Genomic DNA, 98,420 nt, shown 5'->3' on the forward strand with positions numbered 1-98,420 from the left:
GGCGGGCGCCGGGGTCTGCGGGGCCGGAGCCGGGGCGGGGGCGCCGAAGGACGGGGCCGGAGCCGGGGCGGCCGCCTGCGGCGGCGGGGCGAAGCCGGGGGCGCCGGCCGCCGGGGCCTGCTGCTGCGGCTGCTCCTGCTCCTCCGCGACCTCGCCGCCGAAGTTCTTCAGCAGGGCTTCCAGCCCGCCGTCGAAGCCCTGGCCGACCGCGGCGAAGCGCCACACGTCCTTCAGGTAGAAGTCGCCGAGCATCACGGCGCGCTCGGTGCTGAACTCCGCACCGGTGAACGCGTACCGGACGACCTCTTCGCCGCCGGCGACGATCCGGATGTAGCCCGGGCCGATCTGCGACATCTGTCCGGCACCGTCGATCGTGGCGGTGAAGGACAGCTTGTGGATGGACGCCGGGACCCGGTCCAGGGTCACCCGGAAGGATTCCGTGTCACCGGACTGCGCGCCCAGCAGCTGAATGGACTCCTCGGGCGACTTCGGCTGATTGAAGAAGACGAAGTAACGGTCGTCCGAGAGCTGCTCGTTGGCGTCCAGGCCGAAACAGCTGATGTCGAAGGTGAGTCCGGGCCCGGCGATCTGGACGCCTACGTACAGATCGGTGCCCGCTGTGAGATCACTGACCTTGGCCTTGTGGCCGCGTTGGAATTCCCTTGCCATGCGTAACGACGTCCCCCATCCCGACTGAGCATTCGTGCCGCTCAGGCTAACGGCATCTGCCGACATCCGGCCAAGCCGGTACCAACCCGGTACACATCACGCTGTGTGACACGGCGGCCGGTCCGGGGCGGTCCGGAAGCCGGGCCGACCGGGCCGCCTGTGTCATTCCTCGCGGGCGGCGGGCACCTTCGGCAGGCGCTCGGCCGCGACGACGCCCTCGAGGTACCCCCGGGCCCGCTCGGTGCGCGGGTACGCCTCCAGCAGCTCCCAGAAACGGGGGCCGTGTCCGGGCACGAGGAGGTGGGCCAGCTCGTGCAGGAGCACGTAGTCGACGACGTACTCGGGCATGCCCTGGAGGCGGTGCGAGAGCCGGATGCTGCCTTCGGCCGGGGTGCAGGAGCCCCAGCGGGTGTTCTGGTTGGTGACCCAGCGGACCGAGCGGGGGCGGGCGCGGCCGTCGAAGTACTGCTCGGACAAACGCTCGGCGCGTTCGGTGAGTTCCGCGTCCCCGAGGGTGCGTTTGCTCTCCTGGGCGGCCAGCTTGTCGAGCATGACGCCCACCCAGCGCCGCTCCTCGGCCTCGGACATCCGGGCAGGGATGAGGACGACCGTACGGTCACCCTCGCGGTAGGCGGATACGGTCCTGCGGCGGCGCGCGCTCCGGCGGACTTCGACGGCGCGCGGCGGTGGGTCGGCGGACACGCCACGACGGTACCCGGTGTCGGCGGCGGAAGTCCCGCTCGTCCGGTGTTCGAACACGGGCGGTTCGCAGCCCGCGCCCGAAGCGGCATTCCTCTTCATCTCATATGCCGAATACCTCCTGCCTGTGGACAAATTCCTGCACGGATTCCGGCGGGGGGGCAGTGTTGCCGGGGAGCGGGAAATGCGGCGCGGGTCCGCACGGATATCGAGGGGGGTCGGACATGTTTCCGAGGGTGAAGCCGGCGCTGGCGCGGGCATGGCGGGATCTGCAGACGGTGCAGTTCGGGGTGACGCCGGCGCACGCGGTGGTGCTCGGGCCCGTGGACACGGCGACGGGCGCGCTCGTCGACCGGATGGACGGGACCCGCGGGATGGAGCTGCTGCGAACGGAGGCCACGCGGATGGGACTGCCGGACGGCCTGGCCGACGCCCTCGTCCGACGGCTGGCGGGGGCCGGGCTGCTCGACGACGCGACGGCGGGCGGCCCGCGGGCGCAGGCCCTGCGCCGGCATCCGCAGACCCTGGAGCGGCTGGGCCCGGACATGGGATCGCTCTCGCTGGTCCACCGGGAGCCCGGTGGGGACCTGCGGGGGGTCGCGGCGCGCCGGGCGATACGGGTCCGGGTGCGCGGGAGCGGGCGGGTGGGCGCCGTGATCGCTACGGTGCTGGCGGGAGCGGGCGTGGGGCGGGTCGAGGTGCTCGACGGTGGCCGGGTGGAGCCGGCCGATGTGGCGCCGGGCGGACTGGACCCGGGGAGCGTGGGCCGGATGCGGGCCGAGGCCGCGGCGGGAGCGGTCCGCTCCGCGGCCCCGGGGTCCGGCCCGCGGGCCGGGGAGGAGGAGGGGCCGGAGCCCGGACTGTCCCTGGTGGTGGTCGCGCCGCGGGACGGGCTGCACGCGTGGGCCCCGGATCCGGACACCGCCGCCGACTGGGTCGCCTCGGGCATTCCGCACCTGTACGCAGGGGTGTTGGAAGGGACGGGTCTGGTGGGGCCGCTGGTGCTGCCGGGGACGACGGCGTGCGCCGGGTGCATGGAGCGCGACCGCGTGGACCGGGACCCCGCCTGGCCGAGGATGCTCGTGCAGTGGCGCTCGTCCCACCGCCGCCGCGGGAGCGCCGCCTGCGACCTGGGGCTGTCCACGGCGGTGGCCGGGCTGGCCGCGGCCCACGCGCTCGCCTTCCTCGACGGGCAGCTGCCGGCCTCCACGGGCTCACGCTGGGAGGCGGCTCTGCCCACCCTGCACTGGCGGCCGGCTCCGGTCCGCCCCCACCCCGACTGCCCCTGCGGGGCGGCTTCGGAGCCCGCGGAACTGCTCGGGGCGGCGGGACGGGCCCCGGGGAGCGGATCGGGCCGCAAGCCGCCGGGAGGGCCGTGACAGGATGCTTCGGGACCGAGGGTTTCAGCCGAACCGCCGCATGCGGCGCAGCTGTCTGGGAAATGGAGGGGCTCATGTCTGATCTTCCCCGGAAGGCGGTCACCCGTACCGTCAAGCTGGCCGCGCTGCCACTCGGCATCGCGGGCCGGGTCACCTGGGGGCTGGGCAAGCGGATCGGCGGCAAGTCCGCGGAGATCGTGGCCCGCGAGCTCCAGCAGCGCACCGCCGAGCAGTTGTTCCGCACCCTCGGCGAACTGAAGGGCGGTGCCATGAAGTTCGGGCAGGCCCTGTCGGTCTTCGAGTCGGCTCTGCCCGAGGAGGTCGCGGGGCCCTACCGGGCGGCGCTGACCAAGCTCCAGGAGGCGGCCCCGCCGCTGCCCGCGGCGACGGTGCACCAGGTGCTGGCGGAGCGTCTGGGGGCCGACTGGCGGGACCTGTTCGAGGAGTTCGAGGACAAGCCGGCCGCGGCGGCCTCGATCGGGCAGGTGCACCGGGCGGTGTGGCACGACGGCCGGCAGGTGGCGGTCAAGGTCCAGTACCCGGGGGCCGGTGAGGCGTTGCTGTCGGACCTGAAGCAACTGGGCCGGTTCGCGGGGCTGCTGGGCCCGCTGGTTCCCGGTATGGAGCTCAAGCCGCTGATCAAGGAGTTGCGCGACCGGGTGTCGGAGGAGCTCGACTACGAGCTGGAGGCCGAGGCCCAGCGGACCCACGCGGACGCCTTCGTGGACGACCCGGACGTGATCGTCCCGGACGTGGTGCACCAGGGCGACCAGGTGCTGGTGACCGAGTGGCTGGACGGGACCCCGCTGTCGGAGGTGATCGCCGACGGCACCGAGGAGGAACGCGACCGCGCCGGGCAGTTGCTGGCCCGGTTCCTCTTCTCCGGTCCCGCACGGACGGGCCTGCTGCACGCGGACCCGCACCCGGGCAACTTCCGGCTGATACCGGGGGCGGACGGCCGGATGCAGCTGGGCGTACTGGACTTCGGCACGGTCGACCGGCTGCCCGGGGGCTGGCCCAGGCCCATCGGCCGGTCCCTGCGGATGACGCTGGACGGCGACGCCGAAGGGGTCTACGGCCACCTGTGCGCCGAGGGGTTCGTGAGGGAGTCCGTCGAGCTGGACCCGGACGCCGTGCTGGACTATCTGAAGCCGATCATCGAGCCCGCCGAGGCCGAGGAGTTCACCTTCACCCGGCCGTGGCTGCGCGGCCAGGCGGCACGGATCGCCGATCCCCGCTCCCCCGCGCACCAGTTGGGCCGGCAGATCAACCTGCCGCCCTCGTACCTGCTGATCCACCGGGTGACGCTGAGCACCATCGGAGTGCTGTGCCAGCTGGGCGCGACGGTGCGGCTGCGCGACGAACTGGACACCTGGCTGCCCGGATTCGCTTCGGCCGAGTGACGGCTCGGGCCGTCACCCCCGGCCGTCACCACCAGGAGGAGTCGAGCCTGCCTTCGATCGCCCGGAGGTTCGCGCGGGCGCATTCGACGCAGAAGTACTCTCTGGTCCCGTTCTCCACCGAACAGGTCCAGGTGGGCGGGGCTCCGCCGGGGGACTGTGTGCCGCAGCGCGCGCAGACGACGACGGGCTGGGCCTCGGATCCCGACGGGTCGGGCTGGGGAGTCGGCTGGTCCACCTCCAGACGGTACCGCCACCGGGGTGGACGGGCCCGCGCAACGCACCGGGGGACCGGTCCGAACGGACCGGTCCCCCGGGAGGCTGCTTCCAGCTCTTAGTGCATGACGGCCATGGCCAGTGCGCGCCGGGCGCGCAGCGAGACGCGCTCGGCTCGCCGCTGCATGCGGCGGGCGGCGACCAGGCGGATGGCGTGACGCTCGGCGTCAGCCTCTCGCATGCGGTCGTTCATATGGGCGCGAGCCAGGGCTTCTGGAATGAGTTGCATTTCGCGGGTCCTGTTCTGACGCGAGGTGATCGCGCCGGCGGTGATGAAGTCTGCGTGGGCGGCGCCGTGCGGCTGCTCGCTCGTGGTGTGGGCGGTCATGAGGGCCTGCTTCAGGGGGTCGTGCGTCAGGGGGCGGTCGATGGTTCCGGTGGCGGTCATGCCGAGACAACCGGGTTCTTGCGCGGACGGCCACGGGGCCGCTTGCGGGCTACGACGACACCCTGGACGAAGAGCTCGCCACCCCAGACACCCCAGGGCTCGCGGCGCTCGACCGCTCCGGCGAGGCAGGCCTCGACCAGCGGGCAGGTCCGGCAGAGGGACTTGGCGTACTCGACGTCGGCCGGGGACTCGGCGAAGAAGACCTCGGGGTCGAAGGTGCGGCAGGGAACCGGGACGCCGAGGTTCTCGATGGCGTCGTCGAGCGCGGTCAGCGCGGTGAGCGGGGTCAAGGTGTGGTCCTCCGGGACTGCGGGCGGGGAGATCGTGTGGGTCTGCGGTACGGACGGGGCGTGCGCTTCGAGTTGCACGGTGGTTTCTTCCTCGTCTTGTTCGGCTAGTCGTTCCGGCCGGTCGGCCGGGTTCGGCTGGTACCTGGTTCTGCCAGTCCCGAGGCCCCTTCTCTGCCGTAGCCCCCGGTCGGGGACAAACAGAAGGGCCGCGGATCCCGGGTGGGGTTCCGCGGCCCTGAAGGCGCCGGCCTGATCATGCGATCAGGCTGGATCACTCCAGGGTTCGAGCCCACGGAAGGCCCACATCAGGTGGTGCTGCTGCTTCGTCTGCTTCTTCAGGGATCCGGCACCGGCCGCGGCGGCAAATCCATAGGCGCCGTGCGCCTGTGCTTCTGCTGCCAGTACTGCCACCGGTGCCTGGGTCGGTCGCTCATTGCGCTCGCTGACCGCAAGGGTCGCGAGAAGGGCGGCGGGACGGCCGGCGGAAATCGCGGACGCACCGGAACCCAGAGCGGAGACGGAACCGAGCAGGCAGGAAGCATCGACCGAGCGATCGGTCATTGCGGTGAAGGTCATGAAGCTGGTCACTGGTCTCGCCTCCTCTCGGCGTCTCGGGGACCCGGCCCGAGGGCCTGTCCCATGCGTATTCGGATAAGTACAGCACGGAACCAGGGCTTCGGAGAAGCCACCGTTTCCGTTGCTAAGAACCTATGGGTCTTCGCTGGGCATGTGCAAACTATTTTTCCGACGATTTTCTACGCGTCGTCAGGATCCTTGCCCCCAGGCTCCTGACCTGCACAGATGGCCAGGACATCGGCTCCGTACCGGTCAAGCTTACGACGGCCCACCCCGGAGATCATCGAGAGCTCCCCGGCCTCGGACGGCGAGGCCTCCGCGATCGCCGTCAAGGTCTTCTCCGTGAAGACGCAGTAGTCGGGCAGGCCCTGCTGCTCCGCCTGTGCGGCACGCCACTCCAGCAGCCGCTCGTACAGACCCGCGTCCATGTCGGACGGACAGTCCTCGCAGCGCATCAGCTTCAGCTCGCCGGCCTCGGTCAGCGTCCTGCCGCAGACCCGGCACAGCGCCGGGCCGCGGCGGCTCCGCGGCCGTGCCACCCGCTCGCCCGCGGGGCCGGGCCGGCCCGGGGCGACGGAGCCCGGCCGCAGGCCGTTCAGGAAGCGGCTGGGGCTTCGGGAGGCCCTTCCCCCGGGGGCGCGGGAGAGCGCCCAGGAGAGGGTCAGGTGCAGCCGGGCCCGGGTGACGCCGACGTAGAGCAGCCGCCGTTCCTCCTCGACCTGGTCGTCGGTCTTGGCGTAGGTGATCGGCAGCATGCCGTCGGTGAGGCCGACGAGGAAGACGGCGTCCCACTCCAGGCCCTTCGCCGCGTGCAGCGAGGCCAGGGTGACGCCCTGGACGGTCGGGGCGTGCTGGGCGACCCTGCGCTCGTCCAGCTCGACCACGAGGTCCGCCAGGGTGGTCCCCGGCCGGCTGCGGGCGAAGTCCTCGGCGAGCCGGACGAGCGCGGCCACCGATTCCCACTGGTCGCGCACGGCGCCGGAGCCGGCGGGCGGCTCGCTGGTCCAGCCGGTGGAGCTGAGCACCGCCCGGACCTGGGAGCCCAGGCCGACGAGGTCCTCGAGCAGCGGGTCGTTCCCGCCGGAACGTGCCGCTCCGCGCAGCGCGAGGATGGCCTTCTGGACCTCCTGGCGCTCGAAGAACCGCTCGGCCCCTCGGAGCTGGTACGGAACCCCGGCGTCGGCGAGGGCCTGCTCGTAGACCTCGGACTGGGCGTTGATGCGGAAGAGCACGGCGATCTCACCGGCGGGGACGCCCGCGGCGATCAGGTCGCGGATCCGGCGGGCGACGCCCTCGGCCTCGGCGGGCTCGTCCGCGTACTCGGCGTAGACCGGGTCGGGGCCGCCCTCGCGCTGGGAGACGAGCTCGAGGCGGTGCTCGGCGGCCCGCCCCTTGGCCTGGCTCAGGAGCCCGTTGGCGAGGTGCACCACCTGGGGCGTGGAGCGGTAGTCGCGGACCAGCTTGACCACACTGGCCTGCGGGTAGCGCGTGCGGAAGTTCAGCAGGTGGTCGGGGGTGGCGCCGGTGAAGGAGTAGATGGTCTGGCTGGCGTCGCCGACGACGCAGAGGCTGTCGCGCTCACCGAGCCACAGGTCGAGCAGCCGCTGCTGGAGCGGGCTGACGTCCTGGTACTCGTCGACGACGAAGTGCTGGTACTGGGCGCGGATCTGCTCGGCGATGTCGTGGCGGTCCTGGAGGATGCCGACCGTCAGGAGCAGCACGTCCTCGAAGTCGATCATTCCGCGGTCGCGCTTGAGGTGCTCGTACGCCCCGTAGATCTGGGCGATCTCGGCCCTGTCCCGCGGGGCCTCGCGGCCCGCCTTGAGGGCGGCCGCCGGATAGTCGGCGGGCACCGTCTGGGTGACCTTGGCCCACTCGATCTCGCCGGTGACGTCGCGCAGCTCCCCGCGGTCGAGACGGATGCGGCAGCGCGCGCCGGCCTCCGCGACGAACTGGATCTTGCGTTCCAGCAGCCGGGGCACCTCCCCGCCGACGGCCCTGGGCCAGAAGTAATGGAGCTGGCGCAGGGCGGCGGAGTGGAAGGTCCGGGCCTGGACCCCTTCCGCGCCGAGCGCGCGCAGGCGGCCGCGCATCTCGCCGGCGGCCCGGTTGGTGAAGGTGACGGCGAGCACGCTGGCCGGCATGAGCTGCCCGGACCGGACGCCGTAGGCGATGCGGTGGGTGATCGCCCGCGTCTTGCCCGTACCGGCGCCGGCCAGCACGCACACCGGTCCGCGCAGGGTCGTCGCGACCTCGCGCTGCTCCGGGTCGAGGCCCAGGAGCACCGCGTCGGCCGAGTCTGCGGCGGCGGAGAAGGAGGAGGAGTGCGTTGCTGCTGTCACTCCAACATGCTGCCAGGTCGTGTGCGCCGGGCGGGACGGCCGTCCACAGGCGGTGCGGATTCGTCATATCGGTCACACCGGCGGTGCGGATGCGCACGTACGGGAATGGCCGTGCGGTCGCGTACGTTCGAGTACTCGGACCACCGAGCCTTCACGAAGGAGAGCGCAGCATGCAGGACACGGGCACCGTCACGATGTACAGCACGACCTGGTGCGGCTACTGCCGTCGGCTGAAGACCCAGCTGGACCGGGAAGGCATCGCGTACAACGAGATCAACATCGAGCTCGACCCGGAGTCCGCGGCGTTCGTCGAGAAGGCCAACGGCGGGAACCAGACGGTGCCCACCGTGCTCGTGAAGTCCGCCGCCGGCAACGAGTCCGTCATGACGAACCCGAGCCTGGCCCAGGTCAAGCAGGCGCTCGCCGTCTGAGCGGGCTCCCCGTCCGCGGAAAGGCCCCCGTCCCTCTCGGGCGGGGGCCTTCCGCGTCCGCGGAGTGACGAACGTTACGCCGCGGCCTTCGGCAGCGGCTCGCCGTACCAGAGCTCGACCAGCCGCGCCGCGATGGAGATGCCCGACGGGGGCAGCACCTCGCCCGACTCGAACGCCGCGCGCAGCTCGTCGCGGGAGAACCAGCGGGCCTCCTGGATCTCCTCGCCGTCCACGGTGATCTCGGAGCTGGTGGCGCGGGCGTTGAAGCCCAGCATCAGGCTGTACGGGAACGGCCACGGCTGGCTGGCCACGTACTCGACCCGCCCGACCCTGACGCCGGCCTCCTCCCACACCTCGCGGACGACGGACTGCTCTATCGACTCGCCCGGCTCCACGAACCCGGCGAGGGTCGAGAAGCGGCCCTCCGGCCAGTGCACCTGGCGGCCCAGCAGCGCACGGTCGTGCTCGTCGGTGACCAGCATGATCACGGCCGGGTCGGTGCGCGGGTAGTGCTCGGCGCCGCAGCCTGGGCAGCGCCGGATGTGGCCGGCGGCCGCGACCACCGTGCGCTCTCCGCAGCGGGAGCAGAAGCGGTGCATCCGCTGCCAGTTCTCCAGCGCCACGGCGTTGACCATCAGCCCGGCGTCGCGGTCGTTCAGCAGCAGCCCGGCCTCGCGCAGCCCGGCCGGGCGGGCCGACTGGTCCATGCGGCCGGGCAGGGCGTCCTTCTGCAGCGCGAAGTACCGTACGCCGTCCTCGTCGGTGCCCAGGAAGTAGCGGTGGGTCTCGGTGACCGGGGCTTCGAAGGCCGGGGTCATGACGATGCCGGTGCCGCCGTCGGGGGTGTCGTCGATCAGGACCTGGCCACCGGAGACGACGAAGACCCGGGTCGTCGGGTGGCTCCAGGCGGCGGCGAGCCAAGCCTCGTCGAGGCGGTGGTGCGCGGCACGGTCGATGCCGCTGGGCGCGGTGAGCGAGAGAGGTCGCTCGGTATGGGTGCTCACTGGTACTTCCATCTCCCCCGGTGGTGGGACAGGCAGGCTCGGTACGACAGGTGTGTGCGCCGGCTCAGGCGGGTGTGCGGGGCGTGCGGTGGGCGGCGGCCAGGTCCCCCCAGAGGTAGGCGGCCGTCTCGACGCCCTTGAGCAGCAGGTCCAGCTCCACCTTCTCGTTCGGCGCGTGCCAGCCGTCGGACGGTACCGAGATGCCGAGGAAGAGGACGGGCGCGTCCAGGACGTCCTGGAGGTCGGCCGCGGGCCCGGAGCCGCCCTCACGGGTGAAGCGGATCTTCTGGCCGAAGGCCCGGCCCATGGACCGTACGACGGACTGCAGGGCCGGGTGGTCCAGCGGGGTCAGGCACGGGCGGGTCGGCGTGCCGAAGGTGATGGAGTGGCGGATCCCGTCCGGGATCCGGGCGGCGACCCAGTCCTTGACGGCGGCCTCGACCTCGTAGGGGTCCTGCCCGGACACCAGCCGGAACGACAGCTTCACGTGGGCGGAGGACGGGACGATGGTCTTCCCGCCGGGGCCCTGGTAGCCGCCGCCGATGCCGTTGACCTCGGCCGTCGGGCGGGCCCAGACGCGCTCCAGGGTGGAGTACCCGGCTTCGCCGGCGGCCGCGTGGGACTTGGCCGTGCGCAGCCACTCGGACTCGTCGAAGGGCAGCTCCGCGATGAGCGCGCGCTCCGCGTCGGTGAGCTCGGCGATGCCGTCGTAGAAGCCGGGGACGGTCACCCGGCCGTCGGCGTCGTGCAGGGCGGCGACCAGGCGGGCGGCGGCGGTGGCCGGGTTGGGCACGGCCCCGCCGAACGCGCCGGAGTGGATGTCCTGGTCGGGACCGTGCAGGTCGATCTCGCAGTCGGCGACGCCGCGCATGCCGGTGCAGACGGTGGGGGTGGTCTCGGACCACATGCCGGTGTCGGAGACGATCACGACGTCGGCGGCGAGTTCGGCGGCGCGGGTCTCGACGAGCTCGCGGAAGTGGGCGGAGCCGGACTCCTCCTCGCCCTCCACGATCAGCTTGAGGTGCACGGCGGGGGCGGCGGCGCCGGTGGCCGCCAGGTGCGCCCGTACGCCCAGGGTGTGGAAGAACACCTGGCCCTTGTCGTCGGCGGCGCCGCGCGCGTACATGCGGCCGTCCTGGACCACCGGCTCGAAGGGGTCGGTGTGCCAGCCGTCGGCAACGGCGGCGGGCTGCACGTCGTGGTGGCCGTACACGAGGACGGTCGGGGCGTCCGGGTCCTCGCTCGGCCAGTGCGCGTAGACGGCGGGGGCGCCGTCGGTCTCCCAGACCTCGGAGACCGGGAACCCGGTCTCCTTGAGCTTCGCCGCGAGCCATTCGGCGCTGCGGCGCACGTCGTCCGCGTGCTCGGGCTGGGCCGAGACGGAGGGGATGCGCAGCCACTCGGCCAGGTCGTCGAGGAACGCGGCGCGGTGGGTGTCGATGTACGTGCGGACGACGCTGTCCGGCTGGGGGTCGCTCATGCCCCGAGCCTAGCCGTCCGCCTGGTGGTCACCGCCGGGGCCCGATTCGCCTTGGAGGATCCGCTCAAGACGGGCCCTTCCGGGGAGGTTGCGGGGGCGGATCACCCGGCCGCTGCGGACGTGCAGGAAGGCTGCGGTGACCCGGTCGAGCGGGGTGTTCGTGGCCTCGGACCAGGCCAGACGGTAGACGGCGAGCTGGAGCGGATCGGCCTCGGTGGTCCGGCCGGTCTTCCAGTCGACGATCTCGTAGCTGTCGACGCCTTCCTCGTCGGTGGTCCGGTAGACGGCGTCGATCCGGCCGCGGATGACGCGGCCGGCGAGGGTGAGCTGGACCGGGGCCTCCATGCGGTGGGGCGGGCGGTCCGCGTACGGGCTGCGCTCGAAGGCGGCCTTGAGGTCCTCGAGGTCGGCCTCGTCGGCGATGTAGTGGCCGGTGCCGAAGCCGGTGTCGGCGCCGGGGAGGTCGGCGACGGGGTCGAGGACGTCGAGGAAGGGGAGCGGGAGCTCGTCGAAGCGGGACTCGACCCAGGCGTGGAAGCGGGTGCCCTGGCGCGCCGCGGGCTGTGGGGGCTTGGGCATGGGGCGGGCGAGGTCGCGTACGAAGCCCTCCTCGTCGGCGGCGAGCCGGAGCAGCTGGCTGGCGGAGAGGGCGGGGGGCAGCGCCACGTCGCGGACGGCCGCGCGGGCACGGCGGAGCTCGCCCTCCAGGGCGTCGAGGTCCCGGTCCCAGGAGGCGATCACCCTGGCGTCCTCGGGCGTGAGCGGGGCACCTCCGGCGAGGTCGGCCGCCCGGAACCGCGGCTCCGCCGAGCGGGGCTCACCCTGCGGGCCGGCCGCGGTGTACGGCGTGCGCACGTCCGGGCGCGGCTCCGCCGCCGCGTCGGCCCCTCGGGCGCCGGGCTGCGCCGACGGGTCGGCCGCCCAGGCCTCGTCGGCCCACGGGTCCTGCGGGGCGGCGTACGTCTCACCCTGCGGGTCCTCGCCGTGGGCGCCGGGCTGCGCCGACGGGTCGGCCGCCCAGGCCTCGTCGGCCCACGGGTCCTGCGGCGGGCCGTAGGGCTCTGCCGGGGCTGCCGCGCGGGCGGCGGGCCGTGAGCCGCGCGGCTGGGGTACGTGGGGGCTCGGGTCGGTGGACCGGTCGGCGTCACCCGAGGGGCCGTCCGGATCGGTGGGCCAGGGGGCGTCCGGGTCCGGGGGCCAGGGCTCGGCGTCGTAGGACGGGTCCTCGCAGTCCGGGGGCCAGAGGTAGGCGTCGTCCTCCTCCGGCGGCGGGGCGGCCAGGTAGGACTCGACCAGGGCGGCCGCCGCGCGGCGCAGGCTGAGGGAGTGCGGGTCGAGCGGTAGCGGCCAGGAGTGGTCGGCCGCGGACTCGCCCGCGAGGGCCGGGTTCTCCGCGGTCGGCTCGGGCTCGTCCGCCCAGGCCTCGATCTCGCCGGAGCCGGCCGCGCAGTACTCGTAGAGGGCCAGCAGGAACTGCGACGGGCCGCGGCGCTTCTTCTGGGTCGGGCCCCACCAGTGTCCCGAGGCCAGCAGCAGGGACCGCGGACGGGTGAAGGTCACATAGCCGAGGCGGAGCTCCTCCACGGACTTGTGGTGCTTGAGGGCGGCCTTGAAGGACTTCAGGCCGGCCGAGGTCCAGGCGGGGTCCGCCGGCAGGGTGGGGGCGTCGCCGCGCAGCGCGTACGGGAGGACCTTCGCGTACGAGGTCCAGGCCTCCGGCGCCTTCTCCTTGGGGAAGGACCCCGCGCACAGGTCTGGGACCACCACCACGTCCCACTCCAGGCCCTTGGACTTGTGGGCGGTGAGGACCTTCACCGTGTTCTCGCCGCCCGGCAGGGCGTGGTCGAGACCCTTCTCGTACTGGGCGGCCGTGCGCAGGAACGCCAGGAAGGCCAGGAGCGTGGCCTCCCCGTCGAGCGCGGCGAAACCGGCCGCGACGTCCATGAAGTTCGACAGGGTCTCGCGCCGGCGGGCCGCCAGGGCGTGCGGGGAGGCGGACAGTTCCACCTCGAGGCCGGTGGTGGCCAGCACCCGGTGGAGGACGTCCATCAGCGGGTCGGCGAGGGACCGGCGCAGGTCGCGGAGCTCCTGCGCGAGGTGCGCGAAGCGGACCCGGGCCTCGGCGGAGAAGGGGAGGTCGTCCGGGGTCTGTCCGCCGCCGTCGAGGAAGGTCTCCAGGGCGTCCGCCAGGGACACGATCTCCGCCGGGTCCACGCCTTCCACGGCCGCCGCCAGCCGTTCGTCGGGATCGGTGCCGGCCGGCGAGCGGCCCACCAGGAGCCGCGCCCGGCGGCCCAGCAGGGCCAGGTCGCGCGCACCGATCCGCCAGCGCGGGCCGATGAGGAGCCGGACGAGGGAGGCGTTGGCGCCCGGGTCCTGGAGGACCTCGCAGACGGCCACGAGGTCGGCCACCTCGGGCAGGTGCAGCAGCCCGGACAGGCCGACGACCTCCACCGGGACGTCCCGGTCCACGAGCACGGCCTGGATCTGTGCGAAGTCCCCGGCGGACCGGCACAGGACGGCGATCTCGCGCGGCTCCGTGCCCGTGCGCACCAGGTGGGCGACGGAGTCGGCGAGCCAGTCGAGCTCCTGGGCGTGGGTCTCCAGCAGGGCGACGCGGACCTGCCCCGCGCCCTCCGCCCCCGGTGCGGGGCGCAGCGCCTCCACGCCCTCGTGCATGTCCCGCAGCGGGGCGGCGAGCCCGTTGGCCAGGTCGAGGAGGCGGCCGCCGCTGCGCCGGTTCTCGCTGAGGGAGAGCCGGGTGGCGGGAGTGCCGTCGGCGTGCGGGAAGTGCGCGGGGAAGTCGTCGAGGTTGGCCACGGAGGCCCCGCGCCAGCCGTAGATCGCCTGGCAGGGGTCGCCGACGGCGGTCACGGCGTGGCCGGTGCCCGCACCGAACAGGCCGGACAGCAGCAGGCGCTGCGCGACCGAGGTGTCCTGGTATTCGTCGAGCAGGACCACCCGGAACTCCTCGCGCAGCAGCGCGCCCACCTCGGGCCGGGTGGTGGCGAGCTGCGCGGAGAGGGCTATCTGGTCGCTGAAGTCGAAGAGGTCGCGGGAGCGCTTGGCGGCCCGGTAGCGGCCGACGAGCTCCAGCAGTTCGAGGCGGCCGCGCACGGCCTCGGGGACCTTGCGCAGGTCCTCGTTGGTGAGCCTGGTGCCGGCGAGGGTGTCCAGGAGCTCGGTGTCGTGGGCGCGCAGGGCGTCCGGGCCCACCAGGTGCTCGGAGAGTTCGGCGTCGAGCGCGAGGAGGTCTCCGACCAGGTCGGGGACGGACTTGGTGAGCGAGGGGTACGGGCCGGGGGCGTCGCGCAGCACCTTCGCGGCGAGCTGGAACCGGGTGGCGTCGGCGAGGAGCCGGGAGCTCGGCTCCAGACCGATGCGCAGGCCGTGGTCCTTGAGGAGCTGGCCGGCGAAGGCGTGGTACGTGGAGATGCGCGGCTCGCCGCCGGCCGCCGCGGCGTCGGCCGGGGAGGGGTCCGGGTCGGTGATGCCGGCCCGGGCCAGGGCGCCCCGTACGCGCTCGGACAGCTCTCCGGCGGCCTTGTTGGTGAAGGTGAGGCCGAGGACCTGCTCGGGCGCGACGGCACCGGTGCCGACGAGCCAGACCACGCGGGCGGCCATGACGGTGGTCTTGCCGGATCCGGCGCCGGCGACGATGACCTGCGGGGCGGCCGGGGCGGTGACGCAGGCCATCTGTTCGGGCGTGAAGGGGATCCCGAGGAGCTCTTTGAGCTGCTCGGGATCGGTCAGTACGGACGCACGCGCGGACACGTAAAAAGGCTAGCCGCCCCCACCGACACCCCCGACCGCCGAGCGCCCGCGGCCCCCGGGCTCAGGGAGCCTCGGGGCTGCTCGGGCGGCGACCTCGGGGCTCAGGCGGCCGCCGGGCTCACTCGACCGTCTGGCGGCCCTCCGGGCGGGCGCTGCACGAGCTGCGGAAGGAGCAGTGGTCGCAGTGGCGGCCCGCGGCGGGCACGAACCGCTCGTCCAGGACCCGGCCCGCGGCGGTCGCGAGCAGGTCGCCGACCCACTCCCCGTCGAGCGGCTCCTGGGCCTGCACCTTGGGCACCGCGTCGCCGCCCTCGCGGATCGCGGCGCCCTGGCGGAGCTGGACGAGCTCCGCGCCGCCGGGGGCGGGGCGCAGTCCGTCGAAGACCTCGTCGACGGCGCCCTCGCGGACGGCGAGCTGGTACACGGCGAGCTGGGGGTGGCGGGCGACCTCGTCCTTGGTGGGCGCGGACTTCCCCGTCTTGAAGTCGACGACGTACGCGCGCCCCTGCGGGTCGGTCTCGACCCGGTCCATGGAGCCGCGGACGCGGACGGCGACGTCGCCGGCTTCGAGCGTGACGTCGAACTCGTGCTCGGTGGCCACGGCCGCCCGGCCCCCGCGGTCGGTGGTGTGCCAGCGCAGGAAGCGTTCGAGGGCGGCGCGGGCGTTGTCCTTCTCCTGGGCCGACTTCCAGGGCGCGTCGAAGGCGAGGGCGTCCCAGACCGAGTCGAGGCGTTCCATGAGGACGGCCAGGTCGGCGGGGGTGCGGCCGGAGGCGACCTCGTCGGCGAGGACGTGGACGACGTTGCCGAAGCCCTGGGCGGCGGTGGAGGGGGCGTCGGCCTTGACCTCACGGCCGAGGAACCACTGCAGGGAGCAGGTGTTGGCGAGCTGGTCCAGGGCGCTGCCGGAGAGGGTGACGGGCCGGTCCCGGTCGCGCAGCGGGACGCTGCTGCGGGTGGGCTCGTACAGGCCCCACCAGCGCTGCGGGTGCGCGGCGGGGACCAGGGGGCGGTCCTCGTCGTCGGTGAGCGCGGCGAGGCGGGCGAGGCGGCGGGCGGCCGCGTCGCGCAGGGCGGGCGAGGCGTCCGGGTCGACGGTGGTGGCGCGCAGCTCGGCGACGAGCGCCGGGACGGCGAGGGGGCGGCGGGGCCGGCCGGTGACGTCCTTCGGGGTGACGCCGAGCTCGGTGAGGAGGCGGGAGGGCTGGTCGCCGTCCTCGGCGGGGGCCTTGACGGCGGTGACGACGAGGCGGTCGCGGGCGCGGGTTGCGGCGACGTAGAAGAGGCGGCGTTCCTCGGCGAGGAGGGCGCCGGGGGTGAGGGGTTCGGCGAGGCCGTCGCGGCCGATGCGGTCGGCCTCGAGGAGGGAGCCGCGGCGGCGGAGGTCGGGCCACAGGCCCTCCTGGACGCCGGCGACGACGACGAGGGACCACTCCAGGCCCTTGGATCGGTGGGCGGTCATCAGCCGGACGGCGTCGGGGCGGGTGGTGCGGGCCGTCAACGTGTCGGCGGCGATGTCCTCCGCCTCCAGCTGTTCGAGGAAGTTGAGCGCGCCGCTGCCGCCGGTACGGTCCTCGGCGCGGGCGGCGGTGTCGAAGAGGGCGCAGACGGCGTCGAGGTCACGGTCGGCGTTGCGGCCGGCCGGCCCGCCGCGGCGGGCCTGGCGTTCCAGGCGGTCGGGCCAGGGCGTGCCGTCCCAGAGGATCCACAGGGCCTCTTCGGCGGTGCCGCCGCCCTGGAGGAGCTCGCGGGCCTTGCGCAGGAGCAGGCCGAGGCGCTGCGCGCCGCGGGCGTATGCCGGGTCGTGGGCGGTGAGGCGCTCGGGCTCGGCGAGGGCGCGGGCGAGCAGGACGTCGGAGGGTGCGGGCACCCTGACGCCTGCGGCGCGCTCCTCGTCGCGCAGGGCGCGGCCGAGCCGCCGCAGGTCGGCGGTGTCCATGCCGCCGAGGGGGGAGGTGAGCAGGGTGAGCGCCGCCTCGACGCCTCCGGCGGGGTCGGCGGACCCTCCGGGCCCGGCCCCGGCTCCCGCAAGCGCACCCGTGTCGACCTCGTCGGGAACCCCACCGGCCCCTTCGGGCCCGCCGGGCAGCCCCGGGTCTGCCTCGTCTGCGGCGGGCTCGGCCGCGGGGGCGTCCGCAGGGCCGGGTTCCTGCGCGGGTTCGGCCGGGGGGGCCAGCGGGTGGGTGGCCGTCAGGCGGAGGGCTGTGAGGAGGGGGGCCACCGCCGGTTCGTGGCGGAGGGGGGTGTCCGTGCCGTCCGTCTCGACCGGGACTCCCGCCGCGATCAGGGCGCGGCGCATCGCCGGCAGGGTGCGGCCGCCGGCGCGGACCAGGACGGCCATGTCCTGCCAGGGCACGCCGTCCTCCAGGTGGGCCCGGCGCAGGATGTCGGCGATGTTGTCCAGCTCGGCCCCGGCCGTCGGGTACGTGAAGACTTCCACCCGGCCGCCCTCCCGCGTGGCCCGCAGGGCGCGGTGGGCGCGGACCGCGTCCGCAGGGAGGCGGGGCAGCGGCATCCGGGTGGTGAGGAGGCGGGTCGCCTCCAGGAGGGCGGCCCGCGAGCGGCGGCCCACCGTCAGGGCCCTGACCTGCGCGCCCGGGAAGGCGGACTCGAAGTCCAGCACGTTGTTGATGTCGGCGCCGCGGAAGGCGTAGATCGACTGGTCCGGGTCGCCGAACGCGACCAGCGTGCCGCCGCGCCCGGTCAGGGCACGCAGCAGCCGCAGCTGCGAGGCGTCCGTGTCCTGGTACTCGTCCACGAAGATCGCGTCGTAGGCCGTCGCCAGCGAGGGCGTGCGCTCCGCGAGGAGGACCGCGCGGTGCAGGAGTTCCGCATAGTCCAGCGTGCCCTGTATGTCCAGGACGTCCAGGTATTCGGAGAGGAAGGCCGCCGCCGCCTTCCAGTCGGGGCGGCCGATGCGCTCCGCGAAGTCGGCGAGGGCCGTCGGGCCCAGACCCAGCTCTCGGGCACGGGCGAGGACCGCCCGGACCTCGTCGGCGAACCCGCGCGTGGTCAGCGCGGCCCGCAGGTCGTCCGGCCAGCGGATCGAGCGGATCCGGCGCTGGCCCTCCAGCAGGGTGCGGACCATCACGTCCTGCTCGGGGCCGGACAGCAGCCGCAGCGGGTCGGCGAAGAGGTCGGTGTCCTGGTGGGCCCGGACCAGGCCGTAACAGAAGGAGTGGAAGGTGGTGGCCTGCGGGGCGCGGGCGCCGCCGAGCCGCAGGGCGGCCCGGTCGCGCAGCTCGACCGCCGCCTTGCGGCTGAAGGTGAGGATCAGGATCCGGGAGGGGTCCCTACCCGCTTCCACCCGGGCGGCGACGGCCTCGACCAGCGTGGTCGTCTTCCCGGTGCCCGGTCCGGCCAGGACCAGCAGTGGTCCGCCCGGGTGGTCAACCACCGCACGCTGCGCTGCGTCCAGCACAGGGGGATCCACCCGTTCCGGCCCGGTGCGCACGAGGCGGTACGCGTAGGAGGTCCGCGTACGCCGCCGTTCGGTGCGGCCGGAGGAAGAGGTGATCACGTGAGGTGCCGGTCCTGGTGGGTCTGCGTGGTGGGGCGGTGCTGCCGTGACGGCTCGCGCGGAAGCCGAAGAGGCAACGCTACGGCAACCGGCGCGCGCCGCGCAGTCCCCCCGGGTACCCCGGACGGGCGTTCGCGCCGTCCTCCGACCGCCCGCCCCGGCGCCGCATGGCCGAAGCTGTCAGGTGTGAGCCTCGTCGCGCCCGCCGTCCGGTCCGCCGGGTCCGCCGTCCTGTCGGAAGGACCCGTCCCAGCGTGCCCGGCGCATGTCCAGGCGCGGCTCGCCGCCGGCCGTCAGGCGCAGCGGCGTCGCCTCCGTCCGGTAGTGCTCCAGGGCCCGCGCCTCGTGCCCGGGCAGCGGCATGCCGTCGGCCCGCACCACGCGCCACCAGGGCACGGCTCCGCCGTACAGGGCCATGACGCGCCCCACCTGGCGCGGCCCTGCCTCGCCGAGCCATTCGGCGACGTCCCCGTATGTCATCACCCGGCCGGGCGGAATACTCTCGACGGCCTCCAGTACGCGCTCCGCGTACGCGGGCAGCTCTTCACTCATTCGGCACATGGTGCAGTACGTCGGCCCCCCGCCGGCGGAAGTCGTGGTTCCGGACCGGCGCGCACCCTGATGCCCCGGGGGCCCCTCGGTCCGTGCCACCATCTTCCGGGCGGTGACTGGTGATACGTGATCAAGAAGAGACGGATGTGACGACGAAGGAGCAGGGTGTGAGCCCTCCGGAAGGCGCGGCGGGGGACGATGGCGCGCGCCCTGGCGACGGCCCCGCCTCCCGCCCGCAGGACCGCCCCCAGGACCCTCTGCAGGACCGCCCGCAGGACCGCCCCCAGGACCCTCTGCAGGACCGCCCGCAGGACCGCCCCCGGGACCTCGTGCCGGGGCACGCCCCGGGATCCCCGGCCGGCCGCACCGCGGGAGCGGACGCCGGTGACACGGAGGGGCCGGAGGACGCCGAGGCACCGCACGGCCACGCCCCGACCGCCGCCGACCGGGTCGAGGTCGACGAACCGCTGCTCGCCGCCCGCGTGCACCGGCCCTCCGACCTTGTACGCCTCCTCGTCGGCATCCTCGGCATCGCCGTCCTGCTCGGCATCGCCGCCTTCGCCCACGGCACCACCGTCGGCCTGGAGGAGGACATCAGCAAGGGCACCGGCCAGGCGCCGGACCTGCTGATCAAGGTCGCCGCGCTGGTCTCCAGCATCGCGGTGCTGCTGCTCCCCGTGGCCTTCGCCATCGAACGGCTGATCAAACGCGACGGGCTGCGCATCGCCGACGGCGTGCTCGCCGCCGTCCTCGCGCACGGCGTCACGCTCGCCACCGACCTGTGGGTCTCCCAGGCCGCCCCCGACACCATCCAGGACGCCCTCACCCGCCCCGCGGGCGGCGGGACCCTGACCGATCCCGTGCACGGCTACCTCGCGCCCGTGATCGCCTACATGACCGCGGTGGGCATGACCCGCAGACCCCACTGGCGCGTCGCGCTGTGGGTGGTCCTGCTGCTCAACGCGTTCACCATGCTGGTCAACGGCTACACCACCCCCTTCTCGATCATCCTCACCGTGCTGATCGGCTGGAGCGTGGCCTACGGCACCCTGTACGCCGTCGGCTCCCCGAACGTGCGCCCCACCGGGCAGAACCTCCTCGCCGGGCTGCGCCGCGTCGGCTTCCAGCCGATCAGCGCGATGCGCGCCGAGGTGCCCGACGGCCCCGAGGCGTCCGAGACCGGTGACCGCGGTCGGCGCTACCACGTCACCCTGGAGGACGGTCCCCCGCTCGACGTGACCGTCGTCGACCGGGAACAGCAGGCCCAGGGCTTCTTCTACCGGGTCTGGCGCCGGCTGACCCTGCGCGGCATCACCACCCGCCGCAGCCTGCAGTCGCTGCGGCAGGCCCTGGAGCAGGAGGCGCTGCTCGCGTACGCGGCCATCGCGGCCGGGGCGAACGCGCCGAAGCTGATCGCGACGTCCGAGCTGGGTCCGGACGCGGTGATGCTCGTCTACGAGCACCTGGGCGGCCGGACCCTGGACTCCCTCTCCGACGAGGAGATCACCGACGACCTCACCCGCAACGCGTGGGAGCAGGTGCACGCCCTGCAGTCGCGGCGGATCGCGCACCGCAGGCTCACCGGGGACGCGCTGGTGGTGGATCGTTCCGGCAACGTCATCCTGACCGACCTGCGCGGCGGCGAGATCGCGGCAGGCGACCTGGTGCTCCGGATGGACATCGCGCAGCTGCTGGCCACCCTGGGCCTGCGGGTCGGCGCGGAGCGCGCGGTGGCCTCGGCGGTGTCGGTGCTCGGCCCGGACATCGTGGCGGACTGCCTGCCGCTGCTCCAGCCGATCGCGCTGAGCCGTTCCACCCGGGCGACGCTGCGCAAGCGGGCCCGGGAGCGGGCGGAGCGCGAGCGGGAGGCCGTGCTGGAGTCCTCGCGTGCGGCGAAGGCGGCGCGCGAGGCGGGATCCGCGGCCGCCTCGACCCCGACCTCGGCCGCCGCCGAGCGCAAGGCCGAGAAGAGGGCCCTCGACGACGCGATGGACGAGGTCCGCGAGGAGGACCTGCTGAGCCAGATCCGCCGGCAGGTGCTGCTGATCCGCCCGCAGGCGCCGGTGGAGCCGGCCCGGCTGGAGCGGATCCGGCCGCGCACCCTGGTGTCGTTCATCGCGGGCGCGTTCGGTGCGTACTTCCTGCTCACGCAGCTGGCGCACGTGGATTTCGGGACCATCATCGGCGACGCGCAGTGGGGCTGGGTCGGGGCGGCGCTCGCCTTCTCGGCGCTCAGCTACTTCGCGGCGGCGATGAGCCTGCTGGGCTTCGTACCGGAGCGGGTGTCGTTCCTGCGGACGGTGGTCGCGCAGGTGGCCGGGTCGTTCGTGAAGCTGGTGGCCCCGGCGGCGGTCGGCGGCGTCGCGCTGAACACGCGCTTCCTGCAGCGGGCGGGCGTCCGGCCGGGGCTGGCGGTCGCGAGCGTGGGTGCCTCGCAGCTGTTCGGCCTGGCCAGCCACATCCTGCTGCTGCTGTCCTTCGGCTACCTGACCGGGACCGAGAAGACCCCGGAGATGACCCCCTCCCGGGCGGTCATCGCGGGGCTGCTGACGGTGGCGGTCCTCGTGCTGGTGGTGACGGCGGTCCCGTTCATGCGGAAGTTCGTGGTCACCCGGGTGCGGGCGCTGTTCGCGGGCGTGGTCCCGCGCATGCTGGACGTGCTCCAGCGGCCGAAGAAGCTGATGACCGGCATCGGCGGCATGCTGCTGCTGACCGGCTGCTTCGTGATGTGCCTGGACGCGTCGATCAGGGCCTTCGGGGGCGGCGAGGCCATCAGCTACGCGAGCATCGCGGTGGTGTTCCTCGCGGGCAACGCGCTGGGGTCGGCGGCACCGACGCCGGGCGGCATGGGCGCGGTGGAGACCACCCTGACGCTGGGGCTGATCGCGGCGGGGCTGGAGAAGGAGGTCGCGATCTCGGCGGTGCTGCTGTTCCGTCTGATGACCTTCTGGCTGCCGGTGCTGCCGGGGTGGATCTCGTTCAACTTCCTCACCCGCAAGGAAGCGATCTAGTGCTGTGGCCGGAAAGGTTTGCCGGGTCGCGGCGTCCGGTGCGGTGCATCGCAAGGCGGAGGGCCGCGGCTCGTACTGGACGTACGTGCGCGGTCCGACAACGCGGCGAGGTGCCGTGCCGCGGCCCGGACGCCTTCGTCCTGAACGCCTCGGTCGGCCGGTTCGGCGAGGACGACCTGCCGGCCCGCCCGGGCCGGCACCTGATCCGCACCGCGTGGCGACGGGCCGCGCCGCGGCCCGGGAGGTCCTGGCGCAGGGCGCGTCGGGGGCAAACGCCGACGGCCTCCGGGATACCCGAACGGGTCAGCGCGCGGGCGGGGTCCGACGGGGACGCGCAGGATGGTGACATGCCCAAATACCTCCTGCGGGTCGCCGTCGCCGTCGCTCTCCTGGCCGGGGTGGCCAGTACCAGTGGCTGTTCGGACGGCGGGGAGGAGAAGACGCCCAAGGCCGGCGGCACCGAAGGGGCGCCACCTCTGAAGTGGGGCGACTGCGAGGCTCCGACGACCGCCGAGGGAGGCGGGCAGGCACCGCCCAAGGGCTGGCAGTGCGCCACGCTCCATGTGCCGCTCGACTACGCGGACCCCGAAGGAGAAACGATTCCTCTCGCCCTGATCCGGGCGAAGGCCAGGAACCAGGACGAGCGCCTCGGCTCGCTCGTGTTCAACTTCGGCGGCCCCGGCGGGTCCGGGATCACCACCCTGCCCGGCGCCGCCAAGGAGTACGAGGCCCTGCGCGAGCGCTACGACCTGGTGAGCTTCGACCCGCGCGGAGTGGGGCGCAGCGCCCCCGTCCTGTGCCTGGACGACAAGCAGCTCGACGCCTACTACGCCTCGGACTCCTCCCCCGACACCCCGGAGGCGGTGAAGGCGTACCTCGACAACACCCGCAGGTACCAGCAGTCCTGCGAGGCGAAGTCCGGGAAGGTGCTCCCCTACGTCGGCACCGAGAACGCCGCCCGCGACCTCGACCGGATCCGCCAGGCCCTCGGTGACGAGAAGCTCAACTACTTCGGGATCTCCTACGGGACCGAGCTCGGCGGCGTCTACGCCCACCTCTTCCCGGAGAAGGTCGGCCGGGCCGTCTTCGACGCCGTCGTCGACCCGACCGCCACCTCCGAGGAGGGGGCGCTCGGCCAGGCCAAGGGCTTCCAGCTGGCCCTCGGCAACTTCGCGCAGGACTGTGTGGACCGCGGCGACGAGTGCCGGCTCCAGGGCAGCACCGTCAAGGAGATCGAGGACAACATCATCAAGCTGCAGAAGCAGCTGGCCGCCAAACCGGTCCCGGGGATCGGCGACCGGATGCTCACCGAGTCCTCGGCGACCAACGGCATCGCCCAGGCCCTCTACTCACAGGAGCTGTGGCCGCTGCTGGAACAGGGGCTGGACGAGGCGGAGGGCGGCCAGGGGCAGCTGCTGATGGCGCTGTCCGACGCCCTCAACGGCCGCGACCAGAACGGCAACTACAGCAACATCGGCGCCGCCAACACGGCGATCAACTGCGTCGACTCCAAGGACCGCTACACCCTGGAGCAGACCAGGGCGAAGCTGCCGGAGTTCCGCGCCGCCTCGCCGGTCTTCGGGGACTTCCTCGGCTGGGCCATGATGGGCTGCACCGGCTGGCCGGTACCCGGCACCGCGTCGACCCCGGACGTCTCCGCCCCGGGAGCCGACCCGATCCTGGTGATCGGCAACACCGGCGACCCGGCCACCCCCTACGAGGGCGCCCGCAAGATGGTCGAGCGGCTCGGCCCGGGCGTCGGCGTGGAGCTCACGTACAAGGGCGAGGGGCACGGGGCGTACAACAGCGGCGACCCGTGCGTGCAGGGAGCGGTGAACTCCTACCTGCTGGACGGGAAGGTGCCCGCCGCGAACACCGTCTGCACCCCGCCGCCGGACGCCACCCAACCCCCCGCCCCACCGTCGGCCCCCGTGGAACCCCTCGGCACCTGACATCCCCGCCGGCCCCGGATCGGGCACACGAAAGGGGTCGTACCGCGGAGTTCGCGCGGTACGGCCCCTTCGCAGGACCGATCGGAGGACGGTCAGTAGACCGGCTTCTCCGGCTCGATCTGGTGGACCCAGCCGATGACGCCGCCGCCGACGTGGACCGCGTCCGCGAAGCCCGCGGACTTCAGGACCGCGAGGACTTCCGCACTGCGGACACCCGTCTTGCAGTGCAAGACGATGCGCTTGTCCTGCGGCAGGTCCTGGAGGGCCGTACCCATCAGGAACTCACCCTTGGGGATCAGCTTCGCGCCCGGGATCGAGACGATCTCGTACTCGTTGACCTCGCGGACGTCGATGATCTCGATCGCCTCGTCGGTGTCGATCCACTCCTTGAGCTGCTTCGGAGTGATCGTGGAGCCGGCGGCCGCCTCCTGGGCCTCCTCCGACACCACGCCGCAGAAGGCCTCGTAGTCGATGAGTTCCTTGACGGTCGCGTTCGGACCGCAGACCGCGCAGTCGGGGTCCTTGCGGACCTTGACCTGGCGGTACTGCATCTCCAGGGCGTCGTAGATCATCAGGCGGCCGACCAGCGGCTCGCCGACGCCCGTGAGGACCTTGATGGCCTCGGTGACCTGGATGGAGCCGATGGACGCGCAGAGCACGCCCAGGACGCCGCCCTCGGCGCAGCTCGGGACCATCCCCGGCGGCGGGGGCTCCGGGTAGAGGCAGCGGTAGCACGGGCCGTGCTCGGACCAGAAGACCGAGGCCTGGCCGTCGAAGCGGTAGATCGAACCCCACACGTACGGCTTGTTCAGCAGCACGCAGGCGTCGTTGACCAGGTAGCGCGTGGCGAAGTTGTCGGTGCCGTCGACGATGAGGTCGTACTGGCTGAAGATCTCCATCACGTTCTCGGCCTCGAGCCGCTCTTCGTGAAGGACCACGTTCACGTACGGGTTGATGCCCAGAACGCTGTCACGCGCGGACTCGGCCTTGGAGCGGCCGATGTCCGACTGGCTGTGGATGATCTGGCGCTGCAGGTTCGACTCGTCGACCTCGTCGAACTCCACGATGCCCAGCGTGCCGACGCCGGCCGCGGCCAGGTACATGAGGGCGGGCGAGCCGAGGCCGCCCGCGCCCACGGCCAGCACCTTCGCGTTCTTCAGGCGCTTCTGGCCGTCCATCCCGACATCGGGGATGATCAGGTGGCGGGAGTACCGACGGACCTCGTCAACGGTGAGCTCAGCAGCCGGCTCGACCAGGGGTGGCAGCGACACGGGGACTCCGTAGATGGTGACGGCTTAACGGTGGTTCTCTCCGTAACACTGCCACGCCCGTCTTCATTCCAAGACACCTGTTCCGATACGTGAGACGATTTCGTCCCAGTACCCGGGCATGGAGGCCCACGGGTCGCGGTCCCCGACCGCTCGGCGGTCGGTGAACCAGATCGTGCCGGCGCCCTGCCAGCGGGCGATCCGCATCGCTTCCTCCAGATGGGTGCGCGGCACCCCGTGGACCAGATGGCAGAACCGCTCCGGCGGATGCTCCGCCGTCCACTCCGCCACCTGCGACCAGCGGTAGTCGGCCCAGGCTCCGGAGAAGGTCACCAGCTGGTCGGCGGCCTCCGCGTAGCCCTCGTACGGGTGCGTGCCGTGTCCCAGCACGATCCACAGGTCCTCGCCCAGCCCGCGCAGGCTGTCGACGACCCGGCGCACCGAGGCCAGGTCCGCCCGGTCGGCCGGGGTCCCGGCGAGGTAGAAGCCGCCGACCCCGTACCAGTCCCGGAAGCGGTGGGCGTCGGAGACCAGCTCCCCGAAGGACCTCGATCCGTCCCGCATCGCGAGATGGCCGAGGACCGTGCCCCCCGCGCCGTGCAGCTTGGCGGCCGCTTCGGTGCAGTGCGGATCGGGCCGCCCGCCCGGGCCGTCCGCGACGTTCAGCACGGCCCAGTGCAGCGGGGTACCGGGGCGGGTCAGCTCGGCCCACTCCACGGGAGCGAGCAGGGGGTGCGCATAGCCGGGGATGCCCAACCCGAGGCGGCCGGCCCCGGTGGCGGCCGCCGCGAGGGCTCCGGGAGGCGTGGTCAGATGCGGCACGCCGCCTCCATCCAGATGTCCGCGAGGGACTCCTCCAGCCCGATCCGGGGGCGCCAGCCGAGCCGGTCGCGGGCGGTGCGCACGTCCGCCTGCTGCCAGGCCCCGCAGCCGTCCGGGTACGGGTACGGCTGGGGGGCCGTGGCGGCGAGCTGCTCGACGGTGGCCTCGGAGCGGGGCGACCCGATGGAGCCGAGCCCGGCCGGGCGGCCGGGGTGTCCGTGGCCCTGCTGCGGTCCGCCGTGCGGCACGTCCAGCTCGTGCAGGGCTCCGCCGTACCCGGCGACCCGGGCCAGGACCGCGGCCGCGTCGCGCAGCCGGACCGCGCGGCCGGTGCCGATGTTCACCACGCCCTGCGCGGCGGAGAGGGATGCGGCGTGCACGGCCCGCGCCACGTCCCGCACGTCGACGAAGTCGCGCTGTACGCCGAGCCCGCTGAGCTTCAGCTCGCCGTCGCCCGCCTGCATCGCGCGGCGCATGGCCTCGGCGAGCCGGCCGAGCGGTGATCCGGCCGGGGTGCCGGGGCCGACGGGCGAGAAGATCCGCAGTACGACGGCGTCCAGCCCGGAGCCCAGCACCAGCTCGGTGGCGGCCAGCTTGCTGACGCCGTACGGTCCGCCGGGTCTCGGCACGGCGTCCTCGGCCGTGGAGGATCCGGGCTGGCTGGGTCCGTACTCCGCGGCGCAGCCGAGCTGCACGAGCCGGGCCCCGCAGCCGCTGCGGCGCAGCGACTCGCAGATCGTCGCGACGGCGACGGTGTTGTGCCGCGTGAGTTCGCGGGCCCCGCCCCGGGTGGCTCCGGCGCAGTTGATGACGACGCCCGGGTGGACGGCGTCGAGGAAGCGCGTGAGGGCTCCGGGGCTGCCGGTGGCGAGGTCGAAGCGGACGTCGGCGTCGTCGCCGCGGCCGAGCGCGGTGAGCTGGACGGCGGGGTCGGCGAGCAGCCGGTCGGCGACGTAGCGGCCGAGGTATCCGTTGGCTCCGATCAGCAGCACCCTCATCGCGTGACCCCTTGGTCGGTTGGCTGGCCGGTCATGTCTGTTTCTCCTTGCGGGCGGATGGATGGATGGACGGGGCACGGGCAGGGCGCCTCGGCGTCGGCTCCGAAGGGCTGCGGCGGTCCCGGGGGCGTCAGGGCCTCGCGTGCGCGGATGCGCGGGACAGGGCGAGGACGGCGTGGACGAGGAGGGCGGCCGCGGCGGCGGGGGCCGCCGCCGGGACGGGGATCAGGGCGAGGGCGAGGGCGGCGGCGACGGGTCCGCGACGGGATCCGTGCCGCAGCAAGAGCCGGGTCAGGAAGAGCAGCAGGGCGATCGGTACGGCCGCCGTGAGGGGGGTGCCGGCGACCGCGGCCGCCGCGGCGGCGGCCGCGGTGAAGCCGCCGACGACCGCGCACAGCAGCGGCCGGACCCGGTCGGCGAAGTCCTCCAGGGCACGGCTCGCGTCGAGCCGGGCCCGGGCGCCGGCGGCGAAGCCGGCGGCGAGCAGGTGCCCGGGACCCACGGCCAGCGCCAGGCCGACCGCGAGGGCGGTGCCGTACCGGTACGCCGCCCAGCCGGCGACGGCGGCGGCGAGCAGGTGCGCGAGCCAGGGGAACCGGCTCCCGGCGGCCCGCCCCGGCCACACCAGCGCGGCGACGGTGGCGGCCACGGCGGCGGGCCCGGCCCATGCCTGGCCCGCGGCGGCCGCACCGGCGGCGAGGGCTCCGGGCAACAGCGCGCAGCCGAAGCGGCGGTAGGCGGCCGGCCCGGCCGGCACCAGGGCCGGCGCGGCGGCGGGCGCCTCTCCGCGCGGGCTGCGGGCGTACAGCTCCTCGGCGAGGGAGAAGACGTCGCGGTGGCGGAAGCGGGCGGCGGTGCGGTCGGTGATGCCGTGGGCCTCCAGCCCGGCGGCGATCTCCAGGGGGTCCACGGCCCGCTCGCACAGCTCGCGGTGCCGGTGCAGCAGGGCTTTGACGGGATCCCCCGCGACCCGCGGTCGCGCCTGCGGTGTCGCTGCCCGGAGGCTCCCGGCCCGGTCGGGGCGGGGGGCGGCGGGCCCGGAGCCTTCGGCCTCGCCGGCCGGCACCTCCCGGCGGTGTCCGGGGGCGCTGTCCCCGCAGGCCCGGGCGTCGGGCGTCGGCGGGGCCGCGGTGTCGGGGTCGACGGTGGTCATACGGCAGCCTCCGAGGTCGGGTCCGGTACGGGCTTGGCCCAGGTCGGGCTGGTCCAGTGCCCGGGCACCCGCGCCTCCGGGGGCCGGGCGAAGGGGACGCCTCCGTCGGGCCGTTCGGAGCCCTTGGCCAGCAGCCGCAGGTAGATCTCCTGGAAGGCGGTGACGTTCTGCTCGACGGTGAACAGCTCCAGGGCCCGTGCCCGGGCGGCCGCTCCGAGGCGCTGTGCCCGCTCGGCGTCCCCGAGCAGGGACAGGCAGGCCTCGGCGAGCGCGCGCGGGTTGCGCGGCGGGACGACGAGTCCGGTGCCGCCGATGACCTCGCGCACCGCGCCCACGTCGGTGGAGACGGTGGCGCGGCCGCAGAGCATCGCCTCGGCCAGGGTGACGGGGAAGCCCTCGATCACGGAGGACAGCACGACGACCCGTCCGGCGCCGTACGCCTCGGCCGCGGAGGGAGCCTCGGGTCCGCCGATCTCCTCGAAGGCGACCGGGTTCTCGCCGACGGTGACGCAGTCGGCGGCTTCGTCGGGGAACAGCTGCGCGGCGAGGGAGCGGCAGTCGGCGAGGTAGCCGGGGTCCGCGGCGGTGGTGAAGATCCGCAGCCGGGCGCGCGGCTCGGCCCTGCGGACCTCGGCGAAGGCGTGCAGCAGGGCGACGAGGTCCTTGGCGGGCTCCACCCGGCCGACCCAGACGAGCGTGTCGGGGTCCCCGCGGTCGGCGGCCTCCCCGACGGTGGCGAATCGGTCCGCCTCCATCCCCGGGTGGACGGTCCGCAGCCGGTCGCGGGTGGCGCCGCAGCGCTCCTGCCAGCGCCGGGCGTGGGCGTTGCCGGGGGTCAGGAAGTCGGCCCGGGCGTAGATCTCGGAGGCCAGCCGCAGGTGGAAGGCACCGAGCAGGGCCCGCACGGCGGGGCGGGGCTCCTCGCCCTCCCCCGCGCCGAGGTGGGTCAGGTAGTGGGCGCGCAGCTGGACCCCGTACTCGGTGACCAGCAGCGGGACCCCGAAGAAGCGTTTGGCCAGAAGGCCGGGGAGCGCCGCCACCCCGCCCGCGGCTGCATGGCAGACGTCGACCGCGCCGAGGCCCTCGCCCCGGACGTTCTCCTCGTACCAGTCGAGGGACAGCGGCCGCAGCATGACCTCCAGTTCGTCGGCGAACCGGAGCAGGTCGGTCACCTGCGCCGCCTGTACGGAGCGGCTCGCGCCCGGGGCCCGGCAGGCGGCCTCCAGCGCCCGCACCGCGGACTCGGAGCGCAGGGCCGCGTACAGCCCGCCCTGTTCGCGGGCGAGGCCGGCGAGTCCGTACAGTCCGGTGGCGAAGGGCTCCGGCGCTGCGGCGCAGATCCCGTGGACCAGCTCCTTGAAGCAGTCGGCGAAGCGCCGGCGCTCGCGCCGGGAGTAGGTCCGCCCGTCGTCGGCGGGGGCCCAGAGGGCGGCCGTGCGGACGTGCGTGACGTGTTCGGGCAGCGGGACCCGGGTGCGCTCCTGCTCGGCGCTGCGGCTCAGCGCGTAGAGCTCGAACGCGTGCTGCGGGAGTCCGCGCACGAGCCGGTCGCACCACAGCCTGGCCTCGCCCGTCGCATACGGATAACCACCTTCGGTGAGCAGTCCGATCCGCACGAGTGGCACCCCCGATCTCCCGTTCAGGCGGTCGCCCTCGGTCAGGCGACCCGCCGCTGGAGAACTCAAGCGGATATGCCGAGGGCGCGACGGACGGTTGTCCGTCGCGCCACCGGAAGGGGTGAAGAGTCGTAACTTTCCCGTACGGTTCGCGTTCGAGCACGCTAGAAGTACAGCCTCGAAGGGCCCGCGGCAGAGGGGGCCGGGCCGTCAGACCCCGACCCCCCGGACACCCCCCAGCGCCGGTACGGCGGCCAGCAGCCGGCGGGTGTAGGGGTGGGCGGGACGGCCGTAGACCTCGTCCACCGGACCCTCCTCCACGATCTCGCCGGCCCGCATGACGGCGACCCGGTCGCTGACCTGCCGGACCACGGCCAGGTCGTGCGCGATGAAGACCAGGGCGATGCCGAACTCCGCCTGGAGTTCCGCCAGCAGGGCGGTGACCTGCGCCTGCGTGGTCACGTCGAGCGCCGAGACGGGCTCGTCGCAGACGATCAGCCGGGGCCGGGGGGCCAGCGCCCGTGCGATGCCCACCCGCTGGCGCTGACCGCCGCTGAACTCGTGCGGGTAGCGGTCGTAGTGCCCGGCCTCCAGCCCGACGCGCTCCAGCAGTCCCCCGACGCGGGCCCGCAGGGCGGCCCCGTCCCGTTCTCCGGCCGCGCGCAGCGGGTCGGCGATGGACTCGCCGACGGAGCGGCGCGGGTTGAGGGAGGAGACCGGGTCCTGGAAGACCATCTGCACGCCGTTGGTGATGCCGGTGGCGGGGACGCCGCCGCGGCGGACCTGCCCGGCGTCGGGTTCCACCAGCCCGACGAGCATCCGCCCGAGCGTGCTCTTGCCGGAGCCGCTCTCGCCGACGATGCCGAGGGTCTCCCCGGCGCGCACCGCGAGGGACACCCCGGCGACGGCGGTGACGCGCCGGCCGCGCCGGCCGAACTCCCGCCGCAGGCCGACGGCTTCGACGACGGGCGTGTCCGTGCCGTCCGGCGCGGGCCCGGGCAGGGGCCGGGGCCGCGGTCCGTCCAGCCTCGGCACGGCCGCCAGCAGCGCCCGCGTGTACGGCCGGGCCGGTGCGGCCAGTACGGAGGCCACGGGCCCCTGTTCCACGGCGGAACCGTCCCGCATGACCAGCAGGTCGTCCACGCTCTCCGCGGCGACGCCCACGTCGTGGGTGACGAGCAGCAGGCCGAGTCCGCGTTCCTCGCGCAGGCCGTGCAGCAGGTCCAGGATCTGGGCCTGGACGGTGACGTCCAGCGCGGTGGTCGGCTCGTCGGCGATCAGCAGCCGCGGCTCGCAGGCCAGTGCCATCGCGATGAGCGCCCGCTGGCGCATCCCGCCGCTGAACTCGTGCGGCCGCGAGCGGGAGCGGCGTGCCGCGTCCGCGATGCCCACCCGGTCGAGCACCTCGACGGCCCGCGCCCTGGCCTCGCGCCGGAAGGTGTCCGAGTGGATGCGGTGGACCTCGGCGATCTGGTCGCCGATGGCGAGGTACGGGTCCAGGGAGCTCAGCGGGTCCTGGAAGACCATGGCGGCCGTCCCGCCGCGCAGCCGGCGCAGTTCGGCGGGCGTGGCCGCGGCCACGTCGGTGCCGCCGACCCGGACGGTGCCGGACAGCCGAGCGCCCGTACCGCGGTGCAGGCCCAGCAGGGCGGCGGCCACGGTGGACTTGCCGCTGCCGGACTCGCCCACGATGCCCAGGGCGCGGCCCTCCTCCAGGGTGAAGGAGATTCCGTCCACGGCCCGTACGTACTGCGCGGCTCCGCCGACGGGGAAGTCGACGGCGAGGCCGGTGACCTCCACCAGGGGCTTGGTCATGCGAGGGCCACCCTTCGGTCCGCGGCCGCGTAGAGCAGGTCGGCGACGGCGCCCGCGAGGACCACGGCGGTGCCGATCGCCAGGACGACGCCCACCACGACGGGCAGGTCCACGACCCGCACCGCGTCGATCAGGGTCTTGCCGAGGCCGGGGATCCCGAACAGGGACTCCGTCAGCACCGCGCCGCCGATCATCGTGCCGAAGTCGACGGCGCTGAGGGCGATCACGGGGGCGACGGCGCCGCGCACCGCGTGCCGGGTGACCAGGGCCCGCTCCCCCACCCCGTAGGCGCGGAAGGTGCGGATGTGGTCCTCGGCGAGCGTCTCCAGGGTCGAACTGCGGGTGAGCCGGGCGTACTTGGCGCTCTCGAACAGGCCGAGTGCGAGCCACGGCAGCAGCAGGTTCCAGGCCCACTGCTCGGGGTCCTCGGTCAGCGGCACGTACGTCGGGAACGGCAGCCACCGCAGGTACGCGCAGACCGTCATGAGCAGCAGCAGCCCCAGGATGAAGACGGGCGTGCCGGTCCCGGCGAGGGTGAGGACGGTCAGGGCCCGTTCGGTGATGCCGCCGCGGCGCAGCGCGGACAGCAGCCCGGTCCCGACACCGGCCAGCAGCCAGATCGCCAGTGCGCCGAGGGCGAGCGACAGGGTGGCGGGCAGCCGGTTCAGGATCAGCTCGGTGACCTGCTGGTCGGTCTGGTACGAGAAGCCCAGGCAGGGCGCGTCGCAGCGCAGGGTCTGCCCGGCGCCGGCGGAGTACTCCCGGCCGGCCGCCAGTCCCTGGAGGAAGTGCAGGTACTGGGTGACGGAGGACTCGTTCAGCCCGAGCTGTTCGCGGACCTGGGCGATCTGCTGCGGGTTGCAGCGCTCCCCGCAGGCGAGGCGGGCGGGGTCACCGGGGGCCAGGTAGAAGAGGGAGTAGACGATGACGGACAGGGCGAGCAGCACGAACAGTGCCCCGCCGGTCCGTTTGAGCACGAAGCCGGTCACGCCTTGTGTTCCTTTCCGGTGCCGACCCGCAGGCGGGAGCCTTCGCGCGGGTCGAGGGCCGTGCGGACGGCGTCGCCGAGCACGGTGGAGGCGAGCACGGTGACGAAGAGCAGTCCGGCGGGCAGCAGGACGTAGGCCGGGTCGGCGCGGAACCAGGTCTGGGCGCTGGAGAGCATCTGCCCCCAGGAGGGGGTGGGCGGCTTCACGCCGACGCCCAGGAAGGACAGCGAGGCTTCGGCGACGATGGCGGTGGGCACCTTGATCGCGGCGTAGGTGATCACGGGTGCGGCCAGGGACGGCAGCAGTTCGCGCCGGGCGATGCGCAGCTTTCCGCTGCCGGAGAGCCGGGCGGCGTCGACGAAGTCGAGGCCGCGCAGGGCGAGGGCCTGGGCGCGCACCATCCGGGCGGTGCCGCCCCAGTCGAGCAGTCCGATGACGAGGACGAGCAGCAGCGGGCGGGGGAAGTCGGGCGGGACGACGGCGGTGAGGGCGATGCCGATGACCAGCATCGGCAGCGCGATCATGACGTCGGTGGACCGTCCGATGATCTGGTCCGCGAGGCGCCCGCCGAGTGCGGCGGCGAGTCCGACGGCGACACCGACGAACATCTGCACGGCGACCGCTCCGAGGGCGACGAGCAGCGAGATCCGTGCGCCGTACAGGAGCCGGACCAGCAGGTCGCGGCCGGTGCCCGGTTCGACGCCGAGCCAGTGGTCGGCGGAGATCCCGCCGAAGGGGCCGAGCGGGACGCCGCCGCGGGCGGAGTCCACGAGGTCGTCGTGGTACGTGTTCGGGTCCTGGCCGGTGAGCTGCGCGAGCAGCGGTGCGGCGAGGGCGAGCACGACGAGCAGGGCCAGGACGGTGGCGGCGGCGACGGCGGAGGGCCGTCGGCGCAGGCGCCGCCACGCCCGGCGTCCGGCGCCGGCGCCCGGGGGGACGGCCCCGGGTGTCGGCGCGGACCGTTCGAGGGCGAGGGTCACTTGACCGCGACCTGCGAGATGTCGAGGACGCCGGTCCAGTCGCTGATGACGACGTTCTTGACGTCCTTGCCGACGAGCCGCTTGTAGACGGGGTGGAAGAGCGGCACGGTGAGGGCCTGCTCGCCGATCTTCTTGTCGAGGGCGCCCCAGCGCTTGCCGGCCGCGGCGAGGTCGGTCAGCTTGGCGATCTCGTCGATCTCGGCGTTGACGGTCGGGTCGTTCAGCTGCGCGTGGTTGTAGTTGGAGCCGCCGGTGACGATCTGCCGGCCGTCGAAGATCGGGGCGAGGAAGGGGCCGCCGGACGGCCAGTCGGCGCCCCAGCGGGAGAGGAAGAAGCCGGGGGTGTTGGCGGCGTCCCAGCGCCGCTCGTTGAAGGCGTTGTTCTCCAGGCCCTCCAGCTTGACGGTGATCCCGGCGGCGGCGAGGGCCTGCTGGACGGCGGTGGCGACCTCGGGGCTGGTCTGGCGGTTCTGCGCGGTGGAGTGGGTCAGGGTGACGGTGATGCCGTCGGGGAATCCCGCCTCCTTCAGCAGTTCCTTCGCCTTGGCCGGGTCGCCGGTCTTCCCCGCGGGGAAGTGGTCGTAGGGGGTGAAGCCGAAGGCCTCGCGCTCGGGCAGGAAGGTGGTGGCGGGCTCGGCCAGGGCGGATCCGCCGGCGGCGTTGACCACGCTGGTGCGGTTGATCGCGTGGGAGATCGCCTGGCGGACCTTCGGGTTGTCGAAGGGGGCGACCTTCGGGTTGAAGGCGATGTAGTTGACGTAGCCGAAGTGCCCGGTGCCGACGCGGCCGGCGAGTCCGTTCTTGTCGGCGGAGTCCCCGATCTGCGCGAGCTCCGCGGGGCCGAGGTTGGTGTCGGTGGTGATGGCCGCGGCGTCGGGGCCGGCGCTGGTGGTCAGGCGCTGGTTGATGACGGCCGCGTCGAGGCCGGATCGGACGTCGATCCGGTCGGGGTAGGCCTTGCGCTCCTCGTCGGTCTTCTCGTCCCAGTGCTCGTTGCGCTCCAGGGTGAGGTGCTCGCCGTCGTTGTCGTTCTTGACGACCTTGTAGGGGCCGGAGGAGACCGGGTGCTCCTCGTACTTGGCGCCGGTGTCCTTGGCCTTGGGGACGGGGGCGAACTGCGTCTGGGTGGCGACGAAGGGGAACTCGCCCTCGGGCTTGCGCAGTTTGAAGACGATCGTCTTCGCGTCGGGCACGACGATCGAGTCGAGGCCCTTGCCGCCGTCCTTGTAGGGGCCCTGGTAGGACTCGCCGCCGACCAGCCAGTCCCGCAGGTACGGGGCTCCGCCCGACAGCTCGGCGGCGAAGGACCGCTCGATGCCGTACTTGATGTCGGCGGTGGTGATCGGGGAGCCGTCCTCGTACTTCAGGCCGTCCTTGAGCGTGTACGTCCACTCCGTGGCGTCGGCGTTGGGCCGGCCGGTGTCGGTGGCCAGGTCGGGCACGACCTTGGTGCCGGCCGCGCCGTCCTCGCGGTTGCGGGTGGTGAGCGTACGGAAGACCAGCGAAGGAACGTTTCCGCCGCCGGAGGTGTAGAGCCGGGCCGGGTCGAAGTCGTTCTGCGGCTCGGCGTTGAGGACGGTCAGGGTGCCGCCCTTCTGCGGCGCGCCCGCGGCGCCGGGCCTGCCGTCGGCGGCACCGGCCTTGTCCGCGCCGCCCTCGGGCCCGCAGGCGACGGCGCCCCCGGCCAGTACGAGGCTGACGGCGGCCGCGGCCACGCGGCGCGATATCTGGGACTGACTGGGCATGAAGGAAGGACCTCTCGGCGTGAAGGAGATGCGGAAGGGCCACGCGAGGGGCAGCGGTCGTCGGTCGGCGGCGGTACCGGACCGGCACCGAACAGGAGGAAGCCGCGCCTGCGGGCATGGGCGTGCCCGGGCGCGGCGGCGTCACGAAAGGGACGGAAAGGGTCGCTGCGCGGTCGGGCCGGCGTCAGCGACAGGAGATGTCGGCCACGCTGTGCGCGGCCACACCGAGGAGCGCCAGCTCAATGGCGGCGCTCGCGGTCGGGGTGTGGCGGTGCGACATGCGGAGAACGATGGCCGATGATCGGACGCCTTGTCAACGCGAGTCCGGGCACGCACCCGGCTCGGTGCGTCAACTCCCCGGGAAAGCCCAGGGGTTGGGCTTGCATTCGATGCCGTCGATGTTGAGGGACTTGGTCTGCTGCTGCATGACCGGGGCGAGCGCTCCGGGGGTGCGGCAGTTGACGTGGTCGTGTCCGAGCCGGTGACCGACCTCGTGGTTGATGAGCATCTGACGGTAGGTCAGCATCTGGTCCGGGCCGTAGGTCTCGGAGCCCTGGGCCCAGCGGAAGGCGTTGATCATCACCCGCTCGGTGCTCGCGGAGTCGCAGGAGACGTTGCCGACGACGGTGTCGAGGTTCGACTTGGCGCACCAGACCCCGGTGGTGCCGGGACTGGCGAGGGTGATCACGAAGTCGGCCTTGCCGCCCGGTACCCGCTCGAAGGTCCTGGTGCCGCCGTGGCCCCAGCTGCGGTCGTCGTTGAGGGTGCGGTGGACGGCCTCGGCGAAGAGCTGCGGGTCCAGACCCAGGCCCTGCTCGACGTCGACGCGGTAACGCACGATCTTGCCCTTGCCGGGGGCCTTGGCCACGCCCGGCACGGTGTCGAAGGTCCCGGGGCCGGCGAGTTTCGGGTCGAGGGGCAGCTGCGCGGCCATCTGCTGCTCGTAGGTCAGCTCGGGCGCGGGCGCGGCGGCGGACGGTGCGACGGGTGCGGCCGCGCCGCCGTTCGGCGTCGGGCGCCCGTCCGATCGGGAGGCGGCCGTGTCGCTGCGGTCCTTGTCGGTGGCGGCGGGCCCGCCGGCCCTGGTCTCGTCGGCGTCGCCGTCGAGGAACGTCTGGCCCCCGACCACCACCGCGAGGACGGTGGTGACCGCGGCCGCGGCCATGCCGGTGTACGCGAGGGCCTTCTTGCCGCGGCCGGAGCCGGACTTCTCGGCGGCGGACTCGGCCGCGACGGGCTCGGCGGCGGGCTCGGCGGCGGACCCGGCGGCCACCGTCCCGGCGTCGGCCGGCTTGCGCGGGCCGGGGACCCGGCGGTGCGATCCGGTGGAGGTGAGGGCGTCGGCCTCCGGCCCCCCGTACGCGGGGACCTGCGCCGGCGGCGTCAGCGTGACCTGCGGGAAGCCCACGGCGGGTGTGCCGAAGGCCGGGGTGTCGGAGTCCAGGAGCGCGGCCGGAGCCGCGGGGGCCTCGGGGTGGGAACGCGGCACCCCGCGCCAGTCCCCGTACACGGAGCCGGAGTCGGAGGCGGGCCGGGCACCCCAGGCGCCGCCCGGTTCGTACTGCTGCGGGTGGCCGTCGGCCCGCGCACCGGCGGCGGGCAGGTGCTGCGACACGTATCCCTGGTGGGTGACGGTCGGTTCGGGCCACCCGGCGTACGGGTCGCCGTTGCCGAAGACGTCGTTGCCGAAGACGTCGCCGCCGTGGACGTCGGTGCCGAACGCGTCGTACGCGTACGGGTCCTCGTACCCGGCGGGATCCGGTTGCGCCTGCGGGCGCGCTGCGGCGGGCGCCTGCGCCGGAGCGGACTCCGGAGCGGGCGCCCCGGATTTTCGACTGTGTCGTCCCACGACCCCTCAGCCCCTGCCGTCTTCGGTGTCCCGGTCCGCAGCCCCCGCGCGGGTGTCGCGCAGGAGCTCCGTGAAGGCGGCGGCCACCACCTCGGGGTACTCCATCATCGCCACGTGCCCGGCCTCCGGCAGACACAGCAGCCGCGAACCCCGGAAGGCCGCTGCCGCCTTGTGCGCCATGCGGTACGAGACCAGCTGGTCCCGGCCACCGTAGACCAGCAGGGACGAGGCGAGCACCCGTTGCGCCTGCCGCCACAGTCCGTGCTGGCCGCCGAGGGTGTAGGCGTCGACGATGCCGCGCGAGGTGCGGGTCATCACGTCCCAGAAGTACGGGAGCGCCATCCGGCGTTCCATCTCCTCCACCGCGTGGCGGAACCCTTCGGGAGTCACCCGGGAGGGGTCTCCGTAACAGAGCTCCGTCACCCCCCGGGTGCGCTGTTCGGCACTGAGGCCCTGGGTCATGCGGTTGAAGAGCGCGGCCACCCCGGGCAGGGCCAGGAGGGCCGTCGGCACGGCCGACCGCTGCACGCGCAGCTCGGGCAGGGCCGGCGAGACGAGCGTCAGGGTGCGCACGAGGTCGGGGCGGACGGCCGCGACCCGGGTGGAGACGGCGCCGCCGAGGGAGTTGCCGAAGAGGTGCACCGGCCCGCGCCCCGCGGCGTCGAGGTGGCGGATGACGGCGCGGGCGAACGCGGTGACGGAGTAGCCGCCGTCGGCGGGCGGCGGGGACCAGCCGAAGCCGGGCAGGTCCACGGCCTCGCCGTCGACGGTGTCCGCCAGCTGGGCCATGAGGGCCGACCAGTTCTGCGAGGAGCCGCCCAGCCCGTGCACGAACAGGGCGGGTGGCAGGTCGGCGCGCTGTGGCGGGCGCACCCGGACGGCCAGTTCCAGTCCGGGCAGCACCGCGGTGCGCAGCTGCTCCCCGTCGGCCAGCCGGACCGCTCCCACGGGGGAGGGCGGTGCGACGGTGGACCGTACGCCGGGCAGCTCGGTCGAAGACATGCGGGCAATGTTACGAGAGGATCACGTTCCACTTGTTGTGTTCGCGGTCACAGTCTCATCGCGGATCCGCATAGCGGTGCATCCGCGATCCTCCTAGGCTCGTAAGTGACACAAGGAAGCGAGGGGAGCGGCATGACTGTCGACCCTGCGGAGCCGGACACCTTCCGGGAGCGGTTTCCGGAATCCCTCGATCCTGAGGCCCCCGAGGCGGATGTGGCGGAGCAGCAGGCCGATCTCCAACCGGACGACGACGACCTCGACGCCGGCCGCGAGGCGGGCCAGGCCGCGGACGGCGACGCCGCCGAGCAGGCGCGAGTGGTGCAGCTCGACGAGGACGACTACCGCTGAACCGACTGCCGACCGACCGCTGACCAGCGCCTCCGGACCGTCCGTACCGCGAGAAAACTCGGCTTGGACCCCCCAGAACGGGTTACCGAAAAGTACGATGGCGGCGCGGCGCAGAGCGCCTGTGTTCCGAGAGAAAGTGGGAGGCGGCGTGACAGCCATCGAGCAGACCGAGGCAGCGCGTCCGCGGGGCACGCGACTGCCGCGCCGAGCCCGGCGCAACCAGCTGCTGGGCGCGGCCCAGGAGGTCTTCGTCGCCCAGGGTTACCACGCGGCCGCGATGGACGACATCGCCGAGCGCGCCGGGGTCAGCAAGCCGGTGCTGTACCAGCACTTCCCCGGCAAGCTCGACCTGTACCTGGCCCTGCTGGACCAGCACTGCGAGGCGCTGCTGCTGGCCGTGCGCACGGCGCTCGCGTCGACGACCGACAACAAGCTGCGCGTGGCCGCCACGATGGACGCCTACTTCGCGTACGTGGAGGACGAGGGCGGCGCCTTCCGGCTGGTCTTCGAGTCCGACCTGACGAACGAGCCCGCCGTGCGCGAGCGCGTCGACCGCGTCTCGCTGCAGTGCGCCGAGGCCATCTCCGACGTCATCGCCGAGGACACCGGACTGTCCAAGGACGAGTCGATGCTGCTGGCCGTGGGCCTGGGCGGGGTCTCGCAGGTCGTGGCCCGCTACTGGCTCTCCAGCGAGAGCCCGGTCGCCCGTGAGACGGCGGTCGGTCTGCTGACCTCGCTCGCCTGGCGCGGCATCGCCGGCTTCCCGCTGCACGGCACGGAGTCCTGACACCTCCCGGGGCGTCACCTCCGGTGTTCGCTGCCAGCGTGTCCGCTCTGCGCGGTCCGCATCCCCTCTCCGGGCTAATGTGGACCGCGTACGGCGCGGCTGATCGCGCGAACCGGATCGTCGGAGGGACAAAGCCGTGGAGGTCAAGATCGGCGTGCAGCACGCACCCCGGGAGATCGTGCTGGAGAGCGACCTGAGCGCCGAGGAGCTGGAGAGCATCGTCAGCGCCGCGCTGTCCGGCAACGAGCCGCTGCTGAGCCTCACCGACAGCAAGGGCCGCAAGGTCCTGGTGCCGTCCGACCGCCTGTCGTACGTCGACCTGGGCGAGCCGACCGCACGCAAGGTCGGTTTCGGAGCGCTCTGAGAAGCTCTGAGAACTGTCCGAAACGGCCCGGTGGTTGATTCCACCGGGCCGTTTCTCTCTCTTCCGCTTCGGGTAGGACCGCAGTGACCCGGTTTGCCCTGACGTATGGGAGAGACCTGATGCTGCTGATGGAAGTGCTCGGCTCCGCGCTGTTGGGCCTCGCCCTGTCCGCCGCAGCCGTCCGAGCGCTCGCACCCCGACTCCCTTCCCCCAGGGTGGTGCTGGTCAGCGGGGTGCTGGGGGCGCTGTTCGGGGCGTATCTCACCCACTTCGCGCTCGGCCCGGGGCACTACACCCTGATGGCTTCCTTCATCGGTGCGGTGCTGGTGTCCGCCGTGGTGCTGTCCCTGCTGCTCCGTCCGGCCCACGCGTCCCGCAGGCGCCCCCACAGGACTCCGTTTTCACTCCCGTCGCGGGGATGACCCCTGAGGGCGGGACACCATGAGCCCGCTCCCCACACGTACGTCGGCCCCGGCGCGCACACGGCGCGCCGGGGCCGACGACGTACGGGACCCTGCGGTCAGGCGGCGAGGCCGAGGGCCGCCATCCGCTTGGTGTGGGCCTTGGTGATCCGGGTGAACATCTCGCCGACAGCCGCGAGGTCGAAGCCCGCCGCCATCCCGTCGACGCCGCCGACCAGCATGGTCGAGAGGGCGTCACGCTCGGCGACCACCCGCTGCGCCTGCGAGAGGGCCTCACCCATCAGGCGGCGGGCCCACAGGGCGAGCCGGCCGCCGCAGCGCGGGTCGGCCTCGATCGCGGCGCGCACCTTCTCGACGGCGAAGTTGCCGTGGCCGGTGTCGTCGAGCACACCGAGCACCAGCGCGCGGGTGTCGGTGTCCAGGTGCGAGGCGACCTCGCGGTAGAAGTCACTGGCGATGGAGTCGCCGACGTACGCCTTGACCAGGCCCTCCAGCCAGTCCGACGGGGCGGTCTGGCGGTGGAAGTCGTCGACGCCCTGGGCGAAGGGCTGCATGGCGGCGGTGGGCTCGGCCTCGATCTTCGCGAGGCGGTCGCGGAGCCGCTCGAAGTGGTGGAATTCGGCGGAGGCCATCGCGGCGAGCTCGGCCTTGTCGTCCAGGGTGGGCGCGAGCTTCGCGTCCTCCGCGAGGCGCTCGAAGGCCGCGAGCTCCCCGTACGCGAGCGCGCCGAGCAGGTCCACGACGGCGGCCCGGTACTGCGGCGAGGCAGATGCGGTCGCCCAGTCCTGCGAGGCGATCCCCGTGGCCTCTGCGGGGGTGCTGTCGTCGGCGGGCGAGGCGTTTTCTACGGTCGGCATGCTCCGCACAATAGCCCGCCGAATGGCGTCTCAAGTCACCACGTCTACTCACAGCCTGTCCACCTAAACCGACCGGCCCGGTGAATTCACCCGACACACCTGCGCGATTCCGAGGTACAGTGGTAATGCGCCTGCCGAATACTCGGCGGGCCATCCGAATGAGGATGCCCGGTCGGTGGCCCGATCGGCTCCAACCGACCGCCCTCGGTGCGGTGCGTACGCACGTGCGTACCGCCTCCCACGAGGGGCCCCCTCAGCGGCAGAGCGCTTGAGCGAAGGCCAGAGGTCCCGCGCAGCTTCGTACGTGGCAGTACTGCAAGCACAGCACGGTAGGACCCCCCTCGCCGCCTCGCGCCGCGTCTCACAGAAGAGGCAGCACCCTGACTACGTTCCGAGACCTCGGGATCTTTCCCGAGACGGCCGAAGCCCTTGAAGCCGTCGGCATTGTGTCCCCCTTCCCGATCCAGGAGATGACCCTCCCCGTCGCCCTTTCCGGCACGGACGTCATCGGCCAGGCCAAGACCGGAACCGGCAAGACGCTCGGTTTCGGCCTTCCCCTGCTGGAGCGGGTCGTCGTCCCCGCGGACGTCGAGGCCGGCCGGGCCACGCCCGACCGGCTGACCGACGCCCCGCAGGCCCTCGTGGTGGTTCCGACCCGCGAGCTGTGCACCCAGGTCACCAACGACCTGCTGACCGCCGGCAAGGTCCGCAACGTCCGCGTCCTGGCCATATACGGCGGCCGCGCCTACGAGCCGCAGGTCGAGGCCCTGAAGAAGGGCGTCGACGTGATCGTCGGCACCCCGGGCCGCCTGCTCGACCTGGCCGGCCAGCGCAAGCTCGACCTGTCGCGCGTCCGGGCGCTTGTCCTGGACGAGGCCGACGAGATGCTCGACCTGGGCTTCCTGCCCGACGTCGAGAAGATCATGGCCTACCTGCCCGCCAAGCGTCAGACGATGCTGTTCTCGGCGACCATGCCGGGCGCGGTCATCGGCCTGGCCCGCCGGTACATGACGCAGCCGACGCACATCCGCGCCGTCTCCGAGGACGGCGAGGGCGCGACCGTCGCCAACACCACGCAGCACGTCTTCCGTGCGCACAACATGGACAAGCCGGAGCTGGTCTCCCGCATCCTGCAGGCCGAGGGCCGCGGCCTGGCCATGATCTTCTGCCGTACCAAGCGCACGGCGGCCGACATCGCCGAGCAGCTGGAGAAGCGCGGCTTCGCGTCCGGCGCCGTCCACGGCGACCTGGGCCAGGGCGCCCGCGAGCAGGCCCTGCGCGCCTTCCGCAACGGCAAGGTCGACGTGCTGGTGTGCACCGACGTCGCCGCGCGCGGCATCGACGTCGAGGGTGTGACCCACGTCATCAACTACCAGACGCCGGAGGACGAGAAGACCTTCCTGCACCGTGTGGGCCGCACCGGCCGCGCGGGCAACAAGGGCATCGCCGTCACCCTGGTCGACTGGGACGACATCCCGCGCTGGCAGCTGATCAACAAGGCGCTGGAGCTGGACTTCCACGACCCGGTCGAGACGTACTCCACCTCGCCCCACCTGTTCGAGCAGCTGAACATCCCGGCCGGCACCAAGGGCATCCTGCCGCGCGCCGAGCGCACGCGGGCCGGTCTGAAGGCCGAGGACCTCGAGGACCTGGGCGAGACCGGCGGCCGCGGTGGCCGTGGCGGCCGCTCCGCGCAGGCCGCCGCGACGGAGGAGCGTCCGGCCCGTACCCGTACGCCGCGCCAACGCCGCCGTACGCGGGGCGGGTCCGAGGTCGCCGCCGAGCAGGCCGCGGTGTCCCCCGTGGCCGAGGCCCCGCAGGCCCCGGCCGGTGACGAGCCGCGCAGGCCGCGCCGCCGCCGGACCCGTGTGGGTGCGGTGCCGGTGCAGTCCGCCCCGGCCGAGGCGCCCGTGGCCGAGGCCCCCGTGGCCGAGGTCCTCGTGGCCCAGGCTCCCGTGGCCGAGACTCCCGCCGTGGCCGCCCCGGCGGCGGTGACCCCGGTCGCCGAGGAGGCCCCGGCCAAGCCGCGGCGCGCCCGCGTCCGCAAGGCCGTGCCGAGCGCCACGGAGCCGGACTTCCAGATGGTCCCGCTCGTCGAGCCGGCGCCGGTCCGGGCGCGACGCCCGCGCCGGATCGTGGAGACGACCCCCGAGCCCGACTTCCAGATGGCTCCGCCGGTCGAGCCGGTCAGGGCGCGACGCACCCGCAAGGCCGCGGCCGCACCGGTGACCCCGGTCGCCGAGGCCCCGGCGGTGGCCGTGGCCGAGGAGGCCCCCGCCAAGCCGAAGCGCACCCGTACCCGCAAGGCCGCGGAGGCCGCACCGGCCGCCGCCGAGGCGGTCGCGGTGGCCGAGGAGGCTCCGGCCAAGCCGAAGCGCACCCGTACCCGCAAGGCCGCGGCCGCGCCCGAGGCGTAGGACCCGGCACGTACGCCGACGGCCCCGTCCCCCTTCCGAGGGGGCCGGGGCCGTCGTCGTACCCGGGCCGCGCCGGAAGCTACGGGCCGGTAACCTCGGGTCATGAGCAAGCCCCCGCGCCTCACGCTGCCGTCCGCCGCCCGTGCGTACCACCTGTCCACCGGCCGTGGTTCCTTCGCCGTGCACGAGGCCGGCGAGCCGGTCCGCGGCACCGCCCTGCTGGTCCCCGGCTTCACGGGCAGCAAGGAGGACTTCATCGCCCTGCTGGAGCCGCTGGCCGCCGCCGGCTACCGGGTGGTCGCGGTCGACGGACGCGGCCAGTACGAGACGCCCGGCCCGCGCGAGGAGTCCGCGTACGGCCTGGAGGAGCTGGCCCGCGACGTCCTCGCGCAGGTCCGAGCCCTGACCGCGGACCGCGTGCACCTCGTCGGGCACTCGCTCGGCGGGCTGGTCTCGCGCGCCGCCGTGCTGCGCGACGCGTCGCCCTTCGCCTCGCTCACCCTGCTGAGCAGCGGGCCGGCGGCGATCGCCGAGGAGCAGCGGGCGCGTACGAAGCTGCTCGTCGCCGCGCTGGAGGCGATGGGCGACGACATGCCCGGGATCTGGGCGGCGATGCGGGCGCACGACCCGCAGGACGCGGCCCAGGACTCCCCCGAGCTGACGCACTTCCTGCGCGAGCGGTGGCTGGCCACCGTCCCCGAGCAGCTGATCGCCACGGGCCGGGCGCTGATCTGCGAGCCCGACCGGGTGGACGAGCTGGCCCGGGTCGCGCTCCCGAAGCTGGTGCTGTCCGGGGCCGTGGACTACGCCTGGCCGGTCCCGCTGATGGACGCGATGGCCCAGCGGCTGGGCGCGCGGAGGGTGATCGTCCCGGGGACCGAGCACTCCCCGAACGCCGAGGATCCGGCGACCACGGGCGCCGCGCTGGCCTCGTTCTGGGACTCCACCACCGGCGTGTAGTTAGCCAGTGAAAAAATTTCCTTAGCGTAGGGAATGATTGCGGCTTACACTTCGTTGAACCAGTGCAAGGAGAACACTGACGAAGGGAGAAGCCCGTGCGCTTCGAGATTCTGCGCCTGGACGACGTCGACGGGACCGCCGTGGACAGCACCGTCGTGGACGCGGCCTCCGTCAACCGGATCGTGCAGCAGGCCGCGTCGATCGGCCAGCGCATCCTGATCCGACCGGCCGGGAGTGCGTCCTCCTGACGCATCGCGCGAGACGTTCACGCCCCCGCACCGGGACCGGTGCGGGGGCGTTCGCGTACGCGCGGTCCTGGGCGGTCAGGCCCCCTGGACGACCTGGAGCACGCCGTTGATGATCTGCTGGACGGCGATCGCCGACAGCATCATGCCGGCGAGCCGGGTGACGAGGACGACGCCGCCGTCCTTGATGACCCGGATGATCACCAGCGAGTAGCGCATCGTGATCCACAAAACGGCGTGCATGGCGATGATCGCGGCCCAGACGGAGACCTGGGCGGCCGCGCCGTCGGCCTTCTGGACGGCCAGGATGACGGAGACGATCGCACCGGGCCCGGCCAGCAGGGGCATGCCGAGCGGCACCAGGGCGACGTTCACGTCCTTGGTCTGCTTGGGCTCGTCGGTCTTGCCCGTGAGCAGGTCGAGCGCGATCAGCAGGAGCAGCAGACCACCGGCGATCATCAGCGCCGGGACGGAGACGTGCAGGTAGTCGAGGATCTGCTGACCGCAGAGACCGAAGACCGCGATGACGCCGAAGGCCACGCAGACGGCCTGCCAGGCCATGCGGCGCTGCACCTTGACGGGACGGCCGGAGGTCAGCGCCAGGAAGATCGGCGTGATCCCCGGCGGGTCCATAATCACAAAAAGGGTGAGAAAAAGGGATCCGAAGACGGCGAAGTCGAACACAGTGATGCCTTGCAGGAGAGAGGGGTGTCGCGAAGAAGAGTGCGGGACGGGTCGAGCGGGCCGCGAAGTGGCCGGTCAGCGCTCGCGTCCGCCGGCGCCGGGCACGGGGAAGGCCCCGGTCGCGCGGCGCGTGATCTCGCCGTAGACCTCGGGGTCGGTCGTGTACTCGCCGAGACGGCAGGTCTTGCGGCTGCCGTGGTAGTCGCTGGAGCCGGTGGTCAGCAGCCCGAGGTCCGCCGCCAGAGCGCGCAGGCGCGCGCGGGTGCCGGCGTCGTGGTCCATGTGGTCCACCTCGATGCCGTCCAGGCCCGCGGACGCCAGCTCGGCTATCGCGGACTCCGGCACGCACCGGCCGCGCTTGACGGCGGCGGGGTGTGCGAGGACGGTGACACCGCCGGCGGCCTTGACCAGGCGTACGGCGTCGAAGGGGTCGAGCTCGTGCTTCTCGGCGTACGCGCGGCCGCCGTCGGCGAGCCAGTCCGGCGTGAAGGCGTCCGAGACGGTGGGCACGACGCCCAGGTCGACCAGGGCGGTGGCGATGTGCGGCCGTCCGACCGAACCGTCCCCGGCGATCCGCGCCACCTGCTCCCAGGTGATGTCCACGCCGAGGTCCTGCAGCTTGCCGACCATGGTCCGGGCCCGCGGGACCCGGTCGTCCCGGACGAGTTCGCGCTCGCGGGCGAGCTCGGGCTCCTCGGGGTCGAAGAGGTAGGCGAGCATGTGCACGCCGGTCCCGTCGAGCCGGCAGGACAGCTCGGCACCGGTCACCAGCGTGAGTCCGGCGGGCAGGGCCGCGAGGGCCTCGCCGTACCCGCCCACGGTGTCGTGGTCGGTCAGCGCGACCACGTCCAGCCCGGCGCCTGCGGCATGGCGCACCAGCTCGGCGGGGGTGTCCGTACCGTCGGATGCCGTGGAGTGGGCGTGCAGGTCGATGCGCACAGCCGGCTCCAGGGGACGTACGGACGGGGGGACACCCCAGGATAACCGGGCGGAAGGTCCGCTTTCACCGGAAGGATCTCCGCGCGGCCGCCCGCGGTGATCTAGACGGGACCCAGGATGCGCGGGCTCAGCGCCCCGCACGGCAGGAGTTCCACCTCGGCACCCCCCTCGCGCAGGTCGGTCAGGACCAGCTCGTCATACAGCAGGAGGCCGGACTGCTGCGGCCAGACGATCGCCCACAGCCACAGGCCGCGCGCCTCGCCGGCGAAGACGGCCCGGTCTTCCGGCCCGCCGCCGACGTGCCACAGCGGTGTCGGCCGGCCCGCCGCGACCACCTTGGTGTGCGGCGGCCCGGCCATGTTGATGGACCGGCCGGGGTCGAGGCCGTCGATGCCCGCGTACCGGGCGCCCAGGCCGACGCCCAGCTCCTCCGCGATCAGCAGCAGCTCCCCCATGCCGCCCACCGGTCCGGGACCCGAGCAGGCGACCACCGTCGCCCGGCCCCCGCTGCGGTCGTCACCGGCGGACGCCACCCCGGTGAACAGCCATCCGAGCGGCAGCGGCCACGGCATCCACACCGGCACCCGCGCCCGGTGCACGACCACGCCCAGACCCTCCACGCTCGGCGGGATGACGGGTTGCAGGGGGTGGACAGCGCCGTGCACCGCGCACTGCCAGGAGTCGGAGAAGAGTCCGGGCGCCCTGACCCGGCCACCGCACTTCGGGCAAGTTGGTTCACCCCTCATAGGTAGCCACGCTCCTCCCCGCCCGGCCGCCCGTCAAGGCATGGTCACCCGTCCGGGCTGTCAGTCCAGTGCGACAGCGCTGCGCAGAGGGTCCCGCAGGTCCGTTCCGCGCGCGAGCCAGCGCTCCTGGAGGGCGGCCGCGCCGTGGACCCGCTTCCAGGCCGCCTCGTTCGCCGTCATCGGCAGCAGCGGCAGGAACCGCACCGCCTCCATGGGCTCGTCGAGCTCCAGGTCCTCGACCAGTCCGCCCGGTTCCGCCACGAGGACGGAGCTGAACGGCGCTCCCTCCCACAGCGGCTCGCCCACGTCGAGCGAGGCGCCCGGGGCCACGACCAGCCCCTCCACCTGCGGGGAGGCGGCCAGCACCGCGAGCGGCCTGAGCAGTTTGTCGGTGTCCGCCAGCCCTGCCCGTACGGTCAGCACCAGTTCGGCGCGCGGGCCCCGTACGGGGTCGGCGACCACGGCGGTCGGATCGGTCATCGGGTTCGCGGACATTCCGAGGGTCGCGTACCGCACGAGGTCGCCCTCGGTGAAACGGAGTACCTCGATGCGGTCGGTGCCCAGGAAGGTGACGGCGGCGCGGGCGTCGGGTTCACCGAACGCGGTGCGCAGCCGGGCCTCGACGAGGGCCAGAATTTCTGCCATGAAACGAGCATAGAACTCGTATCAGCCGGGTAAAGGGCGGGTCTTGACCATCCGTCGGCTGATAGTGTTGACAGCTGTTCGGGGCCGCACGCAGAAGCGTTGTTTCAAGGCCCCGGAGACAGGACGTCCCCTACGGGGGACCGGCCGGAGGAGGTGGGGCTGCGGTGGACCGAAGTCGATCGTGCAGTACCAATCGCTCTTCCGCTTCTCCGGCGGGCGCTTCCCGCCCCCTGTGATCTTCTGATCAGTAGAAGAGCGACGGCAGAACGTTGTCCTCCCGTCCTGTTCCCTCCCGCCTGCCCGGGCCTGCCCGCCTGCGGTGCCGGAGGGTCTCCCACCCGTGCGGTCCGCAGCCGTGCGTGCGAAGGAGCCTGCCATGTCGATGCTGCCCTACCTGCGCGCGGCCGTACGCCCGTCCCTGCGCAAGTCCACCCCGGCACAGCCCGGCTACGACGCGACCCGCGACCCGTCGGCGAGCAGCGCGGTGGTCGACTGCGCCGTGTACCGCGACGGCCGCCGGGTGCTGGGGCCCGCGTGCCTGACGCCCCGTGAGGCGATCCGCCGGGTCCGCGAGGACGGCGGCTTCGCCTGGATCGGCCTGCACGAGCCGACGGAGGCCGAGTTCGCGGGGATCGCCGCGACCTTCGGGCTGCACCCCCTGGCCGTGGAGGACGCGGTGCACGCGCACCAGCGGCCGAAGCTGGAGCGGTACGACGACACCCTCTTCACCGTCTTCAAGACGATCCACTACGTGGAGCACGCCGAACTGACCGCCACCAGCGAGGTGGTGGAGACGGGCGAGGTGATGTGTTTCACCGGCCCCGACTTCGTCATCACCGTCCGGCACGGCGGACAGGGCTCCCTCAAGGGCCTGCGCCACCGCCTCCAGGACGACCCCGACCTGCTGTCGAAGGGCCCCTCGGCCGTTCTGCACTCCATCGCCGACCACGTCGTGGACGGCTACATCGCGGTGGCGGCGGCGATGCAGGACGACATCGACGAGGTGGAGAGCGATGTCTTCGCGGCGCCCGCCAAGGGCAGTGCGCGCGGCGGCGACGCGGGCCGGATCTACCAGCTCAAGCGCGAGGTGCTGGAGTTCAAGCGGGCGGTGTCGCCGCTGCTGCGGCCGATGGAGCTGCTGAGCGAGCGGCCGATGCGGCTGGTGGACCCGGACATCCAGAAGTACTTCCGGGACGTCGCCGACCACCTGGCGCGGGTGCACGAGCAGGTGGTGGGGTTCGACGAGCTCCTGAACTCGATCCTGCAGGCCAACCTCGCGCAGGCGACGGTCGCCCAGAACGAGGACATGCGCAAGATCACCTCCTGGGCGGCCATCATCGCCGTGCCGACGATGATCTGCGGGGTGTACGGGATGAACTTCGACCACATGCCCGAGCTCCGGTGGGAGTACGGCTACCCGATGGTGATGGCGACGATCTTCGGCGCGTGCTTCACCATCCACCGGGCACTGCGCCGCCACGGCTGGCTGTAGGGGGCGCGGGGGCACCCCCTACCCTGTGCCCATGACTCTCAGCACGCTCGACCTGGCCCTCGTCGAGGAGGCCACCAAGAAGTCCGGCCTGATCTGGGTCCGTGGCGCCGGGGCCGACCGCGCCCTGTGGCACGCCTGGGTGGACGGCGCGGCCCACGTACTGGGCGACGGCCCCGGCGAGCAGCCGTTCCCCGGGCTGGTGGACGGCGCGGGCGCCGAGGTGACGGTGCGGAGCAAGGACAAGGGCGGCCGGCTGGTGGCCTGGACGGCGACCGTACGGGAGCTCGCGCCCCGCGGCGAGGAGTGGCATGCGGCCGTCGCCGAGCTCAAGGGCAAGCGGCTGAACGCGCCGGACTCCGAGGAGATGACCGAGCGGTGGGCGCGGGAGTGCCGGCTGCTGCGGCTGGAGCCGGAGTCGGTACGGTCCGAGCTGCCGGACGGCTCGCTGGCCGCGGCCCCGCTGGGCTCCCCGGCGACGACCCGACGCCCGGTTCCGGCGGCCCTGCCGAGGCTCCTGCTGAAGCGGAAGAAGGCCGCCCGGGGCTGACGTCCTCCGGGTGTTGTGTCGATCAGCACGGATCAGGCCGGGGGTCCTGGGCGCGCTGACCTCCGCCGGACCCCGTGCCCCGTGGGCCCGGCACGATCGGCAGGACACCCCCTACGGCTTGGTGGGGTTCGCGCCCTGGCCCGAGCCCTTGGAGGGGGCCGGGGCGGGCTCGCCGCCCTCCCCCTTGGTCGTCGGCAGCTGGCTGCCGTAGTCGACCGTCTGGTCCTGTGCGGGCGGGTCGAGCTGGAACGGTTTGCCCCACTCGGCGAGTTCCACCCGGCCGGCGCCGCCGGCGCGCTCCATGAGCAGCGGGTACGGGGTCCCCTCCAGCGATACCGAGAGCTTGCCGCCCTTGCCCTCGTCGGCCGTGACCTGGACCGCGCGGGTGTGCCCGACCTTGGTGTAGGAGCCCTTGGCGAGCTTGCCCTCCAGGCCCAGCAGCCCGTCCAGCAGGACGTCCATGTCGGTGAAGCCGCGGAACTGCTTGTAGGAGGGGTCGCCCTCGGGCACCTTCACGTACTTGTCGCCGAGCTTGCCGGCGGAGTCGGTCTGGCCCCAGAAGGCCGCGCTGGCCTTCAGGTAGAGCTGCTCCCCCACGCGCAGCAGCTGGAAGGTGTCGTCCTTCGACTTCACCTCGCCGGAGCCGCCGTCCGACTTGAGCCGCATGTCGACGGTGAAGGCCTTGCCGCCGCTCACCAGCGTGCCGGACAGGTGGACCGATTCGGCTTCGGTCGCGGCCGCCTTCGCCTTCGCCTCGATCTTGTCGGCGGAGAGCTTGCCGACGCCGTTCGTGCCCTCGTCCGGGTCGTCCCCGCAACCCGTTCCGGTCACGGCGAGACCCGCGCACAGCACACCGATGAAGGCGGCCCGGCGCAGCCGCGCGGCGGGGAAGTAGGCGGTCACGGGCAGGTGCCTCTCGTCGTTCGTCTGCGGGCAGCAGGCAGCGTACCCGCCCGTGTGCCGCGGCCCGCGACCGCTCCCCGTGCTCCGTCGGGGCCCCGGGCGGACCTCCCCACCAGGACGCTTTACCGGGGCACGGGCTAGCCTGAGGGGCGGCACGACTCTCGATGGACGCTCTAGGAGGCGCTCGGATGGCTGCAGGCGCCCCGCGGATCTTCGTCTCGCATCTGTCGGGTGTCCCCGTCTTCGACCCCAACGGCGACCAGGTCGGCCGGGTCCGCGACCTCGTCGCGATGCTCCGGGTCGGCGGCCGCCCGCCGCGGCTGCTGGGCCTGGTGGTCGAGGTGGTCAGCCGGCGCCGGATCTTCCTGCCGATGACCCGCGTCACCGGAGTCGAGTCCGGCCAGGTCATCACCACCGGCGTCATCAACATGCGGCGCTTCGAGCAGCGCCCCACCGAGCGGCTGGTCCTGGGCGAGCTGCTGGACCGGCGGGTGACGCTGGTCTCCAGCGGCGAGGAGGTCACCGTCCTGGACGTGGCCATCCAGCAGCTGCCGGCCCGCCGGGACTGGGAGATCGACCGGATCTTCGTGCGCAAGGGCAAGTCGGGTGCGCTGCGCCGGCGCGGCGAGGCCCTGACGGTGGAGTGGTCGGCGGTGACGGGCTTCTCGCTGGAGGAGCACGGGCAGGGCGCCGAGAACCTGGTCGCCACCTTCGAGCAGATGCGCCCGGCCGACGTGGCGAACGTCCTGCACCACCTGACGCCGAAGCGGCGCGCCGAGGTGGCCAACGCCCTCGACGACGACAGGCTCGCGGACGTGCTGGAGGAGCTGCCGGAGGACGAGCAGGTGGAGATCCTCGGCAAGCTGAAGGAGGAGCGCGCCGCGGACGTCCTGGAGGCCATGGACCCCGACGACGCCGCCGACCTCCTCTCGGAACTGCCGGAGGACGACAAGGAGCGGCTGCTGACGCTGATGCAGCCCGACGACGCGGCCGACGTGCGGCGTCTGCTGTCCTACGAGGAGAACACCGCCGGCGGTCTGATGACCACGGAGCCGATCGTGCTGCGCCCGGACGCGACCGTCGCGGACGCGCTGGCCCGCGTACGGCAGGCGGACCTCTCGCCGGCGCTGGCGGCGCAGGTGTACGTGTGCCGGCCGCCGGACGAGACGCCGACGGGCAAGTACCTGGGCACGGTGCACTTCCAGCGGCTGCTGCGCGATCCTCCGTTCACCCTGGTCAGCTCCATCGTGGACACGGACCTGCCGCCGCTGCGGCCGAACGCCTCGCTGCCCGCGGTGACCACGCACCTGGCCGCCTACAACATGGTCGCGGTGCCGGTGGTCGACGAGGGTGGCTCGCTGCTGGGCGCGGTGACGGTCGACGACGTGCTGGACCACCTGCTGCCGGACGACTGGCGGGAGACGGACTTCCATTCCGAGGAGGCCGTCGGTGGCCGCTGAACGAGGACGCTTCGAACGGGGGCGGGGCGAGCAGGCGCGCGAGCGGCGCCGCGAGCAGATCCGGGAGCGGCGCGAGCAGGCGCGGATGCAGGCGCGCGAGCACGGGCTGGCGGCTGAGGCGGCGGAACGTTCTGGTGAGCGTGCGGGGAGATCCCCGGGCGCCGGGTCGAGCGCGCTGACGCGCTCGCGGGTGCGCCTGGACCTGCCGCGGGCGCCGCGGCGGTCCCTGCTGCCCGAATACGACCCGGAGGCCTTCGGACGGCTCTCCGAGCGGGTGGCGCGGTTCCTGGGCACGGGCCGGTTCATCGTCTGGATGACGCTGGTCATCATCCTCTGGGTGCTGTGGAACGTCTTCGCGCCGGACGACCTGCGGTTCGACGAGTACCCGTTCATCTTCCTGACGCTGATGCTGTCGCTCCAGGCCTCCTACGCCGCTCCGCTGATCCTGCTGGCGCAGAACCGGCAGGACGACCGCGACCGCGTCACCCATGAGCAGGACCGCAAGCAGAACGAGCGCTCCATCGCCGACACCGAGTACCTGACGCGGGAGATCGCGGCCCTGCGCATGGGCCTGGGCGAGGTCGCCACGCGTGACTGGATCAGGTCGGAGTTCCAGGACCTGATCAAGGAGATGGACGAGCGGCGTCTATTCCCGGCGGAACGTGATGAAGGCGACCGCTGACGGGCTTTCCTGAGCCGTGCTACCGAGCCGTACCATCGGGGCATGGCTACCGACACAAGCTCCGCCGCCGTGCCTGAGCAGGACGCGATCCTGGACGCTCTGGCGACGGTGAACGACCCCGAGATCCACCGGCCGATCACCGAGCTCGGCATGGTCAAATCGGTGGAGATCGGCGACGGCGGGGAGGTCGCGGTCACGGTCTACCTGACCGTGTCGGGCTGCCCCATGCGCGAGACGATCACCAAGAACGTCACCGAGGCCGTCGAGAAGGTCGCCGGGGTCACCTCGGTCAGCGTGTCGCTCGACGTGATGAGCGACGAGCAGCGCAAGGACCTGGCGGCCACCCTGCGCGGCGGCACCGCCGAGCGCGAGGTGCCCTTCGCCAAGCCGGGCTCGCTGACCCGCGTGTACGCGGTCGCCTCCGGCAAGGGCGGCGTCGGCAAGTCCTCGGTCACGGTCAACCTGGCCGCGGCGATGGCGGCGGACGGCCTGAAGGTCGGCGTGGTCGACGCGGACATCTACGGCCACAGCGTGCCGCGCATGCTGGGCGTGGACGGCCGTCCCACCCAGGTCGAGAACATGATCATGCCGCCGTCCGCGAACGGCGTGAAGGTCATCTCCATCGGCATGTTCACCCCGGGCAACGCGCCCGTCGTGTGGCGCGGACCGATGCTGCACCGCGCCCTGCAGCAGTTCCTGGCCGACGTCTTCTGGGGCGACCTGGACGTGCTGCTGCTGGACCTGCCGCCGGGCACGGGCGACATCGCGATCTCCGTGGCCCAGCTCGTGCCGAACGCCGAGATCCTCGTCGTCACCACCCCGCAGCAGGCCGCGGCCGAGGTGGCCGAGCGGGCCGGGTCGATCGCCGTGCAGACCCACCAGAAGATCGTCGGCGTCGTCGAGAACATGTCGGGCCTGCCGTGCCCGCACTGCGACGAGATGGTGGACGTCTTCGGCTCGGGCGGCGGTCAGAAGGTCGCCGACGGGCTCACCAAGACGGTCGGCGCGACGGTGCCGGTGCTCGGCTCGATCCCGATCGACGTCCGGCTGCGCGAGGGCGGCGACGAGGGCAAGCCCGTCGTCCTGTCCGACCCCGACTCGCCGGCCGGCGCGGCCCTGCGCACGATCGCGGGCAAGCTGGGCGGCCGCGCGCGCGGCCTGTCGGGCATGTCCCTGGGCATCACCCCGCGCAACAAGTTCTAGGCCCTCCGGGGTACGCAGAAGGGCACCGCCAGCCGGCGGTGCCCTTCTGCGTACCGTGCCCGTGACCGGGGCGTACGGCTATTCGTACGTGCCGAGGTCCGAGATGGCCGAGAACCCGAGGCCGTAGGCGCTCATGCCACGGCCGTAGGCGCCCAGGTGGACACCACTGCCGGTGGAGCCCGCGAGCACCCAGCCGAACTCGGACTCGCGGTAGTGGAAGGTCGTCGGCTCGCCGTCCACCGGCAGCGACAGCGTGGACCAGTCCTCGCCGTCGAGGTCGTCTGCGAGCTCCCACGCGGCCTCGGTCTGCTGTTCGAGCCAGTCGTTGCGCAGGGCGTGGTCCATCTGTCCGGGCCAGCTGTAGGCCAGCAGCCCGGAGCCGGCCAGCCAGGCCGCCGAGGAGACCGAGGTGGCCTCCAGGACGCCCGTGCCGTCGCCGCTGCGGCGCAGCGGGTTGCTCGCCACGGTGATGACCACCGCGAAGCGCTCCTTCTCGCCGGTGGCGATCTCGCCCCGGGCGGAGGGCTCGTCGCCGTGGCCGGTGGAGCCGTGCTCCACCGTGCCGTCGGCGGCGGTGCCCACCTGCATGAGCCAGCGGGGCCCGGTGAAGGCTCCGTCCAGCCCGTACCAGGGGAAATCCGCGGCCAGGAAGCCCTCGGCCGTCCGGCGGGCCGCCGGCACGGGTGCGGCGGCATCCGGCTGCTGCGACCCGGCCGGGTCGCCGGTATGCGACCCCGGGTGCGGGCTCGGATGCGGTTCCTGTGCGGCGTCCGCGGCGGCGGGTGCCTCAGCGGTCTGCGCCCCTACCAGGCTGCTGCTCGTCGTCTCCATCTGGGCGGCCTCTCGTTCCGTGGGGTCCGGAACGGCCCTCCCCCTCGCTGTGCTGGGGGGACCCCCTCCCTCGGGCGTCCCGCGATCCGGACAGATGGAGGATAGCCATCCGACCCCGGATCGCCGGGCAGGCTGGGTCAGGTGGCGTCGGCGTCGAAGCGCACGCGCTGTTCGGCGGCCGGGGCCTCGGGCTTCTTCAGCAGGTCCGGACCGGCGGTGCCGGACGTGGGGGCCGGGGCCGCGTCGGGCTCCGGATTGTTGACGGCGTCCGAGACCTCGTTCAGCTCCTTGCGGAGGTCGAAGCTGCTGCGGATCTCCTTGAGGTCCTCGTTCTCCGAGAGCTGCTTGCGGATGAAGGTCTTCGGATTCAGGTCCTCGAATTCGAAGTCCTTGAAGTCGGGACCGAGTTCGGAGCGGATGTCCTGCTTGGCGCTGTCGGAGAACGCGCGGATCTTGCGGATGAAGCCCGTGACGTCCTGAATGACCTTGGGCAGCTTGTCCGGACCGAAAACGAGAATGGCCAGAACCACGATCGTGACGAGTTCGAGTGCGCCTATGTCGTTGAACACCTTGCCGCTCCTCGGCTCTCTGTCACTTCGGGCCCGAACACACGGTACCCGGCCTTGCCCGCGGGCCCCTACACGCGTCCCGGGCCGGCCGGGGTTTCATCCCCCGGCCATCCCATGATCATGAGCCGTTCGCCGACCCGAGGACAACGTCCAGGGTGCGTTCCCGGCCGTCGCGCAGCACGGTGAGGGTGAGCGGATCGCCCGGCCGGTGGGCCCGGATCTTGATGATCAGCTCGTCGCCGCCGCGGACCCGCTGTCCGTCCACCTTGGTGATCACGTCACCGGGCCTGATCCCGGCGCGCGCGCCCGGTCCGCCGGCGGTCACGGAGGGCTTGCCGTCCTCCCCCTTGTCCCCCACCCGGGCTCCGTCGCCGGTGTAGTCCATGTCGAGGGTGACCCCGATGACGGGGTGCGTGGCGTGGCCCGTGGCGATGAGTTCCTCGGCGACGCGCTTGCCCTGGTTGATGGGGATGGCGAAGCCCAGGCCGATGGAGCCGCCCTGCCGGGTGGGATCGTCCTTGTCGGCGCCGCGGATCGCGCTGTTGATGCCGACCACGTGCGCCTTGGCGTCCAGGAGGGGGCCGCCGGAGTTCCCGGGGTTGATGGGGGCGTCGGTCTGCAGCGCGTCGACGTAGCTGATGTCACTGCCGTCGCCCTTGTCGCCGCCCGCGGTGACGGGCCTGCCGGTGGCGCTGATGATGCCGGCGGTGACCGTGTTGGAGAGGTCGAAGGGTGCGCCGATGGCCACGACCGGGTCGCCGACCTTCACGTTCTCGGAGTTTCCCAGGGCGAGCGGCCGCAGCCCGCGCACCCCGCTGACCTTGACGACGGCCAGGTCGTAGCCGGAGTCACGGCCGACCAGCTCGGCGGTGACGCTCTCGCCGGTGCTGAAGGTGACCGCTATCTCCTTCGCGTCGGCGACCACGTGGTTGTTGGTCAGGATGTGCCCCTGGGGGTCCAGGACGAAGCCGGTGCCGGTGCCGCTGCTCTTGGCGCCCCGCACGTGCAGGGTGACCACCCCGGGCAGGGCGGTCGCCGCGATCCCGGCCACGCTGTCGGGCGCCCGGCCCTTGTCCGCGACGGCCGCCTGCGGCAGCTCCAGCCGGGTGCTGCTCTGCCGTTCGGCGAGCACGCCCACGTAGCCGCCGATCCCGCCGGCGAACAGGGCCGTGGCCGCGGCCAGGGCCGCCACCTGCCACAGCCGGAACCCGGGGCGGTCCCGGCCCCGGTCCACCACCTGGAGGGGCTGCGCACCCCACGGGTCGTAGCGGACCGCGTCGGCCGGCGCCCCGGGGGCGGGGGCCGCCTGCCCGGCGGCCCCGCTCCCCTCGTCCGCGCCTTCGCCGGCCTCGGGCCGCGGGGCCGGAACCCCGTCATGACGGCTGCCGGCCGTGCCCTCGGGCCGGCTCCACCACTGTGGAGCCGGGTCGGTCTGCCGGCTGTCGGACATGGGAACTCCCCGCGTACCTGTGCGCATGTCCGGCCGATTCAACCAGGTCCGGGGTCAGCGCAGCAGGGAGACCGGGCGGGCGGAGCCCGACGGGGAGGGCTGCAGCGGCGCCGACGGGCTCGCCACGGCCGTCAGGAGGGACGGTACGGCGGCGGGAGTGGGCAGCCGGTCGCGCACCGCCGCATCGGACACGGGCAGGGCGGGGCCGGGCCTGGAGGCGGGCGCCGGGGAATCACCCCGGACGTTCGGCTCCGTGCCCTCCAGCGGCAGCGTGCCGCCCAGCGCGAGGGCCGCCAGCGACACCGCTCCGGCGGCGACGAAGGCGAACCGGCGGCGCGGACGGCCCACCTCGTGGATGCGGAAGCCCTCCTGCTGCGGCCGGGCGGGGGCCACGGGCAGCCCGTACGCGAAGGCCTCGAAGGGGTCGGGCTCGGCGGCTCCCGGGCCCGGTGGCCCCAAGGGGCCGGCCGGGCCGTCGAGACCGCCCGCCGGCAATCCCTGGAGACGCGCGAGCAGGCCCGCGGACACCGGTGGTGGCGCGCTCTCCACGAACATGGTCTTCAGACGGCGCTGGGCATCCGCCTCGGCCTTGCACTTGGCGCAGGTCGCCAGGTGGGCCAGGACGCGCTCGCGCGCGTCGTGCTTCAGCTCCCCGTCCACCAGGGCGGCGAGCCGGTCACCCAGGTGCTGCTCGGCAGGGGAAGGACTGGCTGCGCTCACTCGGCTCCGCCCTCTCTCCCGGCGTCCGGCGCGCCCGTCGCCACACCCGCCAGCGCGCGCTCGGCCCGGGCAGCGGGGGACCGGTGCTTGAGCGCCTTGCGCAGGTGCGAACGGCCCCGGTGGATACGGCTGCGCACGGTTCCGAGCTTCACGCCCAGCGTCGCGGCGATCTCCTCGTAGGACAGGCCCTCGATGTCGCACAGCACCACGGCCGCGCGGAACTCGGGGGCCAGGGTGTCCAGCGCCTGCTGGACGTCCGCGTCGAAGTGCGTGTCGTGGAGGACCTGCTGGGGGGACGGCTCACGGCTCGGGAGCCGCTCGGCGGCGTCGTCGGCGAGCGCGTCGAAGCGGATCCGCTGCTTGCGGCGCACCATGTCCAGGAACAGGTTCGTGGTGATGCGGTGCAGCCAGCCCTCGAACGTGCCGGGCGTGTAGGTGGACAACGAGCGGAAGACGCGGACGAAGACCTCCTGGGTCAGGTCCTCGGCGTCGTGCTGGTTGCCCGTCAGACGGTAGGCAAGGCGGTAGACCCGCGCGCTGTGCGTGCTGACGATCTCCTCCCACGAGGGAGGGGTCCACGCCTGCGATCCCGCATCTGCGGCAAAGGTCGCGGTGGTTGCGGTGTCTGCGGTGTGGAAGCGGTCAGCAGTGTAGGTCACGGATTTCGGCTCACCCGCCGACCGGAGGAGGCGTCTGAACACGCCTCGACGATCCACAGGCGCAGCCGCACCTCCCCTGTCGGCTCTGGTGGTGTCCAGTGGAGTCCCTACCATAGCCACCCCCTCTGTCAGCTCCGGATAAGGGTTTTTGCAGTATCTTTACGCAAGCCTTAGGCCCCGGGGCGGTCCCCGCCGCCGATCTGCCCGGCGCCGTCCTTCTCGTCCCGCCTCCACCCCTCACAACGCCCGGTCCCATCTGCGGGTTCCCGACGTCAACGGATACAGTCACCGTTGCGCCAACTATGGGGACAGGAGAGGGTCATTACCGGCAACCGGCAGACGAGCTGGGCGTTCGCCGACGCGTTTGTCGCCGAGGACGACGCTCTGCGATGGGCCCGCGACCGGTCCAGGGAAGCGGGCCTGCGCTCCGTCTCCCCCGGGACCGGCGCCGCGCTGCGCCTGCTGGCCGCGACCGCGGACGCCAAGGCGGTCGCCGAGATCGGCACCGGGACGGGCGTCTCCGGCATCCACCTCCTGCACGGGATGCGCCCCGACGGGGTGCTGACCACGGTCGATCCCGAAGCCGACCGGCAGGCCTTCGCCCGCCAGGCCTTCCGCGCCGCCGGCTTCGCGGGCAACCGCGCCCGCTTCATCCCGGGCCGCGCCCTCGACGTCCTGCCCCGCCTCGCCGACGGCGGGTACGACCTCGTCTTCTGCGACGGGGATCCGACCGAGTCCCTCGACTACCTCGCCGAATCGTTGCGCCTGCTGCGCCCCGGGGGGCTGGTGTGCTTCGAGGGGGTCTTCTCCGACGGCCGTACGGTCGACTCCGCGGCCCAGCCCGTGGAGGTGCTCCGCGTACGCGAGCTGCTGCGCAGCGTCCGGGAGAGCCCGGCGCTGGAGGCAGCGCTGCTCCCGGTGGGCGACGGGCTGCTGTGCGCGGTGCGCCGCTGACCCCGTAGCGGTCCAGGCCCCGCCCGGGGGGCCGGGTCAGCCCAGGAACGCGAAGGTGAGGGCCGCCGTGCCGCCGAGCGCGGTGCCGGCGAGCAGCTGGGCCGGCGTGTGGGCCCGCAGCTCCAGACGGGACCAGCCGACGGCGGCGGCCACCACGGCTGCCGGGAGCACCACCGGGCCGAAGACGAGCAGCAGGATCATCACGGTGCCGCCGGCCACCGACATGTGGATGGATATCTGCCAGACCACCGTCACCAGCAGCGACGAGACCAGGCCGACGAGCATCGCGACGACGAGCGCGAAGACCTGTACCGGGGCGCCCAGGGCGCGCAGGAGGGCGACCCCGGCGAGGACGGACACCAGGCTCAGCGCCATCGGGACGACCCGCTGGCGCCGGACCCGTATGTGCTGGTCGGTCAGGGCGCCCCGGCGGACCCCGACGGTGATGATGCCGATCGGGACGACACCGCAGAAGAGGGCGGCGAGCAGGCCCCAGCCGAGCCCCGTCCACGACCCGGTGCTGTGCCCTCCGACGACCAGCAGCAGGGCGACCACCAGGTTCGCCGGTGCCAGCACGTCGGACAGGACCCGGGCCGCCTTCTGGCGGGGAGTGCAGTCGGCGAAGGCCGGCGGCGCGGGCGGGGAGAAGGTCACGTGCGGCTCCGCCGGGATGCTGGGGACAGGGTCCCAGGGGACGTCTGGTCGGTCGGGCCGGATCAGGGAGCGGGCCCGACCGGCAGGGCACCTCCTGGGACACGACGCAACGCTGCCCCGGCCGCTGATCGCGGTCGGGGCAGCGCAGAGAATGCGAAAGCAGAAGGTGGAAGTGCTGTCAGCGGATCAGCCGACGACCTTCTTCAGGGCGTCACCCAGGGCGTCCGCCTCATCGGGGGTCAGCTCGACGACAAGCCGACCGCCGCCCTCGAGCGGTACGCGCATGACGATGCCCCGCCCCTCCTTGGTGACCTCGAGCGGGCCGTCGCCCGTCCGCGGCTTCATGGCCGCCATGCTCGTTCCCCTTCCTGAAACCAGCTCATCGTCAGCCGACGGCCCCGTTCAGGCGCCTAATACCCGGCATCGAACACATTGCTTCCCAGCCATTATCCCGCATGTCAGGACCCGATGACCAACATCACCCGGGAACGCTTGGGCAACGCGCTCGGCCAAAACCACTCATTTCGGGGATCCGCCTGCGATACTTCGCCGCCGCACCCGGGGAAACGGCTTCGGGTTCGTTTGACGCACATCACATGTGCGCTCCCGGTCCGGTCCGCCATGCTGACCCTTGGACCGGCCGGTACCGGCCGGTAGCCAAGCCCGCGACGAAGGGGGACCCCCGCCATGGCCGACAGTGTGCTCTACGAAGTGACCGACGGACTCGCGACCATCACGATCAACCGTCCGGACGCGATGAACGCGATGAACACCGAGGCCAAGGTCGCCCTGCGCGACGCGGCGCAGGCGGCTGCCGAGGACACCGCGGTGCGCGCGGTCCTGCTGACGGCGGCCGGCAACCGGGCCTTCTGCGTCGGCCAGGACCTCAAGGAGCACATCGGGAATCTCGCCTCGGACCGCGAGACCGGCTCCTCACTGACGATGAACACGGTCAAGGAGCACTACAACCCGATCGTTCGGGCGCTCACCGAGATGCCGAAGCCCGTGGTGGCCGGCGTCAACGGCGTCGCGGCCGGGGCCGGCTTCGGGTTCGCCCTGGCGGCCGACTTCCGGGTCGTCGCCGACACCGCCTCCTTCAACACCTCCTTCGCCGGCGTCGCCCTCACCGCCGACTCCGGGGTCTCGTGGACCCTGCCCCGCCTGATCGGCGCCTCCCGCGCCTCCGACCTGCTGCTCTTCCCGCGTTCGATCAAGGCGCAGGAAGCGTACGAGCTCGGCATCGTCAACCGCCTGGTGCCCTCGGACTCCCTGCACGCCGAGGCCGAGGCCGTGGCCCGCGCACTGGCGGAGGGCCCGACGGTCGCCTACGCCGCCCTGAAGGAGTCCCTGGCGTACGGGGCCTCCCACACCCTCGCGGACTCCCTGGTCCGCGAGGACGTCCTGCAGACCCGTGCGGGGGCCTCCGAGGACCACGCCATCGCCGTCCAGGCCTTCCTGTCGAAGCAGCCCCCGAAGTACCTCGGCCGCTGAGCCGCGCTGCCGTGCGCGGCCCGGTTCAGGCCGGGTCGCGCAGCGCGCAGGCGGCCAGGTGGTCGTTGACCAGCCCGCACGCCTGCATCAGGGCGTAGGCGGTCGTCGGGCCGACGAAGCGGATGCCGGCCTTCTTGAGGGCCTTGGCGAGGGCGGTGGACCGGTCGGTGACCGCCGGGACCTCGGTGACCGTGAGCGGGGCGGGGCCGGGCTCCTCGGGGGCGTGGGACCAGATCAGGGCGTCCAGCTCGCCGGCCTCCCAGCCCGCCAGGACCTTCGCGTTGGCCAGGGTCGCCTCGATCTTGGCCCGGTTGCGGATGATCCCCTCGTCGGCCAGCAGCCGCTCCGCGTCGGCGGCGCCGAACTCCGCGACGGCGGCGATGGAGAAGTCACAGAAGGCTTTGCGGAAGCCCTCGCGGCGGCGCAGGATCGTCAGCCAGGACAGCCCCGACTGGAACGCCTCCAGGCACAGCCGCTCGTACAGGGCGTCGTCGCCGTGGACCGGACGGCCCCATTCGGAGTCGTGATAGGCGATGTACTCGCCGGTGGCGCCCGTGGACAGTGCCCACGGGCAGCGCAGCAGCCCGTCGGGGCCCGCGACCGCTCCGCTCACCGCTCACCGCCCTTGCTGAGGTCGACCCGGTCGGCGGGGCCGGACGCCTCCGCTGCGGCCGTCAGCTGCGCGATCCGCGCGTCCCGCTCGGCCAGCTCCGCGGCGAGCCGCTCCAGTACGTCGTCCACCTCGGCCATCCGGTAGCCGCGCGGCGCGACCGGCAGCCGCAGTGCGTCGATGTCCTCGCGCACCACGGGCCGGCTCTCCGGCAGCCCGTCCGCCACCCGGTCCGGCTCCGCCTCCGGCAGGACGGCCTCCGAGCCGCCGCCGATCACCGCGAGAGTGACCGCTGCCACGACCACGACCAGCGCGATCATCAAGAAGAAGAACACGATCAACTCCCCTGAGAGACTCCGGCCACCAGGTTAAGGTCGCAGGCGAGGCGCGAGGGCCGCCGAAGGAGGAAAGAGCAGGATGCTGCGACTGGGCAGGCGCGAGTTCGACATCCACGAGCCGGTGATCATGGCCATCGTGAACCGGACTCCGGACTCCTTCTACGACCAGGGCGCGACGTTCCGCGACGAGCCGGCGCTGGACCGGGTGGAGCAGGCGGTCGCCGAAGGCGCGGCGATCATCGACATCGGCGGGGTCAAGGCGGGCCCGGGCGAGCACGTGGACGCGGCCGAGGAGGCGCGGCGCACGGTCGGTTTCGTGGCCGAGGTCCGCCGCCGCCACCCGGACGTGGTGATCAGCGTGGACACCTGGCGGCACGAGGTCGGCGAAGCCGTGTGCGAGGCCGGGGCGGACCTGCTGAACGACGCGTGGGGCGGGGTGGACCCCCGGCTCGCCGAGGTCGCGGCGCGCCACGGCGCCGGCCTGGTGTGCACGCACGCCGGTGAGGTGGAGCCGCGCACCCGGCCGCACCGGATCGCGTACGAGGACGTGATGGAGGACATCCTGCGGGTCACGGTCGGGCTCGCCGAACGCGCCGTCGCCCTCGGCGTCCGCCGGGACGCGATCATGATCGACCCGGGTCACGACTTCGGGAAGAACACCCGCCACTCGCTGGAGGCGACCCGGCGGCTGGAGGAGATGACGGCGACGGGCTGGCCGGTCCTGGTCTCCCTGTCCAACAAGGACTTCGTCGGCGAGACCCTCAACAAGCCCGTCAAGGAGCGACTGCTGGGCACCCTGGCCACCACGGCCGTCTCGGCCTGGCTGGGCGCCCAGGTCTACCGCGTCCACGAGGTCGCCGAGACCCGGCAGGTGCTGGACATGGTCCGCTCCATCCAGGGCCACCGCCCCCCGGCGGTCGCCCGCCGCGGCCTGGCCTGACCCGGCGGTCGCCCGCCGGGGGCCGGGCCCGATCCCGCGGGCCGGCCCGCGGCGGCGGTGCTACTTGCCGACTTCCTTCGTCACCAGGGCGATCGCCTCGTCCACGTCGTCGGTGACGTGGAAGAGGTAGAGGTCCTTCTCCGAGGCCTTGCCCTGGGCGATCACCGTGCCCCGCAGCCAGTCGACCAGCCCGCTCCAGTACTCCGTGCCGAACAGCACGATGGGGAAGCGGGTGATCTTCTGGGTCTGGACCAGGGTCAGCGCCTCGAACAGCTCGTCCAGCGTGCCGAGGCCGCCGGGCAGCACGACGAAGCCCTGGCTGTACTTCACGAACATCGTCTTGCGGACGAAGAAGTACCGGAAGTTCAGACCGAGATCGACGTGCTGGTTGAGTCCCTGCTCGAAGGGGAGCTCGATGCCGAGGCCGACCGAGATCCCGCTCGCCTCGCGGGCGCCCTTGTTGGCCGCCTCCATCGCTCCCGGACCGCCGCCGGTGATCACCGCGAAACCGGCGTCGACCAGCGCGCCGCCGATCCGCACGCCCGCCTCGTACTCGGGCGAGCCCTCCGGGGTGCGGGCCGAGCCGAACACGCTGATCGCGGGCGGCAGCTCGGCCAGCGTGCCGAAGCCCTCGATGAACTCCGACTGGATGCGCAGGACCCGCCAGGGATCGGTGTGCACCCACTCGGAGGGCCCGGCGGAGTCCAGCAGCCGCTGGTCCGTCGTACTGCCGGCCTGCACCTGGCTGCGCCGCCTCAGCACCGGCCCGAGCTGCTGCTCCTCGGGCCGACGACGAGCGTTGCCTTCGGGGTTGCCCATGATGTGCTCCCTCCTGCTGATCGTTGGATCAGGGTAGGCGCACGAAGGTGACGGGAAGCGGAATTCAGGAGGTCAGCCAGGCACGGAGTCGTTCCTCGCAGTGCAGGATCGCCTTCGTCTCCACGCGCTCGTCCACCTTGTGGGCCAGCAGGGCGTCGCCCGGACCGTAGTTCACCGCCGGGACGCCGAGCGCACTGAAGCGGGAGACGTCCGTCCAGCCGAACTTGGGCATGGCGCGGCCGCCGACCGCCTCCATGAACGCGGCTGCGGCCGGGTGGGAGAGGCCGGGGAGGGCGCCGCCGGAGAAGTCGTCGATCACGAACTCGTCGACGCCGCAGTCGGCGAAGACCTCCCGGACGTGTCCGATCGCGTCCTCCATGCTGCGGTCCGGGGCGAAGCGGAAGTTGACCGTCACGGTGCAGGCGTCGGGGATGACGTTGTTGGCGACGCCGCCCTCGATGCGGACCGCGTTGAGGCCCTCGTGGTACTCCAGGCCGTCGATGACCGGCTTGCGGGCCTCGTACGCCGCGAGCCGGGCCAGGATCGGGCTCGCCGCGTGGATGGCGTTGGAGCCCATCCAGCTGCGGGCGGAGTGGGCGCGCTCGCCGGACGTGCGCAGCAGCACCCGCAGGGTGCCCTGGCAGCCGCCCTCGACCTCGGCGTTCGAGGGCTCCAGCAGGACCGCGAAATCACCCGTGAGCCAGTCGGGGTGGGCCTCGGCGACCTTGCCGAGGCCGTTGAGGTCGGCGGCGACCTCCTCCTGGTCGTAGAAGACGAAGGTGAGGTCCCGGTTCGGCTCGGGCACGGTCGCGGCGATGCGCAGCTGCACGGCGACGCCGGACTTCATGTCGGTGGTGCCGCAGCCCCACAGGACGCCGTTCTCGTCGAGGCGGGACGGGACGTTGTCGGCGATCGGCACGGTGTCGAGGTGGCCGGCGAGCACCACCCGCTCGGCGCGGCCGAGGTGCGTGCGGGCGACGACGTTGTTGCCGAAGCGGTCCACGGTGAGGTGGGGCAGGCCGCGCAGCGCTTCTTCCACGAGGTCGGCGAGTACCTTCTCGTCGCCGCTCACGGAAGGGATGTCGACGAGCCGGGCGGTCAGCTCGGCGGCGTCCAGGGTGAGGTTCAGCTCGGATTCGGACATGGAACTGACCCTAACGCCCCGGGGTGTGGCGAAGCGTCCCTCGTCCGGCCGGTGGACGCGCCATATGCCTCAAGTACGGTGGGCCGCGTGTCCGAGATCCGTGAACCCCGTCCTCGCCGCCGCAGGCCGCTGCGTGTGGTCGTCGGCCTGCTCGTTCTCCTTTCGGTGATCGGGTACTTCGCCGTGCAGCGCGCCTCGGTCGGCGGTGGCGCGCCCTTCTGCGTCGCCAGTGCGGACGCCTCCGGTCGTGGCGGCGACTCCGAGACGTACGAGATGTCCCCGGAGCAGGCGGCGAACGCGGCGACGATAGCCGCCGTCGGCATCGCCAAGGGTCTGCCCGACCGGGCCGTCACCATCGCCCTGGCGACCGCCATGCAGGAGTCCGCCCTGCGCAACCTCGACCACGGCGACCGGGACTCGCTGGGCCTCTTCCAGCAGCGGCCGTCGATGGGCTGGGGCACGCCGGAGCAGATCACGGACCCGGTCTACTCGGCCGCGATCTTCTACGACCACCTCGTCGACGTGCCCGGGTACTCGCGGCTGCCGCTGACGGTGGCCGCGCAGAAGGTGCAGCGCAGCGGTTACCCGCAGGCCTACGCCAAGCACGAGCCGGACGCGACCGTGCTGACCGCGGCCTTCGCCGGCGGCGGCGTTCTGGACTGCGGCGGGCCGGCGCCCACGGAGCCCGGCGACCCGGAGGAGGTGCGGGACGGCCTGGTGCGGATCTTCGGCAAGGACGGGATGCACACCTTCGGACCGGAGGGCGGCCAGGGCGGTCAGGCGGGCCGCAACGGCGGCGGTGGCCGGGTGGTCCAGGAGCCCGAGGTCTCGATGGTGGAGAAGAAGGAGGCGGGCGAGGCCGCGACGCGCCGCAGCCGGGCGATGGCCCAGTGGGCGGTGGCCAACTCCCGCGAGATGGGGATCGCCAGGGTGTCGTACGACCTGCGCGGCTGGGTCGCGGGCAAGGACCGCGGCCGGTGGCAGGACAAGGGCGGCGCGGGCGCGAAGAACGGCGACGCCGATCCCTACGGCGCGGCCCCCGGCGAGGTCCGGATCTTCCTCGCCCGCTGATCCGGGCGGGGCGCCGCGAGGTGTCCGGGAGCACGCGGGAGCACCCGGCCGCGCGTACGAGTGATCACTCCTGCGGGGGTGATCACCACCGCGTCCGCCGGCCCCGCGGAGGCACGGAACCCCTGGTCGGCGCCGTCCGGTGCGCTTGTCGCGGAAGCCGATTAAACGATGCGTTACCGATCCTTTACCCGGCGGTGCCGCAACTCCACCCGCCCCGCGAGCGGTTAGTCAGGCCGTACTCAGCCGCTACCGCTTAGGAGCATCATGTCCCTCCCCCTGACCCGTCGGATCGCCCGTGCCGCGCTGCTCGTCGCAGCCGGGGCAGCTCCCGTGGTCGGTGCGGCCGGCGCGGCCAACGCCGCCGGTCTGGAGTCCGTGCCGCAGCTGGGCGCACTCACCGCCACGGACGCCCCCGCGGCGACCGCCGAGACGGCCACGGGAACGGCCACCGACGCCCTCGGCAACGCGGGCGCCGCCACCCAGTCCCTGCCGGCCCCCGCATCCGACCTGGCCGGCCAGGCGGGCGGTCTGCTCGGCGGCCTGCCCACGACCCAGGAGCTGCCGGTCTCCTCCCTGCCCCTGGGCGGTGGCCTGCCCGGCGGCCTGCCTGGCGGCCTGCCGCTGGGCGGCTGACGCCCGGGAAACACCGAGGGGGCCGGGAGTGCGGACACTCCCGGCCCCCTCGGGCATGTCACCGGTCAGCCGAGGCGCTTGACCGCCGCCTCCACGCGCTCGTCGGTGGCGGTGAACGCGACGCGCACGAAGCGCGCGCCCGCCTCGCCGTAGAAGTCGCCGGGCGCGACCAGGATGCCCAGGTCCGCGAGGTGGGCGACGGTGTCCCAGCAGGGCTCGTCCCGGGTCACCCACAGGTACAGGCTCGCCTCGCTGTGCTCCACCCGGAAGCCGTGGGCCTCCAGGGCCGTCCGGAGCGCCGCACGGCGGGCCGCGTAGCGCTCGCGCTGCTCGGCCACGTGCAGGTCGTCGCCGAGGGCCGCCACGGTGGCCGCCTGGACCGGGGCGGGGGTCATCATGCCGCCGTGCTTGCGGATCTCCAGCAGCTCGCCGAGCACGTCCGCGTCACCCGCGACGAAGGCGGCCCGGTAGCCCGCCAGGTTGGACCGCTTGGAGAGGGAGTGGACCGCCACGATCCCCTCGTAGGAGCCGCCGCAGACGTCGTCGTGGAGGACGGAGACGGGCTCGGCCTCCCAGCCCAGCTCCAGGTAGCACTCGTCGCTGAAGAGCAGGATGCCGTGCTCCCGGGCCCAGGCCACGATCCGGACGAGTTCGGCCCTGTCGAGGACCTTGCCGGTCGGGTTCGACGGGGAGTTGAGCCACAGCAGCTTCACACCGGCCGGGTCGAGCTCGGTGGGGTCGTCGTAGACCACCGCCTCGGCTCCGCACAGCCGCGCGCCGACCTCGTACGTCGGGTAGGCGAGCCGGGGGTAGGCGACCTTGTCGCCGGCGCCGAGACCGAGCTGGGTCGGCAGCCAGGCCACCAGCTCCTTGGAGCCGACGACCGGCAGGACGTTGCGGTGCTCGGCGGCGCTCGCGCCGAGCCGGCCGCGCAGCCAGCCCGTGATGGCGTCGCGCAGCTCCTTCGTCCCCCACACCGTGGGGTAGCCCGGGGAGTCCGCCGCGTCGACCAGGGCCTGCCGGACGAGCTGCGGGACCGGGTCCACGGGCGTGCCGACGGACAGGTCCACGATGCCGTCCGGGTGGGCCGCCGCCGTCTTCTTGTACGGCTCCAGCTTGTCCCAGGGGAAGGCGGGAAGACGGTCGGATACTGCGGCCACGGTGGTCTCTGCTCTCTCTGCGTACGGGTGGGACGGGTCGGAAAACACCGCGGTCCCGTGCGGCGGGAGGCCGTACGGGACCGGGGGTCGCTTCTGCCGTGAAAGGTCAGTGCTCGCCGTTGATACCGGCGGGCAGCCCCGCGACGAAGGGGTGGTCGCGCTCGATCAGGCCCAGCTTGGAGGCACCACCGGGCGAGCCGAGCTCGTCGAAGAACTCGACGTTCGCCTTGTAGTAGTCCTTCCACTCCTCCGGAGTGTCGTCCTCGTAGAAGATGGCCTCGACCGGGCAGACCGGCTCACACGCACCACAGTCGACGCACTCGTCCGGGTGGATGTACAGGGACCGCTGGCCCTCGTAGATGCAGTCGACGGGGCACTCTTCGATGCATGCCTTGTCCTTGACGTCGACACAAGGCTCCGCGATGACGTAGGTCACGCTCTCGTTCCTCCTCGGTAGGGCTTTCCATATCGCGCGGGAGCGCGGCGTCGTCGATGCCCGCACCTAGTATCTCCGTTCCCGGGCACGATCCGAACAGGAGGGGCGGACAGAGCTGTGGAAATCACTGCCGGAGGACTGCTGGAGGTCCGAATCACCCCGGCTGACGTGGGTAAACGTGTCTCTGTACGACGGGTGGAGACCGGTCTGAGCGGATCACCCGAGTTCACGGACACGGTCGGTGTTCTCACATCCTGGGACCAGGGTGTGCTGCTGATCACAAAGAAGGACGGCCAGTCCGTCCGCATCGCGGAATCGTCGCTGGTGGCGGGCAAGGTCGTGCCTGCGGCGCCGGCCCGGCGGCGGGGTCCGGCGGCCTCCTTCGAGGAGCTGTCGAGGGTCTGCGCACGGTCCTGGCAGCCGCTGGAGAGCGAGCCGCTGGGCGGGTGGACGCTGCGCGCGTCCGCGGGGTTCACCCGGCGCGCCAACTCCGTACTGCCGGCCGGCGACCCGGGGATACCGCTGGACGATGCACTCGCGCGAGTGACCTCCTGGTACGCGGAACGGGGACTTCCGGCCTATGTGCAGGCCGCCACGGGAGCCGCCGGAACGCAGGAGCTGCTCTGCGCGGAGCTGGAGCGCCGCGGCTGGGCGTCCGAGGCGTCGGCGGAGGTACGGATCGGGGCGCTGGCCCCAGTGGGCGACGTGGACGCGCCCGCGAGCGGGTCCGTGCGTCTGACCCGTGTCCCGGACGAGGAGTGGCTCGGGCGCTACGGGAGGGTCTCCGACCCCGGCGTGGCCCGGCGGGTCCTGGTGGAGGGGCCGTCGGTCTGGTTCGCCTCGCTGCCCGGCGGGCGGGCGATCGGACGGTGCGTGGTGGACGGCCGGTGGGCCGGCTTCGCTGCGGTGACGGTCGATCCGGAGCACCGGCGGGAGGGGCTCGCGACGGCGGTGATGGCCGCCCTGGCGCGGCGCGCGCTGGAGGAGGGCGCCTCGGCGGCGTGGCTGCAGGTCGAGACGGACAACGCGGGGGCGCTGGCGCTGTACGACGGGCTGGGCTTCGCGGCGCACCACTCCTACCACCACTTCCGGGCGGCCCGGTGAGCACGCCGGCCCGGCGGGAGCAGTTCGCGGAGCAGGCCCGGTCGGAGCGACCGGACCTGGCGCTGATGTGCCTGCTGCTGGCGGCGGAGGCGGACCCCGAGCTGGACGAACGCGCCATGGACCGGGCGCAGATCGAGCTGGACCGGCTGGCCGGGATGCTGCCGTACGGTCTGCGGGGCGGCCGGGCGTGGGCCTCGGCGGTGACGGAACTGCTGGGCGGGCGCCTCGGGTTCCACGGCACCCCGGCGGACTACGAGCGGCTGTCGTCCTCGCTGCTGCACGAGGTGCTGCGGCGCCGGCGGGGCCTGCCGATCCTGCTGTCGGTGGTGTGGCTGGAGGTCGCCCGGCGGGCGGGTGCGCCGGTGTACGGGCTGGGGCTGCCGGGGCACTTCGTGGTGGGCTTCGGCGACCCGGAGGAGGGCGTGGTCGTGGACCCGTTCGCCGGGGGCGCCTCGCTGGGCGCGGGGCCGGCGGAGCTGGCGTCGGGGCCCCGTACGCCCGCCAGGACGCTGGACATCGTGCTGCGGATCCTGACCAACATCCGGGCGTGGGCCTCGACCCGTCCGGAGCAGTCGGGCGTGGCCCTGTGGGCGCTGGAGCTGTCGCTGCTGCTGCCGTCGCATCCGGCGTCGCTGCGGTACGAGCGGGCGCGGCTGCTGGTGGAGCGGGGCTCCTTCCGGGAGGGGGCCGCCGAGCTGGACGCGTACGCCGAGGTGGTCGCCGCGGTGGACGACGACGCGGCGGCCCGCATCCGGGCCGAGGCCGTCTCGGCGCGCGCCCTGCTGAACTGACCCGTGGCTCCGCCGGACCCGGGCGGGCATGACGATGCCCCCGCCCGGGGATCCGGGCGGGGGCACCGTCGTGCCGTGCGTCAGCTCGGGTTGGTGTCGATGACCACGGTCCGCTCGGCCGGGGTCTTCCCGCGCAGGGCCTTGCCGAGCGCGCCGGCGACGTCCTGTGGGGTGACCGCCGTCTTCGCACCGGTACCACGGGTGATCATGACGCCGTCGAAGGTGTTCCCGTAGGTCGCCTTGAGCGCCTCCAGGTCGAACCTCTCCGTGAGGCGGCCGTCCACGACCTGCATGCTGAGGATCTTGGGCAGCGACAGCTTGCCGAACGCGATGGACTTGGCGCCCGCCTTGACGGTGGCGTTGGCGGACATCGCGGGCTCGGCGAACTCCTTCATCGCGCGGTCCAGTTCGGCCTGGCCCACGACCGGTTCCCTGGTGGTGGTCGGCAGCTGCACGACGGCCGCCTTGCCGGTGCCGACCTGGTCGCGGAAGGCCTTGGTGACGAGGTCGACCGAGCCGTCCACGTCCAGGCCGGTGCCCGGCTTGCCGGGGACGGCGACGGCCTTGCCGCCTTCGAACGTGATCGTGCCCTCGGTGACGGAACCCGCGGTGCCCGCGAGTTCCTGCAGCGCGACCTGGAGCTTCTCCTCGTCGACGGGCATCACGGCGTCGGCGACCCGCTCGTTGCCGAGGAGCGAGCCGATGACCGTGATGGGGTTGTAGTCGCTGCCGGCCGCGTTGCGGACCGTGGTCTGGGCGTCCAGGGTCAGGCCGGCCTTGTCGGGCTTCAGCTCGACCGGCTTGCCGCCGACGCTCAGCTGGATCGGGGCCGCGGCGCGGGTGCCGAAGGCCGTCTGCAGCTTCGCGGCGGCCTCTTCGCGGCTGCCGCTGATGTCGACGCCGAGGACGGTGGTGCCCTTGGGGACGTCGGAGTGGTTCAGGAGCAGCCCGGCGCCGTAGGCCACGCCGACGAGCGCCACGATGCCACCGCCGACGAGGACGAGCTTGGAGCGGCCCTTCTTGGCGGGCTTGGCGGAGGCCTTGGCGGCGGTCTTCTTGTCCGCGGGCGGCGTGGGCCGGGGGGCGGCCGGCGCGGGCGCCGGTACCGGGGTGGGCAGCGGGCCGTCCAGGTCGGGACCGGGCCAGCTCGCGGCCGCAGCGGCCGCAGCGGCCGCCGGGCCGCCCGTGGCGGGACCGGAGCCGAAGCCGGGGCCGCCGGTGGGGCCGGCGGGAGCGTCGGCGTGGCTGTCGTAGACGGGGAACGCCTCGGTGGACGGGCCGCCGTCGCCGTGGTCGGTGCCGTACGCGGGGAAGCCCTGGGTCGCGCCGACGCCGGGGCCGCCGGGCATCGGGGCCGGGGCGGGCGCCTGCGGCTGGGCGTAGCCCGTGCCGTAGTCGGCGACGGGCGGCGGCGCGTAGGCGGTGTCCTGCGCCGGCGGGGCGTACCCGGCGTCCGGCGCGGGCGGGGCCTGGACGTGCGGCGGGTACGCGGCGCCGGGCGCGGGCGGGGCCGGCGTCGGCGTCGCGCCGGGCACGCGCTTGGCGAGCGGCGGCGCCGGGGCGGCCGGCGGCATCTGCGCGGCGGCGGGCGCCGCGGGCGCGGGCGCGGCGGCGGGCGGCTTGCGCGGCGCGAACCAGTTGCTGGCGGCCGGCTCCTCGGCCTGTGCCGGGTCCGGCTCCGGCGCGGCCTCGACGCGGGTCGGCCGGGGCCCCGGACGCTGCGCGAGCGGGGGCTTGTCCTGCGGCCCGGGTCCCTGCTCCGGCTCCGGCGGGGTCTGCGCCCCACTGCCGGACGGGCCGGAGTTGGTGCCCATCGACTTGCGCACGACCACCGGCGGGATCGGCCGCGAGCCGGGAATGTTGATCCGGATCCGGGTCGTCAGGGTGGTCTCGGTCTTGGGCCCGTCGGATTCGGGCGTGGACGGATTCGAGGTCACAGGGTTCTCCTCCGGGGCGGTCGCCGCGCCAGGCCCGGGTGGCACAGTCGTGGACGGGTACTGGCCGGTTCCGTACGGCGGTGTACCCGAGGGGTAAGCGGCTCCTCCGGGCCCCTTGGGCCCGGAGGACGAACTGTCGGTTTCACGACTCAAGGCAGGTTCTCCCGGTTGGCTCCGCCGCCCGTCATACCGTGCGCGGGCAGCTCGGCGGCCCGTCCACCATACTGGCCGCCGCCCGCGCGCAACTGACTGCCGGGGATCAGGGGTTCCTCACGAAGCCCGCCGAACCGCCCTGGAGCGCCGCGCGGGGACCCTCCCGCACACCTCGGCCGCACTCCCTACGAGGTCCGACATCACGTCACTTGACGGAGCGTGCGGCCGAAACCGGCCGTTCCGCCGGAAGGCTGACCGTGGCACACATCACAGCCAGCACCGCTCCGCCCAAAAGGTAGGCGTACATGCCGATTCCGGACGAACTGAGCAGGAAGTCGCCCTCGGGGCGCGGGACGCCGAGCATCACGTAGGCGAGGAACCAGCCGCCGGCGCCGGCGCCCACCCCGAGGCCGGTCCCGAGGGCGATCCGGCCGCCGAGGAACAGGCCGAAGAGGGCCAGCAGCGCGAGCAGCAGCCCGCCGGGGAACCACAGGTCCACGACCAGCCAGCCGGCCAGGCCGGTCAGGACGCCGAGCACCAGCAGGCCCAGGCAGCCGGCGATCCGGCCCACCGTCGGGGCGCCGGTCACGCCTCGACCCCCGCGAAGAGGTCGTGTTCGCGTTCGCCCGCCGCCGCGCCCGGCCGGCCCTCGACCAGTTCGTAGTACTCACGCGTGAACAGCGGCTGCGCCAGGTCGTTGGAGAGCGCGAAGAAGGGCCCGTCCACGGCGATCTGGGTGGCGTGGGCCCGCATGGCGGCCGTCTTGGCGGCCACCAGCGCCTCGTCGGCGTCGATCTCGGCGGTGATCCGCTCGTCGTCGACGACGCCGGGGACGTCACGCGGCGAGGCCAGTCCGGGGAAGGACACCTCGGTCCGGGCGGCACCCAGCCGGGCGAAGCCCTCCTCGACCACCGAGAGCGGGACGCGGTTCCAGTAGATCTTGCCGATCGTGTGGGGGTCGCCGAGGTCGCGCCGGTAGGCGGTCTCCGCGGCCAGTTCGGCGGCGCGCATGGCGACCCGGTGGGCCTGGATGTGGTCCGGGTGGCCGTAGCCGCCGTCGGGGTCGTAGGTGACGAGCACCTGCGGGCGCAGCTCGCGGATCACCTCCACGAGGTACGCGGCGGCCTCGTCCACGTCGGCGGACCAGAAGGCCTCCGGGCGGCGGTTCTGCGGGGCGCCCATCATCCCGGAGTCGCGGAAGCGGCCGGGACCACCGAGGAACCGGTGGTCGTGGACGCCCAGTTCGGCCATGGCGGCGGCGAGTTCGCCGATCCGGTGCGCGCCGAGGGCGTCCTCGCGGTCGGCCGTCAGGTGGGCGAGCGCGGGCGGGATGACCTCGCCCTCCTCGCCCAGGGTGCAGGTCACCAGCGCGACGTGGGCACCCTGGGCCGCGTACTTGGCCATGGTGACGCCGTTGTTGATCGACTCGTCGTCGGGGTGCGCGTGCACGAAGAGCAGACGACGGGCGGGAAGACCGTTCATGGGCCTAGCGTAGGGGGTGCCCCGCGCCGGTCCCGGCCTGCCCGCCCCGCCCGGCGGGCCCCGGCGGCGACCGCCGGGGCGCTGCCTAGAACTTGATGCCGCTGATCATGCTCGCCACGTTGGAGGTGAGCTGGCTGAGCGTCGGGGCGATGGTGGAACTCGCCAGGTAGAAGCCGAGGAGCACACAGACCACCGCGTGTCCCGCCTTCAGGCCCGCACGGCGGACCAGCAGGAAAACGATGATCGCCAGCAGCACCACGGCAGAGATCGAGAGTGCCACGGCGTTTCACCTCCACGTCGAGCGGACATCGGTACGCGTATTCGTGCTCGGCGAGAGTCATACCCACCGTGCGCTACGGATCATAACTATCCGTGCCAGCGCATCGATCGAAATCCGGCAGCACAAGGGGCGCATGCCGCGCACGGGGAGGGTCACACGAAGACCGGCCGGGGGGCGTTTACGCCCCCCGGCCGGCTGTCGGCACCCGCACGGCCGCACAGCTCCCAGGCTGCCTGCCCCAGATCTCGGGGCAGAAACGGTCAAGTTGCCCGCAGGTAAACCGAGTTGGGATTCGATGTCCACTCCTGCAGCCGGAACGTCACGGGTGGCCGGAAATGATCGGTCGGCGCGGGGTTCGTCTCAGTCCGTGCCCTTCGCGACGGGCCGCCCGTCCTCCTCCGGCGGCACGTGGGGGACCACCCGCTTCTCCGCCGCGAAGTGACACGCCGAGGGATGCGCCGCCGGACCGGAGGCGAAGACCTCCGGGACCGCGAGCAGCGGGACCTCCGTCGTGCAGCGCTCCCGGGCCTTCCAGCAGCGGGTGCGGAAGCGGCAGCCCGACGGCGGGGCGGCCGGGGACGGGACGTCGCCGGAGAGGATGATCCGCTCACGGTGGGCGCGCGCCTGCGGGTCGGGGACCGGCACGGCCGAAAGCAGCGCCTGCGTGTACGGGTGGGTCGGGTGTTCGTAGATCTCGGCGTCGGTGCCGATCTCGACGATCCGGCCGAGGTACATGACGCCGACCCGGTCGGAGATGTGCCGCACGATCGAGAGGTCGTGCGCGATGAAGACGTAGGACAGGCCGAACTCGTCCTGCAGCTTCTCCAGCAGGTTGACGACCTGCGCCTGGACGGAGACGTCCAGGGCGGAGACCGGCTCGTCGGCGACGATGATCTCGGGCTGGAGGGCCAGGCCGCGGGCGATGCCGATGCGCTGGCGCTGGCCGCCGGAGAACTGGTGCGGATAGCGGTTGATGTACTCCGGGTTCAGGCCGACGACGTCCAGGAGCTCCTGGACCTTGCGGCGCCGGTCGCCCTTCGGTGCCACGTCGGGGTGGATCTCGTACGGCTCTCCGATGATGTCGCCGACCGTCATGCGCGGGTTCAGCGAGGTGTACGGGTCCTGGAACACCATCTGGATGTTGCGGCGGACGGCCTTCAGCGCGCGCCCCGACAGCCTGCTGACGTCCTCGCCCTTGTACGTGATCGAACCCGCGGTCGGCCGTTCCAGGTTGACCAGCAACCTGGCCACGGTGGACTTGCCGCAGCCGGACTCGCCGACGATGCCCAGGGTCTCGCCGGCGCGCAGGCCGAAGGAGACCCCGTCGACGGCCTTGACCGCGCCGACCTGCTTCTTGAACAGGACTCCCCGGGTCAGCGGGTAGTGCTTGACCAGGTCCTTCACCTCGAGAAGGGGCTCAGCCATGGAGGCACTCCTTCCAGAAGTGGCAGGCGCTGGCCCGCGCCACGGGCGACTCCGTCACGGGGTACAGGGGCGGGACGTCGCTGCGGCAGATCTCCTGCGCCATCGGACAGCGCGGGTTGAAGGCGCAGCCGGGCGGGATGCGGAGCAGGTTGGGCGGCAGGCCCTTGATCGCGTACAGCTCCTGGCCCTTCTGGTCCAGGCGCGGGATCGAGTCCAGCAGGCCGCGCGTGTACGGGTGCGCGGGTGCCTTGTAGATCTCGTGGACCGGGGCCGCCTCGACGATCCGGCCCGCGTACATGACCGCGATCTTGTCCGCGACGTCGGCGACCACGCCGAGGTCGTGGGTGATCAGGATGAGACCCATGTTGAGCTCCCGCTGGAGCTCGGCCAGCAGGTCCATCACCTGCGCCTGGACGGTGACGTCCAGGGCCGTCGTCGGCTCGTCCGCGATGATCAGCGAGGGCTCCAGCGCCAGCGCCATGGCGATCATGATGCGCTGGCGCATGCCGCCGGAGAACTGGTGCGGATAGTCCCCCACCCGCTGCTTCGCCGCCGGGATCCGCACCCGGTCCATCAGCTCGACGGCCTTGGCCCGGGCGTCCTTGCGGGACATCCCGCGGTGGACCTCGTACATCTCACCGAGCTGTTTGCCGACGGTCAGCACCGGGTTCAGGGAGGACAGCGCGTCCTGGAAGATCATCGCCATCTCGGCGCCGCGGATCCTGCGCCGCTCGTCCTCCTTCATCTTCAGCAGGTCACGGCCCTTGAAGAGGATCTCGCCGCCGGCGATCCGGCCCGGCGGCACGTCCAGGATCCCCATCACGGCCTGGGCGGTCACGGACTTGCCGGAGCCGGACTCGCCGAGCACGGCGAGGGTCTCGCCCTCGTCCACCGAGTAGTCGACCCCGTTGACCGCCTTCGCGACGCCTTCGCGCGTCTTGAATTCCACGTGCAGGTCGCGGACTTCGAGCAGCATGTGCGGGGCTCCTCAGCGCAGCTTGGGGTCGAGGGCGTCGCGCACCGCGTCGCCGAGCATGATGAAGGCGAGCACCGTGATGCTCAGCGCGCCGGCCGGCCAGAGCAGCATGTGCGGGGCGTTGCGGATCTGCGAGGCCGCGTTGGAGATGTCGATGCCCCAGGAGACCGTGGGCGGGCGCAGGCCGACGCCGAGGAAGGACAAGGTCGCCTCCAGGGCGATGTACGTGCCGAGCGCGATCGTGGCGACGACGATGACGGGCGCGACGGCGTTGGGCGCCACGTGCCGCAGCAGCATCCGGGCGTTGCCGGCGCCCAGGGCCCTGGCGGCCTGGACGTAGTCGTTCTGTTTGGCGGTGATCACCGAGCCGCGGGCGATGCGGGCGATCTGCGGCCAGCCCAGGAGCACGATGAACCCGACCACGGGCCACACGGTGGTGCTGGTGACGACGGACAGGAAGACCAGGCCGCCGAGGACGACCGGGATGCCGAAGAAGATGTCGGCGACCCGGGAGAGCAGGGAGTCGCTCCAGCCGCCGAAGAAGCCGGCGAGGCCGCCGAGGGCGGAGCCGAGCAGGGCGGCGCCCAGGGTGGCGCAGACGCCCACGGTGATGGAGGCGCGGGCCCCGTAGACGGTGCGGGTGTAGACGTCGCAGCCCTGGGTGTCGTAGCCGAAGGGGTGGCCGGGGGCGGAGCCCTGCTGGGACTTGGAGAGGTCGCACTTCAGGGGGTCGCCGCTCGCGATGAGCTGCGGCCAGATCGAGATGACGACGAGGAAGAGGATCAGCAGCGAGGAGATGATGAAGACGGGGTTGCGGCGCAGCTGGTGCCAGGCGTCGGACCACAGTGATCGGGGCCGCTCGCGGGGGCCGGAGGCGCCCGGTCCGGCGGTCTTCTCGATGCCCTCGACGCTCTCGGCCTCGTCCAGCGCCAGATCCATGGGTCCCCCTTGGCCCGTAGGTGAGACGGCCTCCTTCGGGCGGGGGCCGACCGGGTCGTAGCCGGCGGGTTCGGGGCGCTCGGGATCAGGCATAACGGATCCTCGGGTCCAGGACCGCGTAGAGCAGGTCGACGAGCAGGTTCGCCAGCAGGAAGACGATGACGAGGATGGTGACGAAGCCGACGACCGTGGGCGAGTTGTTGCGCAGGATGCCCTGGTAGAGCTGGAAGCCGACGCCGTGGATGTTGAAGATCCGCTCGGTGACGATGGCGCCGCCCATCAGGGCGCCGATGTCGGTCCCGATGAAGGTGACCACCGGGATCAGGGAGTTGCGCAGCAGGTGGCGGGTGACGACCCGGCTGCGCGGCAGTCCCTTGGCGGTGGCGGTGCGGACGTAGTCGGCCTTGACGTTCTCGGCGATGGAGGTGCGGGACAGCCGCGTGACGTAGGCGAGGGAGACCAGCGCGAGGACCATGCCCGGCAGGATCAGCTCGTTCAGCGGTGCCTCCGGGGAGACGGTGGGCCGCACCCAGCCCCATGTGACGCCGAAGAGGTACTGCAGGAGGTAGCCCGTCACGAAGGTGGGCACCGAGATGACCACGAGGGTCATCACCAGCACCGAGGTGTCGACGGTCCGGCCGCGGCGCAGGCCGCTGATCACGCCGAGGGTGATGCCGATGACGATCTCGAAGAAGATCGCGACCAGGGTCAGGCGCAGGGTGACGGGGAAGGCACTGGCCATCAGCTCGGTGACGGACTGCCCGTTGAAGGCGGTGCCGAAGTCGCCCTGGAAGATCTGCCCCATGTAGTGGAAGTACTGCTTCCACAGGGGCTGGTCGAGGTAGAGGTCCTTGCGGATGCGGGCGGCGGTGGCGGGGTCGGGGGCCTTGTCACCGAAGAGGGCCGCGACCGGGTCACCGAGCGCGTACACCATGAAGAAGATCAGGAACGTGCTGCCGATGAACACCGGGATCATCTGGAGCAGCCGCCGGATCACATAACGTCCCATGGAGTGCTCCATGCTGTTGGCGGGCGCGGCGGGCGGCCCCCCGCGGGGCGGGGGGCCGTGATCCGGGCGGGGGTCAGATCACCTTGATCTGGTCGTAGACGGGGACGCTGAACTGGTTGAGGGCCACGTCCTCCAGGCGCTCGGAATAGCCGGCGCTGCCGTTCTGGTACCAGAGCGGGATGGACGGCATCTGCTCGGCGAGGATCTTCTCCGACTCCTGGAAGCTGGCGATCGCCTTGGCCGCGTCGCTCTCCCGGTTCGCCTGGTCGACGAGGTCGTCGAACTGCTTGTTGCTGAACTTGCCGTAGTTGGAGGAGGCACCGGTGTAGTAGAGCGGCTGCAGGAAGTTCTGGATCAGCGGGTAGTCGGCCTGCCAGCCGGAGCGGAAGGGGCCGGTCAGCTTGTAGCTGCTCTGCTGGTTGCGGAAGTCGGCGAACGTGCCGACCGGGTTGACCGTGCAGACCGGTCCCTCCCCCAGCGCGTTGTTGACGCTGTTGCAGACGGCGTCCATCCAGTCGCGGTGCGAGCCGGTGTCCACGTTGGAGGTCAGCGTGACCTTGCCGCCGGGCAGACCGCCGCCCTCCTGGATCAGCTTCTTGGCCTCGGCCGGGTCGTAGACGCAGGCGTCGCCGCAGACCGTGGCGGAGAAGCCGCCCTTCTCCCCGAGCGCCGGGGAGGTCCAGTCCTTGGCGGGCGTCCTGGTCTCCCGGAAGATCTGCTTGGTGATCTCGTCACGGTTGATGGCCCGCGAGATGCCCTGGCGGACCTTCTCCATGCCCGGCTTGCTCCACTGCGGGTCGTACAGCGGGAAGGTGAGGGTCTGGATGATCAGGGCCGGCTGGTTGATGTACCGGTCGCCGAGGTCGTTCTTGACGTTCTTCAGCTGCTGTGCCGGGACGTCGTCGACGAGGTCGAGGTTGCCGGAGATCAGGTCGGTGTAGGCGGTGTTGTTGTCGGTGTAGACCTTCAGGTCCACGCCGCCGTTCTGCGCCTTGTCCTCACCGGGGTACCCGTCCCACTTGCGCAGCTTCATCCCGGTGCCCTTGCTGTACGAGTCCACCGTGTACGGGCCGTTGCCGACGGGCTTGTCCAGCCAGCCGGTGTGGTCGGTGAAGAAGGACTTCGGGAGCGGGGAGAAGGCCTGGTAGCCGAGGGTCTCCGGCCAGGTGGAGAACTTGTCCTTGAGGGCGACGGTGAAGGTCTTGGGATCCTTGACGACCAGTCCGGACATCGTCTTCGCCTTGGGCTCCCCGGACGCAGGGTGCACGTCGTCGTAACCGACGATGTCGGAGAAGAACGGCGAGTTGTTCTGCTTGTTGCGCACGTCCGCGCCGTAGTTCCAGGCGTCCACGAAGGACTGCGCGGTGACCGGCTCGTCGTTGCTGAACTTCCAGCCGTCCTTCAGCGTGATGGTGAAGTTCTGGCTGTCCGTCGTCTCGATGGACTCGGCGAGCATGTTCTTGGCCTCGCCGGTCTTGGGGTCGTAGCGCTTGAGGCCGCGGAAGAGCATGTCGAGGACCTTGCCGCCCTGCACCTCGTTGGTGTTGGCGGGCTCCAGCGGGTTCTGCGGGTCGCCCCACGAAGAGCTGATGATTCCCGCCTCGCCGCCTCCGCCGCTGTCGCTCCCGCCGCCGCAGGCCGTCGCCGCGAGGGCGACGGCCACCGCACATGCGGCCCACTGGGCGTGGGTGGCTCCGCGCATGGAGTGCCTCCTATGGCTCCCGAGACTCGCTTAGGGGCCAATGTCACCCTATGAGGGGTGCCGCACACGCGTCGTTGGACCGATTGCACCCGCGCGTTGCGCCCCTGTCACCCCTGGGGGTGCAAAGCCAGCTCCCACGCGTCGACGCCGTAGTGCCGGACCATGCCGTGCGCCTCGTAGAGCGCGAGGGCGCCGGTCGCGTTGAGGGTGTCGACTCCCAGGCCGATGGTGTCCCGGCCGCGCGCCGCGTAGGTCGCGAAGCCGTGGCGCAGCAGGAAGCCGCCGACGCCCCGGCCGCGCGCCTCCTTGCGTACGCCTATGTGGCTGACCCAGGCCATGCTCGTCCGGTCGTCCCGGGTGAGCAGTACGGCCACGTCGCCCTCGCCCGGCAGGCTCGCGATCCACACCAGCGACCAGTCGAGCGAGCGGCCCTCGATGTGGTCGAGCCACGTCTCGTACGGGCGGTCCACATGGCCGAAGTGGGCGGCGAAGGTCTCCTCGACCAGGGCGTGGGCCCGGTGGCGGTCGGCGTCGTCGTCGCCGCAGTGGCGCAGGGCGAGTCCGGCGGGCGGGACGGGCGCGGGGTCGGCGGCCGCGGACAGGGGGCGCGTCATGACCTGGTAGCGGCGCACGGTGCGGTAGCCGCGGTCCGCGAGGAGCCCGAGGTCGATGGTGGGCTTCACATTGAGCTGGATCTTGAGGGTGCCGGTCCCGCCGGTGATCTCGCGGGCACGCGCCTCCATCCGCTCCAGCAGCAGCGTCGCGGCCTCGTCGTGGCCGGGCAGGACGTAGTGGTCCCCGTCGACGCGGCCGGGTCCGGAGTCCGCCCAGACCATGGCGTAGGCCAGGAGCCGGCCGTCCTCGAAGGCGAGCCAGGAGTCGGTGGCCAGGTCCACGTCGGGTGCGTTGAGGTCGGACTCGACGGTGCCGAGGTCGGTTTCGGGCCGGCCGATCTCGATCACGTCGACGGCGTTGAGGAGGGCGCAGATGTCGGCCGCGTCCCCCGGGCCGGCGGGTCGTACGGTGATGGTCATTGCGTCACTCTCGGGCCCGCGATCCGGGGGTCGCAACCGGTTTCCGCGGGACGGGGCGCACTGCACCGGGGACGGCGAACGGCCGGTCCCCGGCGCCGTGGGGCGCCGGGGACCGGCCGTCGGGCAGAGCGCGTACGTCAGACGGCCAGGATGGCCTTCTCCTCCGCGAAGTGGCACGCGGATTCGTGCGCGGCCAGGGTGTCCTGGCCCTTGAAGCGCTCCGGGATCGCCAGCAGCGGCTCCTCGGTGGAGCACTTGTCCTGGGCCTTCCAGCAGCGGGTGCGGAAGCGGCAGCCCGACGGCGGGTTGGCCGGGGACGGGACGTCACCGGTGAGGATGATGCGCTCGCGGGACTCGCGGACCTCGGGGTCCGGGACCGGGACCGCCGACAGCAGCGCCTGGGTGTAGGGGTGCGTCGGGTGGTCGTAGATCTGGGCGTCGGTGCCGATCTCGGCCATCTTGCCGAGGTACATGACGCCGACGCGGTCCGAGATGTGCCGGACGATCGAGAGGTCGTGCGCGATGAAGATGTAGGACAGGTTGAACTCGTCCTGCAGCTTCTCCATCAGGTTGATGACCTGCGCCTGCACCGACACGTCGAGCGCGGAGACCGGCTCGTCGCAGATGATGATCTCCGGGTTGAGCGCGAGGCCGCGGGCGATGCCGATGCGCTGGCGCTGACCGCCGGAGAACTGGTGCGGGTACCGGTTGATGTACTCCGGGTTCAGGCCCACGACGTCCAGGAGGTCCTGGACCTTGCGGCGCCGGTCGCCCTTCGGTGCCACCTCGGGGTGGATCTCGAAGGTCTCCCCGATGATGTCGCCGACCGTCATGCGCGGGTTCAGCGAGGTGTACGGGTCCTGGAACACCATCTGGATGTTGCGGCGGACGGCCTTCAGCGCACGGCCGGACAGCTTGGTGATGTCCTGGCCCTTGTAGAAGACCTCGCCGGCGGTGGCCCGCTCCAGGTTCATCAGGAGCTTGGCGACCGTGGACTTGCCACAGCCGGACTCGCCCACGATGCCGAGGGTCTCGCCCTGGTACAGGTCGAAGGACACGCCGTCGACGGCCTTGACCGCGCCGACCTGCTTCTTGAAGAGGATGCCCTGGGTCAGCGGGAAGTGCTTGACCAGGTTGCGGACCTGGAGGATCGGCTCGCGCTCGGTGGTCGTCTTGCTGAGCTCAGCCATGGATCTGGTCCTTCCAGAAGTGGCACGCGCTCCCGCGGCCGGGCAGTTCGGTGCCGTCCAGCTCGGTGACCGGGTGCAGGGCCGGGATCTCCGTACGGCAGATGTCCTGCGCCTTGGGGCACCGGGGGCTGAAGGCACAGCCCGCCGGGATGCGGAGCAGGTTGGGCGGCAGGCCCTTGATCGCGTAGAGCTCCTGGCCCTTCTGGTCCAGGCGCGGGATCGAGTCCAGCAGACCCCGGGTGTACGGGTGCGAGGGGCGCTTGTAGATCTCGTGGACCGGAGCGGTCTCGACGATCCGGCCCGCGTACATGACCGCGATCTTGTCCGCGACGTCGGCGACGACGCCGAGGTCGTGGGTGATCAGGATCAGACCCATGTTCATCTCGCGCTGGAGCTCCGCGAGCAGGTCCATGACCTGGGCCTGGACGGTCACGTCGAGAGCCGTGGTGGGCTCGTCGGCGATGATCAGGTCCGGCTCGAGGGCCAGCGCCATGGCGATCATGATGCGCTGGCGCATACCGCCGGAGAACTGGTGCGGGTAGTCGCCCACGCGCGCCTTGGCGGCGGGGATCTTCACGCGGTCCATGAGCTCGATGGCCTTGGCCTTCGAGTCCTTCTTGGACATGCCGCGGTGGACCCGGAACATCTCGCCGAGCTGGTCGCCCACCGAGTAGACCGGGTTCAGGGAGGACAGCGCGTCCTGGAAGATCATCGCCATCTTGTCGCCGCGGAGCTTGCGGCGCTCCTCGTCGGACATCTTGAGGATGTCCCGGCCGTGGAAGCGCACCTCGCCGCCCGCGACGCGCCCGGGCGGGCTGTCGAGGATGCCCATGATCGCCTGCGCGGTGACCGACTTGCCGGACCCGGACTCGCCGAGCACGGCGAGGGTCTCGCCGGCGCTCACGCTGTAGCTCACGCCGTTGACGGCCTTGGCGACCCCGTCACGGGTCTTGAACTCGACCTGGAGGTTGTCCACCTCCAGCAGCGGCACGGCGGACCCGCCGCCCGTCTCCGCAACGCTGAGAATCTCCGACGTCGTCACGCCGCCACCTTCGTCCTGCTTGCTGATGTTGTCTCGGAGCATCGGGCGGCCCTACCGCAGCTTCGGGTCGAGCGCGTCGCGCAGGCCGTCACCGACGAAGGCGAAGCCGAGCACGGTGACGACCACGAAGAAGCTCGGGTACAGCCACAGGTAGTCGTGGACGCCGATGAAGGCCTGACCGGCCGCCAGCATGTTGCCCCACTCCGGAACGTCGACCGGGACACCGGCGCCGAGGAAGGAGAGGGCCGCGACGCCGATGATCGTGGTACCGACGTTGAACGTCGCGTAGACCAGGACCGGAGTCAGCGAGTTGGGCAGGATGTGCGTGCGGACGATCCGGCCGCCGCTGGCGCCGAGCGCCTTGGCCGCGTGGACGTAGTCCATCTCGCGCACCGACAGGATCGAGCTGCGCAGCAGTCGCGAGACGGTCGCCCACGAGAAGACCGCGAGCGAGATGATCACCGGGGTGATGCCGCGGCCGGTGACCAGGATGATGACGACGGCGCCGATCATCAGCGGGAACGCGAGGAAGACGTCCGCGATGCGCATGACGAGGGTGTCGGCGAAGCCGGCGAAGTAGCCGGCGATGGCGCCGAGGGCGACACCGATCAGCACGGCGAAGAAGATCGAGGCGAGGCCGACGAACATGGCCACGCGGGTACCGGCTATGAGGCGCGAGAACATGTCGCGGCCCAGGGCGTCGGTGCCCATCCAGTGCGCGGCGTTGGGCGACGCGAGGGTGTTCTCCAGGTCCTGCGCGCCCGGATCGTACGGCGTGAACATGCTGCCGAAGATCGCGGTGATGAACAGCAGGGAGATGATCACGAGACCGACGACGGCCAGCTTGTTCTGGACGAAGCGGTGGCGGATCTCGCCCCACTGGGTGAGCTGCTTGGGGGTTGCTTCGGGGGCGGCCGGGGTGGCCGGGACGGGGCTCTCGTCCCCGATCGCCGGGCTCTTGACGAGCTCAGACATGAGGAAATCCTCCTTGGGGGCGGTCAGCTGAGGCGGATACGCGGGTCGAGGGCCGCGTACAGCAGGTCCACGATGAGGCTGAGGACGACGAAGATGGCGACGCTGTAGGTCACCACGCCGATCACGATCGGGTTGTTCTGCTGCTGGATCGCCTGAACCAGTGCCAGACCGACACCGTCCCAGTTGAAGATCGCCTCGGTGATGAGCGCGCCACCGAGAAGTGCGCCGAACGAAATGCCCAGGTAGGTGACGACCGGGATGGACGAGTTGCGGAGCACGTGCTTGAAGAGCACGCGACGGCGCGGAAGTCCCTTGGCCACGGCGGTCTTCACGTAGTCGGCGCGCAGCACCTCGAGCATCGTGCCGCGGGTGAGGCGGGCGACGAACGCGATGTCGGTGATGGCGAGGGTGACCGCCGGGAGGACCATGCCTTCGAGCTTGTCTCCACCGAGCTGCGGGAACCATTGCAGTTCGACCGCGAACCACTTCATGAGCAGCATGCCGATCACGAACGTGGGGAATCCCACCGCCATGGTCGTAAAGAATGTCGTGGCCATGTCCAAGATGCTGTATCTGTACAGGGCGGCGATGATGCCGACACCCATACCGAACACCGTGACGAGAGCAATGGCCAGCAGGGCCAGCTTCGCGGTGTTCGCCAGCTTGGGGCCGAGGATCTCGGACACCTCGCGGCGCTGGATGAAGTCCTCGCCGAGGTCTCCGGTCGCGACCTTCGACACGTAGTTCACATACTGCTCGGGCAGCGACTTGTCGAGCCCGTAACGCGCCTTGAGCTCCGCGACCACCGCTGGGTCACGAGCCTTGTCGCTGCCTGCGATCGAGCCCACGGGGTCACCGGGGAGAACGAAAAGACAAGCGAACAGAACCATGGTCGCGCCGATGAGGACTATGACCATCTGCCCGAGGCGACGGGCGACGTACCTTCCCATGTTTGTGCCTCTCTACCTGGCCGCTTCTGGGAGCAGCGGCCTCCGGCCCATGGAAACGGACCGGCTCTCGGCCGGCGGGGATTGCCCGCGGATGTGAGGGGTGCCGAAGTAAAAACGGCCTGCCGAGCGGGGCCGCGGCCCACCGGTCACCCGGGGGCCGCGGCACGTTCGCTCCTGACGGATATACCGTCCGAACCGATTACTTCTTGAGCGAGATCTTCTCGAGGATCGGGTCCTCGTTGAAGTTGATGTCGTCCAGACCGTTGAACTTGTCGGTCGCCATCAGGCGGAACTGGGAACGGTTGAAGGTCGGGATGAGGGCCATGTCATCCATGGCCATCTTCTCGGCCTGCTTGTACATGGCGATGCGCGCGGCCTCGTCCTTGGTGGCGCGGGCCGTGTCGACGAGCTTGTCGAACTCGGGGTTGTTGTAACGGGCGCGGTTGTCACCGACCACGTTGCCCTCGGCGTCCTTGTTCATCGACGTCGAGTGCAGCAGCGGGAAGAGGAAGTTCTCCGGGGTCGGGTAGTCCGCACCCCACGCGAAGCGGTAGACGCCGCTGGCGGTGGCACCCTGCTGCTCCTTGAGCAGACCCGGGAAGTCCTTGCCGTCCAGCTTGACCTTCAGGCCGAGGACGTCCTCGAGCTGACGCGCGACGGCCTGGACCCACTCTTCGTGACCCGCACCGGTGTTGAAGGAGAACTTGATCTCGGTACCCGGCTTCAGGCCCGCCTTCTCGGCGTGCTCCTTGGCCTTGGCGACGTCCTGCTTGACGCAGGAGGTGCACAGGTCCTTCTGGTAGGCCTTCGGGAACGCCGGCGGCACGATGGTCGTCGACGGGGTCTGGAAGCCCTGGAAGACACCCTTGGCGATGGCCTGGCGGTCGATCGCGTAGGAGATCGCCAGACGGGCGTCCTTGCTGTTGGTCGGGCCGTTGTCACCGATCGGCAGAACGTAGTTCATGCCGTTGGTGTCCTTGGCGAACCACTTGTTCTGCGGCTTGAACTTCGCCTCGGCCGTCTTCAGCATCGGCGTCGGGATGTGCGCGTAGTCGAAGGTGCCGGCCTGGAAGCCGTCGTACTCGAGCTGGTGCGCGGTCTTGTCGTTGAGGAGGGTGACCTGGACCTTGTCCAGCTTCGCCTTCGTCAGGCCGTAGTCGTCGTTGCGGACGAGGTTGATGGCCTTGTTGTGCTCCCAGCTGCCGTCCATCTTGAACGGGCCGTTGCCGATGGGGGCCTCGCCGAACGCCTTGTCCTCTTCGCCGACCTTGGCGGCCTTCGGGACCGGGCTGTAGGCGGTGTGCGCCGTCTTCAGCACGAACTCGCAGTCGGCCTTGGAGAGGTCGACCTTGATGGTGTGCGGGTCCGGGGTGGTGACACCGGAGAAGGTCTTGGCAGAGCCGTCCTGCAGCTGCTCGTAGCCCTTGATGCCGGCAAGGTGGTACGCCACGTCGGACGCGGCGGCCTTGTGCGCGGCACGCGCCCAACCGCGGGCGAACGCCTCGGCGTCGACGACCTCGCCGTTGGAGAACTTGGTGTCCGGCTTGACCTTGAAGGTCCAGGACGTGCAGCCCTCGTCCGAGCTCGCCGACTCGGCCAGCGCGGGCTCGGCCAGGCCGTCCGGCGTGTTCGAGTACAGGCCGGTGAACAGGGCGTTGGAGAGCAGGATGCCCGTGGACTCGTGGGCGCGCCCCGGGTCGATGGTGTCCGGCTCCGTGCTGCCCAGGCGGAACGTGCCGCCGCCGGCAGCGCTGCCCTTGTCCTTGCTGTCACCGTCTCCGCCGCCACAGGCGGTAGCGGCCAGGGCGACGACAACCGCGCCCACGACCCACTTGGCGCTCTTGGCACCGCGCATGGGTTTCCTCCTCATGAGTCCACTGATCGACTTGAGGGGCATGAAAACCTCGCCGACACCCCTGACGGCGAGTGGTTTCCTGCCCGTAGTGTGCTCGTGAGTCGGCGCGATCCCCACATCGCGTGACCCATTGACCCGAGCTCAATGGAGCCATCCTCAGGGACTGCTAGTCCGTAAACCACACTTAAGTGGTCTCGTTTTCACAACATCGATCCGCGGCAGAAACCCGAAATCCGGACAAACGGATAGGAGACAGACACGTGCGAAACGGACGGTTAGCTCATCATCCGGAGTGTCACGGTCGGTATGCGGACACGTGAACGCAAAAATCCGCTTGACAGATGCGAACAGCCCCTCCCCGCACGGAGTCCGTGACGGAAAGGGGCTGCTGTTCTACCGCACGCGTGCGGCCGGCCGGGGCCGCCGCGGCCGCCGACCGGGCGAACCCGGGGCCGGCGGCCGAACGCGGTTACTACTTGGCGGACTTGGCGCGCGACGCGGTGCGCGAGCGCTCCTTCTGGTCCAGGACGACCTTGCGGATGCGGACGGCCTCCGGGGTCACCTCGACGCACTCGTCGTCGCGGCAGAACTCCAGGGACTGCTCCAGGGAGAGCTTGCGCGGCGGGACGATCGCCTCGAACGAGTCGGCCGACGAGGACCGCATGTTCGTGAGCTTCTTCTCCTTGGTGATGTTCACGTCCATGTCGTCGGCGCGCGAGTTCTCGCCGACGATCATGCCCTCGTACACCTCGGTGCCGGGGTCGGTGAACAGGACGCCGCGCTCCTGCAGGTTGGTCATCGCGAACGCGGTGACCGCACCGGCGCGGTCGGCGACCAGGGAGCCGTTGTTACGGGTGACCAGCTGGCCGAACCACGGCTCGTGGCCCTCGTGGATGGAGTGGCCGATGCCGGTGCCGCGGGTCTGCGTCAGGAACTCCGTACGGAAGCCGATGAGGCCGCGGGACGGAACGACGAACTCCATGCGGACCCAGCCGGAGCCGTGGTTCGACATGTTGTCCATGCGGCCCTTGCGGACACCCATGAGCTGCGTGACGGCGCCCATGTGCTCCTCGGGCACGTCGATCGTCATGCGCTCGACCGGCTCGTGCACCTTGCCGTCGATCTCACGGGTGACGACCTGCGGCTTGCCGATGGTCAGCTCGAAGCCCTCGCGGCGCATCTGCTCGACGAGGATCGCCAGCGCGAGCTCACCACGGCCCTGGACCTCCCAGGCGTCCGGGCGCTCGGTGTCGAGCACGCGCAGCGAGACGTTACCGATCAGCTCGCGGTCGAGGCGGTCCTTGACCTGACGGGCGGTGACCTTGCGGTCCTTGACCGCGGACTTGGCGTCCGCGCCCTTGCCCGTGCCGCCGCGGCCGACCAGCGGGGAGGTGTTGGTGCCGATGACCATGGAGATGGCCGGCTCGTCCACCGTGATCAGCGGCAGGGCGATCGGGTTCTCCGGGTCGGCCAGCGTCTCACCGATCATGATGTCGGGGATGCCGGCGACGGCGCAGATGTCACCGGGGCCGGCGACCTCGGCCGGCTTGCGGGTGAGCGCCTCGGTCATCATCAGCTCGGTGATGCGGACGTTGGAGATGGTGCCGTCACGCTTGATCCACGCGACCGTCTGGCCCTTGCGCAGCTCGCCCTGCTCGACGCGCAGCAGCGCGATGCGGCCGAGGAAGTTGTCGGCGTCGAGGTTGGTGACGTGCGCCTGGAGGGGGGCCTCCTCGTCGTACGTCGGGGCCGGGACGTGCTCCAGGATGGTGGAGAAGAACGGCTCCAGGTTCTCGCTGTCGGCGGGGACGGTGCCGTCCTCCGGCTTGGTCAGCGAGGCGATGCCGTCACGGCCGCAGGCGTAGACGATCGGGAACTCGATCTGGTCCTCGTCGGCGTCCAGGTCCAGGAAGAGGTCGTAGGTCTCGTTGACGACCTCGTCGATCCGGGAGTCCGGGCGGTCCGTCTTGTTGATGCAGAGGATGACGGGCATCCGGGCCTGGAGGGCCTTGCGCAGGACGAAGCGGGTCTGGGGCAGCGGACCCTCGGAGGCGTCCACCAGCAGAACGACGGCGTCGACCATCGACAGACCGCGCTCGACCTCACCACCGAAGTCGGCGTGGCCGGGGGTGTCGATGATGTTGATCGTGATCGGGGCCCCGCCGTCCTTGGGGTGATACTTCACCGCCGTGTTCTTGGCGAGGATCGTGATGCCCTTCTCACGCTCCAGGTCGTTCGAGTCCATCATGCGGTCGTCGAGCTGCTGGTGGGCGGCGAAGGCACCGGCCTGCTTGAGCATGGCGTCGACGATGGTCGTCTTGCCATGGTCGACGTGGGCGACGATGGCGACGTTACGGATGTCGTGGCGCGTGGGCACTTCGGCGCTTCTCCCGGGATCGTGGATGGCGTCACGTACGGCCTGGCACGCGCGCCTCGACCGGGCGAAAACCTGCCACGGCCTTACCCCATGGTACGTCGAATGCCGGGAACCGCCTGCCGGGGGGTCTGTCAAGAGGCCGGAGGAATGATCGCGGCCGAGCGCGTGGTGGGGTGCCCGGGCCGCCGTTCCTGCGGGAAATCATGCGGGTCAACGGGTACCCACGACCTTGCCCGCCGGACCTCCGGCGGGCAAGGGACTTGAGTCACATCTGAGCTTGTGACCCGCGGGTCAACCTGACAGGCACCGCTTTGTCACCACATCTTCGCCAGGGCTACTTCTTCTTGCCCTTGGCGGTCGGCGGCTTCTTCCAGCCGATGTCCTGGTAGCGGGGTGCCCCGAGACCGAAGGCACCGGCATTGACCAGGCCGGGCTTGACGGCCACCAGCTCCGGGCGCTGGAAGAGCGGGATGGATCCGGCCGCGGCCCAGATCCGGGCGTCGGCCTTGCGCACCAGCTCACGGGACTGCGCCTCGTCCAGCTCCCCGACCGCCTGGTCGAACAGCTGGTCGATGTGGTCCGTCCCGACCCGCGTGTAGTTCTGCTCCACGAGGAGCGAGCCGTCCGCCGCCGGCTCCGGCTTGGCGAAGATCGGCCGGGCGTCGGTGGCGGGGAAGGCCGTCGCCGGCCACGAGTACAGCGCCAGGTCGTACTGGCCCGAGGCGATGTGGTCCTTGAAGAAGCTGTCGTCGGCCACCTTGGTCGTCTCGGTGTTCACGCCGAGCTTGCGGAGCATCCGGGAGATCCGCTCGCCGACGGCGCGCAGGGACTCCGAGCCGGGTCCGGCCGGCAGGACGAACCGCAGGGTGAGCACCTTGCCGTCCTTGGCGAGCATGTTCCCCGAGGTACGGGTGACCGGCTTGGCCGGGGCCGGCGCCGGGGAGCCCTTGGCGGGATCGGCCCCGTCGCCGTCCTGGGCCGCGCTGCGCTTGGCGTCGTCGACGGGACGGACCCGGGCCGCCTGGGCCAGCAGGGAGGCCTGCTGCCGGGCCCCGAACGGGGCGGGGGCGAGCACCGGGGAGACCCGGTCCCGCTCGTCGCCCGCGGAGGAGGCGGCGGTGTCGGCGCCCGCGGCCTTGCCGTCGGACGTGCCCGGGTGGTCGCCGTTGGCCCCGTCGTCCTGGCCCACGATGTAGAGGCCGTCGTTCCCGGTGCCCGGGCCCGCGGGGGTCTTGCCGTCGTCCTGCGGCGCGCTCTCCGGTCCGGCCTTGGCGCCGGCCGGCTCGCTGAGCCTGCCGCCCCGGCGCCAGCCGGCGTCGGCGAGGAGGGCCTGGGCCGCCTTGGCGTCCTGGCCGCCGAGGGCGCTGCTGTTGTCGGCGTACGCCTGCTGCCCGGCCAGGGCCACGTGGCTGCCGACCGGCTTCGCCGGCAGGCCGAGCGGCTTGAGCACGAGGTCGGCCAGTGCCTGGCGGTCCAGAGCGCGGGCCACCGCCCGGCGCACCCGCTCGTCCGCCAGGGGGCCCGACGCCCCGTTCATCGCCAGCTGCGTGTAGGCCGGCTCCAGGGACTTGCGGACCGTGAACCCCCGCAGGGCCTTCTGCTCGTCCGCGTACCGCTTCACCGACTCGGTGTGCTTGGCGCGGCTCTCCTTCTCCTGCGCCGCCTTCTCCTCGTCCGTGCCGTAGGCGGTCGCCCAGGACAGCGTGGCCTGCGCCGGGGTCAGCGCGGCGCCCGGGCCGTGCGCCGGGGCCCCGCCCGCGCCCGTACCGACCGCACCGCCCGCGCCCCCCTGGCCGGGGCCGCCCCTGCCTGAGGCGCCCTTGCCGGAGGCGTCCCGGCGGGCCAGTGCGATGCGGTCCGCCCCGGACCGGTCGATCTCCGCCATGTCGAGCTTCCCGGCGGCCAGCGCAGCGGGGCGCTCGGCCCGCGCAACCGCCGTCAGGACCAGCGTGTCCAGCTTGGCCGGCTGCCCCCACCAGCGCGGATTGCGGGTCAGGGCGGCCGTGCCGGTCTTCTTGTCGATCGCCCCGAGGCCGAAGGGACCGGCGGTGACCTTCAGGGCTCCGCGGGCACCCTCGTTGAAGGCGTCGGGGGTGCCGGTGACCTGCTTGGGGTAGAGCGGCGAGAACAGCGAGCGCCAGTCCGCGTACGGCTTGGCGAAGGTGACCCTGACCTCCAGGTCGGTCTTGCCCTTCTCGATCTTCTCGATGCGCTCGTAGCCGGCGTTGCGCGCCGTCCAGTACGCCGAGTCCTTGCCGTTCAGGGCCCGCCACTGGGCCACGAAGTCGGGGGCGCCGATCTCGCGCCCGTCGCTCCACACGGCCTGCTGGTTCAGCTTGTACAGGACGACCTGCTTGGGCTCCCGCTCGATGACCTCGGCCTTCTCCAGGTAGTCGGGATTGGCCACCGGCCGTCCCTTGGCGTCCAGCACGAACAGGTGCGGCAGCACGGCCCCCGCGATCCTGTTGGTGGTGGCGTCCGCATCGGCCTGGAAGGCGTTGAGGGTCTCCGGGAGGGCGTCCACCGCCCACCGCAGCACACCCCCGTCCGCGACCTTGTCTCGTTTGGTCGTCGCGATGTCCTGCCCTGCGGCGGCCGGGCCGCCCTCGTCATCACCCGCGCCGCAGCCCGTGAGCAGCGGCAGTGCGAGGACTCCCGAGGTCAGGAGCGCCAAGGACCTGCGCCTTCTCTGGGACATGGGTGGTACCTCCGGGGCGGGGCGTGGGGGAAGCATGATCACGTTCGGCGGTATATGGGCTGATCACACCGGTTGCCGGAATCCACTGAAATCGACGCCGCTCCGCACCCTCCGCAGCCGCCTCTCGCCACGCCGCGAACCCCACCCGTGCGGACCAATCCCGCTTGCGTGGCACGAGGGCGCTCCCCCGGGAGAGGGACGACAATGGGGGCGGGGAGGGGCGCACAGTTCACGCCTGCGCGCCTGCAATCGCTGCATGTCCCTTCACAACCGGGGACGCGAAGCGCGACACTCGCAGGCGCACATGAGCGTTGCCACCGCACCCTGGCGGAAATGAGGGCAAATCATGTCCCTGAACGACGATCTGACCGCTGTACGACGCACCCTGGACGAGCTGACGCGGAAGGTCGAGCGGCTGGAGCAGCAGGCCGCGGCCGCGCGCCGGCAGCCCGCGTCGGCGGCGCCGGACCAGTCCCGGATGGTTCCGGTCCCGGACACCCCCTATGACAGCGCCCTGTGGACGGACTCCGACGACGAGGGCCTCGGCGCCCGCGACCGCCGCGCGCCCTGACACCGCGCCCGCGCGTCCCGTACGCGTCCCGTACGCGTCCCGTACGCCGTCCGTCCCGCACCCCCGTCCGTCCCGCACTCCCGCCCGGCCCCGCACCCGGGCCGGGCGGGAGCGCCCCTCACCACTCCTACCGGAGTCCTCTTTGGCCACAGGCACGGAACGACCCCAGCAGCGGCCCGGCGGCGTCCACGACGCCTCACGGGCCGCGATCCCGGCCCGGCACCTGCGGACCGACCGGTGGTGGCTGGCCCCCGCCGGCACCGCGGCCGGGCTGCTCGCCTTCATCGTCTACTCGACCTGGCGCGCCTTCGCCAACGCCGACTACTACGCGGCCCCCTACGTCTCCCCCTTCTACTCCCCGTGCCTCGCGGAGAACTGCGTGGAGATGCGCGGCGGCCCCAACTGGGACCTCTTCGGCAGCTGGTGGGGCCTGTCCCCGGCCCTGCTGATCCTGGTCTTCCCGCTCGGCTTCCGGCTGACCTGCTACTACTACCGCAAGGCCTACTACCGGGGCTTCTGGGCCTCGCCGCCCGCCTGCGCCGTCGCCGAACCGCACGCGAAGTACACCGGCGAGACCCGCTTCCCGCTCATCCTCCAGAACGCCCACCGGTACTTCTTCTACGCGGCCGTCCCCGTCGCGGGCATCCTCACCTACGACACCGTGCTGACCTTCCGCGACGAGCACTACGCGTGGGGCCACATGGGCCTCGGAACCCTGCTGTTCCTGGTCAACATCGTTCTGATCTGGGCCTACACGCTGTCCTGCCACTCCTGCCGCCACATCATGGGCGGCCGCCTCAAGCACTTCTCGAAGCACCCGGTGCGCTACCGCCTCTGGGGCTGGATCAGCCGCCTCAACTCCCGCCACATGCAACTGGCCTGGGCCTCGCTGATCAGCGTGGCCCTGTGCGACTTCTACGTGTACCTGCTGGCCAGCGGCGCCTTCACCGACCCGAGGATCTTCTGAGATGGCCCAAGTGGAACGGCAGCAGTGGGACGTGGTCGTCGTCGGCGCCGGCGGAGCGGGGCTGCGGGCCGCGATCGAGGCCCGAGAGCGGGGCGCCCGTACGGCCGTGATCTGCAAGTCCCTGTTCGGCAAGGCCCATACCGTGATGGCGGAGGGCGGGATCGCCGCCTCCATGGGCAACGTCAACGAGGGCGACAACTGGCAGGTGCACTTCCGCGACACCATGCGCGGAGGGAAGTTCCTCAATCAGTGGCGGATGGCGGAGCTCCACGCCAAGGAGGCCCCGGACCGGGTCTGGGAGCTGGAGACCTGGGGCGCGCTCTTCGACCGCACCCCCGACGGGAAGATCTCCCAGCGCAACTTCGGCGGACACGAGTACCCCCGCCTCGCGCACGTCGGCGACCGCACCGGCCTGGAACTGATCCGCACCCTGCAGCAGAAGATCGTCGCGTTGCAGCAGGAGGACTTCAAGGAGCACGGCGACTACGAGGCCCGGCTCAAGGTCTTCCAGGAGTGCACGGTCACCCGGGTCCTCAAGGACGGACCGAAGGTCTCGGGGGCCTTCTGCTACGAACGCGAGTCCGGCCGCTTCTTCGTGCTGGAGGCCCCGGCCGTGGTCCTGGCCACGGGCGGCATCGGCAAGTCCTTCAAGACCACTTCCAACTCCTGGGAGTACACCGGCGACGGCCACGCGCTGGCCCTCCTCGCGGGTGCGCCCCTGCTCAACATGGAGTTCGTGCAGTTCCACCCGACCGGCATGGTCTGGCCGCCCTCGGTGAAGGGGATCCTCGTCACCGAGTCCGTCCGCGGCGACGGCGGGGTGCTGCGCAACTCCGAGGGCAAGCGGTTCATGTTCGACTACGTCCCCGACGTCTTCAAGGAGAAGTACGCGGAATCGGAGGAGGAGGGAGACCGCTGGTACGAGGACCCCGACCACAACCGGCGCCCGCCCGAGCTGCTGCCCCGCGACGAGGTGGCGCGGGCCATCAACTCCGAGGTGAAGGCCGGCCGGGGCTCCCCGCACGGCGGGGTCTTCCTCGACGTGTCCACCCGGATGCCCGCCGAGCGGATCAGGCGGCGGCTCCCGTCCATGTACCACCAGTTCAAGGAGCTGGCGGACGTGGACATCACCGCGGAACCGATGGAGGTCGGCCCGACCTGCCACTACGTGATGGGCGGGATCGCGGTCGACTCCGAGACCGCGGCCACCGTCGGGGTGCCCGGACTGTTCGCGGCGGGCGAGGTCGCCGGCGGGATGCACGGCTCGAACCGGCTCGGCGGGAACTCCCTGTCCGACCTGCTGGTCTTCGGCCGGCGGGCCGGGCTGCACGCCGCCGAGTACGCGGCCGCACCCTCGGGGCGCCCGGCCGTCTCGCAGGCCGGGATCGACGCGGCGGCCACGGAGGCTCTGGCCCCGTTCCACGCCTCCGACGACGCGGAGAACCCGTACACCCTGCACCAGGAGCTCCAGACGACCATGAACGACCTCGTCGGCATCATCCGCCGGGAGGGAGAGATGGCCGAGGCCCTGGAACGGCTCGCAACCCTGCGCGTACGGGCCTCCCGGGCCGGCGTCGAGGGCCACCGGCAGTTCAACCCGGGCTGGCACCTCGCCCTGGACCTGCGCAACATGCTGCTGGTCAGCGAGTGCGTGGCCCGCGCGGCCCTGGAGCGCACCGAGAGCCGGGGCGGACACACCCGCGAGGACTGCCCGGCGATGGAGCGGGCCTGGCGCCCGGTGAACCTGCTGTGCCGGCCCGTGGACCCCGTACCGGCGGACCCGGCGGCCGACCGGATCGAGCTGGTCCGGACCCGCACCGACCCCATCCGCCCCGATCTGCTCGCACTGTTCGACAAGGAAGAGCTGGTCAAGTACCTCGCCGAAGAGGAGCTGTACGAATGAGCACGTACGACGCGAGCTTCCGGATCTGGCGGGGCGACGCGGCAGGCGGGGCGCTCGGGGACTTCACCGTCGAGGTGCACGACGGCGAGGTGGTCCTGGACATCGTCCACCGGCTCCAGGCCACCCAGGCCCCGGACCTGGCGGTGCGCTGGAACTGCAAGGCGGGCAAGTGCGGCTCGTGCAGCGCGGAGGTCAACGGCCGGCCGCGGCTGATGTGCATGACGCGCATGTCCACCTTCGAGCGGACCGAGACGATCACGATCACGCCGCTGCGCGCCTTCCCCGTCGTCCGGGACCTGGTCACGGACGTGTCCTTCAACTACCGGAAGGCACGGGAGGTGCCGGCCTTCGTGCCGCCGGAGGGGGTGGCCCCGGGCGCGTACCGGATGCAGCAGATCGACGTGGAACGCTCACAGGAGTTCCGCAAGTGCATCGAGTGCTTCCTGTGCCAGGACACCTGTCACGTGGTGCGTGACCACGAGGAGAACAAGGCGGCCTTCGCCGGTCCGCGCTTCCTGATGCGGGTGGCGGAGCTGGACATGCACCCCCTGGACGCGGCCTCGGAGGCGGGTCTGGACCGCAAGCGGGCCGCGCAGGAGGAGCACGGGCTCGGCTACTGCAACATCACCAAGTGCTGTACGGAGGTCTGCCCCGAGGGCATCAGGATCACCGACAACGCGCTGATCCCGCTGAAGGAGCGGGCGGTCGACCACAAGTACGACCCGCTGGTGTGGCTCGGCAGCAGGATCGGGCGCCGGAAGGGCTGAGGAGCGACGGCCGGGGTCCTCCCGCGGAGGCCCCCGGCTCCCGGTCGGGCCGGTGGACGGTCCGCGCAGCGACCCGGGGCCGCGCTCCGCGCCGTGCTCCGGGTGCGGGCACGGGGAAGCGCTCATACCCTCCCAAATGTGATGCCGCCGAGGAGCACGAGGAGCAGGACGCAGAGGCGCACCGCCGCCGTGGTGGCCGTACGGGCCGGGCTCGCGCTCGCCGCGGCGCTGCTGGCGTTCGGCGGGACGGTCGTGGCCGGGGCCCCGGCGGCGCGGGCCGAGGATCCCGTCGCCCTGGCGCAGCAGGGGCAGATCACCGATCTCGTCGGTGCGCTGGGCGACCGGAAGTCCGCCGTCACCGCCGCCCTCGACGCGCTGTACGCCGATCGGAAGATCCAGCTCTTCGTGGTGTACGTGCAGGACTTCTCCGGGCGCTCCGCCCAGAGCTGGGCGGACGCCACCGCGCAGCGCAACGGCCTCGGGCAGGACGACGTCCTGCTGGCCGTGGCCACGGCGGCCCGTCAGTACGCCTATTCGGCCGATGTCGGTTCCGGTTTCACCGAGCGACAGCTGGCGGAGGTGGCGCGGACCGCGATCGAGCCGCCCCTGCGGCAGAACGACTGGGCGGGCGCGGCGATCGGCGCGGCGAACGGCTACGACGCGGTCCTCGGAGGGCAGCCCGTGCCGGCGCCGACCATCACGCCCGGCCCGGCCGACCCCGGCGGCGGGAGCGGCGGGAGCGGCGCCGGGGACTATGTGCTCCCGGTGGTCGCGGTCGGCGCGGCCGGGGCGCTCGGCGTGTACGCGTACACCCGGCGCAGGCGCAGGGACGACGCGGCCGGCGGCCGGGGCACGACGACCGGGCCGGGCTGGCCCGAGGGGGCGCCGGACCGCCTGCCGCTGCCGGAGCTGGACGACCGGGCGAAGTCCCTGCTGGTGGAGACGGACGACGCGGTCCGCACCAGCACCGAGGAACTCGGTTTCGCCACCGCGCAGTTCGGCGAGGAGGCGGCGGCCCCCTTCACCGCGGCGGTGGAGTACGCCAAGGGCGAGCTGACGCACGCCTTCCGGCTGCGCCAGCAGCTCGACGACGCCTGGCCGGAGGACGGTGCGACCCGGCGGCGGATGCTCGACGAGATCGTCGCCCGCTGCACGGAGGCGAGCCGGCGGCTGGATGCCCAGGCGGCGGACTTCGACCGGCTGCGGGACCTGGAGAAGAACGCCCCGCAGGCGCTGGCGGCCGTGGAGGAGCGCTACCTGGAGCTGACCGGGCGCACCACCACCGCCGGGGCGACCCTGACCGCACTGACCCGGCGGTACGCGGATTCCGCTTCAGCGCCGGTCGCCTCCAACCCCGAACAGGCCGAGGACCGGCTGCTGTTCGCGGCGACCAACCTGGGTCTGGCCCATGCGGCCGTCGACGCCGGTGAGAACGGTACGGCGGCCGTGCACGTACGGTCCGCCGAGGGCGCGGTGGACCAGGCGGCCACCCTGATGGACGCGGTGGAGCGGCGGGCGCAGGAGCTGGCGGAGGCGGCGGGGAAGCTGCCGGGCGCGCTGACCGAGACGGAGACCGACCTCGCGGACGCCCGCGGGCTGCTGAGCGGTACGGCGGAGGGCACCTCCACGGCGGACCTGCGCGGGCGCGTCGGCCGGGCGGAGGCGGTACTGGCCGACGTACGGCGGGAGGAGACGGCCGGCCGCTACGACCCGATCGACGCCCTGCGCCGGGTGGAGGAGGCCGACGCCGCCCTGGACCAGGCGCTGGCCGGGGCCCGGGAGCGGGAGTCGGGCCGGCAGCGGGCCGCGGCCCTGCTGGACCAGGCCGTGCTGGCGGCGCGCAGTGCGATCGGTGCGGCGACGGACTACATCACCACGACCCGGGGCGCGGTGGGCAGCCAGGCGCGTACGCGGCTGGCGGAGGCGGCCCGGCGTCTGGAGCGGGCGGGGGCTCTGGCGGCGGGCGACCCGGCGGAGGCGCTGGCGGAGGCCCAGCAGGCGGACGCGCTCGCGCGGCAGGCGCAGCAGCTGGCGGAGCAGGACGTACGGGGGTACCAGGACCCGTACGCGGGCCGGGGCGGCGGCCAGGGCGGCGCCGTGCTGGGCGGGATCCTCCTCGGCGAGATCCTGCGG

At 72.4% G+C, this 98,420-nt stretch carries 88 protein-coding genes and 1 pseudogene; 29 read left to right on the top strand and 60 right to left on the bottom strand.

From position 1 onward, the window contains the following. Both IH80_RS0121150 and IH80_RS0121155 read right to left on the bottom strand, forming a co-directional pair. On the bottom strand, nt 1-669 hold a 669-nt coding region (locus IH80_RS0121150), incomplete at its 3' end, for a TerD family protein (RefSeq protein ID WP_030962487.1). Between the two features lie 162 nt (nt 670-831). Continuing rightward, nucleotides 832-1,470, bottom strand: coding sequence for a M48 family metallopeptidase (locus IH80_RS0121155; RefSeq protein ID WP_030962488.1), 639 nt, complete (start codon nt 1,468-1,470; stop codon nt 832-834). A gap of 122 nt (nt 1,471-1,592) precedes the next feature. Here IH80_RS0121155 and IH80_RS0121160 point away from each other — a divergent pair, with 122 nt between their 5' ends. After that, entirely contained in the window at nt 1,593-2,747 is a 1,155-nt protein-coding gene (locus IH80_RS0121160; RefSeq protein WP_030962489.1) for a TOMM precursor leader peptide-binding protein, read from the top strand. 74 nt (nt 2,748-2,821) lie between these two features. Then, on the top strand, nt 2,822-4,150 hold the full coding sequence (locus IH80_RS0121165; protein ID WP_030962491.1) for an ABC1 kinase family protein: 1,329 nt from the start codon (nt 2,822-2,824) through the stop codon (nt 4,148-4,150). Nucleotides 4,151-4,175: 25 nt separating this feature from the next. On the opposite strand, the gene IH80_RS0121170 is transcribed toward IH80_RS0121165, so the two are convergent. From IH80_RS0121170 to IH80_RS0121185, 5 genes are all read right to left on the bottom strand, one after another. Next, on the bottom strand, nt 4,176-4,385 hold the full coding sequence (locus IH80_RS0121170; protein ID WP_030962492.1) for a hypothetical protein: 210 nt from the start codon (nt 4,383-4,385) through the stop codon (nt 4,176-4,178). Between the two features lie 96 nt (nt 4,386-4,481). After that, nucleotides 4,482-4,811 carry a hypothetical protein gene (locus tag IH80_RS0121175; protein ID WP_030962493.1) on the bottom strand — a complete coding sequence of 110 codons (330 nt, stop codon included), beginning with the start codon at nt 4,809-4,811 and terminating at the stop codon, nt 4,482-4,484. Next, nucleotides 4,808-5,179: a WhiB family transcriptional regulator gene (locus tag IH80_RS0121180; protein ID WP_030962495.1), complete on the bottom strand. Its 372-nt coding sequence runs from the start codon at nt 5,177-5,179 to the stop codon at nt 4,808-4,810. The genes IH80_RS0121175 and IH80_RS0121180 overlap by 4 nt, the downstream gene beginning before the upstream one ends. 183 nt (nt 5,180-5,362) lie before the next feature. Continuing rightward, nucleotides 5,363-5,689 carry a hypothetical protein gene (locus IH80_RS42535; RefSeq protein ID WP_107056870.1) on the bottom strand — a complete coding sequence of 109 codons (327 nt, stop codon included), beginning with the start codon at nt 5,687-5,689 and terminating at the stop codon, nt 5,363-5,365. Between the two features lie 167 nt (nt 5,690-5,856). Then, on the bottom strand, nt 5,857-8,019 hold the full coding sequence (locus IH80_RS0121185; protein ID WP_234432329.1) for an ATP-dependent DNA helicase UvrD2: 2,163 nt from the start codon (nt 8,017-8,019) through the stop codon (nt 5,857-5,859). 170 nt (nt 8,020-8,189) lie between these two features. Between IH80_RS0121185 and IH80_RS0121190 the strand changes: the two genes are divergently transcribed. Next, a complete protein-coding gene (locus IH80_RS0121190; RefSeq protein WP_030772737.1) occupies nt 8,190-8,450 on the top strand; it encodes a mycoredoxin in 261 nt (86 codons plus the stop codon). Nucleotides 8,451-8,524: 74 nt separating this feature from the next. Here the strand turns inward: IH80_RS0121190 and nudC are convergent, their stop codons facing one another. The 5 genes from nudC to IH80_RS39565 form a co-directional block, all read right to left on the bottom strand. After that, nucleotides 8,525-9,466 carry an NAD(+) diphosphatase gene (gene nudC, locus IH80_RS0121195; RefSeq protein ID WP_030962498.1) on the bottom strand — a complete coding sequence of 314 codons (942 nt, stop codon included), beginning with the start codon at nt 9,464-9,466 and terminating at the stop codon, nt 8,525-8,527. A gap of 52 nt (nt 9,467-9,518) precedes the next feature. Next, a complete protein-coding gene (locus tag IH80_RS0121200) occupies nt 9,519-10,934 on the bottom strand; it encodes a dipeptidase (RefSeq protein ID WP_030962499.1) in 1,416 nt (471 codons plus the stop codon). 9 nt (nt 10,935-10,943) lie between these two features. Further along, on the bottom strand, nt 10,944-14,708 hold the full coding sequence (locus IH80_RS0121205) for a UvrD-helicase domain-containing protein (RefSeq protein ID WP_030962500.1): 3,765 nt from the start codon (nt 14,706-14,708) through the stop codon (nt 10,944-10,946). A gap of 118 nt (nt 14,709-14,826) precedes the next feature. Beyond that, complete coding sequence (locus tag IH80_RS0121210; protein ID WP_420708822.1) at nt 14,827-18,162, bottom strand: ATP-dependent helicase; 3,336 nt, start codon at nt 18,160-18,162, stop codon at nt 14,827-14,829. A 246-nt stretch (nt 18,163-18,408) separates the two neighbouring features. Continuing rightward, nucleotides 18,409-18,789, bottom strand: coding sequence for an MGMT family protein (locus tag IH80_RS39565; RefSeq protein WP_234432330.1), 381 nt, complete (start codon nt 18,787-18,789; stop codon nt 18,409-18,411). Nucleotides 18,790-18,899: 110 nt separating this feature from the next. On the opposite strand from IH80_RS39565, the gene IH80_RS0121220 reads away from it, so the two are divergent. Both IH80_RS0121220 and IH80_RS0121225 read left to right on the top strand, forming a co-directional pair. After that, nucleotides 18,900-21,791: a lysylphosphatidylglycerol synthetase family protein gene (locus tag IH80_RS0121220; protein ID WP_030962505.1), complete on the top strand. Its 2,892-nt coding sequence runs from the start codon at nt 18,900-18,902 to the stop codon at nt 21,789-21,791. 347 nt (nt 21,792-22,138) lie between these two features. Continuing rightward, a complete protein-coding gene (locus tag IH80_RS0121225; protein ID WP_078906678.1) occupies nt 22,139-23,743 on the top strand; it encodes an alpha/beta hydrolase in 1,605 nt (534 codons plus the stop codon). Between the two features lie 92 nt (nt 23,744-23,835). Here the strand turns inward: IH80_RS0121225 and moeZ are convergent, their stop codons facing one another. The 12 genes from moeZ to IH80_RS0121280 all read right to left on the bottom strand — a co-directional run bounded on the left by moeZ (nt 23,836) and on the right by IH80_RS0121280 (nt 37,980). Then, the gene (moeZ, locus tag IH80_RS0121230; protein ID WP_030962508.1) at nt 23,836-25,014 is read right to left on the bottom strand and encodes an adenylyltransferase/sulfurtransferase MoeZ; all 1,179 of its coding nucleotides are present in this window, start codon (nt 25,012-25,014) and stop codon (nt 23,836-23,838) included. Nucleotides 25,015-25,077: 63 nt separating this feature from the next. Next, nucleotides 25,078-25,833, bottom strand: a complete 756-nt coding sequence (locus IH80_RS0121235) for a spherulation-specific family 4 protein (RefSeq protein WP_030962510.1) — start codon at nt 25,831-25,833, stop codon at nt 25,078-25,080. Further along, nucleotides 25,821-26,831, bottom strand: coding sequence for an NAD-dependent epimerase/dehydratase (locus IH80_RS0121240; protein ID WP_030962511.1), 1,011 nt, complete (start codon nt 26,829-26,831; stop codon nt 25,821-25,823). Before IH80_RS0121240 ends, IH80_RS0121235 begins: the two co-directional genes overlap by 13 nt. Nucleotides 26,832-26,961: 130 nt before the next feature. After that, on the bottom strand, nt 26,962-27,984 hold the full coding sequence (locus IH80_RS43935) for a hypothetical protein (RefSeq protein ID WP_030962512.1): 1,023 nt from the start codon (nt 27,982-27,984) through the stop codon (nt 26,962-26,964). Beyond that, on the bottom strand, nt 27,981-29,600 hold the full coding sequence (gene pelF, locus IH80_RS0121250; protein WP_030962514.1) for a GT4 family glycosyltransferase PelF: 1,620 nt from the start codon (nt 29,598-29,600) through the stop codon (nt 27,981-27,983). Before pelF ends, IH80_RS43935 begins: the two co-directional genes overlap by 4 nt. 210 nt (nt 29,601-29,810) lie before the next feature. Then, nucleotides 29,811-31,415, bottom strand: a complete 1,605-nt coding sequence (locus IH80_RS0121255; protein ID WP_030962515.1) for a dipeptide ABC transporter ATP-binding protein — start codon at nt 31,413-31,415, stop codon at nt 29,811-29,813. Then, nucleotides 31,412-32,404, bottom strand: a complete 993-nt coding sequence (locus IH80_RS0121260; protein WP_030962516.1) for an ABC transporter permease — start codon at nt 32,402-32,404, stop codon at nt 31,412-31,414. The genes IH80_RS0121255 and IH80_RS0121260 overlap by 4 nt, the downstream gene beginning before the upstream one ends. Next, nucleotides 32,401-33,384 (bottom strand): ABC transporter permease, encoded by a 984-nt coding sequence (locus IH80_RS0121265; RefSeq protein WP_030962518.1) that lies wholly within the window; start codon nt 33,382-33,384, stop codon nt 32,401-32,403. The genes IH80_RS0121260 and IH80_RS0121265 overlap by 4 nt, the downstream gene beginning before the upstream one ends. Then, entirely contained in the window at nt 33,381-35,129 is a 1,749-nt protein-coding gene (locus IH80_RS0121270; RefSeq protein ID WP_030962519.1) for an ABC transporter substrate-binding protein, read from the bottom strand. The genes IH80_RS0121265 and IH80_RS0121270 overlap by 4 nt, the downstream gene beginning before the upstream one ends. A gap of 184 nt (nt 35,130-35,313) precedes the next feature. Beyond that, entirely contained in the window at nt 35,314-35,409 is a 96-nt protein-coding gene (locus IH80_RS47175; RefSeq protein WP_324609419.1) for an Ms4533A family Cys-rich leader peptide, read from the bottom strand. Between the two features lie 69 nt (nt 35,410-35,478). After that, nucleotides 35,479-36,978 carry a DUF3152 domain-containing protein gene (locus tag IH80_RS0121275; protein WP_030962520.1) on the bottom strand — a complete coding sequence of 500 codons (1,500 nt, stop codon included), beginning with the start codon at nt 36,976-36,978 and terminating at the stop codon, nt 35,479-35,481. A 6-nt stretch (nt 36,979-36,984) separates the two neighbouring features. Beyond that, nucleotides 36,985-37,980, bottom strand: coding sequence for an alpha/beta fold hydrolase (locus IH80_RS0121280; RefSeq protein ID WP_030962522.1), 996 nt, complete (start codon nt 37,978-37,980; stop codon nt 36,985-36,987). A gap of 132 nt (nt 37,981-38,112) precedes the next feature. On the opposite strand from IH80_RS0121280, the gene IH80_RS0121285 reads away from it, so the two are divergent. From IH80_RS0121285 to IH80_RS0121300, 4 genes are all read left to right on the top strand, one after another. Beyond that, nucleotides 38,113-38,328 (top strand): hypothetical protein, encoded by a 216-nt coding sequence (locus IH80_RS0121285; RefSeq protein WP_030962524.1) that lies wholly within the window; start codon nt 38,113-38,115, stop codon nt 38,326-38,328. Nucleotides 38,329-38,476: 148 nt separating this feature from the next. Next, nucleotides 38,477-39,115: a TetR/AcrR family transcriptional regulator gene (locus tag IH80_RS0121290; protein WP_030853473.1), complete on the top strand. Its 639-nt coding sequence runs from the start codon at nt 38,477-38,479 to the stop codon at nt 39,113-39,115. A gap of 136 nt (nt 39,116-39,251) precedes the next feature. Continuing rightward, entirely contained in the window at nt 39,252-39,479 is a 228-nt protein-coding gene (locus tag IH80_RS0121295; RefSeq protein ID WP_030029459.1) for a DUF3107 domain-containing protein, read from the top strand. A gap of 119 nt (nt 39,480-39,598) precedes the next feature. After that, nucleotides 39,599-39,901: a hypothetical protein gene (locus IH80_RS0121300; protein ID WP_030962525.1), complete on the top strand. Its 303-nt coding sequence runs from the start codon at nt 39,599-39,601 to the stop codon at nt 39,899-39,901. A 98-nt stretch (nt 39,902-39,999) separates the two neighbouring features. On the opposite strand, the gene IH80_RS0121305 is transcribed toward IH80_RS0121300, so the two are convergent. Continuing rightward, a complete protein-coding gene (locus IH80_RS0121305; protein WP_030962527.1) occupies nt 40,000-40,758 on the bottom strand; it encodes a ferritin-like fold-containing protein in 759 nt (252 codons plus the stop codon). A gap of 470 nt (nt 40,759-41,228) precedes the next feature. Here IH80_RS0121305 and IH80_RS0121310 point away from each other — a divergent pair, with 470 nt between their 5' ends. The 3 genes from IH80_RS0121310 (at nt 41,229) to IH80_RS45390 (ending at nt 44,383) form a co-directional block, all read left to right on the top strand. After that, on the top strand, nt 41,229-43,175 hold the full coding sequence (locus IH80_RS0121310; RefSeq protein ID WP_234432331.1) for a DEAD/DEAH box helicase: 1,947 nt from the start codon (nt 41,229-41,231) through the stop codon (nt 43,173-43,175). A 102-nt stretch (nt 43,176-43,277) separates the two neighbouring features. Continuing rightward, nucleotides 43,278-44,135, top strand: coding sequence for an alpha/beta fold hydrolase (locus IH80_RS0121315; RefSeq protein ID WP_030962529.1), 858 nt, complete (start codon nt 43,278-43,280; stop codon nt 44,133-44,135). Nucleotides 44,136-44,230: 95 nt separating this feature from the next. Then, nucleotides 44,231-44,383: a hypothetical protein gene (locus IH80_RS45390; protein WP_199819290.1), complete on the top strand. Its 153-nt coding sequence runs from the start codon at nt 44,231-44,233 to the stop codon at nt 44,381-44,383. A gap of 75 nt (nt 44,384-44,458) precedes the next feature. Here the strand turns inward: IH80_RS45390 and IH80_RS0121325 are convergent, their stop codons facing one another. From IH80_RS0121325 to IH80_RS0121340, 4 genes are all read right to left on the bottom strand, one after another. Continuing rightward, nucleotides 44,459-45,064, bottom strand: a complete 606-nt coding sequence (locus IH80_RS0121325; protein WP_030962530.1) for a MarC family protein — start codon at nt 45,062-45,064, stop codon at nt 44,459-44,461. A gap of 75 nt (nt 45,065-45,139) precedes the next feature. Next, complete coding sequence (locus tag IH80_RS0121330; RefSeq protein WP_030962532.1) at nt 45,140-46,003, bottom strand: PHP domain-containing protein; 864 nt, start codon at nt 46,001-46,003, stop codon at nt 45,140-45,142. A gap of 101 nt (nt 46,004-46,104) precedes the next feature. After that, entirely contained in the window at nt 46,105-46,749 is a 645-nt protein-coding gene (locus IH80_RS0121335) for a DUF6758 family protein (protein WP_030962533.1), read from the bottom strand. Nucleotides 46,750-46,809: 60 nt separating this feature from the next. Beyond that, the gene (locus tag IH80_RS0121340; protein ID WP_030962534.1) at nt 46,810-47,394 is read right to left on the bottom strand and encodes a suppressor of fused domain protein; all 585 of its coding nucleotides are present in this window, start codon (nt 47,392-47,394) and stop codon (nt 46,810-46,812) included. 376 nt (nt 47,395-47,770) lie between these two features. On the opposite strand from IH80_RS0121340, the gene IH80_RS0121345 reads away from it, so the two are divergent. After that, nucleotides 47,771-48,886, top strand: coding sequence for a magnesium and cobalt transport protein CorA (locus IH80_RS0121345; protein WP_030962535.1), 1,116 nt, complete (start codon nt 47,771-47,773; stop codon nt 48,884-48,886). Nucleotides 48,887-48,917: 31 nt separating this feature from the next. Next, a complete protein-coding gene (locus IH80_RS0121350; protein WP_030962537.1) occupies nt 48,918-49,433 on the top strand; it encodes a hypothetical protein in 516 nt (171 codons plus the stop codon). Between the two features lie 111 nt (nt 49,434-49,544). Here the strand turns inward: IH80_RS0121350 and IH80_RS0121355 are convergent, their stop codons facing one another. Continuing rightward, nucleotides 49,545-50,336: a hypothetical protein gene (locus tag IH80_RS0121355; protein WP_234432332.1), complete on the bottom strand. Its 792-nt coding sequence runs from the start codon at nt 50,334-50,336 to the stop codon at nt 49,545-49,547. 188 nt (nt 50,337-50,524) lie between these two features. Between IH80_RS0121355 and IH80_RS0121360 the strand changes: the two genes are divergently transcribed. The 3 genes from IH80_RS0121360 to IH80_RS0121370 all read left to right on the top strand — a co-directional run bounded on the left by IH80_RS0121360 (nt 50,525) and on the right by IH80_RS0121370 (nt 53,681). Next, complete coding sequence (locus IH80_RS0121360; RefSeq protein WP_030962539.1) at nt 50,525-51,796, top strand: magnesium transporter MgtE N-terminal domain-containing protein; 1,272 nt, start codon at nt 50,525-50,527, stop codon at nt 51,794-51,796. 85 nt (nt 51,797-51,881) lie between these two features. Continuing rightward, nucleotides 51,882-52,478: a DUF1003 domain-containing protein gene (locus IH80_RS0121365; RefSeq protein ID WP_051809711.1), complete on the top strand. Its 597-nt coding sequence runs from the start codon at nt 51,882-51,884 to the stop codon at nt 52,476-52,478. Between the two features lie 42 nt (nt 52,479-52,520). Beyond that, nucleotides 52,521-53,681 (top strand): Mrp/NBP35 family ATP-binding protein, encoded by a 1,161-nt coding sequence (locus IH80_RS0121370; RefSeq protein ID WP_046776028.1) that lies wholly within the window; start codon nt 52,521-52,523, stop codon nt 53,679-53,681. Between the two features lie 78 nt (nt 53,682-53,759). Here the strand turns inward: IH80_RS0121370 and IH80_RS0121375 are convergent, their stop codons facing one another. From IH80_RS0121375 to sigE, 5 genes and pseudogenes are all read right to left on the bottom strand, one after another. Then, complete coding sequence (locus tag IH80_RS0121375) at nt 53,760-54,512, bottom strand: hypothetical protein (RefSeq protein WP_030962544.1); 753 nt, start codon at nt 54,510-54,512, stop codon at nt 53,760-53,762. A 137-nt stretch (nt 54,513-54,649) separates the two neighbouring features. Then, a complete protein-coding gene (locus IH80_RS0121380) occupies nt 54,650-55,081 on the bottom strand; it encodes a sec-independent translocase (RefSeq protein WP_030962545.1) in 432 nt (143 codons plus the stop codon). Nucleotides 55,082-55,199: 118 nt separating this feature from the next. Beyond that, nucleotides 55,200-56,531 carry a S1C family serine protease gene (locus IH80_RS0121385; RefSeq protein ID WP_037880702.1) on the bottom strand — a complete coding sequence of 444 codons (1,332 nt, stop codon included), beginning with the start codon at nt 56,529-56,531 and terminating at the stop codon, nt 55,200-55,202. Nucleotides 56,532-56,789: 258 nt separating this feature from the next. After that, nucleotides 56,790-57,251 (bottom strand): annotated as a pseudogene (locus IH80_RS0121390) (anti-sigma factor family protein); the annotation flags it as partial. Next, the gene (gene sigE / locus IH80_RS0121395; protein WP_078906670.1) at nt 57,248-58,024 is read right to left on the bottom strand and encodes an RNA polymerase sigma factor SigE; all 777 of its coding nucleotides are present in this window, start codon (nt 58,022-58,024) and stop codon (nt 57,248-57,250) included. The pseudogene IH80_RS0121390 and the gene sigE, both read right to left, overlap by 4 nt. 177 nt (nt 58,025-58,201) lie before the next feature. Between sigE and IH80_RS0121400 the strand changes: the two genes are divergently transcribed. Then, on the top strand, nt 58,202-58,864 hold the full coding sequence (locus tag IH80_RS0121400) for an O-methyltransferase (protein ID WP_030032218.1): 663 nt from the start codon (nt 58,202-58,204) through the stop codon (nt 58,862-58,864). A gap of 36 nt (nt 58,865-58,900) precedes the next feature. Here IH80_RS0121400 and IH80_RS0121405 read toward each other — a convergent pair whose 3' ends face one another. After that, nucleotides 58,901-59,518, bottom strand: coding sequence for a hypothetical protein (locus tag IH80_RS0121405; RefSeq protein ID WP_037880704.1), 618 nt, complete (start codon nt 59,516-59,518; stop codon nt 58,901-58,903). A 186-nt stretch (nt 59,519-59,704) separates the two neighbouring features. After that, nucleotides 59,705-59,872: a DUF3117 domain-containing protein gene (locus IH80_RS42545; protein WP_003966491.1), complete on the bottom strand. Its 168-nt coding sequence runs from the start codon at nt 59,870-59,872 to the stop codon at nt 59,705-59,707. Between the two features lie 333 nt (nt 59,873-60,205). Here IH80_RS42545 and IH80_RS0121415 point away from each other — a divergent pair, with 333 nt between their 5' ends. Then, nucleotides 60,206-61,009, top strand: coding sequence for an enoyl-CoA hydratase/isomerase family protein (locus IH80_RS0121415; protein WP_030962553.1), 804 nt, complete (start codon nt 60,206-60,208; stop codon nt 61,007-61,009). Nucleotides 61,010-61,034: 25 nt separating this feature from the next. On the opposite strand, the gene IH80_RS0121420 is transcribed toward IH80_RS0121415, so the two are convergent. Together IH80_RS0121420 and IH80_RS0121425 are read right to left on the bottom strand one after the other, a co-directional pair. Further along, nucleotides 61,035-61,622: a DNA-3-methyladenine glycosylase I gene (locus tag IH80_RS0121420; RefSeq protein ID WP_030962554.1), complete on the bottom strand. Its 588-nt coding sequence runs from the start codon at nt 61,620-61,622 to the stop codon at nt 61,035-61,037. Beyond that, complete coding sequence (locus IH80_RS0121425) at nt 61,619-61,960, bottom strand: DivIVA domain-containing protein (protein ID WP_030962555.1); 342 nt, start codon at nt 61,958-61,960, stop codon at nt 61,619-61,621. The genes IH80_RS0121420 and IH80_RS0121425 overlap by 4 nt, the downstream gene beginning before the upstream one ends. Before the next feature lie 76 nt (nt 61,961-62,036). On the opposite strand from IH80_RS0121425, the gene folP reads away from it, so the two are divergent. Continuing rightward, nucleotides 62,037-62,897 carry a dihydropteroate synthase gene (folP, locus tag IH80_RS0121430; protein WP_030962556.1) on the top strand — a complete coding sequence of 287 codons (861 nt, stop codon included), beginning with the start codon at nt 62,037-62,039 and terminating at the stop codon, nt 62,895-62,897. A 60-nt stretch (nt 62,898-62,957) separates the two neighbouring features. On the opposite strand, the gene IH80_RS0121435 is transcribed toward folP, so the two are convergent. Together IH80_RS0121435 and dapE are read right to left on the bottom strand one after the other, a co-directional pair. Then, complete coding sequence (locus IH80_RS0121435; protein ID WP_030962557.1) at nt 62,958-63,716, bottom strand: TIGR00730 family Rossman fold protein; 759 nt, start codon at nt 63,714-63,716, stop codon at nt 62,958-62,960. Nucleotides 63,717-63,780: 64 nt separating this feature from the next. Further along, a complete protein-coding gene (gene dapE / locus IH80_RS0121440; RefSeq protein ID WP_030962558.1) occupies nt 63,781-64,860 on the bottom strand; it encodes a succinyl-diaminopimelate desuccinylase in 1,080 nt (359 codons plus the stop codon). Between the two features lie 87 nt (nt 64,861-64,947). Here dapE and IH80_RS0121445 point away from each other — a divergent pair, with 87 nt between their 5' ends. Beyond that, nucleotides 64,948-65,931 (top strand): hypothetical protein, encoded by a 984-nt coding sequence (locus IH80_RS0121445; RefSeq protein ID WP_030962559.1) that lies wholly within the window; start codon nt 64,948-64,950, stop codon nt 65,929-65,931. Nucleotides 65,932-66,195: 264 nt separating this feature from the next. Next, nucleotides 66,196-66,564 carry a hypothetical protein gene (locus tag IH80_RS0121450; protein ID WP_030962561.1) on the top strand — a complete coding sequence of 123 codons (369 nt, stop codon included), beginning with the start codon at nt 66,196-66,198 and terminating at the stop codon, nt 66,562-66,564. A gap of 65 nt (nt 66,565-66,629) precedes the next feature. On the opposite strand, the gene dapC is transcribed toward IH80_RS0121450, so the two are convergent. Both dapC and fdxA read right to left on the bottom strand, forming a co-directional pair. After that, nucleotides 66,630-67,724 (bottom strand): succinyldiaminopimelate transaminase, encoded by a 1,095-nt coding sequence (dapC, locus tag IH80_RS0121455; RefSeq protein WP_030962563.1) that lies wholly within the window; start codon nt 67,722-67,724, stop codon nt 66,630-66,632. A gap of 106 nt (nt 67,725-67,830) precedes the next feature. After that, on the bottom strand, nt 67,831-68,160 hold the full coding sequence (gene fdxA / locus IH80_RS0121460) for a ferredoxin (RefSeq protein WP_030027294.1): 330 nt from the start codon (nt 68,158-68,160) through the stop codon (nt 67,831-67,833). A 117-nt stretch (nt 68,161-68,277) separates the two neighbouring features. On the opposite strand from fdxA, the gene IH80_RS0121465 reads away from it, so the two are divergent. Further along, complete coding sequence (locus IH80_RS0121465; protein ID WP_030962564.1) at nt 68,278-69,264, top strand: GNAT family N-acetyltransferase; 987 nt, start codon at nt 68,278-68,280, stop codon at nt 69,262-69,264. Nucleotides 69,265-69,329: 65 nt separating this feature from the next. Continuing rightward, nucleotides 69,330-70,055, top strand: a complete 726-nt coding sequence (locus IH80_RS0121470) for a transglutaminase-like domain-containing protein (protein WP_107056873.1) — start codon at nt 69,330-69,332, stop codon at nt 70,053-70,055. 80 nt (nt 70,056-70,135) lie between these two features. Here the strand turns inward: IH80_RS0121470 and IH80_RS41505 are convergent, their stop codons facing one another. The 17 genes from IH80_RS41505 to IH80_RS0121555 form a co-directional block, all read right to left on the bottom strand. Beyond that, nucleotides 70,136-71,992, bottom strand: coding sequence for a hypothetical protein (locus tag IH80_RS41505; protein WP_158943544.1), 1,857 nt, complete (start codon nt 71,990-71,992; stop codon nt 70,136-70,138). 358 nt (nt 71,993-72,350) lie between these two features. Next, nucleotides 72,351-72,734: a DUF6113 family protein gene (locus IH80_RS0121480; RefSeq protein ID WP_030962569.1), complete on the bottom strand. Its 384-nt coding sequence runs from the start codon at nt 72,732-72,734 to the stop codon at nt 72,351-72,353. Then, nucleotides 72,731-73,627, bottom strand: a complete 897-nt coding sequence (mshB, locus tag IH80_RS0121485) for an N-acetyl-1-D-myo-inositol-2-amino-2-deoxy-alpha-D-glucopyranoside deacetylase (protein ID WP_030962570.1) — start codon at nt 73,625-73,627, stop codon at nt 72,731-72,733. Before mshB ends, IH80_RS0121480 begins: the two co-directional genes overlap by 4 nt. 85 nt (nt 73,628-73,712) lie before the next feature. After that, the gene (locus IH80_RS0121490) at nt 73,713-73,907 is read right to left on the bottom strand and encodes a hypothetical protein (RefSeq protein WP_030036986.1); all 195 of its coding nucleotides are present in this window, start codon (nt 73,905-73,907) and stop codon (nt 73,713-73,715) included. 360 nt (nt 73,908-74,267) lie between these two features. Beyond that, nucleotides 74,268-75,332, bottom strand: coding sequence for an ABC transporter ATP-binding protein (locus IH80_RS0121495; protein ID WP_030962572.1), 1,065 nt, complete (start codon nt 75,330-75,332; stop codon nt 74,268-74,270). Further along, complete coding sequence (locus tag IH80_RS0121500; protein WP_030962573.1) at nt 75,325-76,308, bottom strand: ABC transporter ATP-binding protein; 984 nt, start codon at nt 76,306-76,308, stop codon at nt 75,325-75,327. The genes IH80_RS0121495 and IH80_RS0121500 overlap by 8 nt, the downstream gene beginning before the upstream one ends. Before the next feature lie 12 nt (nt 76,309-76,320). Continuing rightward, entirely contained in the window at nt 76,321-77,247 is a 927-nt protein-coding gene (locus IH80_RS0121505; protein WP_199819291.1) for an ABC transporter permease, read from the bottom strand. Nucleotides 77,248-77,332: 85 nt separating this feature from the next. Beyond that, nucleotides 77,333-78,256, bottom strand: coding sequence for an ABC transporter permease (locus IH80_RS0121510; protein WP_030962575.1), 924 nt, complete (start codon nt 78,254-78,256; stop codon nt 77,333-77,335). Between the two features lie 73 nt (nt 78,257-78,329). Then, nucleotides 78,330-79,958 (bottom strand): peptide ABC transporter substrate-binding protein, encoded by a 1,629-nt coding sequence (locus IH80_RS0121515; RefSeq protein ID WP_030962577.1) that lies wholly within the window; start codon nt 79,956-79,958, stop codon nt 78,330-78,332. 107 nt (nt 79,959-80,065) lie between these two features. After that, nucleotides 80,066-80,992, bottom strand: coding sequence for a GNAT family N-acetyltransferase (locus IH80_RS0121520; RefSeq protein WP_030962579.1), 927 nt, complete (start codon nt 80,990-80,992; stop codon nt 80,066-80,068). Nucleotides 80,993-81,129: 137 nt separating this feature from the next. Then, nucleotides 81,130-82,182: an ABC transporter ATP-binding protein gene (locus IH80_RS0121525; protein ID WP_030962580.1), complete on the bottom strand. Its 1,053-nt coding sequence runs from the start codon at nt 82,180-82,182 to the stop codon at nt 81,130-81,132. After that, the gene (locus tag IH80_RS0121530) at nt 82,175-83,266 is read right to left on the bottom strand and encodes an ABC transporter ATP-binding protein (protein WP_078095022.1); all 1,092 of its coding nucleotides are present in this window, start codon (nt 83,264-83,266) and stop codon (nt 82,175-82,177) included. Before IH80_RS0121530 ends, IH80_RS0121525 begins: the two co-directional genes overlap by 8 nt. A gap of 9 nt (nt 83,267-83,275) precedes the next feature. Further along, nucleotides 83,276-84,199, bottom strand: a complete 924-nt coding sequence (locus IH80_RS0121535; RefSeq protein ID WP_030962581.1) for an ABC transporter permease — start codon at nt 84,197-84,199, stop codon at nt 83,276-83,278. Between the two features lie 23 nt (nt 84,200-84,222). After that, complete coding sequence (locus tag IH80_RS0121540) at nt 84,223-85,149, bottom strand: ABC transporter permease (protein ID WP_030853331.1); 927 nt, start codon at nt 85,147-85,149, stop codon at nt 84,223-84,225. Nucleotides 85,150-85,348: 199 nt separating this feature from the next. After that, nucleotides 85,349-87,004, bottom strand: a complete 1,656-nt coding sequence (locus IH80_RS0121545; RefSeq protein WP_234432333.1) for a peptide ABC transporter substrate-binding protein — start codon at nt 87,002-87,004, stop codon at nt 85,349-85,351. A 472-nt stretch (nt 87,005-87,476) separates the two neighbouring features. Then, the gene (gene typA / locus IH80_RS0121550; RefSeq protein ID WP_030962584.1) at nt 87,477-89,381 is read right to left on the bottom strand and encodes a translational GTPase TypA; all 1,905 of its coding nucleotides are present in this window, start codon (nt 89,379-89,381) and stop codon (nt 87,477-87,479) included. A 334-nt stretch (nt 89,382-89,715) separates the two neighbouring features. Further along, a complete protein-coding gene (locus IH80_RS0121555; protein WP_030962586.1) occupies nt 89,716-92,079 on the bottom strand; it encodes an ABC transporter family substrate-binding protein in 2,364 nt (787 codons plus the stop codon). A 346-nt stretch (nt 92,080-92,425) separates the two neighbouring features. On the opposite strand from IH80_RS0121555, the gene IH80_RS0121560 reads away from it, so the two are divergent. From IH80_RS0121560 to IH80_RS0121580, 5 genes are all read left to right on the top strand, one after another. Continuing rightward, entirely contained in the window at nt 92,426-92,650 is a 225-nt protein-coding gene (locus IH80_RS0121560) for a hypothetical protein (RefSeq protein WP_030962587.1), read from the top strand. A 142-nt stretch (nt 92,651-92,792) separates the two neighbouring features. Next, nucleotides 92,793-93,617 carry a hypothetical protein gene (locus IH80_RS0121565; RefSeq protein ID WP_030962589.1) on the top strand — a complete coding sequence of 275 codons (825 nt, stop codon included), beginning with the start codon at nt 92,793-92,795 and terminating at the stop codon, nt 93,615-93,617. Between the two features lies 1 nt (nt 93,618). Then, nucleotides 93,619-95,520: a fumarate reductase/succinate dehydrogenase flavoprotein subunit gene (locus IH80_RS0121570; RefSeq protein WP_030962590.1), complete on the top strand. Its 1,902-nt coding sequence runs from the start codon at nt 93,619-93,621 to the stop codon at nt 95,518-95,520. Continuing rightward, nucleotides 95,517-96,287: a succinate dehydrogenase/fumarate reductase iron-sulfur subunit gene (locus IH80_RS0121575; protein ID WP_030962591.1), complete on the top strand. Its 771-nt coding sequence runs from the start codon at nt 95,517-95,519 to the stop codon at nt 96,285-96,287. Before IH80_RS0121570 ends, IH80_RS0121575 begins: the two co-directional genes overlap by 4 nt. A gap of 141 nt (nt 96,288-96,428) precedes the next feature. After that, the coding region (locus IH80_RS0121580) for a TPM domain-containing protein (RefSeq protein ID WP_078906681.1) at nt 96,429-98,420 on the top strand (1,992 nt) is incomplete at its 3' end.

It is taken from the genome of Streptomyces sp. NRRL S-378 (assembly GCF_000720645.1).
In the GTDB taxonomy this organism is placed as follows: Bacteria; Actinomycetota; Actinomycetes; order Streptomycetales; family Streptomycetaceae; genus Streptomyces.

Coding starts and splice junctions, on each gene's coding strand:
- IH80_RS0121155 (WP_030962488.1), bottom strand. CDS start 1,470: ATGAAGAGGAATGCCGCTTCGGGCGCGGGCTGCGAACCGCCCGTGTTC.
- IH80_RS0121160 (WP_030962489.1), top strand. CDS start 1,593: ATGTTTCCGAGGGTGAAGCCGGCGCTGGCGCGGGCATGGCGGGATCTG.
- IH80_RS0121165 (WP_030962491.1), top strand. CDS start 2,822: ATGTCTGATCTTCCCCGGAAGGCGGTCACCCGTACCGTCAAGCTGGCC.
- IH80_RS0121175 (WP_030962493.1), bottom strand. CDS start 4,811: ATGACCGCCACCGGAACCATCGACCGCCCCCTGACGCACGACCCCCTG.
- IH80_RS0121190 (WP_030772737.1), top strand. CDS start 8,190: ATGCAGGACACGGGCACCGTCACGATGTACAGCACGACCTGGTGCGGC.
- nudC (WP_030962498.1), bottom strand. CDS start 9,466: ATGGAAGTACCAGTGAGCACCCATACCGAGCGACCTCTCTCGCTCACC.
- IH80_RS0121200 (WP_030962499.1), bottom strand. CDS start 10,934: ATGAGCGACCCCCAGCCGGACAGCGTCGTCCGCACGTACATCGACACC.
- IH80_RS39565 (WP_234432330.1), bottom strand. CDS start 18,789: ATGTGCCGAATGAGTGAAGAGCTGCCCGCGTACGCGGAGCGCGTACTG.
- IH80_RS0121225 (WP_078906678.1), top strand. CDS start 22,139: ATGCCCAAATACCTCCTGCGGGTCGCCGTCGCCGTCGCTCTCCTGGCC.
- IH80_RS0121240 (WP_030962511.1), bottom strand. CDS start 26,831: ATGAGGGTGCTGCTGATCGGAGCCAACGGATACCTCGGCCGCTACGTC.
- IH80_RS43935 (WP_030962512.1), bottom strand. CDS start 27,984: ATGACCACCGTCGACCCCGACACCGCGGCCCCGCCGACGCCCGACGCC.
- IH80_RS0121255 (WP_030962515.1), bottom strand. CDS start 31,415: ATGACCAAGCCCCTGGTGGAGGTCACCGGCCTCGCCGTCGACTTCCCC.
- IH80_RS0121270 (WP_030962519.1), bottom strand. CDS start 35,129: ATGCCCAGTCAGTCCCAGATATCGCGCCGCGTGGCCGCGGCCGCCGTC.
- IH80_RS47175 (WP_324609419.1), bottom strand. CDS start 35,409: ATGTCGCACCGCCACACCCCGACCGCGAGCGCCGCCATTGAGCTGGCG.
- IH80_RS0121280 (WP_030962522.1), bottom strand. CDS start 37,980: ATGTCTTCGACCGAGCTGCCCGGCGTACGGTCCACCGTCGCACCGCCC.
- IH80_RS0121285 (WP_030962524.1), top strand. CDS start 38,113: ATGACTGTCGACCCTGCGGAGCCGGACACCTTCCGGGAGCGGTTTCCG.
- IH80_RS0121300 (WP_030962525.1), top strand. CDS start 39,599: ATGCTGCTGATGGAAGTGCTCGGCTCCGCGCTGTTGGGCCTCGCCCTG.
- IH80_RS0121305 (WP_030962527.1), bottom strand. CDS start 40,758: ATGCCGACCGTAGAAAACGCCTCGCCCGCCGACGACAGCACCCCCGCA.
- IH80_RS0121310 (WP_234432331.1), top strand. CDS start 41,229: ATGACCCTCCCCGTCGCCCTTTCCGGCACGGACGTCATCGGCCAGGCC.
- IH80_RS0121315 (WP_030962529.1), top strand. CDS start 43,278: ATGAGCAAGCCCCCGCGCCTCACGCTGCCGTCCGCCGCCCGTGCGTAC.
- IH80_RS0121335 (WP_030962533.1), bottom strand. CDS start 46,749: ATGAGGGGTGAACCAACTTGCCCGAAGTGCGGTGGCCGGGTCAGGGCG.
- IH80_RS0121340 (WP_030962534.1), bottom strand. CDS start 47,394: ATGGCAGAAATTCTGGCCCTCGTCGAGGCCCGGCTGCGCACCGCGTTC.
- IH80_RS0121345 (WP_030962535.1), top strand. CDS start 47,771: ATGTCGATGCTGCCCTACCTGCGCGCGGCCGTACGCCCGTCCCTGCGC.
- IH80_RS0121350 (WP_030962537.1), top strand. CDS start 48,918: ATGACTCTCAGCACGCTCGACCTGGCCCTCGTCGAGGAGGCCACCAAG.
- IH80_RS0121360 (WP_030962539.1), top strand. CDS start 50,525: ATGGCTGCAGGCGCCCCGCGGATCTTCGTCTCGCATCTGTCGGGTGTC.
- IH80_RS0121365 (WP_051809711.1), top strand. CDS start 51,882: ATGCAGGCGCGCGAGCACGGGCTGGCGGCTGAGGCGGCGGAACGTTCT.
- IH80_RS0121370 (WP_046776028.1), top strand. CDS start 52,521: ATGGCTACCGACACAAGCTCCGCCGCCGTGCCTGAGCAGGACGCGATC.
- IH80_RS0121375 (WP_030962544.1), bottom strand. CDS start 54,512: ATGGAGACGACGAGCAGCAGCCTGGTAGGGGCGCAGACCGCTGAGGCA.
- IH80_RS0121385 (WP_037880702.1), bottom strand. CDS start 56,531: ATGTCCGACAGCCGGCAGACCGACCCGGCTCCACAGTGGTGGAGCCGG.
- sigE (WP_078906670.1), bottom strand. CDS start 58,024: ATGGTAGGGACTCCACTGGACACCACCAGAGCCGACAGGGGAGGTGCG.
- IH80_RS42545 (WP_003966491.1), bottom strand. CDS start 59,872: ATGGCGGCCATGAAGCCGCGGACGGGCGACGGCCCGCTCGAGGTCACC.
- IH80_RS0121415 (WP_030962553.1), top strand. CDS start 60,206: ATGGCCGACAGTGTGCTCTACGAAGTGACCGACGGACTCGCGACCATC.
- folP (WP_030962556.1), top strand. CDS start 62,037: ATGCTGCGACTGGGCAGGCGCGAGTTCGACATCCACGAGCCGGTGATC.
- IH80_RS0121435 (WP_030962557.1), bottom strand. CDS start 63,716: ATGGGCAACCCCGAAGGCAACGCTCGTCGTCGGCCCGAGGAGCAGCAG.
- dapE (WP_030962558.1), bottom strand. CDS start 64,860: ATGTCCGAATCCGAGCTGAACCTCACCCTGGACGCCGCCGAGCTGACC.
- IH80_RS0121450 (WP_030962561.1), top strand. CDS start 66,196: ATGTCCCTCCCCCTGACCCGTCGGATCGCCCGTGCCGCGCTGCTCGTC.
- IH80_RS0121470 (WP_107056873.1), top strand. CDS start 69,330: ATGTGCCTGCTGCTGGCGGCGGAGGCGGACCCCGAGCTGGACGAACGC.
- mshB (WP_030962570.1), bottom strand. CDS start 73,627: ATGAACGGTCTTCCCGCCCGTCGTCTGCTCTTCGTGCACGCGCACCCC.
- IH80_RS0121495 (WP_030962572.1), bottom strand. CDS start 75,332: ATGGCTGAGCCCCTTCTCGAGGTGAAGGACCTGGTCAAGCACTACCCG.
- IH80_RS0121500 (WP_030962573.1), bottom strand. CDS start 76,308: ATGCTGCTCGAAGTCCGCGACCTGCACGTGGAATTCAAGACGCGCGAA.
- IH80_RS0121505 (WP_199819291.1), bottom strand. CDS start 77,247: ATGGATCTGGCGCTGGACGAGGCCGAGAGCGTCGAGGGCATCGAGAAG.
- IH80_RS0121510 (WP_030962575.1), bottom strand. CDS start 78,256: ATGGGACGTTATGTGATCCGGCGGCTGCTCCAGATGATCCCGGTGTTC.
- IH80_RS0121515 (WP_030962577.1), bottom strand. CDS start 79,958: ATGCGCGGAGCCACCCACGCCCAGTGGGCCGCATGTGCGGTGGCCGTC.
- IH80_RS0121520 (WP_030962579.1), bottom strand. CDS start 80,992: ATGACCATCACCGTACGACCCGCCGGCCCGGGGGACGCGGCCGACATC.
- IH80_RS0121525 (WP_030962580.1), bottom strand. CDS start 82,182: ATGGCTGAGCTCAGCAAGACGACCACCGAGCGCGAGCCGATCCTCCAG.
- IH80_RS0121530 (WP_078095022.1), bottom strand. CDS start 83,266: ATGCTCCGAGACAACATCAGCAAGCAGGACGAAGGTGGCGGCGTGACG.
- IH80_RS0121535 (WP_030962581.1), bottom strand. CDS start 84,199: ATGTCTGAGCTCGTCAAGAGCCCGGCGATCGGGGACGAGAGCCCCGTC.
- IH80_RS0121540 (WP_030853331.1), bottom strand. CDS start 85,149: ATGGGAAGGTACGTCGCCCGTCGCCTCGGGCAGATGGTCATAGTCCTC.
- IH80_RS0121545 (WP_234432333.1), bottom strand. CDS start 87,004: ATGCGCGGTGCCAAGAGCGCCAAGTGGGTCGTGGGCGCGGTTGTCGTC.
- IH80_RS0121555 (WP_030962586.1), bottom strand. CDS start 92,079: ATGTCCCAGAGAAGGCGCAGGTCCTTGGCGCTCCTGACCTCGGGAGTC.
- IH80_RS0121560 (WP_030962587.1), top strand. CDS start 92,426: ATGTCCCTGAACGACGATCTGACCGCTGTACGACGCACCCTGGACGAG.
- IH80_RS0121570 (WP_030962590.1), top strand. CDS start 93,619: ATGGCCCAAGTGGAACGGCAGCAGTGGGACGTGGTCGTCGTCGGCGCC.
- IH80_RS0121575 (WP_030962591.1), top strand. CDS start 95,517: ATGAGCACGTACGACGCGAGCTTCCGGATCTGGCGGGGCGACGCGGCA.